At 32.5% G+C, this 115,343-nt stretch carries 97 protein-coding genes, 5 tRNA genes, 1 other RNA gene and 3 pseudogenes; 51 read left to right on the top strand and 55 right to left on the bottom strand.

Annotated features, from left to right (window positions below; translation table 11 throughout):
• Positions 1-190 precede the first annotated feature (190 nt).
• From A9G12_RS02340 to A9G12_RS02375, 8 genes and pseudogenes are all read left to right on the top strand, one after another.
• On the top strand, positions 191-709 hold the full coding sequence (locus A9G12_RS02340; protein WP_141674096.1) for a hypothetical protein: 519 nt from the start codon (positions 191-193) through the stop codon (positions 707-709).
• Between the two features lie 39 nt (positions 710-748).
• Positions 749-1,378 carry a hypothetical protein gene (locus tag A9G12_RS02345; protein ID WP_141674097.1) on the top strand — a complete coding sequence of 210 codons (630 nt, stop codon included), beginning with the start codon at positions 749-751 and terminating at the stop codon, positions 1,376-1,378.
• Positions 1,379-1,470: 92 nt separating this feature from the next.
• The gene (locus A9G12_RS02350) at positions 1,471-2,085 is read left to right on the top strand and encodes a hypothetical protein (RefSeq protein WP_141674098.1); all 615 of its coding nucleotides are present in this window, start codon (positions 1,471-1,473) and stop codon (positions 2,083-2,085) included.
• Positions 2,086-2,156: 71 nt separating this feature from the next.
• Positions 2,157-2,696, top strand: coding sequence for a hypothetical protein (locus tag A9G12_RS02355; RefSeq protein WP_065564278.1), 540 nt, complete (start codon positions 2,157-2,159; stop codon positions 2,694-2,696).
• Positions 2,697-2,814: 118 nt separating this feature from the next.
• Entirely contained in the window at positions 2,815-3,642 is an 828-nt protein-coding gene (locus A9G12_RS02360) for a hypothetical protein (RefSeq protein ID WP_141674099.1), read from the top strand.
• Positions 3,643-3,798: 156 nt separating this feature from the next.
• Positions 3,799-3,972, top strand: a pseudogene (locus tag A9G12_RS02365) (RHS repeat-associated core domain-containing protein); the annotation flags it as partial.
• Between the two features lie 40 nt (positions 3,973-4,012).
• Positions 4,013-4,321, top strand: a complete 309-nt coding sequence (locus A9G12_RS02370) for a hypothetical protein (RefSeq protein WP_065564281.1) — start codon at positions 4,013-4,015, stop codon at positions 4,319-4,321.
• A 34-nt stretch (positions 4,322-4,355) separates the two neighbouring features.
• Positions 4,356-4,997, top strand: coding sequence for a tetratricopeptide repeat protein (locus A9G12_RS02375; protein WP_065564282.1), 642 nt, complete (start codon positions 4,356-4,358; stop codon positions 4,995-4,997).
• Between the two features lie 122 nt (positions 4,998-5,119).
• Here the strand turns inward: A9G12_RS02375 and A9G12_RS12315 are convergent, their stop codons facing one another.
• The gene (locus A9G12_RS12315; RefSeq protein WP_176701738.1) at positions 5,120-5,428 is read right to left on the bottom strand and encodes a hypothetical protein; all 309 of its coding nucleotides are present in this window, start codon (positions 5,426-5,428) and stop codon (positions 5,120-5,122) included.
• A gap of 107 nt (positions 5,429-5,535) precedes the next feature.
• Between A9G12_RS12315 and A9G12_RS12320 the strand changes: the two genes are divergently transcribed.
• Complete coding sequence (locus A9G12_RS12320) at positions 5,536-5,751, top strand: hypothetical protein (RefSeq protein ID WP_065564284.1); 216 nt, start codon at positions 5,536-5,538, stop codon at positions 5,749-5,751.
• A 128-nt stretch (positions 5,752-5,879) separates the two neighbouring features.
• Complete coding sequence (locus A9G12_RS02390; RefSeq protein WP_065564285.1) at positions 5,880-6,350, top strand: GNAT family N-acetyltransferase; 471 nt, start codon at positions 5,880-5,882, stop codon at positions 6,348-6,350.
• A 61-nt stretch (positions 6,351-6,411) separates the two neighbouring features.
• Here A9G12_RS02390 and A9G12_RS02395 read toward each other — a convergent pair.
• From A9G12_RS02395 to A9G12_RS02465, 15 genes are all read right to left on the bottom strand, one after another.
• Positions 6,412-6,487 (bottom strand) — tRNA-Gly (locus A9G12_RS02395).
• Between the two features lie 19 nt (positions 6,488-6,506).
• A tRNA-Leu gene (locus A9G12_RS02400) sits at positions 6,507-6,594 on the bottom strand.
• Between the two features lie 192 nt (positions 6,595-6,786).
• Entirely contained in the window at positions 6,787-7,341 is a 555-nt protein-coding gene (gene pgsA, locus A9G12_RS02405; protein ID WP_065564286.1) for a CDP-diacylglycerol--glycerol-3-phosphate 3-phosphatidyltransferase, read from the bottom strand.
• 106 nt (positions 7,342-7,447) lie between these two features.
• A complete protein-coding gene (uvrC, locus tag A9G12_RS02410) occupies positions 7,448-9,283 on the bottom strand; it encodes an excinuclease ABC subunit UvrC (protein ID WP_065564287.1) in 1,836 nt (611 codons plus the stop codon).
• Between the two features lies 1 nt (position 9,284).
• Positions 9,285-9,962: an arginine ABC transporter permease ArtM gene (gene artM / locus A9G12_RS02415; protein WP_065564288.1), complete on the bottom strand. Its 678-nt coding sequence runs from the start codon at positions 9,960-9,962 to the stop codon at positions 9,285-9,287.
• Positions 9,963-9,974: 12 nt separating this feature from the next.
• Positions 9,975-10,748: an arginine ABC transporter permease ArtQ gene (artQ, locus tag A9G12_RS02420; RefSeq protein WP_218056558.1), complete on the bottom strand. Its 774-nt coding sequence runs from the start codon at positions 10,746-10,748 to the stop codon at positions 9,975-9,977.
• An 88-nt stretch (positions 10,749-10,836) separates the two neighbouring features.
• Positions 10,837-11,571, bottom strand: coding sequence for a transporter substrate-binding domain-containing protein (locus tag A9G12_RS02425; RefSeq protein WP_065564289.1), 735 nt, complete (start codon positions 11,569-11,571; stop codon positions 10,837-10,839).
• A gap of 23 nt (positions 11,572-11,594) precedes the next feature.
• A complete protein-coding gene (gene artP, locus A9G12_RS02430; RefSeq protein WP_065564290.1) occupies positions 11,595-12,323 on the bottom strand; it encodes an arginine ABC transporter ATP-binding protein ArtP in 729 nt (242 codons plus the stop codon).
• 157 nt (positions 12,324-12,480) lie between these two features.
• Complete coding sequence (locus A9G12_RS02435; protein WP_065564291.1) at positions 12,481-13,128, bottom strand: ElyC/SanA/YdcF family protein; 648 nt, start codon at positions 13,126-13,128, stop codon at positions 12,481-12,483.
• Between the two features lies 1 nt (position 13,129).
• The gene (locus A9G12_RS02440; protein ID WP_065564292.1) at positions 13,130-13,819 is read right to left on the bottom strand and encodes a CidB/LrgB family autolysis modulator; all 690 of its coding nucleotides are present in this window, start codon (positions 13,817-13,819) and stop codon (positions 13,130-13,132) included.
• Positions 13,816-14,268, bottom strand: a complete 453-nt coding sequence (locus tag A9G12_RS02445; RefSeq protein ID WP_081299626.1) for a CidA/LrgA family protein — start codon at positions 14,266-14,268, stop codon at positions 13,816-13,818. The genes A9G12_RS02440 and A9G12_RS02445 overlap by 4 nt, the downstream gene beginning before the upstream one ends.
• Before the next feature lie 101 nt (positions 14,269-14,369).
• Positions 14,370-15,803 carry an exodeoxyribonuclease I gene (gene sbcB / locus A9G12_RS02450; RefSeq protein WP_065564293.1) on the bottom strand — a complete coding sequence of 478 codons (1,434 nt, stop codon included), beginning with the start codon at positions 15,801-15,803 and terminating at the stop codon, positions 14,370-14,372.
• A gap of 264 nt (positions 15,804-16,067) precedes the next feature.
• Positions 16,068-17,129 carry an alpha/beta fold hydrolase gene (locus tag A9G12_RS02455; protein ID WP_065564294.1) on the bottom strand — a complete coding sequence of 354 codons (1,062 nt, stop codon included), beginning with the start codon at positions 17,127-17,129 and terminating at the stop codon, positions 16,068-16,070.
• Between the two features lie 311 nt (positions 17,130-17,440).
• A complete protein-coding gene (gene ubiT / locus A9G12_RS02460; protein ID WP_065564715.1) occupies positions 17,441-17,926 on the bottom strand; it encodes a ubiquinone anaerobic biosynthesis accessory factor UbiT in 486 nt (161 codons plus the stop codon).
• 22 nt (positions 17,927-17,948) lie between these two features.
• The gene (locus tag A9G12_RS02465) at positions 17,949-19,580 is read right to left on the bottom strand and encodes a Na+/H+ antiporter (RefSeq protein ID WP_065564295.1); all 1,632 of its coding nucleotides are present in this window, start codon (positions 19,578-19,580) and stop codon (positions 17,949-17,951) included.
• Positions 19,581-19,745: 165 nt separating this feature from the next.
• On the opposite strand from A9G12_RS02465, the gene recO reads away from it, so the two are divergent.
• Positions 19,746-20,438: a DNA repair protein RecO gene (gene recO, locus A9G12_RS02470; RefSeq protein ID WP_065564296.1), complete on the top strand. Its 693-nt coding sequence runs from the start codon at positions 19,746-19,748 to the stop codon at positions 20,436-20,438.
• A 98-nt stretch (positions 20,439-20,536) separates the two neighbouring features.
• On the opposite strand, the gene A9G12_RS02475 is transcribed toward recO, so the two are convergent.
• Entirely contained in the window at positions 20,537-21,268 is a 732-nt protein-coding gene (locus A9G12_RS02475) for a hypothetical protein (RefSeq protein WP_065564297.1), read from the bottom strand.
• Between the two features lie 266 nt (positions 21,269-21,534).
• Here A9G12_RS02475 and thrS point away from each other — a divergent pair, with 266 nt between their 5' ends.
• From thrS to A9G12_RS02535, 11 genes are all read left to right on the top strand, one after another.
• The gene (gene thrS / locus A9G12_RS02480) at positions 21,535-23,460 is read left to right on the top strand and encodes a threonine--tRNA ligase (protein ID WP_065564298.1); all 1,926 of its coding nucleotides are present in this window, start codon (positions 21,535-21,537) and stop codon (positions 23,458-23,460) included.
• Between the two features lie 27 nt (positions 23,461-23,487).
• Positions 23,488-24,027 carry a translation initiation factor IF-3 gene (gene infC, locus A9G12_RS02485; RefSeq protein ID WP_065564716.1) on the top strand — a complete coding sequence of 180 codons (540 nt, stop codon included), beginning with the start codon at positions 23,488-23,490 and terminating at the stop codon, positions 24,025-24,027.
• 84 nt (positions 24,028-24,111) lie between these two features.
• A complete protein-coding gene (gene rpmI / locus A9G12_RS02490) occupies positions 24,112-24,309 on the top strand; it encodes a 50S ribosomal protein L35 (RefSeq protein ID WP_065555852.1) in 198 nt (65 codons plus the stop codon).
• A 31-nt stretch (positions 24,310-24,340) separates the two neighbouring features.
• Positions 24,341-24,694, top strand: a complete 354-nt coding sequence (gene rplT / locus A9G12_RS02495) for a 50S ribosomal protein L20 (RefSeq protein ID WP_024496189.1) — start codon at positions 24,341-24,343, stop codon at positions 24,692-24,694.
• Between the two features lie 215 nt (positions 24,695-24,909).
• Positions 24,910-25,893, top strand: a complete 984-nt coding sequence (gene pheS, locus A9G12_RS02500; RefSeq protein ID WP_065564299.1) for a phenylalanine--tRNA ligase subunit alpha — start codon at positions 24,910-24,912, stop codon at positions 25,891-25,893.
• 16 nt (positions 25,894-25,909) lie between these two features.
• Positions 25,910-28,297 carry a phenylalanine--tRNA ligase subunit beta gene (pheT, locus tag A9G12_RS02505; protein ID WP_065564300.1) on the top strand — a complete coding sequence of 796 codons (2,388 nt, stop codon included), beginning with the start codon at positions 25,910-25,912 and terminating at the stop codon, positions 28,295-28,297.
• Positions 28,298-28,302: 5 nt separating this feature from the next.
• Positions 28,303-28,596 (top strand): integration host factor subunit alpha, encoded by a 294-nt coding sequence (locus A9G12_RS02510; protein ID WP_065564717.1) that lies wholly within the window; start codon positions 28,303-28,305, stop codon positions 28,594-28,596.
• Between the two features lie 124 nt (positions 28,597-28,720).
• An RNA gene (gene ffs, locus A9G12_RS02515) (signal recognition particle sRNA small type) lies at positions 28,721-28,816 on the top strand.
• A 281-nt stretch (positions 28,817-29,097) separates the two neighbouring features.
• Positions 29,098-30,972, top strand: coding sequence for a peptidase U32 family protein (locus tag A9G12_RS02520; protein WP_065564301.1), 1,875 nt, complete (start codon positions 29,098-29,100; stop codon positions 30,970-30,972).
• Between the two features lie 1,020 nt (positions 30,973-31,992).
• Positions 31,993-32,622, top strand: coding sequence for a helix-turn-helix domain-containing protein (locus A9G12_RS02530; protein WP_176701739.1), 630 nt, complete (start codon positions 31,993-31,995; stop codon positions 32,620-32,622).
• Positions 32,623-32,679: 57 nt separating this feature from the next.
• On the top strand, positions 32,680-33,717 hold the full coding sequence (locus tag A9G12_RS02535) for a YdgH/BhsA/McbA-like domain containing protein (protein ID WP_081299627.1): 1,038 nt from the start codon (positions 32,680-32,682) through the stop codon (positions 33,715-33,717).
• Positions 33,718-33,794: 77 nt separating this feature from the next.
• On the opposite strand, the gene hrpA is transcribed toward A9G12_RS02535, so the two are convergent.
• Positions 33,795-37,670 (bottom strand): ATP-dependent RNA helicase HrpA, encoded by a 3,876-nt coding sequence (gene hrpA, locus A9G12_RS02540; protein WP_065564304.1) that lies wholly within the window; start codon positions 37,668-37,670, stop codon positions 33,795-33,797.
• Positions 37,671-38,121: 451 nt separating this feature from the next.
• On the opposite strand from hrpA, the gene pykF reads away from it, so the two are divergent.
• The 3 genes from pykF to A9G12_RS02555 all read left to right on the top strand — a co-directional run bounded on the left by pykF (position 38,122) and on the right by A9G12_RS02555 (position 43,236).
• Complete coding sequence (pykF, locus tag A9G12_RS02545; protein ID WP_065564305.1) at positions 38,122-39,534, top strand: pyruvate kinase PykF; 1,413 nt, start codon at positions 38,122-38,124, stop codon at positions 39,532-39,534.
• Between the two features lie 106 nt (positions 39,535-39,640).
• Positions 39,641-41,716: a polyphosphate kinase 1 gene (gene ppk1 / locus A9G12_RS02550; RefSeq protein ID WP_065564306.1), complete on the top strand. Its 2,076-nt coding sequence runs from the start codon at positions 39,641-39,643 to the stop codon at positions 41,714-41,716.
• 50 nt (positions 41,717-41,766) lie between these two features.
• Positions 41,767-43,236 (top strand): Ppx/GppA phosphatase family protein, encoded by a 1,470-nt coding sequence (locus A9G12_RS02555; RefSeq protein WP_081299658.1) that lies wholly within the window; start codon positions 41,767-41,769, stop codon positions 43,234-43,236.
• Positions 43,237-43,305: 69 nt separating this feature from the next.
• Here A9G12_RS02555 and A9G12_RS02560 read toward each other — a convergent pair whose 3' ends face one another.
• The 3 genes from A9G12_RS02560 to A9G12_RS02570 all read right to left on the bottom strand — a co-directional run bounded on the left by A9G12_RS02560 (position 43,306) and on the right by A9G12_RS02570 (position 48,592).
• Positions 43,306-44,766: a DASS family sodium-coupled anion symporter gene (locus A9G12_RS02560; RefSeq protein WP_065564308.1), complete on the bottom strand. Its 1,461-nt coding sequence runs from the start codon at positions 44,764-44,766 to the stop codon at positions 43,306-43,308.
• A gap of 64 nt (positions 44,767-44,830) precedes the next feature.
• Positions 44,831-45,793, bottom strand: coding sequence for an FAD:protein FMN transferase (locus tag A9G12_RS02565; protein WP_065564309.1), 963 nt, complete (start codon positions 45,791-45,793; stop codon positions 44,831-44,833).
• 24 nt (positions 45,794-45,817) lie between these two features.
• A complete protein-coding gene (locus A9G12_RS02570; protein WP_065564310.1) occupies positions 45,818-48,592 on the bottom strand; it encodes a flavocytochrome c in 2,775 nt (924 codons plus the stop codon).
• 524 nt (positions 48,593-49,116) lie between these two features.
• On the opposite strand from A9G12_RS02570, the gene A9G12_RS02575 reads away from it, so the two are divergent.
• Complete coding sequence (locus A9G12_RS02575; RefSeq protein WP_065564311.1) at positions 49,117-50,166, top strand: dihydroorotate oxidase; 1,050 nt, start codon at positions 49,117-49,119, stop codon at positions 50,164-50,166.
• A gap of 84 nt (positions 50,167-50,250) precedes the next feature.
• Here A9G12_RS02575 and A9G12_RS02580 read toward each other — a convergent pair whose 3' ends face one another.
• The 3 genes from A9G12_RS02580 to dnaQ all read right to left on the bottom strand — a co-directional run bounded on the left by A9G12_RS02580 (position 50,251) and on the right by dnaQ (position 51,634).
• Positions 50,251-50,613, bottom strand: coding sequence for a YbaN family protein (locus A9G12_RS02580; RefSeq protein ID WP_065564312.1), 363 nt, complete (start codon positions 50,611-50,613; stop codon positions 50,251-50,253).
• 93 nt (positions 50,614-50,706) lie between these two features.
• Positions 50,707-50,783, bottom strand: a tRNA-Asp gene (locus A9G12_RS02585).
• A gap of 116 nt (positions 50,784-50,899) precedes the next feature.
• Entirely contained in the window at positions 50,900-51,634 is a 735-nt protein-coding gene (gene dnaQ / locus A9G12_RS02590; RefSeq protein ID WP_218056562.1) for a DNA polymerase III subunit epsilon, read from the bottom strand.
• A gap of 204 nt (positions 51,635-51,838) precedes the next feature.
• On the opposite strand from dnaQ, the gene rnhA reads away from it, so the two are divergent.
• The 3 genes from rnhA to A9G12_RS02605 all read left to right on the top strand — a co-directional run bounded on the left by rnhA (position 51,839) and on the right by A9G12_RS02605 (position 54,435).
• Complete coding sequence (rnhA, locus tag A9G12_RS02595) at positions 51,839-52,318, top strand: ribonuclease HI (protein WP_065564314.1); 480 nt, start codon at positions 51,839-51,841, stop codon at positions 52,316-52,318.
• A gap of 86 nt (positions 52,319-52,404) precedes the next feature.
• Positions 52,405-53,136 carry a hydroxyacylglutathione hydrolase gene (gene gloB / locus A9G12_RS02600; protein WP_065564315.1) on the top strand — a complete coding sequence of 244 codons (732 nt, stop codon included), beginning with the start codon at positions 52,405-52,407 and terminating at the stop codon, positions 53,134-53,136.
• A 216-nt stretch (positions 53,137-53,352) separates the two neighbouring features.
• Positions 53,353-54,435 (top strand): transglycosylase SLT domain-containing protein, encoded by a 1,083-nt coding sequence (locus tag A9G12_RS02605; protein WP_065564316.1) that lies wholly within the window; start codon positions 53,353-53,355, stop codon positions 54,433-54,435.
• On the opposite strand, the gene A9G12_RS02610 is transcribed toward A9G12_RS02605, so the two are convergent.
• The 3 genes from A9G12_RS02610 to rlmC all read right to left on the bottom strand — a co-directional run bounded on the left by A9G12_RS02610 (position 54,407) and on the right by rlmC (position 58,072).
• Positions 54,407-55,195 (bottom strand): endonuclease/exonuclease/phosphatase family protein, encoded by a 789-nt coding sequence (locus A9G12_RS02610; RefSeq protein ID WP_065564317.1) that lies wholly within the window; start codon positions 55,193-55,195, stop codon positions 54,407-54,409. The genes A9G12_RS02605 and A9G12_RS02610 overlap by 29 nt on opposite strands.
• Before the next feature lie 2 nt (positions 55,196-55,197).
• Positions 55,198-56,760 (bottom strand): glutamate--cysteine ligase, encoded by a 1,563-nt coding sequence (gshA, locus tag A9G12_RS02615; RefSeq protein WP_065564318.1) that lies wholly within the window; start codon positions 56,758-56,760, stop codon positions 55,198-55,200.
• A gap of 124 nt (positions 56,761-56,884) precedes the next feature.
• Positions 56,885-58,072, bottom strand: coding sequence for a 23S rRNA (uracil(747)-C(5))-methyltransferase RlmC (gene rlmC / locus A9G12_RS02620; RefSeq protein WP_065564319.1), 1,188 nt, complete (start codon positions 58,070-58,072; stop codon positions 56,885-56,887).
• 215 nt (positions 58,073-58,287) lie between these two features.
• Here rlmC and map point away from each other — a divergent pair, with 215 nt between their 5' ends.
• Positions 58,288-59,076: a type I methionyl aminopeptidase gene (map, locus tag A9G12_RS02625; protein ID WP_065564320.1), complete on the top strand. Its 789-nt coding sequence runs from the start codon at positions 58,288-58,290 to the stop codon at positions 59,074-59,076.
• A 250-nt stretch (positions 59,077-59,326) separates the two neighbouring features.
• On the opposite strand, the gene A9G12_RS02630 is transcribed toward map, so the two are convergent.
• Both A9G12_RS02630 and A9G12_RS02635 read right to left on the bottom strand, forming a co-directional pair.
• Positions 59,327-60,196, bottom strand: coding sequence for a co-chaperone YbbN (locus A9G12_RS02630; RefSeq protein WP_065564321.1), 870 nt, complete (start codon positions 60,194-60,196; stop codon positions 59,327-59,329).
• 27 nt (positions 60,197-60,223) lie between these two features.
• The gene (locus tag A9G12_RS02635; RefSeq protein ID WP_081299629.1) at positions 60,224-60,994 is read right to left on the bottom strand and encodes an SDR family oxidoreductase; all 771 of its coding nucleotides are present in this window, start codon (positions 60,992-60,994) and stop codon (positions 60,224-60,226) included.
• 97 nt (positions 60,995-61,091) lie between these two features.
• On the opposite strand from A9G12_RS02635, the gene mtnN reads away from it, so the two are divergent.
• Complete coding sequence (mtnN, locus tag A9G12_RS02640; RefSeq protein WP_065564323.1) at positions 61,092-61,787, top strand: 5'-methylthioadenosine/S-adenosylhomocysteine nucleosidase; 696 nt, start codon at positions 61,092-61,094, stop codon at positions 61,785-61,787.
• A 109-nt stretch (positions 61,788-61,896) separates the two neighbouring features.
• Here mtnN and rnd read toward each other — a convergent pair whose 3' ends face one another.
• On the bottom strand, positions 61,897-62,976 hold the full coding sequence (gene rnd, locus A9G12_RS02645; protein ID WP_065564324.1) for a ribonuclease D: 1,080 nt from the start codon (positions 62,974-62,976) through the stop codon (positions 61,897-61,899).
• Positions 62,977-62,985: 9 nt separating this feature from the next.
• Complete coding sequence (locus A9G12_RS02650) at positions 62,986-64,140, bottom strand: metallophosphoesterase (protein ID WP_065564325.1); 1,155 nt, start codon at positions 64,138-64,140, stop codon at positions 62,986-62,988.
• 72 nt (positions 64,141-64,212) lie between these two features.
• Here A9G12_RS02650 and cmoA point away from each other — a divergent pair, with 72 nt between their 5' ends.
• From cmoA to A9G12_RS02670, 4 genes are all read left to right on the top strand, one after another.
• Positions 64,213-64,944, top strand: a complete 732-nt coding sequence (gene cmoA / locus A9G12_RS02655) for a carboxy-S-adenosyl-L-methionine synthase CmoA (RefSeq protein ID WP_065564326.1) — start codon at positions 64,213-64,215, stop codon at positions 64,942-64,944.
• Positions 64,945-64,974: 30 nt separating this feature from the next.
• A complete protein-coding gene (gene cmoB, locus A9G12_RS02660) occupies positions 64,975-65,943 on the top strand; it encodes a tRNA 5-methoxyuridine(34)/uridine 5-oxyacetic acid(34) synthase CmoB (protein WP_065564327.1) in 969 nt (322 codons plus the stop codon).
• A gap of 120 nt (positions 65,944-66,063) precedes the next feature.
• Complete coding sequence (locus tag A9G12_RS02665; RefSeq protein WP_065564328.1) at positions 66,064-66,441, top strand: MmcQ/YjbR family DNA-binding protein; 378 nt, start codon at positions 66,064-66,066, stop codon at positions 66,439-66,441.
• Between the two features lie 189 nt (positions 66,442-66,630).
• Positions 66,631-72,672, top strand: coding sequence for an alpha-2-macroglobulin family protein (locus A9G12_RS02670; protein ID WP_065564329.1), 6,042 nt, complete (start codon positions 66,631-66,633; stop codon positions 72,670-72,672).
• Between the two features lie 214 nt (positions 72,673-72,886).
• Here A9G12_RS02670 and A9G12_RS02675 read toward each other — a convergent pair whose 3' ends face one another.
• Complete coding sequence (locus A9G12_RS02675) at positions 72,887-73,312, bottom strand: hypothetical protein (protein ID WP_065564330.1); 426 nt, start codon at positions 73,310-73,312, stop codon at positions 72,887-72,889.
• A 577-nt stretch (positions 73,313-73,889) separates the two neighbouring features.
• On the opposite strand from A9G12_RS02675, the gene A9G12_RS02680 reads away from it, so the two are divergent.
• Positions 73,890-74,657, top strand: coding sequence for a glucose 1-dehydrogenase (locus A9G12_RS02680; RefSeq protein WP_065564331.1), 768 nt, complete (start codon positions 73,890-73,892; stop codon positions 74,655-74,657).
• 135 nt (positions 74,658-74,792) lie between these two features.
• Here the strand turns inward: A9G12_RS02680 and A9G12_RS02685 are convergent, their stop codons facing one another.
• Positions 74,793-75,302 carry a hypothetical protein gene (locus A9G12_RS02685; protein WP_065564332.1) on the bottom strand — a complete coding sequence of 170 codons (510 nt, stop codon included), beginning with the start codon at positions 75,300-75,302 and terminating at the stop codon, positions 74,793-74,795.
• A 264-nt stretch (positions 75,303-75,566) separates the two neighbouring features.
• Here A9G12_RS02685 and A9G12_RS02690 point away from each other — a divergent pair, with 264 nt between their 5' ends.
• Entirely contained in the window at positions 75,567-75,890 is a 324-nt protein-coding gene (locus A9G12_RS02690) for a YnfA family protein (RefSeq protein WP_065564333.1), read from the top strand.
• Between the two features lie 81 nt (positions 75,891-75,971).
• On the opposite strand, the gene A9G12_RS02695 is transcribed toward A9G12_RS02690, so the two are convergent.
• Positions 75,972-76,793 (bottom strand): DUF535 family protein, encoded by an 822-nt coding sequence (locus A9G12_RS02695; RefSeq protein ID WP_065564334.1) that lies wholly within the window; start codon positions 76,791-76,793, stop codon positions 75,972-75,974.
• Positions 76,794-77,206: 413 nt separating this feature from the next.
• Between A9G12_RS02695 and A9G12_RS02700 the strand changes: the two genes are divergently transcribed.
• The gene (locus tag A9G12_RS02700) at positions 77,207-77,680 is read left to right on the top strand and encodes a hypothetical protein (RefSeq protein WP_065564335.1); all 474 of its coding nucleotides are present in this window, start codon (positions 77,207-77,209) and stop codon (positions 77,678-77,680) included.
• 272 nt (positions 77,681-77,952) lie between these two features.
• On the opposite strand, the gene A9G12_RS02705 is transcribed toward A9G12_RS02700, so the two are convergent.
• The gene (locus A9G12_RS02705) at positions 77,953-78,354 is read right to left on the bottom strand and encodes a hypothetical protein (RefSeq protein ID WP_065564336.1); all 402 of its coding nucleotides are present in this window, start codon (positions 78,352-78,354) and stop codon (positions 77,953-77,955) included.
• Positions 78,355-78,999: 645 nt separating this feature from the next.
• Between A9G12_RS02705 and A9G12_RS12605 the strand changes: the two are divergent.
• Both A9G12_RS12605 and A9G12_RS02710 read left to right on the top strand, forming a co-directional pair.
• A pseudogene (locus A9G12_RS12605) lies at positions 79,000-79,110 on the top strand (DNA-binding protein); the annotation flags it as partial.
• Between the two features lie 5 nt (positions 79,111-79,115).
• Complete coding sequence (locus tag A9G12_RS02710; protein ID WP_065564337.1) at positions 79,116-80,408, top strand: hypothetical protein; 1,293 nt, start codon at positions 79,116-79,118, stop codon at positions 80,406-80,408.
• Positions 80,409-81,529: 1,121 nt separating this feature from the next.
• Here A9G12_RS02710 and A9G12_RS12610 read toward each other — a convergent pair.
• From A9G12_RS12610 to A9G12_RS02725, 4 genes are all read right to left on the bottom strand, one after another.
• Positions 81,530-81,793, bottom strand: coding sequence for a phage integrase (locus A9G12_RS12610; RefSeq protein ID WP_442903465.1), 264 nt, complete (start codon positions 81,791-81,793; stop codon positions 81,530-81,532).
• A gap of 250 nt (positions 81,794-82,043) precedes the next feature.
• On the bottom strand, positions 82,044-83,372 hold the full coding sequence (locus tag A9G12_RS02720; protein WP_065564339.1) for an FRG domain-containing protein: 1,329 nt from the start codon (positions 83,370-83,372) through the stop codon (positions 82,044-82,046).
• A 923-nt stretch (positions 83,373-84,295) separates the two neighbouring features.
• Positions 84,296-84,442 (bottom strand): integrase arm-type DNA-binding domain-containing protein, encoded by a 147-nt coding sequence (locus tag A9G12_RS12325; protein ID WP_176701740.1) that lies wholly within the window; start codon positions 84,440-84,442, stop codon positions 84,296-84,298.
• A gap of 188 nt (positions 84,443-84,630) precedes the next feature.
• Positions 84,631-84,707, bottom strand: a tRNA-Ile gene (locus A9G12_RS02725).
• Between the two features lie 219 nt (positions 84,708-84,926).
• Here A9G12_RS02725 and A9G12_RS02730 point away from each other — a divergent pair.
• Entirely contained in the window at positions 84,927-85,286 is a 360-nt protein-coding gene (locus A9G12_RS02730) for a DUF4156 domain-containing protein (protein ID WP_065564340.1), read from the top strand.
• A gap of 54 nt (positions 85,287-85,340) precedes the next feature.
• On the opposite strand, the gene serC is transcribed toward A9G12_RS02730, so the two are convergent.
• The 6 genes and pseudogenes from serC to A9G12_RS02760 all read right to left on the bottom strand — a co-directional run bounded on the left by serC (position 85,341) and on the right by A9G12_RS02760 (position 93,093).
• A complete protein-coding gene (gene serC, locus A9G12_RS02735) occupies positions 85,341-86,426 on the bottom strand; it encodes a 3-phosphoserine/phosphohydroxythreonine transaminase (protein WP_065564341.1) in 1,086 nt (361 codons plus the stop codon).
• A gap of 145 nt (positions 86,427-86,571) precedes the next feature.
• A complete protein-coding gene (gene argH / locus A9G12_RS02740; RefSeq protein WP_065564342.1) occupies positions 86,572-87,948 on the bottom strand; it encodes an argininosuccinate lyase in 1,377 nt (458 codons plus the stop codon).
• 246 nt (positions 87,949-88,194) lie between these two features.
• Positions 88,195-89,412: pseudogene (locus tag A9G12_RS02745) on the bottom strand (argininosuccinate synthase); the annotation flags it as partial.
• 94 nt (positions 89,413-89,506) lie between these two features.
• Entirely contained in the window at positions 89,507-90,286 is a 780-nt protein-coding gene (gene argB / locus A9G12_RS02750; RefSeq protein ID WP_065564343.1) for an acetylglutamate kinase, read from the bottom strand.
• A 95-nt stretch (positions 90,287-90,381) separates the two neighbouring features.
• Positions 90,382-91,392, bottom strand: a complete 1,011-nt coding sequence (gene argC, locus A9G12_RS02755) for an N-acetyl-gamma-glutamyl-phosphate reductase (RefSeq protein ID WP_065564344.1) — start codon at positions 91,390-91,392, stop codon at positions 90,382-90,384.
• Between the two features lie 237 nt (positions 91,393-91,629).
• Positions 91,630-93,093, bottom strand: coding sequence for an aminoacyl-histidine dipeptidase (locus A9G12_RS02760; RefSeq protein ID WP_065564345.1), 1,464 nt, complete (start codon positions 93,091-93,093; stop codon positions 91,630-91,632).
• 150 nt (positions 93,094-93,243) lie between these two features.
• Between A9G12_RS02760 and gpt the strand changes: the two genes are divergently transcribed.
• Genes gpt through proA form a run of 5 tightly spaced genes read left to right on the top strand, consistent with a single transcriptional unit; the run spans position 93,244 to position 98,000 of the window.
• Positions 93,244-93,777 (top strand): xanthine phosphoribosyltransferase, encoded by a 534-nt coding sequence (gpt, locus tag A9G12_RS02765; RefSeq protein ID WP_081299632.1) that lies wholly within the window; start codon positions 93,244-93,246, stop codon positions 93,775-93,777.
• A 19-nt stretch (positions 93,778-93,796) separates the two neighbouring features.
• A complete protein-coding gene (locus A9G12_RS02770) occupies positions 93,797-95,053 on the top strand; it encodes an alpha/beta hydrolase (RefSeq protein WP_065564346.1) in 1,257 nt (418 codons plus the stop codon).
• Positions 95,054-95,078: 25 nt separating this feature from the next.
• A complete protein-coding gene (gene proB, locus A9G12_RS02775) occupies positions 95,079-96,188 on the top strand; it encodes a glutamate 5-kinase (RefSeq protein WP_065564347.1) in 1,110 nt (369 codons plus the stop codon).
• Between the two features lie 19 nt (positions 96,189-96,207).
• Complete coding sequence (locus A9G12_RS02780; RefSeq protein ID WP_065564348.1) at positions 96,208-96,717, top strand: hypothetical protein; 510 nt, start codon at positions 96,208-96,210, stop codon at positions 96,715-96,717.
• A 29-nt stretch (positions 96,718-96,746) separates the two neighbouring features.
• Positions 96,747-98,000, top strand: coding sequence for a glutamate-5-semialdehyde dehydrogenase (proA, locus tag A9G12_RS02785; RefSeq protein WP_065564349.1), 1,254 nt, complete (start codon positions 96,747-96,749; stop codon positions 97,998-98,000).
• 54 nt (positions 98,001-98,054) lie between these two features.
• Here the strand turns inward: proA and trhP are convergent, their stop codons facing one another.
• Complete coding sequence (gene trhP / locus A9G12_RS02790; protein WP_065564350.1) at positions 98,055-99,398, bottom strand: prephenate-dependent tRNA uridine(34) hydroxylase TrhP; 1,344 nt, start codon at positions 99,396-99,398, stop codon at positions 98,055-98,057.
• A 351-nt stretch (positions 99,399-99,749) separates the two neighbouring features.
• Here trhP and A9G12_RS02795 point away from each other — a divergent pair, with 351 nt between their 5' ends.
• From A9G12_RS02795 to A9G12_RS02805, 3 genes are all read left to right on the top strand, one after another.
• Positions 99,750-101,051 (top strand): GntP family permease, encoded by a 1,302-nt coding sequence (locus A9G12_RS02795; RefSeq protein ID WP_065564351.1) that lies wholly within the window; start codon positions 99,750-99,752, stop codon positions 101,049-101,051.
• A gap of 16 nt (positions 101,052-101,067) precedes the next feature.
• A complete protein-coding gene (locus A9G12_RS02800; RefSeq protein WP_065564719.1) occupies positions 101,068-102,213 on the top strand; it encodes a glycerate kinase family protein in 1,146 nt (381 codons plus the stop codon).
• 162 nt (positions 102,214-102,375) lie between these two features.
• A complete protein-coding gene (locus A9G12_RS02805; RefSeq protein WP_065564352.1) occupies positions 102,376-103,530 on the top strand; it encodes a sugar diacid recognition domain-containing protein in 1,155 nt (384 codons plus the stop codon).
• A 150-nt stretch (positions 103,531-103,680) separates the two neighbouring features.
• On the opposite strand, the gene A9G12_RS02810 is transcribed toward A9G12_RS02805, so the two are convergent.
• The 3 genes from A9G12_RS02810 to A9G12_RS02820 form a co-directional block, all read right to left on the bottom strand.
• Complete coding sequence (locus tag A9G12_RS02810; protein WP_065564720.1) at positions 103,681-103,872, bottom strand: thermostable hemolysin delta-VPH; 192 nt, start codon at positions 103,870-103,872, stop codon at positions 103,681-103,683.
• 118 nt (positions 103,873-103,990) lie between these two features.
• Positions 103,991-104,719 (bottom strand): Vgb family protein, encoded by a 729-nt coding sequence (locus A9G12_RS02815; protein ID WP_065564353.1) that lies wholly within the window; start codon positions 104,717-104,719, stop codon positions 103,991-103,993.
• A gap of 325 nt (positions 104,720-105,044) precedes the next feature.
• Positions 105,045-105,968, bottom strand: a complete 924-nt coding sequence (locus A9G12_RS02820) for a LysR family transcriptional regulator (RefSeq protein WP_065564354.1) — start codon at positions 105,966-105,968, stop codon at positions 105,045-105,047.
• A 282-nt stretch (positions 105,969-106,250) separates the two neighbouring features.
• On the opposite strand from A9G12_RS02820, the gene A9G12_RS02825 reads away from it, so the two are divergent.
• A complete protein-coding gene (locus tag A9G12_RS02825; RefSeq protein WP_065564355.1) occupies positions 106,251-107,282 on the top strand; it encodes an acyltransferase in 1,032 nt (343 codons plus the stop codon).
• A gap of 305 nt (positions 107,283-107,587) precedes the next feature.
• Positions 107,588-108,286, top strand: a complete 699-nt coding sequence (locus A9G12_RS02830) for a CatB-related O-acetyltransferase (RefSeq protein ID WP_255306436.1) — start codon at positions 107,588-107,590, stop codon at positions 108,284-108,286.
• Positions 108,287-108,706: 420 nt separating this feature from the next.
• Here A9G12_RS02830 and A9G12_RS02835 read toward each other — a convergent pair.
• From A9G12_RS02835 to plsY, 6 genes are all read right to left on the bottom strand, one after another.
• Positions 108,707-108,780: transfer RNA gene (locus A9G12_RS02835), tRNA-Cys, on the bottom strand.
• A gap of 244 nt (positions 108,781-109,024) precedes the next feature.
• A complete protein-coding gene (ydiJ, locus tag A9G12_RS02840; RefSeq protein ID WP_065564356.1) occupies positions 109,025-112,087 on the bottom strand; it encodes a D-2-hydroxyglutarate dehydrogenase YdiJ in 3,063 nt (1,020 codons plus the stop codon).
• Between the two features lie 91 nt (positions 112,088-112,178).
• Positions 112,179-112,886: a tRNA pseudouridine(65) synthase TruC gene (gene truC, locus A9G12_RS02845; RefSeq protein ID WP_065564357.1), complete on the bottom strand. Its 708-nt coding sequence runs from the start codon at positions 112,884-112,886 to the stop codon at positions 112,179-112,181.
• A gap of 17 nt (positions 112,887-112,903) precedes the next feature.
• Entirely contained in the window at positions 112,904-113,722 is an 819-nt protein-coding gene (locus A9G12_RS02850; RefSeq protein ID WP_065564358.1) for a pyridoxal phosphatase, read from the bottom strand.
• Between the two features lie 82 nt (positions 113,723-113,804).
• Positions 113,805-114,410, bottom strand: coding sequence for a recombination mediator RecR (gene recR, locus A9G12_RS02855; protein ID WP_065564359.1), 606 nt, complete (start codon positions 114,408-114,410; stop codon positions 113,805-113,807).
• Positions 114,411-114,611: 201 nt separating this feature from the next.
• Positions 114,612-115,208 (bottom strand): glycerol-3-phosphate 1-O-acyltransferase PlsY, encoded by a 597-nt coding sequence (gene plsY / locus A9G12_RS02860; RefSeq protein ID WP_065564360.1) that lies wholly within the window; start codon positions 115,206-115,208, stop codon positions 114,612-114,614.
• Positions 115,209-115,343 lie beyond the last annotated feature (135 nt).

Below are 115,343 nucleotides of genomic sequence, written 5' to 3' on the forward strand. Positions count from 1 at the left end.
GATAATTATTTGCCAATAAAACCAGCTGTCCACTTAGTTAATGGCAAGCCAATCGATCTAGAATAGTAATAAATATTTGAGTCTAAGTGATATGAAAAGAAATAGTAAACTCTATAAAATAATAATTGGACTGTTTTGTTATTTTATTACCATGCAGACAGTTGCAAAGCATCATACAGAAGTTATACCTATGAAATTAGATATCACACAATATAATGAGTTAAAAAAACAACATTATAATGATTTTAGAGGTACCAATGAATTTACTATTCAAAAAGATAAAGACACTACCATTAGGTATATGGAAGATTCAGAATATACATTAATTACCACTATAAAAGAAGTATATATAGTTAAACGAGTTTACTATAAGCCTACAGGTGTTTTAAAGTCAGAAATCGAGAGATTCAATAATATCGAGATTAATACCGCAAAATATTATGATGAGCAAGGGCAATTAACAGAGGAATATAAATATACCTCTCCTGATTGGGTGGATAGACTAACCAAGGTCGTTAAAGAAAAATTTAATGTTGACCTTTGGTCGCTAGGGCAAGCAATGCTTTCATGGGGTAATTATCAAGGTAAAGAGGTTATTACCATTATTCATAACAAAGGCCAGTATTTAGATTTTAGAAATGATATGGCTGATAGATATACCGTTTTACTAGATGCCAATACATTAGAAATTATTAAGCAGTATGATTAATATTAAAGTTTCTTATAACTGATGGGTACGATAATAAATATGTTAATAGTAAAACAATGCAAGCTACTTGATCATTTTATTATAATGGTTTTATTGATCATTTCTACTATATGTTATGCCCAAGAACAGCCTAAGTTAGAAAATAATTTAAATCATTTTGACATTAATAAATTTAATGAGCTAAAAAAGCAGCATTATAATGATTTTAGAGGTACCAATGAATTTACTATTCAAAAAGATAAAGACACTACCATTAGGTATATGGAGGATACTGAATATACTGTAATAACCACAATCAAAAACGTGTATATGATAAACCGTGTTTATTATAAACCTACAGGTATTTTAAAATCAGAGGATGAAAGTTTTAATAATCTCACGGTTAATACCGCAAAATATTATGATGAACAAGGACATTTAACAGAGGAATATAAATATACCTCCCCTGATTGGGTAGATAGACTAACCAAGGTAGCCAAAGAAAAACTCAATATTGATCTTTGGTCTCCTAATAAAGTGATGATGTCAAGGGTTAATAATAAAGGTAAAGACACTCTAACGATTCTCCATAATCATGGTATTGATTTAAACTTTAGAGATAGCTCTTCTATAAAACATTCAGCATTACTTGATTTTGATACATTAAAAATTATTGAGCAGGACAATTAATATTAAATTTTTTTCAAATAGTGGGTACTATATTAAGTATGTTAATAGTAAAACAATGTAGGCTACTTAATCATTTAATTACAATGGTTTTATTGATCATTTCTACTATATGTTATGCCCAAGAACAGCCTAAGTTAGAGAGTAATTTAAATCATTTTGACATTAATAAATTTAATGAACTAAAAAAGCAGCATTATAATGATTTTAGAGGTACCAATGAATTTACTATTCAAAAAGATAAAGACACTACCATTAGGTATATGGAGGATACTGAATATACTGTAATCACCACAATAAAAAACGTGTATATGATAAGCCGTGTTTATTATAAGCCTACAGGTGTTTTAAAGTCAGAGGATGAGAGCTTTAATAGTCTCGCGGTAAATACTGCAAGATATTATGACGAACAAGGGCGTTTAACTGAAGAGTATAAATATACTTCCCCTGATTGGGTTGATAGACTAACCAAGGTAGTTAAAGAAAAATTTAATGTTGACCTTTGGTCGCTAGGGCAAGCAATGCTTTCAAGGGGTAATTATCAAGGTAAAGAGGTTATTACCATTATTCATAACAAAGGCCAGTATTTAGATTTTAGAAATGATATGGCTGATAGATATACCGTTTTACTAGATGCCAATACATTAGAAATTATCAAACAGTTTGAACGTTCTTCAAAAAGACCAGGATACAGCCATACCCTTCATTAGATAAATATAGTATATTTTGGGGAGTTAAAATTTTATCTACTTGGATAGATCCGACTCCTTAAGGGATTATTATGAGAAAACACCTATATTTTTTACTGTTTGTAGTTTTTATATTTGAAACTATGTCAGTAAATGCAACGAATAAATTAAACACCAATGAAAAAATGAATATAGATGAATTTAATTCAATAACCAAAGATATGGATTTTAGTCATAAACCTACTTATGAAGTTCCTGAAACATTTGGCCACGCAAGTATAAAAGGTGCTCTTGAGGAAGATAAATGGTACTGGATAACACCTGAAAATTCGTCAAAAATAATTAAACCAAATGATATCTTTAAAAGATTTGAAAGCTCTGTAATTTATGGAGAAGCAGATCCCAATGCAACCCCAATACAATTTAAAAAGGTAGATAATATATATCTTCCATATATTGAACTGCACTATGTAACCCTTTCTATTGAAAAACTGGATTACACCCGCCTAAAATCTCTCACTGAATATATACCATTGCTTGATCAGCAATATATTATTTATATTAATGATATACCGCGTACAGCTTTAAATGCTTTATTTAAAAATAATCAAAATAATAAAAGCTTCTATTAATTATTTTGGTTACATGAAGTTGAAGCACAAAATATAGGAAATTTTTATATCAGATATGGCAATAATCAAAAGAAGTAATGTAATAAGCGTTATTACTGTGCTGTTGTTATTTGGATTTATGTATTTTCTGCGTAATACAGTAATAGGTGATATTTATGGACGAACAGTTGGTAAATTGTATGAAGGACCCAGTAAACAAACCTTTATTCTTTCTGGTGAAGTCCCTACCTATTTTTCATTAGATATTATCAGCTATTATCAAAATGATCGCGCGGATGAATGCCTACGTTATAGTGCAAAAGCAGGTAAACGCATGAGCTATTTTACAGGGATGAAACAAACCGTTGAAATGTCGGATAAAGGGCATTATGAAGTTAACGTACCGACTAGCTATTATGCAGCAGGCTGTCATCTACCTATTCAATCAGTAAAAATTGTAGCTTATGAGTATTACGACAAAGATTTAAAAGAAACGACAATGGAGCAGTGGGCGGCTTCTTTAAGTTTTGTTAACTCAGCTCAATTGGCCGATGAAGCCCCTCATTTTTCGCTTAATAAGCCGATGATTTATAATAGCCGTTGCTCTAATATGTTGCGTATTATGGGCGGAGATTTACTTGTTAAGATTTTAGGCTGTTATAATGTAGATCAACACTGGCAATGGATTCAAAATAATAAAACTCCTAAAGTATATGATGTACTCCGTCGTGATGAGCTTCCTAATCAATCCATTACCGTTAATCTAAGGCATGATCCTTATGATGATGTTCCTTATTACGGAAAAGCATGGGAACAGATAAGAAAAAATTGGAAACCTTGCTATGGTAAAGGTAAAAATGATCCTTTCGGATTTTGTTATAACTCTCCAGGCAAATATAGGATCTTTAAAATGAATGGTAAAACTTGTACCATTTATCCTCAATGTACGGAAGACGAAAAGGAGTAAATAGTTTTATAAGTATTACTTGTTATGGGCTTACATTTCAAGAATGCAATACATATATTCTATAAGGTTATAAAATAATAAGTGAGTAACTAAGAGGGTGCTATTGCATAGCAAGTCAACTACCAAGCAAGAGAGAAGTAGATAACTTACGTATTAATGAAACAGAACCTACGATACCAAGGTCAATACTTTGATGAAGAAACCGAATTACATTACGATACTTTTAGATATTGTGATCCGCAAATAGGGCGGTTTACTACTCAAGATCCTATAGGATTATTGGGTGGTTTTAATTTTTATACTTATGCACTTAATCCTATTGCATATATACCAACGCCGTAACCGGTTATAAATCGGGGGACTATAACAAATGGGTAATTTAATAACAAAGGAAATTTTAAAAGTTTATTGGAATAATGTTTGCGGAGAAGTAGCCGGACAATCATTTTATATTTTTAGTAATGATATTAGTTTTCTTTCTAATAAATTTCCTTTTGAGTTATGGCCTAGTCATAAAGAGGCTAAAAATTATAAGCTGTTTGGAGATCATTGGGTTGTATGGGTATGGGATGTTAAGTTTTCGACAATTCCAATAAATTGGTTAAATATAGTCAAACAAACTTTTTTATTTTTTCTTGAGAACAAAGCTATTTTAAGCTGGTGTAGAGTTAACCTATAAGCAACCCAATATGCCTTGAAAGGATATTAACTAAATGAGACTAGCACGATTTGCTTTTATACTTTTTTTATTGCTGCCTATCAGCAGTTGGGCCGTCACCCTAACCCCTGAACAGCAGCAGGCCAAACAGCAAGGTATAGCTTTATTTATGCAGGGGCATGAGGCTAAACCATTCCTAGAAGTAGCTGCCAAAGTGGGAGATAGTGAGGTACAATACTATTTAGCCGAGTCCATCCGTATGGATAATCGTTATATCAATGCGGAGGCTTACCATTGGTATGAGGAGGCGGCTAAACAAGGTGATCTCTATGCCATGACCCGTTTGGGACGTAGTCCGGATTTTTGTAAACTATTTGAAAATTGTACCTTTACTCCTAAAGAATGGTTAGCCAAAGCCAAAGCCAAAGAACAAGCCTATGCCCGCGCTCAACAAGGGGATGCCGAGGCGATGGGGCTATTATCTACCTTGACTGGACAATTTAGCTGGTTAGAGAAATCAGCCGAAGCGGGTAATGGCTATTATCAGTATTTACTGTCGATACGTTATGGTGAGGGTAAAGGTAGTTTTGTCAACCAGCAAGCCCATGATAAAGCCAGTAAAAAATGGAGAGCCGAATCAGCCAAGTCAGGCTATGTACCTGCTATGTATGATTATGGTTATTATTTGGCCAAATAGGGTAAAATTAAAGTAGCTCAAGGATGGGTATTGAAGGGAGTTAATGCTGGAAGCATTTATATAGTTTCCACCTATGCTAGTATCATTGCTAATGACCATATAAGAAATAAAAATAATATTTTTCAATTTCCAATTGATCGTGTAAAGGGATATGCTTTATTGAGTTTAATTGCGGAACTTGGCGGGGGGAATGGTAATAGTGCACAATTACGCAAATACCGCTCAATCTGCACTCGTGTGCTTTGGCGTTGCTTAAGCTCCGTCCCCAACTTCAACAACTTAAGCGCCTTCCATTGCTCAGCAAACTCATCAAAGGTCACACCGGCTACCGCTGACTCAGCACCAGAATTCACTGACAGAGGAACTAACCAGTCGCTTTGGTTATGATGCCCAAGGCCGTAAGCAATGGCAATTTGCATGCCATAGATCACAACAAGAATTAACAACACTAAATAAAAAGCAAACACCTATCGACCGTTTACTATCCAGTAGAGAAAATCTTATTTACAGACAATATAACTACGATCCTGTTGGTGAGTTGATTAGTTTATTAGATAAAGCTAGAGGCAAAATTGAATATAACTATGATAAAAATGGTCAACTAAAAACTGTTACTACCAGAAATCGACAAGAACAGTTTATTGCTGATGCATCAGGTAATTTCTTACCCTCACAAGTATTACCTAGTAAATATTTAGCTAAACATAATCGCATTACTGATTATGGTCATATTCATATTAAATATGATGTCTAGCCTGTCTGCTGGTTCCTTCATCATTACTCAATATATCTAGAAAATTTATTGTTTTTTATAACCCTAGAAATTAAAATTAACTTTTAGTCAAAGATCGAAAGTTTCGGTTAGCAAGAGGATTATTAGTGATGGAAGACCAAACGTCGATAGATATCACAAAAGCACAAGAGGCGGATCTACAGGAAATTCTTGATTTGCAGTATCTTGCTTATCAAAGTGAAGCTAAACTGCTTAATAATCCTTATATTCCACCGCTGACACAAACACTTCAAGAGGTTCAAGCAGAATTTGAAAAAGGTATCATATTAAAAGCCGTTGATAAAAACGACTGCATTTTGGGTTCTGTCCGGGCATTTTCTCGGGATGATACCCTACATATAGGAAAGTTAATTGTTCGACCTGATATGCAGGGACAAAAGATTGGTACAAGGCTCTTAATAGCAGTAGCGCACTTATGGCCTCATCAAAGATATGAATTGTTTACCAGTTCAAAAAGTGTACGCAATATTAAACTCTATGAACGCTTGGGGTACCAGATTTTCAAAGAGCAAGCTGTCTCTCCAACCCTGAATTTTATCTACTTAGAAAAGATTTTATAAGTTTATAGGACAGGTGCTTCAATGAGTTGTGTACGTTAGTACACTTTGATGGATAATGAAATGGAGCGGGAAACGAGGTTCGAACTCGCGACCTCAACCTTGGCAAGGTTGCGCTCTACCAACTGAGCTATTCCCGCATTAGAAGTATTACTTAAATGGTGCCCGGGGCGAGACTTGAACTCGCACGGCCAAAAAGGCCGAGGGATTTTAAATCCCTTGTGTCTACCGATTTCACCACCCGGGCTCAAAACGGATATTGTTTACAACATCGCTTTGAATGCAGTGCATTTTACCCATCTTACGCATTCAGTCAATAAAAAAATGCAAATAATTGCATGATTGCTTAATGTTTGTCTGGTTTTACAATAAAACAGCTGTATTTAAGTTTAAATAATGATTTTTTGGCAATTGCTTTTAATTAAAACAGCAACCCGAATTATTCATCATCTAATAAATCACTGTGAGCAATCCATAAATACTGACACATTGAAAGTAGGGTTAATACTGTGGCAATAAATAGTGCAATTAACCCGGCATAAATAACCAGATCGCAAGGGCGCCACAATAACCATGTTAAAGCTGTCATTTGCGCGATAGTTTTAATTTTACCAGTTGATGACACAGCAACATTATTACGTTTGCCAATCTGCGCCATCCATTCACGTAAAGCGGAAATAATAATTTCACGTGAGATAATAATAATTGCTGAAACTGAAATCCACCACGCTTGGTAATATTGTGTAATTAAAACCAAAGCTATAGTCACCATAATTTTATCGGCAACTGGATCTAAAAAGGCACCAAATCGGGTGGTTTGATCTAAACGGCGAGCCATGTAACCATCTAAAACGTCGGTAACTGCGGCGATCAAAAAAAGCAAAGCCGAAAAAAAACCAGACCATTCATGTGAAAAGAGATAAAATGCCAACACAAAAAAAGGAATTAAAATAACTCTAAATAATGTTAATACTGTAGGAAAGTTGATTTTCATGCGACATAGACTCTATTTTGTTTTATTAATCAAATAATTAGAAATAATTAAAAAACAGTGTTTTCTTATCCTTATGTTGCCTGAAAAATGTTAATTTTTCAATGTGTTATTGTTGTAAATTTAGATATATTTTTTCAGCTAAAGGTTTTGAAATACCTTGAACTTGAGCAATTTCATCAATACTGGCATTTTTTAACTCTCTTAATCCACCAAAATGCTTGAGAAGCGCTTGTCGTTTTTTGGCTCCAATACCCTCAATATGTTCTAAAGCACTGTCAGTTAACTGTTTAACACTTTTATTACGTTGCCCACTGATAGCATGATCATGCGAAGCATTGCGAATTTGTTGAATCAGTAATAGAGCAGGGGAATGATCATCAAGATAATACCCCGTTCCATGAGCTTCAAAGAACAATGTTTCTAATCCTTCTTTACGTTCGGCGCCTTTCGCTACCCCGACTAAAATAGGATGTGATTTGTCCCAATTTACATCTAAATGCGCAAATACCTGTAATGCTTGATTCAATTGACCTTTACCACCATCGATAAAGATGATATCGGGAATTTTGTCGTCAGGCAGATCTTTTTTACTATAGCGACGAGTTAAGACTTGTTCCATTGCTGCATAATCATCACCAGGAGTAATACCAGATATATTGTAACGACGAAACTCTGATTTTACCGGACCTTTTTCATCAAAAACCACACAAGAAGCTATAGTATTTTTACCCATAAAATGGCTGATATCGAAACATTCCATACGATTGATTTTATCAATACCTAAAAAGGCTTTGAGTGCGTCATACCGTTGTTTTATGGTTGAATTTTCTAACAGTTTATTTTTAACTTCAGTTTGCGCATTTATGGTGGCAATATTAAGTAATTTTAGATTATCACCTTTGGGTTCATCGACTAATTTAACCTGATGTTCTGCTAAAAGTGATAGCGTCTCCTCCATCGGTTGTTTATCGGAGAGAGAAAAATTAAGTAAAATCTTTTTAGGAATATTACGATTCTGATTGCCTTGTAGATAAAATTGCCCCAAAAAGGTTTCAATTACTTCTTCCAGTTCAGTGTTTGAAGGTACTTTAGGAAAGTAAGAACGGTGCCCGAAAGTTTGACCATTACGAATAAATAATACATAAATACAAGCTAAACCTAATTCATAATGGAAGCCAATAACATCAAGGTTATCGTTATTATTGTAGATGGCTTGTTTTTCATTAATATGTTTGATAGCTTGCAATTGATCGCGCAATACGGCAGCTTTTTCGAAATTTAGATCGCTACTAGCTTTGTGCATATCCTCGGTTATTTTTTGCAAAATCTGATCCGACTGGCCGGATAAAAACAGTCTGACATAATTAACTTGTTCTTGGTAATCTTCATCACTGACTAAACCCGGGACACATGGCCCTAAACAACGTTTAATTTGGTATTGTAAACATGGACGGGTTCGATTACGGTAAGTCGTGTTTAAACATTGCCTTATCGGAATAGTTTTTTGTAATAAGGCTAATATTTGTTTTACCGCATAGCCACTAGGGTAAGGTCCAAAAAATTCATCTTTTTTGCGATTAACCGCACCACGATAGAGTGATAATTGTGGATGACGTTCTTTACTAAGTTTGATAAAAGGATAACTTTTATCATCCTTCAATAATACATTATAGCGAGGTTGATATTTTTTAATATAGGTCTGTTCAAGCAATAATGCTTCGGTTTCGGTATTTGTTATCGTAAATTCAACATGATGGATATGACTAACTAACCTATCTGTTTTTAAGGTTTTTTTGCTACTGTTAAAATAGCTTTTGAGACGATTATTAAGATCTTTAGCTTTGCCCACATATATAATGGTCTCTTTATCATTAAACATCTGATAAATACCTGGTTTATGTGGGACTGTTTTTAAAAAGGTTGATGAATCAAATTGGCTCATATTAGTTTTCAAATGTGAGGGCTTTTTTCTCTATTAACCTCATAATGGTGCTTAATAAACCGTTTATCAAGAGGTATATTAGCCCTGCAGCTATAAAAATAGAAAAATCATAGTATTCACCATTTAATTGGTTACTATAGCCCATAACATCCATAACCGGAATCATTGATGCTAATGCCGTACCTTTAACCACAAACACCACTTCATTTGAATAAGTAGATAGCGCACGCTTTAAAGCATAAGGTAATACTACTTTTAGAGTTTGTATTTTATTCATTCCTAAAGCTTCACAAGCTTGCCATTGTCCTTGGGGAACAGATTTTAATGCACCGTAAAAAATTTGCGTAGTATAGGCAGCACTGTTAAGTGTTAATGCTAAATAAGCACAAAACCAAGGCGAGGAAATAACTTCATAAAATGTTGGTATTTTACTTAAAACATCCCCAAATTGTGATGGACCATAATAGATTAAAAATAGTTGTACCAATAACGGTGAACCAGTAAAGATAGTAATATAAGCACGAATAATTTTACTGGAAATACAAGAATTCAAGGATAATAAACAAGAAAAAATAATCGCTAATAGTCCAGCCGATAGAATACCTAAAATACCTAAACTTAAGGTATCAGGTAAACCTTGGATAATGATTTTAAGGTAGTAAATAAAAGTATCTGACATATTATGACCTTATTAACTATTAGCTGAGTTAGTTTGTTCAAAATAGACGGCTCGTTTTTCGATTCTTTGAATAACGCGCTGGCTAAAAATAGAGATGATTAAATAGATAATCATGGCAACAAAATACCAGAGAAAAGGTTGGTTGGTTCTGGCAATTATGGTTTTTGTTTGCATCATTAAATCATCAATAGCGATTGCTGAAACTAGCGCTGTATCTTTTAACAAAATTAACCATTGGTTACTTAAACCCGGTAATGCATGACGCCACATTTGCGGCATAATAATGCGAAAGAAAGTACGAGATTTACTTAATCCAAGCACTTGAGCTGCTTGTTTTTGCCCGCTAGAAATAGCTTTTAAGGCACCACGCAAGGTTTGTGAGGCATAGACGGCGTACAGTAATGATAGTGCAAATACACCACATAAAAACGGATTAGGTTGAGTATTGCTAATATTGATTTGTAAATTAAATGAGGTAAAACCAAGTGAAATAGTCATGCCATCATCTAATGCCATCAATAATAGAGGTAATCCGGTATAAATTGCAACCACAATTAATAATTCAGGCAGTGCCCTAATGGTTAAATTAAATAACGACATTAACCTGGCAACAGGTTTGAATGGCGCCGATTCTAACATGGTGAAAATAAAAGCAAAGATCATTCCAACGATCAATGACACAAAAGCCAAGGATAATGTAATTAACGTTGCTTGAGTTAGAGGCAAGATATACCCATCTAAAGAGGGTAGGAACCAATTCATTCCATTTGCTAAAAAGTCTGACATAAAAAAACCATGGTTAAATTAAAAAATAAACTCGCCGCAATATAATGCGGCGAGATCACAATAGTATAACGAATTTAGGTATAACTGATTATTTGTTAAACCATTTTTTATAGATCGCGTCTAATTCTCCATTAGCTTTGAGTTTATCTATGGTTTGGTTAAATTGATTAAGTAGTTGATCATTACCTTTACGTAAAGCAATACCTAAACCTTCACCAAAAAATTCATGATCAGTAATTTTTTCACTTAATGGCACGATATCGGCGTCTTTGCTTAACCAGTCACCAGCAACAAATGAACTAGCAACAATGGCATCAATACGTTTTGCTTTCAAATCTAAAAAGGCAAATTGATAGCTATCGTAACTAACAGGCTTAACGTCGGGGAATTTTTCATTCAAATATTTTGAATAAGTAGTCCCTTTTTGTACGCCTACACGTTTGCCTTTTAATTGATCCAAATTAGTTAAAGTATCTTTTAAGGTAATAAATTGGATTGAACTATCGTCATAATAAACTTTTGTGAAGTCAACCTGTTGTTGGCGCTCAGGAGTAATATCAATCCCCGCTATGGCAACGTCAATACGGCGAGTTTTTAAGCTAGGAATTAAACCATCAAATGATTGATTGACGATTTTACATGAGGCTTTCATTTCGTCGCAAATTTTGTTGATTACATCAATATCAAACCCTACAATTTCGTTCTTATCATTAGTAAACTCAAACGGAGCATAAGTCGCTTCGGTACCAATGGTTAGAGTTTCAGCAGCTTGAGCCATAAATGCGCTGCTTGCAAATAAAATAGCCAATAACGTTTTTTTCATATATCCACCCAATTTCATGTTAATTAATGTGATAAATAAGCTTTAAATTGCTCAGTTTTTGGATGAGCAAAACTATCTAGTTGGCCTTGCTCAATTATTTTACCATGTTCCATATAGATTACTTGAGAAGCCACTTTGCGAGCAAAATCCACTTCATGAGTTACAATAATCTGAGTTATACCTGTTTGCGAAAGTTCATTAATAATTTCGGCAATTTGCGATGTAATAGCAGGATCTAGCGCAGCTGTTGGTTCATCAAACAGTAAAATCTGTGGTTCCATCATTAACGCTCTAGCAATAGCAACCCGCTGTTGCTGACCACCAGAAAGATGTAGAGGGAAACGCTGTGCCATGTCATCGATTTGTAATCGAGTTAAAATTGCCATAGCTTTATCACTAGCTTCTTTCTTAGTTAACTTAAGTACTTGGCATGGTGCTTCAATTAAATTTTCCAGTACAGTCAAATGTGGCCATAAGTTATAGTTTTGAAATACCATACCCACGTTTTTACGTAGTTGACGGATTTTAGTTTCGGCAATTTTTTCGGTAAAATCAAAATGTTCATTGGCAATTGTCATTTCACCTGAAGTTGGTATTTCCAGTAAGTTAAATATCTTTAATAAAGAGCTTTTCCCTGCGCCACTTTGACCTAATAACACAATGGTTTCACCTAGTGGGTAACAAAGAGAGACATCATTCAATGCCTGATGACTACCATAAAAGCAGTTAATATGCTTTAATTCTATATTCATTCTTAATTATTGCTTAGCTTTAAAATTGACTAAATATTACTTTTTTCTGCATAAAAATGCAATCTAAAATATGAGACAAATTTTTTTTAGCTTAAATATAGTACTTAAACGTATAGCTCTCCTGAAACATCTTTACAATATTATTTAGTTGGGAAATTTAACGTTCATCAGTGATGATAGGAATTACTGGCCCTAAATATTTAGGTTCTTGATTAAGAATATATAAATCAATAAAAGCACTTACACGAGCAAACATTTCGCGAATGCGAACTAATTTCATACTTTGTGGTGCTGGCACGGCAAAACATTGGGCTTGAATCCCTTGGGCTAGGGCTATAAAGATGGCCCGTTCACAATGAAATTCCTGAGTAATAATCGTGAAATTTTTGGCATCAAAAACTTTATTTGCACGTACTATAGAGTCAAAAGTGCGAAACCCAGCATAATCAAGAACAATTGCCTCACGTGGGATGCCAGCCTTAATTAAGTCTTTTTGCATCGTAATAGGTTCGTTGTAGCTGAGAAGAGCGTTATCACCACTTAATAATAGATAATCGACTTTACCTTGCCAGTATAGGTCAATTGCACCATCAATTCGATTTCGATAGAAACCATTTATGCCACCACCACGAACATATTTAGATGTACCTAAAACTACACCAATGCTACGATAAGGGAGTTTGTTTTCATCATGGTAGATGTATGGCGCAGTTTTATAACTTATCCAATAATCAAGTCCGATAATTGTAATCAGTATAATTAAGCATAAACTCACCAAATAAGCTATAAGCCTTTTTAACTTCATACTAAAACCAATCAAAAATGAATACCATTATTGGAAATAAAAACGGCGCTGTCAATGATGTCATTATACCACACAATACCAATGATAATGAACTATAGGCTCCTTCATGATAATCGACTTCAATGCAGCGCGCAGTACCAACAGCATGTGATACCGCACCGATGGATAACCCTCGGGCTGGCACTGATTTTATGTGAAGAAAGTTTAATAATTGATGACCAAATATTCCACCTAAAGTACCAACAAGAATAACACATAAAGCGGCAATGGATTGTACGCCACCTTGACTATCGGCAATGGTGACGGCTATAGCGGTAGTAACTGATTTAGGCAGTACGGACGCTGCAATTTCATGCGAACCTCCTAGCCAAAAAACAATGCTTACCCCTGTTACCATTGAAGCAACCGAAGCAGTAAACGTAATGATCATTATAGACTTCCAACGAGCTTTTATTTGCGGAATTAATTCATATAACGGATAAGCTAATGCAACCACCGAGTAGGGTAGTAAGTCATTAATAATTTGTACATTTTTTACATATTCAGTATAGGTAGTGTTGGTGATTAATAATATTGGAACTAACACAATCACTGAGATCACTAACGGATTAAATAGTGGCGTTTTTATTTTAAATGAAAACCTACGGATAACGAGGAAAATGCCAATAGTTAATGGTAACATCCAAATCATGATTGATTTTCCTTATTAGTTAATTCGGTTGTTTTTTTACGATTAGCTTTATGCAAATACTCAGTAAAGAAGGCAGTAAAAAATAATACGATAATCGAACCACCTATACAGCTAAAAATAATCGGCACCCAGTTATCTATTAATAATGAATAATTATCCATTATTCCCATCGCAGCTGGAATAAACAGCACCGTCATATAGCGCATAAATAAATTACAACTGTTTTTGATCCAACATGTTGGTATTAGTTGGAAGGCTAATGAGAAAAACAAAATTAGTAAACCAATAATACTACCTGGTATCATGATAGGTAATATTTTAGAAATAATATTACCTGCCCATAAAAATAGGGTTAACACAATTAATCCTCGACCATAACTAAAAAATGTATAGTACAAAGAGTAAAGTCGATGCTTTATAGTGGCATGCTTGGCTAAAAAATGTTTCATAATATAAATGCTAATTATTTTATGGTTTAATTAAGACTATATATTGATGTAGTAAAAGGTATAACGATATTCGTTGCATATCATACGCCCCTGAAATTCAATTATCCAACTAAATAGTGACAATAATTATATAGCTGTTTAATTGTGGTTAATTTTTCGGGTTGTTGATTGTATATTTCTGCTAGTTGTTCTAATGTTAATAAGTAATCTTGAATTTTAGCCGTATTAAGTTTGTCACGGCAGTAATGTTGCCAGATCATTTGCTCTTGTTCATTTAATATTTGCGGATAATTACGAGCTTTGTATCTAAAAAATAAGGTAGCTAAGCGCGGATCATCAAATGTTGGTGCTACTGAATCTAATAAATCAACTGGTGTTGTTCTAATTGTTTCACAACGTGACTTATCTTGACCATTTAGAAAACTACTGTATATCTGTGCCTCAACATCGGTAACCACTAAATGCTCATTAGTTGTATTAAATAATTCGCGCATTTTATCTTGCAAAGTATTTTGATTTTGTAATAATTTTTGTTGTTTAGCCAGACATTGGTTGATATCAATATTAAAACGCTTTTCGTTTTCGGGTAACAATGTTTTTAAAGGTGCAATAATAGGGCATTTATTAATGTGCACTAGTTTCAAAGGCACCCGTGATTCATTTAACTCAAGATCCTCTGTTTTGGTATATAGTTTTTCTCTGAGTTCATCGACCGTTAGGTTAATGAGTAAATCAATATCTCCTGTCAAATCACATACAACCACCGCATTATTTTGCATTGGATGCCACGCAATTGGGCAAACTAATGACAAATTGCCACGATGACTACCAAACATGCCTGATACATGTACTATTGGCGTCATATTAATAACGTCGAGAAGTTCAGTTACTCTATTTTTATTACGTAATGAGAAAAAATAATTGAATAATTTAGGCTGTTTCTCTTTAATTAATTTGGCTATAGCGATAGTGGCATAAACATCGGACATGGCATCATGAGCTTGTTCATGAGAAATATTATTTTCTTTAGTTAGATGTTCTAACCGGAAACTAACCAACCCAACATTATTAATTGGCCAGTTAATACCTTCAGGACGTAAGGCATAACAAGCCCGCACCAGGTCAAGCAAATCCCATCTTGAATTGCCATTTTGCCAACTGTAAGCATAAGGATCATAAAAATTACGGTATAAAAGGTTGCGCGTGACCTCATCATCAAAACGAATATTGTTATAACCTAATATGCAAGTATTGGGTTCACTAAAAGCTTGATGAATTTGTTTAGTAAATTCTGCCTCACAAACTCCTTTTTGATTGGCTTCTTGAGGAGTTATCCCTGTAACTAACACCGCTTCTGGATTTGGTAAATAATCTGGAGTTTGCTGACAATAAATAACTAAAGGTTCTTCAATTATATTAAAATCACTATCAGTGCGTACACCAGCAAATTGAGCCGGTCTATCCAAAGACGGATTAATACCAAAAGTTTCATAATCATGAAAGTAAAAAGTAGGTTTTTCGGTGTTATTTTTCATTGTTTGGTTTTACCAGTTGATTTTAATAGCAATCAACTAAAAAAATTTATGTTTTATTCGAATATTTTTAGTTGATTAATATAGGAATTTAAAAAAATTAACTGCATATATTACATGATACTCTTTTTAAATATAACTAATGGCATTATATCAGAATAAATGAAAGGGTATGATATGAATAATCTATAAGATCATCCACTGAATTTTGATAGTCGTGATTTTATAAAAGTGGATATTTTTATCCACTTTTAAGTTATTAATAAATTAATTTCTTGTAGAAATTTTATTTAAAAAAGTAACTAATTTATCTTTCCATAAATCTGCAGTCATGGTTGTTCCATGTCCGCTAGTTTTACCACTTGCTGGAATTAAAAAGTAATCAGAGTTGGGTATGTTTTTTAGCGCTTTTTCCATTAAACCAGTACTTGGTGGATTTCTTTCATCATCGGCTGAGTTAATTGCTAAAATATAAGCTTTTATTTTAGTTAAATCATTAGTTGGATCAAAATCTCTTGCAGAATCCCATTGATATAAAAAATCATTAGTGTCCATTGTGACTCGTTCACTTAATTTTTTAGCTAATAATTCTTCTGTTTTTTCGGTATTATAAGCTTTATTTTGCCATGCTATATCACCACCATTAGTTGCTATATTGTAGTAATTATAAACTGATTGAAATTTTTCAGGTTGTTTAGAATAAAAACCATTATTCCAATCAGGATCATTTCTTATAGAATTGATTACCATTTTTCGCATAATCCAATTACGACTAGACATTGGGGCAGGTGTTGCGGCCATAGGAATAGCTGCAGTCATATAATTAGGATACATTGTAACCCATTTCCAAGTATTCATTCCTCCCATAGAATTACCGATGATAAGTTCTAAATGATTTATTCCTAACCCGTCTTTTAAAAGATGATATTGAGCATTGACCATGTCTGTATAATTATAATGAGGAAAGTTGCCTTTTAGACCATCTGACGGCTTCGATGATAGACCAGTACCAATCGCATCAGGTAAGATAATAAAATATTTATCGGCATCTAATGGCATATTTTTAGCAAATAACGCTTGACCAAAACTTTCATTTAACATGGAGTGTCCATTTCCAGTGGTGCCATGCAAAATTAAAATAGGTTTTCCTTTCGGATTACCTAAGGTTATATAATGAATCTTTAATTTATCAATGGTTTTTCCGTCATTAAATTTAAAGTTATCTATATAGTAGTCGGACTCTTGCATATTTTTATAATCAATACAAAAACCTAAAGATGGCAAAATTATCAAAAAAATAAGCAAGCAGAGCTTTTTTAGTTGGATCATAACGTTATTTCCTTTTATTAAATGATTATGATTGTTTAATATATAGCTATTGAAACCAATAACTATATTGACTGAATAAATGACTTAAAATGAATCGATTCAGTTTTGGAAGCAAAAAAAGATAATTACAACTAATACTACTGTTTGAAATTTAGTTATACAAATAAGATATTAGTTAATGTGATTGTTATCACATATTTATTTTAGGATTAATAGCCAGACCGGTTTTCAGAATTAGTAGATGGGTTGAGATGTTGATTTCATTAAAACCTAGCCTCGCATAACGGGGCTAAAGCACTTAAAATTTTATATTAGTGGGTTGGTGAACTTTCGATTATATTAGCCAATCTCTCAAGCGTTATTCTCAAAAATTTAGGCATCGCTTCTAATTCGATTGAGTCCATAAGATTTTTGACATATAAACCTAATTCGGTATCGCCTTCCACAATCAAACGACGCTGGAAGAACAGAGTATCCGGATCTTGCTTTCGGGTTGCTATCATGATGAGATCGTTAGCATTACCAATAAAACTAACATCAGCAATTTCCTCTCGACTGACTACAAGTTTGTTATTGATAAGGCTAACAAACCAGATTAATTGTAGATCGGTAACTTCAATTTTAAGCCAACGATTTTCTAAAAAATCGAGGTCACCATCTTCAAGAGAATGTTTAAATTGCAATTGCAATAATTGTTCAATCGCGCGTTTCTTCAAATTAAATGGTACACAACGCAGAGTTAGCCCAAATAGTTGAGGAGCTTTATCAACAACCTGCGAATGGAGTTTACTTAAAATCTGATGTTTGCTAGCAAGCATTTTAGGCACCCTCAGAAATCATTTGTTCATAAATATCTAAGTCAGTATTTAGATGTTCAAAAACTTCTTCACTTACTTCATTACGTATTTTCATTTGTAATAAAGCTGTACGTTCAGCACCAATTGCGACTAAACGCATACGTCTTTCTAAATTTTCCGCTTCAAGCGCTTTTAGTTCTAGATCTTTAAGACCCGTACGTCGCCTTAAAGAACCAATAACACGAGATCCAACTTCATGAATAATTTCTTGATCTAAGCCATCTTCAGTTGTTTCTTGTAATAAGTTATTTTGCATTTTTTCAAGACTAACAATGGCTTCTTCGGCCATATGACCTTTAATAGTTAAGATTTCATTTTCTTGTTTTGAATTGTCTAAAATAACACTACCACGTAATAAAATTGGTAACACAATTATTGCTACAATTAATGAAATTAAGATAATACCTGTCGCAATAAAAACTAGTTGATACCGACCAGCAATTGTCATTGGGATGGACAATACACCAGCAAGGGTAATCGCCCCACGTACTCCAGCAAATGTTGATATCAATAGATCCCGAGTGGTATAAGATTTAAATGCGAGAGGGCGCTTGTTACCAAAAGGCAAAGTAGGCATGTGCTTCATTGCCCATAACCAAGCAAATCTAGTCACCATTAAAACTATAAATACAAATACTACGATGCAACACAGTTGCCATACTTCTATTGATGAGTCTGTTTGATTCTCAGTAAAAGTACTAGTTAAAATACTTGGTAATTGAATCCCTAATAAAATAAAAACAAAACCGTTAAATACAAAGGTTAACATTGACCAAGCACTATCAGATTGTAAACGAGTTGTTAATGGTGCATTTCTCATCATACCAGATTGATTTACCGTCATACCTGCACTCACTGCAGCTAAGATACCAGAACAATGGCATTCTTCAGCAATAATATAAGCTGCAAATGGTAGTAAGAATAGTAATACAATTTGAATGGCGGCATCATTATGCGTTAATTTATTAATTTTGCGTAGAATACGAGCATATAGCCAGGTAAATAAAACACCAATAGCTAAGCCACCAATAGCAACAATAAAGAAACTAATACTAATTTGAAATAAATCAAATTGTAATTGTCCGACAGCTATTAAAATGGCAAAATTTAATGAAACTAAGCCTGATGCGTCATTCATCAAGGCTTCACCTTCTATAATTTCCATTTTTTCTTTTTCAATTCGACCTTTCCCTACAATACCACTTAATGCCACCGCATCAGTTGGAGACAGTACTGCAGCTAATGCTAATGCTGGGGCCAGTTTAATTTCTTCTGGTAACATCCAATAAAGGAGATACCCTAATGCAATAACCGTAATAACTACCAAGACTAAAGCAAGTCCAACAATCTCACGAACATTATATACGAAGTGTTTAACTGAAGTTTTACGTCCATCAGCAAATAGCAAAGGAGGAATAAATAAAACCAGAAATAATGCCGGATCAAATTTAACATAAACGCCAAAAGCAGCTAATATACAGCCAAGCAATATTTGCATCAGTGGTAACGGAATTTGAATAGGTAGCATTTTAATAAATACACCTGAAAGTGATACAATTAATACTATAAGCAATATTGTTGAAAAAAGTTCCATAGCTCTTCTTTTTGTGACCCGACAATTAATTATTGATTATACCTGATTTTTATCAAAGTTTCAGGTGGTAAATTTAAAAAAAATTATTTATATTTTTGGCAAAATATTACATCATTTAGCCAAAATCAATTTACTAAATAACAACCTAAATAAAGGCATTTTTGTATGGAGAGTTGGCAGAGAGCATTTATCCTGCATACCAGATCCTATAGTGAAAGTAGTTTACTTGTTGATTTTTTTGTTGAAAATTTTGGAAAAATTACAGTTTTAGCTAAAGGTGCAAAGCGTAAACGTTCTGCTTTAAAAGGTGTGTTACAACCTTTTACACCACTTATCATACAATATTCTGGTCATGGGGAAGTAAAAACTTTACGTCAAGTGGAAGCTATGTCATTAGCTTTACCTCTTATTTCGACCTCGTTATATAGTGCTTTTTATCTTAATGAATTATTACATCGAGTATTAGTTGCAGACAGTGATACAACAATATTATTTGAACACTATCTACATAGTTTGCAACAATTGGCCAAACAGGAACCAGCTGAAAATGTGTTGCGTTCTTTCGAACTAGCTTTATTAGAAAATTTAGGCTATCACGTTGATTTTTTCCATTGCCGTGCCACCGGTGATGATATCGTCGCCGCTATGAACTATCAATTTCAATCAGAAAAAGGGTTTATAAGTAGCTTATTACAAAATAGTACCAGTTTTACTGGTGAAGAAGTTTTGGCGCTAGGGTATCGTCAATTTGATAATCAAGATGTTCTTAAAGCCGCAAAACGCTTTACTAGGATGGCATTAAAACCTTATGTAGGAACAAAACCATTTAAAAGTAGAGAGTTATTTTTAAAAATATAATGGGTATTATTGGTTAATTAACCCTGTATCTTAGGTTGAAGATAGTTAGAGCAATTCCGCCAACAAAGTTGACGGAAAGAAAGATAGTGGCTTAGAAATCAATACACGGGTGGTTTAGCATAAGTATCATCAGCTTTATCGGCAGGGAAGGCATTAGGGCTTACTTTTTGATAGTTTTTATTATTATCTACTAATTGAAATACTGCTGTGCCAATGACACCAACATTCCCTACTGAACCTTCATCAGTATGATTAGCGTAAGCATTAGAACTGTCAGAGAAAGTAAAAGCAGCTACTTCATTATTACTTTTACGGAATCCTTTAATCACAAGAATATCATATGGTCTTAAAATGTAACCATCATTTGAGAGTGAACCAGCTTTACCATTAATAACATCTAATCCATCTACAGTTGCTATGATTTCATAAGTATTAGCAGAGTAATTACGATAGAATAATTGATAACTTTGTCCTACCAGACCTTGAAGTTTAACTTTGTTATTTTGCTTAGTTAATGGCCATTTATTGTCGCGATCATCTAGGAAAGCCATACCAATGCGACCATTGTTTAACATAACTTCTAAAATTGTTTTACCTTTATACTGATGTCCAGAATAATTTATAGTAATAACATCAATAGGGTTGAAACTTGTGCGTTTCATGCTTACTTGCTGAACATGTGATTCAATGCCGTCGCCCCATTGAGTACCTAAGGATCCACTACTGTCTCTTGTTACAGTGTCACTATGACGACCAGATTGACAACCTGTTATAACCAATGCCAGTAAAGATAAAATAGTAATAAAATATTTTGTATATAACCTTTTCATATTGAGTTTTCATCCTTTAAATATTATGTAATAACAAGAGAATCTGAAATTATATATAATATTTTTTTTGTTAACTATGCTTTTATTACATTTTTTTATAATTCATTATTATTAAATAAGTTATATTGAATTATCATGATAAAATCTGCCATAAATATTAAGATATTCTATTTTAAATCCTTATGATAGGTGGTAATATACGCGATCTATTTATTTTGTACGCATGTGCGCTTTCGTAGGGCGCACCACTGTTATAAGGATTTATTATGCCGATTATTACTCTTCCTGACGGATCTCAACGTCAATTTGATAAACCAGTTACTGTATTAGAAGTCGCTCAAAGTATTGGAGCAGGCTTAGCCAAAGCTTGCATTGCTGGTCGCGTTAATGGTGAACGTAAAGATGCATGTGATGTGATCGATAAAGATGCATCGGTAGCTATAATCACGGCTAAAGATGCTGATGGTCTGGAAATTATTCGTCACTCTTGCGCCCATTTATTAGGTCATGCAATTAAACAATTATGGCCGGATACGCAAATGGCTATAGGACCTACTATTGACAATGGTTTTTATTATGATGTTGATTTAGATCACGCGTTAACGCAGGAAGACCTTGATGCATTAGATAAACGTATGCATGAATTGGCTAAAAAAGATTATGATGTAAAAAAAGAAGTGGTTAGTTGGGAACGTGCGAGGGAAGTTTTTTGGGATCGCCGTGAACCATATAAAATTGCTATTTTAGATGAAAATATTCCTAAAGAATCTAAACCAGCACTTTATCATCATGAAGAATATATAGATATGTGTCGTGGGCCGCATGTACCTAATATGCGTTTTTGTCATCATTTCAAATTACAAAAAGTTGCTGGTGCATACTGGCGAGGTAACAGTGATAATAAGATGTTACAACGTATTTATGGCACAGCTTGGGCTGATAAAAAGCAACTCGATAGCTATTTGCAACTTCTAGAAGAAGCAGCTAAACGTGACCATCGTAAAATAGGCAAACAACTAGATTTGTACCATATGCAAGAAGAAGCACCCGGGATGGTGTTTTGGCATAATGATGGTTGGACTATTTTCCGTGAACTTGAAGTCTTCGTTCGTACTAAATTGAAAGAATACGATTATCAAGAAGTTAAAGGTCCATTTATGATGGATAGAGTCCTATGGGAAAAAACTGGTCATTGGGGCAATTATAAAGACTTAATGTTTGTAACTTCATCTGAAAATCGTGAATATTGTATCAAACCAATGAATTGTCCGGGGCATGTTCAGATTTTTAATCAAGGTTTGAAATCTTATCGTGATTTACCTTTACGTATGGCTGAATTTGGTAGTTGTCACCGAAATGAACCTTCAGGTTCTTTACATGGATTAATGCGTGTTCGAGGTTTTACCCAAGATGACGCACATATATTTTGTACCGAAGATCAAATACGAAGTGAAGTCAATGGTTGTATAAAAATGGTGTATGACATTTATAGTACTTTTGGCTTTACCGATATTACTGTTAAATTATCAACTCGCCCGGAAAAACGCATTGGTAACGATGAAACATGGGATTTAGCTGAAAAAGATTTAGCTGATTGCTTGACTGAAAATGGCATTAAATTTGAATATTTACCTGGAGAAGGGGCATTTTACGGCCCAAAAATAGAATTCACATTATATGATTGTTTAGGTCGAGCATGGCAATGTGGTACAGTGCAACTTGACTTTATGTTGCCAGGCCGCTTGGACGCAACTTATGTAGGTGAGAATAATGAACGTCATGTTCCGGTAATGATTCATAGAGCAATTTTAGGTTCTATGGAACGTTTTATTGGGATTTTAACAGAAAACTGTGCGGGATTCTTCCCAACATGGTTGGCTCCATTACAAGTCGTAGTGATGAATATTACTGATAACCAAGCTCAATATGCGAAACAATTGACCGAACAATTACAAAAAGTTGGCATTAGAGCTAAAGCAGACTTGAGAAATGAGAAAATAGGGTTTAAAATCCGCGAACATACTTTAAAACGGGTTCCTTATATGTTTGTCTGTGGTGACAAAGAAATGGAATCTGGTACAATTTCAGTTCGAACTCGTCAAGGTAAAGATCTTGGTAGCTTTGAAGTGAAACATGTTATAGAATTGTTGCTTAATGAAATTCATAAGCGTTCATTAGAACAAATGGATTAAAAGTAAATTAATTTGGAGGAATTAGATATTAAAGTCAGTAAACGTATTCAGTCAACGCGGGCACATAAGATTAATGATGAAATTACTGCTCGTGAAGTGAGATTAACCGGTGTCGATGGTGAACAACTTGGTATTGTTAGCTTAGATGAAGCAATAAAACAAGCTGAAGAAGCGACTTTAGATTTAGTTGAAATAAGCCCTAATGCAGAACCACCAGTTTGTCGTATTATGGATTATGGCAAGTTCCTCTATGAAAAGAGTAAAGCAACAAAAGAACAGAAGAAAAAGCAAAAAGTTGTTCAGGTTAAGGAAATTAAATTCCGACCTGGTACAGACGAAGGTGATTATCAGGTAAAACTCCGCAGCCTGACTCGCTTTCTTGAAGATGGCGATAAAGCCAAAGTTACGTTGCGTTTTCGTGGACGTGAAATGGCTCACCAACAGTTAGGTACTGAAATGCTTGATCGCATCAAAGATGACTTAGCTGATTTGGCAATCATTGAATCTTATCCAACTAAGATCGAAGGTCGTCAAATGATCATGGTGCTAGCGCCGAAGAAGAAATAATGGTTCTGCAAGTTAATTTTTAATTTATTGAAAATTACACCATTATTTTATTATTATTAACAATGCGAAGTGGAAATTATTAAAATGCCTAAAATTAAAACTGTAAGAGGCGCAGCAAAGCGCTTTAAAAAAACAGCATCTGGTGGCTTTAAGCATAAACAAGCTAACAAGAGTCATATCCTAACTAAAAAATCAACTAAACGTAAACGTCATTTGCGTGGTTTGACAACCGTGTCAAAAGGTGATTTAGGTTTAGTAACAGCGTGTGTTCCATACGTTTAAATTATTGGTTTATTATTAGAGGATATATTTTATGGCTCGTGTTAAACGTGGTGTTATTGCTCGTGCACGTCACAAGAAAATTTTAAAACAAGCAAAAGGTTATTATGGTGCACGTTCACGTGTATATCGTGTTGCTTTCCAAGCAGTAATTAAAGCAGGACAATATGCTTATCGTGACCGTCGTCAACGTAAGCGTCAATTCCGTCAGTTATGGATTGTGCGTATCAACGCAGCAGCTCGTCAATGTGGTCTTTCTTATAGCCGTTTTATTAATGGTTTGAAGAAGGCATCTATTGAGATCGATCGTAAGATCCTTGCTGATATTGCTGTATTCGATAAAAATGCATTTGCTGCATTAGTTGAAAAAGCAAAAGCGGCACTATAATGTCTTTATAAGAGCCGAGTTACCTCGGCTTTTATTATTTTTGGATAGTTAATATTAATAAAAAGAGCAATTGACCATGAACTTAGTTATTTTTCGTTTCTTTTTTAGCTTCATTTATAATATTCATTTTTGAGGCAAATGAAAAACGAAAAATAATTATAAAAGCCTCGCCCAGAGGCTTTTTTTATATATTGAACCATAAGCAGGAGAACTGTATGTCTCAATTAGTCGAACTGGTAAATAATGCCAAATCCGCTATTGAAAGTGCTAATGATATTAATCTGATCGAACAGATTCGAGTGGAATATTTTGGTAAAAAAGGCCATTTTACAATGCAAATGGCTTCTTTACGTGATGTCCCAGCTAGTGAACGCCCGGTTGTAGGTCAAAAAATTAATGATGCTAAACAAGAAATTGTTGAAATTTTGAATCAAAAACGCAATTATTTAGAACGCCAGGCACTTAATGCTAAATTAGCCAATGAAACTATAGATATTACTTTGCCAGGTAAAACACTTGAATTAGGTGGATTACATCCGGTAACCAAAACTATAAATCGCCTTGTTGAATTTTTTGGTGAACTTGGTTTTGTGGTTGAAACTGGTCCAGAAATTGAAGACGATTATCATAATTTTGATGCATTAAATATTCCGGCTCATCATCCTGCTAGGGCAGATCATGATACATTTTGGTTTGATGCCAAACGTTTATTACGTACGCAAACTTCTACGGTACAAATCCGCACCATGGAAAATCAAAAACCGCCAATCCGTATTATTGCTCCGGGCCGTACTTATCGTAACGACTACGACCAAACACACACACCAATGTTCCACCAAATGGAAGGTTTATTGGTGGATAAAGACATTAGCTTTAGTCATTTAAAAGGGTTACTGCATGATTTCCTTCACTGTTTTTTTGAAGACGATATGGAAATTCGATTTAGGCCAGGGTATTTTCCATTTACTGAGCCTTCCGCAGAAGTAGATATCAAAGCTAAAAATGGTAAATGGTTAGAAGTTTTAGGATGTGGAATGGTTCATCCTAATGTGTTACGTAATGTAGGCATTGATCCTGAAGTTTATAGTGGTTTTGCCTTTGGTATGGGTATTGAAAGGTTAACTATGTTACGTTACGGCGTCACTGATTTGCGTTCTTTCTTTGAAAATGATTTACGTTTTTTGAAACAATTTAATTAATTCTGGAGATCAAAACATGAAATTTAGTGAAAGCTGGCTACGTGAATGGATCAATCCAGAAATTAGTAGCGAAACATTAACCGACCAATTAACTATGGCTGGTTTAGAAGTTGATGACGTTGAAAAGGTTGCCGGGGATTTTACTGGTGTAGTTGTTGGTAAAGTTGTTGAATGCATGCAGCATCCTAATGCAGATAAATTACGTGTAACCAAAGTAGATATAGGTAAATCTGAATTACTTAATATAGTTTGTGGTGCACCTAATTGCCGTCAAGGACTAATGGTCGCTTGTGCTACTATTGGTGCGGTATTGCCAGGGGATTTTAAAATAAAAGCTGCAAAACTTCGTGGAGAGCCCTCTGAAGGAATGCTTTGTTCTTATTCCGAGTTAGGTATAAGTGATGACCACAATGGGATTATTGAATTACCTAGTGATGCACCTTTAGGGCAAGATATTCGTGAATATCTAAAACTTGATGATGTTATGATTGATATTAGTGTAACGCCTAACCGTGCTGACTGTTTTGGTATTATTGGCGTTGCTAGAGATATTTCAGCAGTTAACAATATACCTATGCACGAATTACATGTAGATAACGTTGCCGCAACTATAACTGATACCATATCAATTCAAGTTGATGAACCAAACGCAGCTCCTTGTTATCTAGGGCGTATTATTAAAAATATTAATGTTAATGCAACTACGCCATTATGGATGAAAGAAAAGCTACGCCGCGGTGGAATACGTTCTATAGATGCAGTCGTAGATGTTACTAATTATGTTTTATTAGAACTTGGCCATCCTATGCATGCATTTGATTTAGCTCAAATCGAAAAAGGCATTGTAGTTCGTTATGCCGATACTAATGAAAAATTGGTTTTACTAAATGGTAATGAAATTTCAATTAATGATAAAACCTTAGTTATAGCTGACCACAAAAAAATATTAGCATTAGCTGGAATTATGGGTGGTGAATATTCAAGTGTAACATCAGCAACTAAAGATGTTTTTCTAGAGGCAGCATTTTTTGCACCATTAGCTATTACAGGAAAAGCTCGCGAATATGGTTTACATACTGAAGCATCTCATCGTTATGAACGTGGAGTAGATCCAGCTTTACAAATGAAGGCAATGCAGCGAGCAACAAAATTATTAGTTGATATTTGTGGTGGTGAAGTTGGTCCAATTATTGATGTAACAAATGCCAATGAGTTACCAATACAAGCCACAATTGTATTACGCAGGGAAAAAATTGATCGCATCATTGGCTTGTCAGTAGCAACACAAAAAATTACCGATATACTTGAAAGACTTGGTTGCAATGTAGAATATAAAGACAATATTTGGTTAGTTAAGGCACCAAGCTGGCGATTTGATTTACAAATAGAGGAAGATTTGATAGAAGAGGTCGCGCGTATCTATGGCTACAATAATATACCTAATGCCAACCTAAAAATCGAATCAATAATGAAGCCAATACCTGAAGGAAATGTTGCTTTAAGTCGAATTAAAGACCTATTGGTTGATCGTGGTTATCAAGAAGCAGTTACCTATAGTTTTGTTGATCCAAAAGTTCAGCAAATGTTACATCCAGAATTGCAAGAAATTAAATTGCCTAACCCAATTTCAAGTGAAATGTCAGTTATGCGTTTATCTTTATGGCCTGGATTATTAGATGCTGTTTTATATAATCAAAATCGTCAACAATCTCGAATTCGACTATTCGAAACTGGTTTACGTTTTATACCTGATGAGAAGTCTGAATTTGGAGTTCGTCAAGAATTAATGCTAGCTGGAGTGGTAACAGGGCGTTTATATGAAGATCATTGGGATTTACCTAAACAACATATCGATTTCTATGATTTAAAGGGCGATATAGAATCTATTTTCACTCTTTTAGGTTATACAGAAAATCTTCAATTTAAAAAAGCTGATTTGCCAGCATTACATCCGGGGCAGAGTGCGGCTATATATATCAATAATGATCTTATTGGTTATATAGGAGTGTTACATCCCGAAATTGAAAAAAAATTATCTTTAAATAGTAAAACTCTTGTTTTTGAAATAAATTTAGCTAAAATTAATCCTAAAAAGGTACCTGTTGCTCAAGACTTATCTAAATATCCGTCTAATAAACGCGATATTGCAATTGTTATATCTAATACAATTCCGGCAGCAGATATTATATCAGTATGTAAAAGTTCAGGTGGCGAACAACTTGTAAAAGTCTCACTATTTGATGTCTATCAAGGCGAAAATATCGGTGAAGATCAAAAAAGTCTCGCTATCAGTTTGATTTTACAAGACAAGTCGCGTACACTTGAGGAAGAAGATATAACTAACATTGTAAACAAATGTATTGTTGCTTTACAAAACCGTTTTAAAGCCATATTAAGAGAATAATGACTATGACATTAACCAAAGCTGATATTGCAGATCGTCTTGCCGAAAAATTTAATATTGATCGTCAAGAAGCTAAAGTGCTCGTTGAACTTTTTTTTGAAGAAATTCGAGTAGCTTTAGAAAAAGGGGAAGCCGTTAAATTATCTGGATTTGGTAATTTTTCTATTCGTGATAAAAATTCACGACCGGGACGTAATCCAAAAACAGGTGAAAGTGTCGATATTTCTGCTCGTCGGGTTGTTACATTTAGACCTGGCATTAAATTTAGAGAACGAGTAGAAAAGAATTTAGCACTATAACTTTTCCCTTTTATAAATATATAAGCCTTTTTTGTTATCTAACAAAAGATAGGCTTTTTTTTTGAAAAATTGATTGTAATAATTTAATGATTCAAGCATAATAACTCCTCTTTTATGGAGGCTCTATGGGTCCTCTTGCAACATTTTTTTGCTCATCAGGTCAGGTCCGGAAGGAAGCAGCCAAAGTAAAAAATATGTGTGTGGGATGTGGCTGATAGGGTCTCCTCCAAATAGAAAATGTAAACTCTTCTCTAATCTTCCATACTCAAATTATCACTCTAATAATTATTAGGAACAATAAATGTCCAAACACTATATTTACGGTTAAATTAATCAAAATGATTGTTGTTGATTGCGGTTATATTTGCGATCATATTACCAATCTGAATATTTATATTGAAACGTATAGCTTACCTGAAACTTCTTGACTTTAATTTTAAATAACTATAATTCATAAAAAATATTTATAAAATGAATATATGCATTTAGTGAGATTTAACAATGTTACAATCAAATCAACATAGCCGACAAAATCAATTAGAATTACTGAGTCCTGCTAAAGATATAGAAATAGCTAAACAAGCAATTTTACATGGTGCAGATGCTGTTTATATTGGGGGACCTAATTTTGGGGCTCGGCATAATGCAGGTAATTCCGTGAGTGATATTGCAAAACTAGTAGAATTTGCTCATCTTTATTATGCCAAAATTTTTGTTACTTTAAATACGATCCTTCACGATAATGAACTTGAAGCCGCTAGGCAATTGATTTGGCAACTTTATGATGTAGGTATTGATGCTCTGATTGTGCAAGATATGGCTATTTTAAGTATGGATATTCCACCTATTGATTTACATGCCAGTACCCAAATGGATATTCGCACCCCTGAAAAAGCTAAATTCTTAGCTGATGTTGGATTTTCGCAAATCGTATTAGCACGGGAGCTAAATCTAAATGAAATTGCAAAAATTAATCAGAGTATAGATGCTAAAATTGAGTTCTTTATCCACGGAGCACTTTGTGTTGCTTTTTCTGGTCAATGTTATATTTCTCACGCGCAAACAGGTCGAAGTGCTAATAGAGGAGATTGCTCACAAACTTGCCGACTTCCATATACTTTAAAAGATGAGCAGGGGCGCATAGTGGCCTACGACAAACATTTATTGTCAATGAAGGATAATAATCAGTCGAATAATTTAAATGCATTAATTACAGCTGGAGTAAAATCCTTCAAGATAGAAGGACGCTATAAAGATATGAATTATGTCAAAAATATTACCGCTTTTTACCGTAAAAAATTAGATGATATTATGGAGCAAAACTCTAATTTGATACCAACTTCAAGTGGTAAAACTCTACATGCATTTACTCCTGATCCAAACCGCACATTTAATAGAGGTAATACAGATTATTTTGTTCATGGGCGTAAACAAGATATTGAGATAAAATCTCTACAACCTTTAATCAATGGTGATGGTTTAAATGTTTTAGTTAAACGAGAAATTATTGGGTTTAGGGCAGATAAAGTTGAAAAAATATCCGTCAATCATTATCGTATTTTTGCAAATGAAATACCAAAAACTCTGTTATCAATAAAATTACCTTATACAATTAATCGAAATTTAGATCATGCTTGGCAGCAAAGTTTGTTAAAAGAATCAAGTAGCCGTCGTATTGGGGTATCCTTTAAATTATCAACCATTGAACATGGAATTTGTTTAGTAGCAGAAAGCGAAGAGGGTACTCAGGTTAGAATAGAACTAAAAGGCTCTTTTTCGGTTGCTGACCAACCAGATAAAGTACTTAAAACGATAAAAGATAATTTATCTAAATTAGGGCAAACAATATATTATTTATCTGAAATTAAAATAGATATAACCACTATTTATTTTATACCTAGTAGTCAATTAAACCAGTTAAGACGTGACATAATAGAGCGTTTAACTGCAGCCAGACTAGCTAACTATAAAACCAATAAACGTAAACCAGAAGTAATACCAATTCCTAAATACCCGGAAAATCATCTCAGTTATTTGGCCAATGTTTATAATCAAAAAGCCCGCGAATTTTATACGCAACATGGAGTCGAATTAATTGAAAGCGCTTATGAAGCGCATTCAGTTAAAGATGATGTTCCATTAATGATAACTAAGCACTGTTTACGGTTTGCGTTCAATTTATGCCCAAAACAAGCTAAAGGTATTCAAGGAGTTAAAACTAGAGTTACACCAATGAAATTGGTACAAAATAATGAAGAATTATTGTTAAAATTCAATTGCAAAGCTTGTGAGATGCAGGTTTGGGGTAAAATCAAAAATCATATTCTAAAAATGCCTTTACCTGGTAGCGAAGTTATTTTTATAAGTGATAAATAATAATTTATGCAAAATAAGAATTAATAAATAATTGACCACTTAATAGTGCAATATTAGTTCGTAATAATTTGACACATTTAACATAATATACATTATACCAACCTTAATATCTTGATTTATAATAGTTTTTGTTAATAACATTAATATGAACATGAAAATTAATGTAATAGGTGGTTAGTTAATAAAAAAAGAAATCATATTGTGCATTTTAATCGGCATTATCATATTTTATAAAATTGAAATCGAATTCATTTACTAATTCTTTAAGAATTGACATGTTAAATTATTCCAATAATACTACATTTAAAACATTTATTTTTATATTGAATTATAGCATCTTTATTAAAGACATCTCTAATATCTTTATAGTCATACATTTCAGTATTTTTTGATATATGTTGAATCCACATTAACACATTGAGATAAATATAATTACTCATATGTGCTTTAGGTGAACCATTTTGAAAAACATATATTACGTTGAGAGCATATAAAACATGGTATGTTCTACAAAGTAATAGACGATAAACGTATATTGAACATTCTTTTGTCATTTTTATTAATTGATTCGAGTAACTCATTAAAATTATTAATATACTTTTGTAGTCCTTTTTTTGAATTTTTCATTTATTTATTCCTCATATGATTATTGATATAACCCAGTGTTGTAATTTTTTAAATTAGCTTCACTATTTTATTGGCTACTTTAATAGAATGCTCATAACTCTATATCGGTGCGTATAATGTATATTATGTTAAATAGAAATAATAGAAGTTTTAAACACACTTATACTTTTTCCTTCCTATCTTTGCTTAATCTTTATTAAAACTTTTTTTAGCACTAACAAACTAAAAATAATCTATATGGAATAATTGTTGTTTTTAAATAAAGATGGTAATCTTAATAATCATATAGGATTAAATAAATAAATAATTATGCAAAGCATTTACAAGCCATTACGTTCGAACAGTTATTCTGTTCCCTGTGAATTATGCAGTATTGGCTCTCTATGTATCCCTATGCTGCTCAATAATACCTTAGGTACAGTTTTAGATCGCAAAAAATCTTATCTTAAAGATCAAATCTTAGTTACTCAAAATACTAAATTTACTAAATTTTATATCATACATTCTGGTGCATTAAAAACATATATCACTACTCAGGATGACAATGAACAAATTAACGGATTTTATTTACCTGGTGATATTGTTGGGCTAGATTCAATTTCAACCCAAATATACAATAACAATATTAAAGCTCTTACTGATACTTTAGTTTGTGAATTAAAATATGAAGAACTAATGTCTTTAATTGAAATTAATAAAAAAGTTAGAGACACTATTTTTAGTTTACTCAGTAATGATATTTATAATTATCAAAAATTAGTTTTGTGTTATTCTCAAAAGAAGGCTGATGAACGTTTAGCTGTTTTTATTTATTCTCTTTATCAACGTTATGAAAAACGCGGACACTCATCACTAAATATCAAATTGGCGATGAGTAGATCTGATATTGCCAATTATTTAGGCTTAACTATTGAAACAGTTAGTCGAAGTTTAACCAAATTCCAAGAAAAAAACATCTTATCCGTTAAAGGTAAATACATTTTCATTAAGGATTTAAATGCATTAATTGATTTAGGTAATTGAATTTATTATGTGTTAAAATAGCTGGATAAAAAAATTATACTGTAAGGTCTATCAAAAATGATAAGTTTAAAGAAAACTCTTATTGCAGCAACTGTAGCTGTTGTTCCTATGTGTTCTTTTGCTGCTCAACAATTAAATGAAGAACAAGCAAATAGCTTGCAACCATTCAAAGAAATTTCGGTGCGTGGTGCCTTTTATACCGATAGTGATTATGTAATGGCTATGTCAAAAGCAGCAGATAAAGAAGGCGCTGCTTCTTTTTTTATAACAACAACCAATATTAGCCCTTCAAATGATACTTTACGTATTGTGTATGCACGCTTATATAAAGCAGATGCACCAAAAATTGAAGAAAAGGAAGAAAAACTACGTCAATTTGAAGGAGTTTATGAATATCCAAAAAATAAAGCAATTCGACTCGAACCTTTTGATATTGTTCGTATTCGTGGTTACTTCCCGAGCGAACATAATGTAGATCAAGCAATAGCAAAAGAAGCTTCGGCTAAGGGTGCTTATGGGTATTATATCGATAACCGTTCAGAAATCGGTAGTAATTTGTTAGTAACAGCATATTTATTCAAGAAAGATGCGCCAGAAAGAAAATTGCAACCTGAAAATGCTATTCCATATGATTCAGAAGCTGGTCAACAAGCTCTAGCTCAAGGCGGTGAAGCTGCAATGCAAGTTGAAAGACCGGGCTATTATTCCCCATCAGCATTTAATGAAAAATTTTATGCTGAAAAATTCAACAATAAAGTTATTGACAAAACGACAACTAATGCTAATAACGCTACATCAGCAACAACATCAGAATCTGCAACCTCGGCTGTTGCTGTTGAGCCACAGCGAGTTAATCGTTACACTGTCACACTTTCTGATGGTAGAAAAATTCAGGAATTAAATGATGCAACTGCAGCTAAAATGGTAGCCTTTGATACTATAAAATTCCGCGGTTATTATGTGACGGATCAAGAAATTTCCTATCAGGCAGGTAAACGCGCTATAGATAATGGAGCGAAATATTATCATATTGCACGAATAGCTCAAGATACTAATGGTCCAAATATTACAGTTTTTGTTGATTTGTATCGTTAATATGCTATCCAATAATTTTCTATGCATGAGGGCGCTATGCGCCCTTCTTTATTGTCTATTTCAATTATATATTTAATTTATAATTCTGGCTTTACATTATTGATTTGCTGTTCAATACGTTTAGCTGAAATTGGGTATGGTGTTCCTAATTGTTGAGCGAATAAATTTATTCTTAATTCTTCAATCATCCAACGAATATTAATTACATTTTCTTGTAATTTTTGATTTTCAGATAAACTATTTATCCAACTTTGATATTGATTCTCAATACTTTCAACTATTGCCATTGATTGTCTATCTTTACCAAGATTCAGCATTAATTTTTCAATGCGTTTTTCAATACCTAATAGGTAACGTTGAATATCATGTAGTCTTAAATATCCTGAGTTAGCTACAAAACCTTTATATACTAAATTATTAAGTTGTTTCTTTATATCAGATAAAGCAAAAGCTAATGACAAATCCACTCGTCCTTTCAATTTTTTATTAATATTAAAATGTAACGTTAAAATTGATTCTACTTGTTTGGCAATATCAACAACGGTTTCGTTAATATGAGTTTTGGTATAGTTTAGTAGTTCTTGATATTGTGTTGAATTTTGTATGGTTTGATTATATATTTCAATCAAATGATCAACACCACAAGCAATACAATCATCAATCAGCATTAACACAGAACCAAACGAATTAAAATATAACCCTAATTTAGATTTATTAGGTAATTTTTCATGTAAATATTTTATAGGGGAAGGAATATTAAGCATGAGCAAGCGTCTTATTCCAAGTTTGCTAAGCCGTTGTTGATCGTGGGGATTATCCATTAATTTAATACTGACTGAATTCTGATTATCAATGATTGTGGGATAAGCCTTAACCGTATAATTTTTTTGTTTTTTTTCATAAACAGTTGGTAATAAACCAAAATTCCAATCAGTTAGATTAGTTTGTTCTAAATTATTTGTTGACTTGTTTTTTAATGATGATAATGCTTGTTGTACTTGAACTTTAAGCTGTTCTTTGAGTATATCTAAATCCTTACCTGCAGCAATTTCTTTATTATTGTTATCAATGATCGCAAAAGTCATTTTTAAATAATCGGGTACTTGCTTTATTTGCCAATCATTATCATCAATTTTCACTCCTGTCATTTTCCTAAATTCATTTGCTAACGTTTCTAATAAAGGTTTATCAGTTGTATTTACCCTACTTATAAATGCTTCAGCATAATTAGGCGCCGGAACAAGGCTTCGGCGTAATGATTTTGGTAATGACTTTATTAGCGCTATGATTAAATCCCTTCTAAATCCTGGTACTTGCCAATCAAATCCACTATTTTTAATTTGATTTAAAAGATCTATTGGGATATTAATCGTGACACCGTCACGGTTGTGGCCAATATCAAATTGATATGTTAACGGTAATTTAATATTATCTTGATACCAAAAGTCAGGAAAATCTGAAGTTGTGATTAATTGAGCTGAAGGTTTTATTAACTCTCTTTTTTCAATATTAAGAAAATCAGGTGCCGTTTTTTGCTTCTGTTTCCACCATGAATCAAAATGTTTTACTGAAATAACTTTTTTATCAATCCGATGATCATAAAAATCATATAATTCATCGTCATCAATTAATATATCTTGCCGGCGAGATTTATGTTCTAGATCTTCAACTTCATGAATCAATCTTTGATTATGTTTATAAAACTGATGATTAGTTACCCAGTCACCTTCTACAAGTGCGTGACGGATAAACAGAGAACGGCTTAAAACTGGATCAATTTTACTATAATTGATTAACCGATTGGTGACAATTGGTAATCCAAATAAAGTCACTTTTTCATCAGCCATAGTGGTGCCATGCTTTTTAGACCATCTTGGCTCGCTATAACTATATTTAACTAAATGTTTAGCAATTGGTTCAAGCCAGTCCGCCTCAATTTTGGCTGCCGTTCTACCCCATAATCGACGAGTTTCAACTAACTCACTAACTACACACCATTTAGGTTGACTTTTGAAAAGAGCTGAATTAGGAAAAATAGAAAATTTGATATTTCGAGCACCAATATATTCATGTTTTTCAATTTCTTTCATACCTACATGAGATAATAAACCACTGAGCAAAGCCATATGGATTGATCGATAATCAGCTGCTTTACTATTAATTGGAAAAGCTAATTGCTTAATGGTCTGTCTTATTTGTGTATAGACATCTTGCCATTCTCTAATACGCAAATAATTTAAAAACTCTTTATGACACAAACGACGGAATTGATTACCTGATAATGTATTTTGTTGTTCTTGTATATAATTCCAAAGATTAATAAGTGCAATAAAATCAGACTCTTTGTCGACAAATCGACGATGCTTTTCATCTGATGCTTGTTGTTTGTCAAAAGGTCTTTCTCTTGGATCTTGAATTGACAATGCTGCAGTAATAATCATAATTTCTTTACTACAACCTAAACGCCTTGCATCAACAAGCATTCTCGCTAATCGGGGATCGATCGGCAGTTGAGCTAAAATTTTTCCGATTTCGGTTAAATGATATTGATGATTTTTGGTGTAAATTGCACCTAGTTCTTCTAATAATCGAATTCCATCGCGAATGTATTTAGAATCAGGTGATTCAACAAAAGGAAATGCCGCAATATCCCCTAGTCCCAATGAAGTCATTTGTAATATTACCGAAGCAAGATTGGTACGTAATATTTCCGGTTCGGTAAACTCGGGACGTGACAAAAAATCCTGTTCATCATATAAACGAATACAAATACCATCAGAGGTACGACCACATCTTCCTTTACGCTGATTAGCTGAGGCTTGTGATATAGGTTCAATTGGTAGTCGTTGTACTTTTGTTCTATAACTATAGCGACTGATTCTGGCTAAGCCTGGATCAATAACATATTTAATCCCTGGAACAGTTAATGAAGTCTCGGCAACGTTAGTGGCCAGTACAATACGTTTTTTAGAATGTACTTGGAATATACGATTTTGTTCAGAAGACGACAATCTTGCGTATAAAGGTAAAATTTCAGTATTACGTAGTTCAAATTTATTGAGAATATCAGCTAAGTCACGAATTTCGCGTTCCCCTGTCAAAAAAACTAATATATCTCCATCACTTTCCTGTGAAAGTTCATCAATAGCATTAACAATAGGTTGAAAATCACTATTTTTTTCATCTTCACTATCGTTTTCTTCATTAAGCCAAGGTCGATACCTAACTTCAACAGGATAAATTCGTCCTGAAACCTCAATAATTGGGGCTTGATTAAAATGCTTTGAAAACCGTTCAACATCTATTGTAGCTGAGGTAATGATAACTTTTAGATCTGGTCGTTTAGGTAATAATTGTTTTAAATAACCTAAGATAAAATCAATATTTAAACTACGTTCATGGGCTTCATCAATAATAATAGTATCATATTGTAATAACAGCTTATCTTTTTGAATTTCAGCGAGTAAGATGCCATCTGTCATTAATTTGATTAATGTTGTATCGCTTACATGATCAGAAAATCTAACTTTAAAACCAACCAGATCCCCTATTTCCGTTTTCAGTTCTTCAGCAATCCGATTAGCAACAGAACGTGCCGCTAATCGCCGAGGTTGAGTATGTCCTATATAGCCCTTAACACCTAAACCTAATTCCAAGCAAATTTTTGAAATTTGAGTAGTTTTACCGGAACCTGTTTCACCGGTAATGATTACCACTTGATGATTTTTGATGGCAGCATAAATATCCCCTTTTTTTTCAACTACGGGTAAATTACTGGGGAAATCAATTTGTTTGGGTAACGATTGTACTCGAGCTTCATAATGAATAATAGCCTGCTGTATTGCTGAATCGACTTCATCTATGTTTTGAGTTTTTCGAATCAATTTACTTATTTTTTGCTTATCAAGGTAAGTCATCGATTCGAGTAGTTTTAATTGTGGTTGAGTTAACATAATGAATTAAATATATTAGTTTTATAGTAATTGCTTTTAATTATAACAAATCTTACCTTTCTTAGGAGTGTACTTGTATGAAATAAAAATATCTTAATAAAGATTTAATGTAATTTACATCATACTTTTTCCTAACTATTTTAAAATAAGTTATTTTTAAAATAGTTATTTATAAGTTAATTTCTTGGTTAAACTTAAAGCATATTTAATCATAAATAACTTTATTTAGAAGGTAGTTAAGACTATAATAACTAGAGTTTTTTTGGGGGATATTCGTTTAATGGGAATAGATAATTCTACAAATATTGTATTTACTGTTAGTGACTATTTTTCAGTTACTAATATCTTTTTATCTATTGTTTATACCAATGCTCTAGCATTGGTTTTTTTTTACAAAAGCTCGGATTGATTTAAAATTTAACATTAACATTAACAACTAGTAGATAATATTATGAAAAAGACAAAAATTGTTTGTACTATAGGACCAAAATCAGAATCAAAAGAAATGCTTGCAAAATTATTAAATGCAGGTATGAATGTTATGCGCTTGAACTTTTCTCATGGTGATTATGAAGAACATGGTAATCGCATTAAAAATCTACGTGAAGTTATGCAGGAAACTGGCTTAAAAGCAGCTATCATGCTAGATACTAAAGGCCCTGAAATCCGTACTATTAAATTGGAAGGAGGCAATGACGTTTCTCTTGTTGCTGGACAAACATTTACTTTTACAACCGATAAATCGGTAGTTGGTAATTCACAATGTGTAGCGGTAACTTATGATGGCTTTGCCCGTGACCTTAAACCTGGTAATCGTGTTTTAGTTGACGATGGTCTAATTGCTATGGATGTCAAAGAGATCAATGGTAATGAAGTTATTTGTACTGTTTTAAACAATGGCGATCTAGGTGAAAATAAAGGGGTTAATTTACCAGGAGTTTCTATTAAATTACCTGCCCTTGCAGAAAAAGATAAAAATGACCTAATTTTTGGCTGTGAACAAGGAGTTGACTTTATTGCCGCTTCATTTATCCGTAAACGTTCTGATGTTGAAGACATTCGTGCACATTTAAAAGCTCACGGTGGTGAAGATATTAAAATTATTTCAAAAATTGAAAACCAAGAAGGTTTAGATAATTTTGATGAAATTCTTGAAGCTTCTGATGGTATTATGGTTGCTCGTGGAGACTTAGGTGTTGAAATTGCTGTTGAAGAAGTTATTTTTGCGCAAAAAATGATGATCCGTAAATGTAACAAAGCATCAAAACCAGTAATAACGGCAACTCAAATGCTCGACTCTATGATTAAAAATCCGCGCCCTACTCGTGCTGAAGCTGGTGACGTTGCAAATGCTATTATTGATGGTACCGATGCAGTAATGCTTTCTGGAGAAAGTGCCAAAGGTAAATATCCACTTGAAACTGTGAAGGTAATGGCTACAATTTGTAAGCGTACTGATAAAACTATTCCAGCTTCATTGGAATTGACTTCTAACGAAGGAGTATTACGCATTACTGCAGCAGTTTGTTGTGGCGCTGTTGAAATAGCTGAACGTTTACATGCACCATTAATCGTAGTGGCTACTCGTAGTGGTAAATCAGCTCGTGAAGTTCGTCATTACTTCCCGAAAGCACGTATTTTAGCACTTTCATCTAGTCAAAAAACTGTCAATCAACTTGCTTTGTCTAAAGGTGTTGAACCAATTCTGATCGATGCAATAAATTCTACTGATGATTTTTATCGTCTGGGTAAAGAATTGGCAATAAAATTATGTGGTTTACAACAAGGTGACACTATTGTGATGGTTTCCGGAGCATTAGTACCAAGTGGAACTACTAATACAACATCCGTTCACCGTATTTAATGGTTAAATCTTATATTTAGAATAAAAGCTAGCTAACCTGCTAGCTTTTTTTTTAACATAAGTTATTCTGTATAAATTGCAATTATGGTTTGTATAAGAGATAAAAATGATTGACGAAAAAATATTCTTACCTAAGGAACTAAGTTGGTTAGCCTTTAATCAACGAGTATTACAGGAAGCAGCTGACAACAGTAATCCTCTTATCGAACGGATTCGCTTTTTAGGTATATATTCCAGTAATCTTGATGAATTTTATAAAGTGCAATTTGCTAACTTAAAAAAATATGTTTTGATTGAACAAGAACAAGCCCATTCTTCATCATCAAATGCAAAACATTTATTGCGCCAAGTTACTCAAAAAGTTATTCAATTAGAATTACAGTTTGATCAGCTTTATAATGAGTTATTGCTCGAAATGGCCAGAAATCAGATCTTTTTGATTAATGAAAGACAACTTACTTCATATCAAGAAAATTGGATCAAAAATTATTATAAACAAAATCTGCGCCAATATATTACCCCTATTCTCCTTGATAGCCATACTGAATTGATTCAATTTTTAAAAGATGATCATGCCTATTTAGCCGTAGAAATTATTTGTGAAGATAGTATTAGTTATGCCTTACTTGAATTACCAACAGATCATGTACCACGATTTGTACTACTACCTTCAGAAGTATCAACTAAGAATAAGTCTATAATTTTTCTGGATAATATCTTACGGTATTGTTTATCAGATATTTTTAAAGTGTTCTTTGATATTAAAGAATTAAATGCTTATTCAATCAATATTAACCGTGACGCGGAATATGAATTAAATACTGAATTAGATAGTCTACTTGAACTAATGTCTCAAGGTTTAAAACAGCGTTTAACCGCACAACCAGTACGTTTCACTTATCAAAAGGATATGCCTAAAGCTTTATTTGAACTTTTAATTAATAAATTAAAATTAACAGAACAAGATGCGATGCCTGGAGGACGTTATCCTAACTTCAAAGATTTAGCTAATTTTCCAGATTTAGGCGTTAAAAATCTATTAAATAAGCGATTACCTAGTCTTGCGTATAATCGATTTAAACAATTCCGAAACGCATTTGCTACCATCAAAGATCGAGACGTTTTATTATATTATCCTTACTATTCATTTGGTCATGTATTAGAGATTATGCGCCAAGCATCTTTTGATCCTGCTGTCACCCATATACGAATGAATATCTATCGAGTTGCCAAAGATTCGCGTTTCATTCATGCCGCAATTAACGCGGCTAATAATGGTAAAAAAGTAACGGTAGTAGTTGAATTACAGGCTCGTTTTGATGAAGAGGCCAATATAAAATGGGCCAAAAGATTAATTAGCAGTGGTATTAAGGTAATCTATTCGCAACCTAAGCTTAAGATTCATGCCAAACTATTTTTAATTGATCGAAAAGAAAATGACAAAATAGTTCGTTATGCTCATATAGGATCTGGTAATTTTAATGAAAAAACAGCAAGAATTTATACTGACTTTTCATTATTAACCGCTGACCCAGCAATTACTGATGAAGTTATAAAAGTATTTAACTTCATTGAAAATCCATTTAAGCCAGTCTCTTTTAATTATTTATTAGTATCCCCTCAAAATACTCGATTACAATTTCACAAATTTATTGAACGTGAAATTTATAATGCCTACGCAGGAAAACCTGCCGCTATTTACCTAAAACTTAATGCGATTACAGATAAAGACATGATAGATCAATTATATCGAGCTTCATGCGCCGGAGTAAAAATACGAATGGTTGTACGCGGTACTTGTGTTTTAGTTCCGCAAGTACCTAATATGAGTGAAAATATTTTTGTAACGAGTATTGTTGATCAGTTCTTAGAACATGCGCGGGTATATATTTTTGAAAATGATGGTCAAAAAGATACTTATATTTCTTCTGCAGATTGGATGCCTCGGAATCTAGATAATCGAATTGAAGTTGGCGTAAAAATTTTCGATCCGATAATAAAAACTACGATTCACGATATTTTTAACATTCAATGTAACGATAATGTTAAAGCTCGTATTATTGATCAAGACAATACGAATAATTATGTACAAAGAGGAAATAAGAAAAAGATAAGGGCCCAACGTGCAATTTATGATTATTTAAAACAACAGGAAATGCTTAATAAGGATATTCAATCGTGAATAGATTTAATGAATATGCTGTAATTGATCTTGGTTCAAATAGTTTCCATATGGTTATTGTCCGTAGCATTGATGGCGCAACACAAATCATTTATAAAAATAAACAAAATATTCATTTAGCTACGGGATTAAATGCTAACTATGAATTAAGTGAATCTAGCATAAAACGAGGGATTGAATGTTTAGCATTATTTGCCGAACGACTAAATGGTTTTCCTGCTGAAAATGTTAGAATTGTTGCCACACATACTTTACGTATTGCCAAAAATCGCCACCAATTTTTAATTGCTGCTGCAAAAATACTACCCTATCCTGTTGAAATAATTTCTGGTCAAGAAGAAGCTCGCCTCATTTATTTAGGTACTATGACTGCAGAACCAACATCATCATTGGATACTAAATTTGTAATGGATATTGGAGGGGGATCAACTGAAATTGCTATTGGTAAGGGAAATGATTTAAAACCGCTAATTGTAGGCAGTAGGCCGATGGGTTGTGTGACATATACAAAACAATTTTTTCCACAACAACTTATTAATAAAATTTCATTTCAAAAAGCTAAATTAGCTGCAGAACAACAGATCGAAAGTATGATTAATATCGTCAAACAACAAGGAATTACGGTAGCATTTGGTACTTCAGGAACCATAAAAAGCATCCATAATATATTGTTAGATCTTGGTGTTAATGATGGCATAATTACACCAAAACGACTAGATGATCTAATTAGTTATGTATTAGAATTTAAATCTTTTCATGATATAGACTATCCTTCTTTATCAACCGAAAGAAAACATGTTTTTGTTAGTGGGCTAGCAATATTCTGTGGTGTTTTTAAAGCATTAGGCTTACAAGCATTACAATATAGTCCTAGTGCATTAAGAGAGGGTGTTTTATATGAACTTATTGATGGACCTAATTATCGAGATGTCCGGCAAAGTACTGCCGAGTCATTATCTCAGCATTATAATATTGATAAACGTCATGCAAACCAAGTAGTTAAAACAGCTAAATACTTTTTCTCTCAATGGCAACATCAAAGTTCTATTACCATTACTCCTAATCTTGAATCCATATTATATTGGGCGGCACAGTTACATGAAGTTGGTTTAAAGATTAATTTCTCATCAATTCATAAACATTCCAGTTATATTTTAAAAAATAGCAATTTACCTGGATTTAATGAGGAACAACAATTACTTTTATCCACTTTAGTTCGTTTTCATAGAAAATCAATAAAAATTGATGAATTGCCTTATTTCAGCTTATTTGAATATAAGCATATTATTGTATTATTACAAATTCTCAGGTTATCTGTTTTAATTAATAATCAGCGCAATTCAGATCTCGATTTAAATGCTTTTCAATTAAAAATAACTAATAATAAGCTGACTAAAATTACTTTAGAAATAAACAAAAAAATTGTTAAACACAATAAATTAATTTTACTCGATTTAGAACAAGAGCAAAAATACTGGGAAGCGGTCAATAACTGGCAATTATCAATTAAAACTTATTAAGTTTTGACGAATTGCCTTACTAATTATTAAATAATAAACCGCCAATTTTAGCTGGCGGTTTTCTCATATTTAACCCAATCCAAGCACTTTCCACCATAATATACCAACGGTGAAAACAATTATTAAATTTACCACACTACAAATAAAGCCAACTCTCCACCATGTTTTAACTGGAACAAATCCTTCTGCAAATAATAATGGATTTCTCGCATTGGCAAATTGTGTAATTGAACCAAAATAATTAGTGCAAATAACTAAAGCAAAAATAGCGATAAATGTAGGTACCCCTAATGCTATTGCTACTGACAGAAACACAGGAAATAGTGCTGCAATATGGGCATTACCACTGGCAAAAAAGTAATGTAAATAAACATAGGCCACACACAAAATCAGTAATACAATCATCCAGTTACTTTCGCCTAAATGTCCTTGTACTACCTTACCAATAGTATCTCCTAACCATTTAGTTACACCAAGTTTATTAACTTGTCCTGCCATCATTAGTAATGCCGCAAACCAAATAAGAGTATCCCAAGCCGATTTTTCGCCTTTGATATCATCCCAGCTTAATACTCCAGATAAAATTAAAATTGATAAACCAATAAAAGCGGTTGTGGTGCCATCAATGCCTATATTCCCACCAAAAATCCATAATACTAATAAGAAGATAACTGTTGCTCCCATAATTAATTCTTTAAGAGTTATCTTGCCCATTTTCTTTAATTCTTCAACCGCTAACTTTGGTGCTTCGGGTGTTTTTTTAAGTTCCGGATTAGTTAATAAATAAATTACCATGGGTATAACTATAAAAGAAATTAAGCAAGGTGCAATTGCGGCAACAAACCATTGCCCCCACCCTAAAGTAATACCTAAATTAGTTGCAACTAATTTGGCAGCTAATAAATTGCCGGTAAATGCTGTTAGAAACATTGCCGAAGTAATATCATTAATGTGACTAATAGTTAACATTAAAAATGTGCCAATACGATTTCTTGATTCATCTTTGGGACTAGAATTAAAATTGATGGATAAAGCTTCAGCTATTGGATAAATTACCCCACCAGCTCGAGCTGTGGTACTTGGGATTGCTGGAGCAAGCACAATATCAGTTACGGATAAACCATAAGCTAATCCAAGAGTATTTTTACCTAATATTTTAACTAAATAATAAGCAATACGTTTACTTAAACCTGTTTTAATAAATCCCCGTGCAATCATAAAAGCAATTACAATAAGCCAAATAAGACTACTATTTAATTCACTTAGTGATATTTTAATTGCTTCGGTAGCACTAGTAGCACCAGAAGGTCTAAATACAGCGAATGCAGTAATAGCTAATAACCCGATAGCGCCAATTGGTAATATTTCAGTAACAATACAAGCTATAGTGGCTACAAAAATTATACTAGTGTGCCAACCTTGAATAGTTATTCCATCTGGAGGAGGAACTAAAAACCATAATATTGCGGATACTACAGCAATAATTATTAATGGTAGCCATTTTACTGGTGGTTTTTTGACTATGTTCATAGTATTTTCCTTGTTAATTCATTAAATTAATATGCTGTATTTTTGTGTTAAATATATACAATTATTACAATTTGATTTGATATTGTTTATCCAATAACTGAAAACAAAAATTATCAGTATTAGCTAAAACAATGGTTTTATTTTTCAATAAAAAAATTGCAGCTAGACTTTTATGATTTTGTAAATATTCACACGCTTTGCTCACACCCAATCCATACAAAATAGTTGAATAAATATCACCTTCTAAGGAAGATTTCGAAATGATTGTGACACTATCTAATTCATTATCTAATGGGTATCCAGTTTGTGGATTCAAAATATGATGATATAAATGATTTTTTTGATAAAAAAAACGTTCATAAATACCTGATGTAACTACCGAACTATTGTTAATCTTAATGATCCCTATTAGTTCTTGATTCTTTGAAAATGGTTTTTGCAAACCTATATGCCAACATTTATCATCACTTAAAGGCGAATCTCCAATAGTTAGAACATTACCCCCTAAATTAATTATTGCTTGATGGATATTATGTTTAAGTAAAACCAATTTAATAACATCAGCTATATACCCCTTAGCAATTGCACCTAAATCAATTTCCATCCCTTTGCGTTTCAAAAAAATTGAATGATTTTTTCTATTAAGTTCAATGTCTCTTGGGTTAGTTAATAACAAATGTTGTTTAATTTGCTCATCAGTCGGAACTTGTTGCCCTTTAAAACCAATCTTCCAAAGTTTTACTAAAGGACCAATAGCACAATTAAAATAACTATTAGGTTGTAAACTGATTTGTAATGCTTGCTTAATTAAATTAAAAACAGGCCAACTAACTACAACGGGATGTTTACCTGCAGCTGAATTTATTGACATAACTTCAGACATAGGTCGATTTACAGTCAATTTATCTTCAAGTATTTTTATTGTTGTAAACACAGCTTGAGCAACAGCTTCATTTGCCTCATGAATAGTTAATGAAACTGTTGTTCCCAACAAAGTTTGGCTATATTCATAGTTAGAATTAACCATTTTACACAAACTTATTTAACTTAATTATTTACTAGTAACATAATCACTAGCTTGTTGGCCTGCTTGGGTACCAAAAATAATGATATCTGCAACTGCATTACCGCCAATTCTATTGGCACCATGTACTCCACCAACAACTTCACCGGCAGCAAATACACCTTGTATAACATGTTTATGCGTATCTAATACTTGAGCTTGAGTATTAATAGTTACCCCCCCCATGGTATGGTGAATTCCTGGAGCAACTTTAATTGCATAAAAAGGACTTTTACTAATAGAGTGACGTAAGCCGGTAGTTCGTCCAAAATCTTTATCTTGTTTATTTACAACAAATTGATTATAACGCTCTATAGTTTTACTCAATACTTCACTATCAATAGTTAATTTTTTTGCCAATTCGGCAACCGTGTTAGCTTGAATAACTAAATCATGAGATATGTATTCTTCAACGGCTTTATTCTCATCACGAATTTGTTGATCAAATAAGATATAAGCATAATGTTCAGGTAACTTGATAATTTCTCCTGAAACTTTATCCCGAGTATCTAATTCATTGACAAAACGATTACCATTTTGTGCAATTAAAATAGCACCACCACCTCGAATTGATTCTGAAATGAGATATGACGTAGTTTGCTCAACAGTAGGGTGGATTTGTATTTCATTCATATCAACAGTACCTGCACCTAATTTTTCTAAAATCATAATGCCAGAACCTGTTGCACCTTTATGGTTAGTTGTTACAAATCCTTTGAGATCCGGTCGATATTTTTCTACCATGGCTTTATTAGCACTAAAACCACCAGTTGCAATAATGACTGCTTTAGCTTTTATAATATTAGACGAACCATCTTCTTGGGAAACTTTAACACCAACAACTTTGTTATTTTCTGTAACAATTTCGGTTACATTGGTATCTAGCATAACTTCAATACCACGTTTATTGATATTTTTAACTAATCCACTGATCAAAAAGCCTCCTACGGCAGCTCGACTTGCTGGACGATGAGTTCGATCAACACTCATTCCTCCTGTTGTAGTAAGATCACTTAATTCAATACCATTATCATCTAACCAATCAATAGCTTCAGGAGCATGTTCAACAAAATAGTGTAATAGTTCAGGATTATTTTTATTTTTACCACCAGTCATGGTTTCTTTATAAAATAATTCTTTACTATCTTGAATTCCTTGACGTTTTTGGAATTTTGTTTCCGCAGCATTCATACCAGCAGAAGCTTTATTGGTATTCCCCCCAATTATTGACATTTTTTCAATAACAACGACACTAACACCCAAGTCATGTGCTCGTATGGCCGCAGAAAGACCCGCACCGCCACTACCCACAACTACAATATCGTAAGATTTATCGTTAGGATCGCCCCCCTCAGCAAGTATCGCTTCCTTATTAGATTGCGACATAGCTTTGGTTACTGCTTTTTTAAAAGCCTCACATTGTGTGGTAGCACCGGAAACAGCGTCAACATGGGGACTATTCGAATCAATAATTCGTTGTCTAATTACAGAAAAATTATCCAAAACATCATGACTAAATTCTTTAGCATTGACTAATTGCATATCTTTGATGAAGTCTTTGCCCAATTCGATATTAATCAGAAATTCATAAGATTCATCATTGACTTGCTCTTGATAATTCCCAGGTTTAAATTTTTTAACATTAAGATTAACATCACGAATTAAGCTTTCAACTAATGGGAAATGCCATAAAGGTTCAGGAATTTTTAATTCTTCACGTTTATCACTATTAATCACAAGTTCTAGTTGTTCACCTTTTTCAATACGATTAATCCAGTCAGGATAAGCAATGCATGCTCTCCCCACAGCGACTAAATCATAACCATGATCAATAGCTGCATCTATATCACTTTGGTTAACAACATTTCCGACTCCAACTACTGGAATTTTTGCTAAATTCTTAGATCGCATTGCCACATATTTATTTATTAAAGGTGTCGGATCTTGAGTATCGACAATTGATGGTCTAAGGATGGTTCCCATTGAAAAATGCACATAATCAAGCCCTTTTTCCGCCAATTTTTCAAGCAGATACATGGAATCATCAAAACGAATACCAGGAACTTCTAACTCTTCAGGTGAGAATCGATAACCCACGATGAAATCTTGGCTAGCATATTGTTTAACCATATCATGGGTAATATCCAATACCGCTAATGGGAATCGAGCTCGATTGTCACGATTACCACCCCACTTATCCGTTCTTTGATTGGAATTTGGAGAATAAAATTGTTGAATTAAATAGGTATTTGCACCGTGGATTTCTACACCATCAAACCCTGCTTGAATAGCCCGCCGAACAGCTTGACCAAATTTATCAAGCATTTCATCAACCTCTGCTACAGTCAATTCAATTGGAGTGGGAGCATTAGGCCGTGGCGCAGCTATTGCGCTAGGTCCCACTGGCGATTGACCACCAATTAGCTTAGGCTCAACCATTCGACCACCATGATAAACCTGGATCACAGCTTTTGAACCTTTTTCTTTAATCGCTTGAGCTATTTTGGCCAATCCTTCAATTTTATCATCATTATCTAAGCCAATAGCACCAGGAAAAGCTAAACCTTTATTATCTATAAAACCACATTCAACAATGATGGTACCTATTTCACCAGATCTGGCACGATAATATTCAATTAAATCTTGAGTAACAGAGCCTTCATAAAATCCCGAACAAGTAGTCATTGGTGCCATCATGAGCCGATTTTTTAATTCAATTCCATTTGGTAACGTTAACGGTTTAAAAACTATACTATCTTTCATTTAAACACCCAATTATTTTATTTGGTTATACAAGTTATGGTTAATAATAACATTACTCATAACCATCCACTAACTAACTTAAACCTATTAATGAACTAAAGTATCATTTTTTCGACAGAATTTTTCGTATAATTATTAATATATTACATAATTATTTATTATAAGATTGTCGTTTAATGACAGTTATTTTGATTAAATAGCATTTACAGAATTGAAAATTGAGCCTGAAAATCTAAAAAATAACATTATAACTATTTCATTTACTTACATATTTTTTTATAAATTTGGCTTGAACTTTATTTTTATTAAGCTAGAATGCCTTTCAGTTTAATAAAACGAGAATTTTGTTATGATTCTACAACAAATCTTAATAATAAAAATGAAAATAAAATTTAATTCTCTTTTATTCGCACTTTTTGATCCTCCTTTATGGAGGATTTTTTATTTTAAATGTTATTCATTTTATTTTCACCTCTTATTTTTAAAAAATATCTTTTCAATTCCGTTCATAAACAGGAGATAGTATGAAACCGTTGCTGCCATTTTACAACCCAAGCATTAGTTATGAAGATAATTATAACCAAGGACCATTCGGACTTTTTGCACAATTAGACAAAGCAGAACAAGTAGAAACTAAATCACGAAAATTCTTAAATATAGACGTTAATTTACCATTTGGTATGCCTGCCGGACCTTTATTAAACGCCAATTATATTGAAGCAGCTTTTGCTTACGGATTTGATTTATGTGTTTACAAAACGGTAAGAACAAAACTGCAAAAGTGCCACCCACTACCAAATGTTTTATCAGTGCATCCACATGGAAAACTATCATGTAATCTTGATACAGTATTAGCAGATACTAATTATAGCCAACCGTTATCTATAACTAACTCATTTGGGGTGCCATCTTTTTCTCCTGACATATGGCAACCGGATATGGAAAAGGCAGTAAAAGCTGCTGGTAAAGGCCAATGTGTTATCGGAAGTTTCCAAGGAACAAAAGGTAATGGTGAAATTGAAAAGGATTACGCATTAGCAGCTAAATTAGTTAGAGAAACTAATGCTCCAATTTTAGAAGCAAACTTAAGTTGTCCTAACGAAGGTGCAAGTAAACTTCTTTGCTTTGATGTAGACCGTGTTGAACGCATTGTTAACGAAATTAAAACTGCAGTACCAGATAGACCATTAATCTTAAAACTAGCATATTTCCCTGATGATGAAAGAATCATCTCATTACTCACTCGCGTTGGTTCAATTATAGATGGTTTAAGTGCCATTAATACCCTTTCAGCAAAACCTGTTGATGCTAATGGTCACCCAGCATTAGGAGAAAATAGACCAGAAGGTGGAATTTGTGGTGATGCCATTAGATGGGCTGGTTTAGATATGGTTACTCGCTTAGCTAAATATCGTCAACAAATGCAATTAAAATTTGCTATCATTGGTGTAGGTGGTGTCAGTAATATTGAGCATTATCGCCAGTTTATAAAAAATGGAGCCGATGCAGTTATGAGTGCCACAGCAGCCATGTGGAATCCTTTACTTGCTATTGAAATTAAAAAAAGTCTTTAAAATAACATTTAATTTATTGAAAACTATTTATAATTAATAATGATGATACAGGGCTGGTCCCTGTATTTTTATCAAGCGTTGGGATTAGCGTTTACGAAAGTAAAGATAGCCAAAAATAATATGTGCTAGAAAAACAACAACTAAAATAATGCGCACATGTAACGAATCAAAAATAATAAATGGAATGAATAAAACAATAAATACCATCATCAGCATTTTAAACAATCCTGACTTAGTAGCCTTCTTTTCCAAAATCATTTGTTGAATATAAATTTGATAATAGCGAGTATGAGTGAAATATAGATAAAGGCGATTTGAGCTATTTAGCCAAAAATAAGCTGTTAATAAATAAAAAGGTACAGTGGGTAAAATTGGCACAGAAATACCAACGGTCCCAAGTGCAAAGGTTAAAGCACCTAATATAATAAACAACCACTTTTTAAACATTTCTCAAACACTCTTATTACTCTAGAAACCTTATCGAATTTGCTGACAATATTATAACAATTAGAATGGTATAAGAAGAAATTTAATAAGAATTGGCGGAACGGACGGGGCTCGAACCCGCGACCCCCTGCGTGACAGGCAGGTATTCTAACCAACTGAACTACCGCTCCGCTTTTCTGGATAACTTTAAAGTAAGTGCCTTAAAGTAGGCGTGATGTTAAAGATTATTTTTATTTTCGTCAATAAAATTTTTAAAAATCATGCTTAATTGCGTAGAAAATCATCATTAAGATGAATGCCACAGTGCTCCACCGCTTTTCTTATCGATTTTTTGCAACACTGCCTCATGTTCAGAAAGTTCATATTCGGACGCTTTTATAACTTTTAATGGAATTGCGGAACGTTGGATTTTTTTAATTTCATTATTCTCGCCAGCAGTTAGATTATTTTCGTCAGAACTAAACGACAATGTTGTCTGTCCACCAGTCATGGCTAAATAAACTTCAGCTAAAATTTCAGCATCCAATAAAGCTCCATGTAGTGTTCGGTGCGAATTATCGATTTGATAGCGTTCACATAAAACATCCAAATTATTACGTTTACCTGGGAATAAACGTCTTGCCATTGCCAATGTATCAGTGACTAGACAATGATCTGCGGTTTTAAAATCCAGTCCACAAAGCTGAAACTCATAGTCCATAAAGCCAACATCAAATGGTGCATTATGGATAATTAACTCTGCACCATCGATGAATTTTATAAAATCATGAGCAATATTTTTAAATATTGGTTTATCTTTAACAAATTCATCACTTATGCCATGTACTCTAAAAGCCTCTTCATCGATTATACGTTCGGGATTAATGTATACGTGGAAATGATTGCCTGTCAAACGACGGTTAATAACTTCGACTGCACCGATTTCAATAATCTTATGCCCTTGATAATGATTATTACCTTCCTGGTTCATACCTGTGGTTTCAGTATCTAAAACAATTTGGCGTGCTGAATTATTTATCACTTGATTCATTTTTTATTAACAATTGAGGGAAAACTACTTAACGGTATGTTATAGTCTACCATCAAAATTATATAATGTTGATACCTCAATAAATGAAGATATTGGATAATTTACGATAATTTTAGTCAATGACTATTTTATTTATTGTTAATATGAGATCCTCAAATGGCAGTTTGACTCAATTAAGTTAAAAGATAATTAAAAATGCTAAAAAAAATAGAAATCTACACTGATGGTTCTTGTCTTGGTAATCCTGGTCCTGGTGGTTACGCTGTTATTTTAAAATTCAAACAAACTGAAAAAGTATTAGCTCAAGGTTATTATAAAACCACTAATAACCGAATGGAATTGCTAGCAGCTATTGTTGCCTTAGAACAACTAACACAACCTTGTCAAATTGATTTGTATTCAGATAGTCAGTATCTGCGTAATGGTATTTCGAATTGGATCCATGGTTGGAAAAGAAATGGCTGGAAAACAGCCAACAGAAAACCTGTAAAAAATGTTGATTTATGGTGCAAGTTAGACCAACTAGTACAATCTCATCAAATTAATTGGATATGGGTTAAAGGTCATGCTGGTCATATAGAAAATGAACGTTGTGATCTCCTTGCCAAAGAGCAAGCTGAATCCCCAACATTAGTAGATGTAGTTTTTGAACAATCAGATAATAAATTACTATAATATTTAGGCTGATAACTGAATAAAATTAATCAACAAGATTTAACATCGTTGAATTGTTAAATACATAACCTATAATGAGTAAAGTTATGCATAAACTACACGTAATTCCAGCTTTACAAGATAATTATATTTGGCTATTAGAAAATTCAGATCAACAAGCCATTATCATAGATCCTGGAGAATCCAGTCCAGTAATAAATTATATTAGGCAGTATAAAATCACACCTATTGCTATTTTACTCACTCATCATCATATGGATCATATTGGTGGAGTGTTAGATTTACAACAAAACTATCCGAATATAGAAGTTTTTGGACCAAGTGAAATTCCATTACCAATTCAGTATATTAGTAATAGTCAACATCACCTATCCATTGCTGATTTTCAATTTAGTATTATGCCGGTTCCTGGCCATACTTTAGGTCATCTAGCCTATTATAGTGCACCTTACTTATTTTGTGGTGATACTTTGTTTTCTGCCGGATGTGGGCGAATTTTTGAAGGCACACCTCAACAAATGTTAAACTCACTCAATAAATTCAAACAATTATCGGATAATACCTTAGTGTGTGCTGGTCATGAATTTACAAAAGCCAACCTCAAATTTGCGCAAACTCTACTTCCTGAAGATCTCAAAATTGCAGAATATTTAAATTTAATTACCAATAAAACAATAACTTTACCCTCAATTTTAGCAAAAGAACTACAAATAAATTTATTTTTACGCTGTGATAATAAAAAACTGCAAAATAAATTCAATATTAACAATGAATTAGATTTGTTTGTTTTTTTTAGAAGCCAAAAAGATATTTTTTAGGTATAATACCCCACTTAAATTCTTATTTAATTTTATGAACTAATGAAAAAGTTATTAATATTCACAGTGTTATGTTTGTTTTTAAGTGCATGTCAAAATCACGGATCCCGATATAATAGTGTCTATAAAACGCATAACTCAAAATCAATAGTTACTAGTAGTATTAAAAGTGGTAGTGTTAATTACGCTTCAATTACTCAAAATCCTTGGCAGTATATGCTAAATCAGATTAATGTTAGCGTACCGGAGAATAGTCGCGTTAAAGCTGAAAGAGAACGTTTATTACGCAACCCACAAGGTTTTGAAACCATTGCGTTACGTTCTGAACCTTATGTTTATTACATTATTAGCCAACTCAGAAAAAACAATCTACCAGTTGAATTAGCGCTAATTCCATTAATTGAAAGCGCATATGATCCATTGGCTACTTCACCAGCACAAGCTGCCGGGTTATGGCAATTTGTACCAGTTACAGCTAAAGAATATGGTTTAAAAAAGAGCATTTCATTTGATGGTCGTCGTGATCTGATTGCATCTACTACTTCTGCTATGTCACTTTTACAAAATTTAAACAACCGCTTCAATGGTGATTGGCTGTTAACATTGGCGGCTTATAATGCAGGAGAAGGACGAATAAGACGCGCTATAGAAAAAAATCAGACTAAAGGACTACCCGTTAACTATTGGTCACTAGATTTACCAAGTGAAACCATGCATTATGTACCAAAAATTTTAGCCATTATTGATATCGTTAAGAACAACAAAAAATATGGCATTAAACTGCCAGATTGTAATTACGAAAATTCACTAGTCAGAATTGATATTTCTAAAAATGTATCATTAGCTAAAATTGCTCAATATACTGGCATGCCAATTAATGACTTGATGTCTTTTAATGCCGGCTATACTCAGCAAACGGTAAATGGCCCGTTCCATTTACTGGTACCTTATGTTTATGCAGAAAATTTATTCCAAAAACTGCAAGCTGAAAATCTAGTTACTAATGAAATTACTGAGTTATTACAGGATGTTCCGCATACGAATATGCCATTTGAAGTTAAATCAACTACAATTGAATATAGCAAAATTAGCAATAGCAGTATGAGTTCTATTCTGGACAAAAATGGTAGTAAAAAGCAAATAACTTATTTAGTTAAAGCTGGTGATAATCTTTATTCCATTGCCCAAAATTATCGAGTAAAAATTACTGATATATTGGAATGGAATAAAATGAAAACGCCTAGAATTAAAGAAGGTGATGTATTAACAATTAATCTTGTGAATGCAAATCCAATCTAAAATCTACTAATAAAGGATTATGATCGGATGCCAACGTACTAATTATTTGCGCGGCATTCAATTGTAATCCCCTATAAAATACAAAATCTAACGGTCTACCCATAAACGTTTTACGCATATCAATTTCAAAATTTACAGGCTTTAATCCAATAGTTCTTACCAAGTGATACAATAAACTCAATCGTTGCCGACTCCAAGCATTAAAATCCCCAGCTAATATTACCGGACCATTATGTTCTCTAATACGAGTTAATAACATATGCATTTGTTGCCGATATATTTTAACCCCGATACTAAAATTAACCGCATGAATATTAGCGACTAATAATTTTTGATTAGAATTTTTAATAGGATAAATGGTAATTAATGCCGACTTAGGTACACGAATTAAAGGTTCTCGCTCTTTGAATGATAAAATTGTTGTTGGTAAAGAATCAGCAATAGTCATGACTCCTGCATAAATAGCATTAAAAGAATAAGCTGGTACATGATCTGCTATCTTATTATGTTGTGAAATAAAATTAAGTAACAAGGGTGTTGTTTGCGCTTCTTGTAGCAAGATTAATTTAGCTTGCTGAGCATACATATCGAGAATATGCATACAATCTGCCCGTTTTTGTTTAAATATATTCCAAACGAGCACAGAAAAAGATTCATCATTAATCAGATAACTATTAACAATTATTTCATGATTAGGCAATATCAACTCAACATCACTATTAGCCTTATAACGTAATGTATAGTCACGTTGTTTAAACATTTTTAGCGTTCATTTTGTTGCTGTAGATATTGATCAAATGACATAGTATCACTTTTCTCTTTCTTTTTTTGTTTTTCAAGGGATAGATCACGTTGATGAATGAAATCACTATCAGTTAATAATTCTAAAGGTTCTGACATAAGTTGTTTTTTATATTGATTAGCTAGTGCCAAACCAAAGTCAGCAGTACCTAAATCGCTAATAGATTGCAATGTTCTGGCAGATAAAGTTAATTCAGGTTGATCAAACATTAAATCCAGTCGCTCACAAACTTTGCGATAATTTTGCTTATCATCTTGATGATCTAAAACATCGGCTACTCGTAACAGATCTTTAAACAAATCATGTCCCACTTTAGCTAACGGTTCATAATAATTGTCACAGCCAAAACCTATTTTAAGTCCAGGTTTTCTCCCTTCTATAACTACTCGATTCCAGTTACGTTTTGCGCACTCGAGTTCATCACTACTCATTTCTGGAGCTGGAGCCAAGGCACACCAAATCAAAAATAAATCAATAAAACGAATTTGCTCTTCGGTAATACCCACTGGTGAAAAAGGATTTACGTCTAAAGAACGAACTTCTATATATTCAATGCCCCCACGTAACAGTGCATCTGACGGTGATTCACCTGCTCGTGGTACTCGCTTAGGACGAATAGGTGCATAAAATTCATTTTCAATTTGTAAAACATTATCATTTAACTGGCGATATTTACCATCCACTTTGATTCCTAAACGACCAAATTCACATGATTTAGTGTGTGTAGCTCGTTTTAACCCTGCAACATAAGAATCTAAATGATTAAAAGTGATACCTAATTGTTTTTGAGCATTATTAGTATAACCAATATCGCTTAATCTTAATGATGTAGCATAAGGTAAATAGCAATTACCATTGGTTTGTTCGATAAAAGCCTTAGCTTTTTGAGGATCTTGAATAAATGAAGAACACATCGATGGTGAAGCACCGAACAAAAAAGGAATAACCCAGCCAAATCGATAATAATTGCGAATTAAGGTAAAGTAACCTTCCGAAATAACTGCTTTACCTTCTTCGGTATTTTTAACTCCATCCCTAGCTTGCCAAAATGCCATCGGTAATGAAAAATTATAATGCACGCCTGAGATGGTTTGCATCATAGCTCCATAACGGTTTTTAAGACCTTCACGATAGACAGTTTTAAACCGCCCCTCATTTGAAGTGCCATATTGAGCTAAAATGATATCGTCTTCATTTGCGACAAAACACGGCATACTCAATGGCCACATCATTTCGTCACCAATATTAGTATTGGCATAACGATGTAAGTCACGTAAAAAGATTAGCATATAATCTATATTAGTATTTACTGGTGTAATAAATTCTAATAATGACTCAGCAAAATCAGTGGTGATCCAAGGATGAGTTAAAGCAGCGCCTATTTTTTGAGGAAAAGGTGTCTTCGACAACGAACCATCGGGTAAGATACGTAAAGTTTCACGTTCAATTCCACGTTGGATACCTTGTAAAATAGTATAGTGTTTTTCTAACCAATTGAGTGCTTTTGAAACATCAGGAATCATAATGTTACGTTTCCTACATAGAATTTTTTTGTTGTTTTATATTAACATATTTTAATACTAACTATAGGTAATTTTATATACAGTTCACTATGTAATAAGTGAATAAATCATGTAAAACTATCGATTAAAATACTAAATCATTAAACACAGATATTGTGTTAACCGTAGGTTGCTTTTTTGTCAATAACACTAGTACTTCCATATGAGCAGTATGTGGGAACATGTCAAATAACTGAGCTTTAACAAGTTGATAATCTGGTAACATTCTTAAATCATCAACTAATGAGTGTAAATTACAGCTGGAATATAAAATAAAAGTCGGTTTTACTTGTTCTAAATATTGCATCAAAGCTGCCCCTGCTCCCCGTCTGGGGGGATTAAGTAACACTAAATCAGGAATTGCATGCTGTGCAATAGCATATTTAGTAGCATCTAAGGATTTAAAGGATAAATGCTTAAAACCAAGTTGTTTTGCCGATCTAGATGCGCACTCAATTGCATCCACACTAATCTCAATACCTGTTAATTCAATATTACGATTTGGCAACTGATTAATACAATGTAAACCAAAACCACCTACGCCACAAAACAAATCCCAAATAGATTTAATAGGGAAATCCGTGACCCAGTCACTTGCCGTTTTATAGAGATTTTCAGCTACTCTGGTATTAGTTTGAAAAAAACTTTTAGGTTTTATATAAAGTGGAATCCGATTTAATGAGACCGGTAAGAACTGCGTAGTTGTTAATACAATTTCTTCATCACCTTCTAAAATAGCAGCATGGCTAGGTTGAATATTAATCGACACAACAACTAAATTTTGGATTTTATCTTGAAGTTGTTTAAGCGAGTTTTTAATTCTTGCTATTAATTTGTGAGATTTCATTACCAATCTCAACATAAATTGCTTTGTTTCTTGATTAGTAGTTTCGGTAACAATAACAAACTTTAATTCACCTTTGCGTTTATTAATATTGTATGGGACTAAACCTTGTTTGCGGATATAAGTGCGTACAATTTTCAGAACGTTTTGCATACTATTTGAATAAAGCGGACAATCACACAAGTCCATTATTTCATTACCGGTTTGTATGCCCAATATCGGCTTTTCAACCGTACCAAGTACCGCCATTTTAGCTTTATTACGAAACGCTGACTCATCGCTAGCAAAAGGATCTGCAATCTGTTGAGGATTAAAATCCGCTAATTGCTGTAATAATTGTTGCTGTTTTTTTTCAAGTTGTGTTTGATAGGGATAATTGATCCAGTTACATGATAAACATTTTTGTTGCTGGTAATAACGACATTGCATAGTAATAAAGCCTTTTTATATGATTGAGTATTATATACTTAAACTATTTTAATAAGCATTAGTTTTATATTTTATACTTAGACGTATAGCTCTCCTGAAACATTTTTACAACACTAATTTAAACCAATCAAACCAATAGCGCTATATCTTGCTATGATTTGACGAAATAGCGGTATATGATAGGATATTATGATTACCATTACAGGAACAATCTAATGTCTATTAAGTTAAAAACTACTGCTGAAATTGAAAAAATGCGAATTGCGGGCAAGCTCGCAGCTGAAGTACTAGAAATAGTTGAACCCTATGTCAAACCAGGAATTAGTACTGGTGAGTTAGATAAAATCTGTTATGACCATATTGTTAATGTTCAAAAAGCCATACCAGCCAATATTGGCTACAGTGGTTATCAACATACTAGCTGTATTTCAATTAATGATGTGGTCTGTCATGGTATCCCCAATTTCGAAAAGAAATTAAAAGATGGGGATATTTTAAATATTGATGTAACGGTAATTAAAGATGGTTATCATGGAGATACCTCTAAAATGTATATAGCAGGTAAACCTACGGTTACTGGGGCAAAATTATGTGAGGTAACACAAGCAAGCCTGTATGAAGCAATCAAAATTATTAAACCGGGCATTCGTTTAAAAGAAATTGGTAAAACCATCCAAAACTATGTTAGTAAATTTGGTTTTTCCTCTGTGCGAGAGTATTGTGGCCATGGTATTGGGGAGGTCTATCACGATGAACCACAAGTACTACATTATGATGCTGACGATGGTGGAGTTATTTTAAAACCGGGGATGACATTTACTATTGAGCCGATGATCAATACTGGTGATTGGCGCACGCGGACGATGAAAGATGGTTGGACAGTTAAAACTAAAGATCATGGTCTATCAGCACAATATGAACATACACTTTTAGTTACTGATAATGGTGTTGAAGTATTGACATTGCGCAGTAACGAAGATTTTCCTCGCACTATTGAACACTAAAGAACGGGATTCAATAAAATATAGTTTTATTGAATCCTATTTTTATAGATGTCTATCTATAATTCTCAAATTTGAATTGTTTTTTGCTATTTCTTTATTTAATTGATCAACTTTGCTCCTATGTATATCCTTTTTTAATGAACGTATATAAGGCGCACATAAAACAGCCAAATTGGCATTTATGCTAAACACAAACAATAATCCTATAAGGATATATTTAAAATTCGCTCTAACTTAAACTTCATCAGTTTTAATATAACAAAGTATACAGTTTACGACGATAATTAGCAGCTAATGGATTACTAGTACCCAATGCAGCTAACAAATCAAGTAAGGCTTTCTTCACTTGTCCATCGCCAGCATTAAGATCTTTAGTTAAAGGTTGCAATAAGAGTTCAAGTGCTTCTTCATGCCGCCCTACTTGCATAAGTTGTGACGATAGTTGGATCATTAATTCAATATTATCCGGTTGTTTTGCTAGCTCTGCTTGTAAAAGCTGTAATTCAGGTGAATTGGCAGCTTGCTCAAGTAATTCAATTTCAGCCTGTAAACCATGATAAGTCGAATCCTGATCTTGCAAAGGGATAGTTGCTAACACTTCTTTCGCTTCATTAAGTTGTTTTAATTCTACTTGAGTCTTCACTAACATTAATCCAATATCTGATCTAGGTTTACCTAAATGGTCAGTCAAAGTTTTCCAACAATGCTTTAACATTGGTAATGCTTGTTCATAATTGGCTTCAGTAAATAATTTTTGCGCTTCAATTAGTTTAAGCTCATCTTCATTAGGTAAAAATTTAGCTAAAAATTCTTTAATTGTTTCTTCTGGTTGCGGTCCCTGAAAACCATCAACTGGTTGCCCATTTTGGAATAAATAAACAGTTGGAATTGCTCTTAACCCAAATTGAGCCGCTAGCATTTGCTGTTCATCGCAATTAACACTGGCCAAAACAAATTGCCCATGGTGTTCATTGGCTAGTTTGGTTAGCGTTTGCGTCATTACTTCATGGTTTGGACTTCGTGCCGACCAAAAATAAAATAGTACAGGTTGTTTAGTAGATCCTTCTAAGATCTCTTGAATATTTTGTTCATTAACATCAAAAATAAATTGGCTTTGCATATAATGTCCTAGAAAAATTTCAATTGATTATTTATTTACTAAAATTTTATCCATTAATCTATCCGGAAGCAAACGTTTAGCTATATTGGCAATTTTAGTTATTTTTGTTACCCTGTAACGTATTTTGGGTGATGTATGCTCTAATGCATGAATTAATACTGGTAACACTGCTTCTGGAGGTAAAGTAAAACGTTTAGCAATAGGTGGATTTTTGACAAGATTCTGTTTTTCGGTCTGATTAACATTATTAGAAAAATAGGTTTTCAATGGACCAGGTTCAATTAAACAGACTTTAATATTGGTCTTAGCTAACTCTAATCTTAGCACATCAGACCAAGCTTCTAACGCATATTTGCTAGCAGAATATGCGCCACGCCCTGGAGTAGCAACAATACCCACAATTGAGCTAGTTTGAATAATCCGTCCTTCATTTTGTTCCAGCATGGCTGGAAGTAATAGTTGGGTTAATTGATGAATACCAAAAAAATTAGTTGAAAACTGTGATTCTAACTGTTCACGGCTAATAGTTGTTAGTCGACCATAGACACCAAACCCAGCATTATTAAATAATGCATATAATTTACCCTGAGTTAAAGTTAAAACTTCTTGAGCAGCTTGATTAACCGAATCAGGACTATCTAGATCAAGTAATACAGTTTCAAAACCTTGTTCATTTAATTTTTTTTGGTCCACCTCTCTACGACAAGAAGCTATAACTCTATAGCCACGTTTTTTTAAGGCCATCGCTGAAATAAGTCCTATTCCGCTAGAACAACCGGTAATGAATATTGTGCGCAAAGGTATAGCTCCGTTAGATTCATATATTGTCAAGTTTAAGTATAGCAATTATGATAGCACATCTAAATTGAAGTTAGTTAGACAGCATGAGGATTCTATGAAAATCGCCATTATTGCAGCAATGGAAGAAGAAGTTGCTATATTAAAAAATAAAATCACCAATTACCAGATTGAACGTTATTTAGGTTGTGATTTTCATCTTGGCCAAATTACCGGTTGCGATGTTGTGTTACTACAATCCGGTATAGGTAAAGTAGCTGCTGCTTCAGGAACAACCCTATTATTAAATAACTATAAGGTTGATGCAGTTATTAATACGGGCTCTGCTGGTGGCTTATCTACCAAACTTAATATTGGTGATATTATTGTTTCCAATGATGTTTTTTATCATGATGTTGACTTAACTGCCTTTGGTTATCAGCCAGGACAAATGTCAGGCTGTCCGGTTACTTTTGCCGCCGATCAACATTATAAATCATTAGCCAAATATTGTATTGAAAAACATGGTGTAAATGCGGTAGAAGGTGCTATTGGTAGTGGTGATGCATTTATTAATGGTAAACAAACGCTAGCTAATATTAAGCAAACCTTCCCTAATGCTATTGCGGTAGAAATGGAAGCTGCTGCAATTGGCCATGTCTGCTGGTTATTTAAAGTACCATTTGTTGTAGTAAGAGCTATTTCTGATAATGGTGATAATGAATCAGCGGTCGACTTCCAATCATTTTTAAAACTAGCGGCCAAGCAATCTTCATTAATAGTTGAATCAATGCTAAGTGAACTAGCAAAATAAGTTGCGATTTAGTTTTACTATATTGAGTTATTGATTTTAATAAAAAACTTAGCACTAAATATTTTTTATATCTTATTTAGTGCACATAACTAATCAATGACAACGATCACTAAACGTACTTGGCGAATAATGGTTTGCGCCAATCACTCATAATTTCGGGGGTATTCCCTTTCGGTTCATTTAGCCATTTAACATAGTTATTAATTAATTTACGTGATAGTAGTAGATCAGAATTAAGTCCTGTTTGCTCCGCAATGGTTTGAGTGGCTTGCTTAAGTTGTTCACATATTTGTTTATAATTTGGATAAGTATTGACGCGCTTAATAGCTGGAACAATTGGCAATGGCTCGTTTAACATAGCCAAAACTTTTTGACCATATAAGCGGATTTCTTTACCTTTCATACCTAATTTTTCTAATTCAGCTAATGAAGTTGGAAAATAACGGGCTATCTTCCATAATACTTCCTCATGTATCACAAAATTTAATGCAATATCTTGAGTCTTTGCTATGTCATAGCGCCAATGAGCCAACTTCTTTAATGCTCCAAGACTTTTACCTTTTAACTGCCAATTATTTTTGATGGTTAAATATGCATCCTCGGGAACAGTAATTATCGCTTTACGCTCAATCACTGACTGGCATTCCTTGTAAGCGGCCTCTAACCAACGATTAGTCGTCAATTGTGACTTTAATTTTTCCATTAATGGCAATAGATATAACACGTCATTAATTGCGTATTCACATTGTTTTTCCGTTAATGGTCTTTTTAACCAATCAGTTCGAGTTTCGCTCTTATCAAGATCCACATTTAAATATTTTTTAACCAAACTAGCATAACCACTACTTATGGGATTATCTAAAAACGAAGCTAGAATTTGGCTATCAATAATTGGGGTGGGAATACAATTAAACTGATGTTGCAAAACTTCAATATCTTCACTACACGAATGCAAATATTTTTCAATTTTGGGGTTATTTAATATAGCAATAAAATCTTGCCAATTCGTAATGGCTAAGGGATCAATTAATGCAGCAAAATTACCATCAAATACTTGAAGTAATCCTAAGTGAGGATAAAAGGTTCGCGTGCGCACAAACTCTGTATCTAACGCAATAGCTGTACTATTTGCTATTTGCAAACAATAAGTTGTTAATTGTTCATTGCTAATAATAAACTGATACGGCAAAACGATTCCTTATTGTGGTGAATTTGTTAATTCTTGTTGGTTATTAAAAGAAATATCAATAACAACAATTTCTGAACGAGTCATTAGGCGAATTGGTGGTCCCCATAGCCCATAACCACTACTTACAATACTAGTAAAATGCTGCTCTAGGTTTTGATACATTCCATAAGAATTTTTATACATTGCAGCAACGACTAAATTAATCGGGAAAACTTGTCCTCTATGGGTATGTCCGGAAATCATTAAATCAACACCCAAGTTAGCTGGTTCTTCCAGATCTTTGGGTTGATGATCTAATAAAATTATTGGTGTAGTAGTATCAGCAAACATAGTCAGATCTGCCAGTGAAGCCCGCGTTACATCATAACGAGAAGATGACAAATCGTCACGACCAATTAAGGTGATACCAACATCATCCAAATAAACAATATCATCTTTTAAAACTTTCATATTAGCTTGTTGAAAAGCTTTAATAATATCGTCTTCACGATTATTTGCTTGAGTGGTACCTAAATACTCATGATTCCCAAAAACAATATAGGTACCATGTTTTGCGTGCAGTTGTTTAAATTGTTTATCAAAACCTAAATCAGTGAATGGTTTTAAACGTTGATCTAGAGTATCACCCGTGATCACAATAAAATCCGCATCCAATTGATTAACTTTATCAATCATTTGTTGAATAGATTTATGGGTAGTAAGTTCATTAACATGGATATCTGTTAATTGCACCAACCGTAAATGGTCAACATTAGCTGGTTTATCTATTTTAACTTGATAGTGAACAATTTTAGGATTGATGGCCATTTCATGACCAAAAATAAATAGACCAACTACACATACAATATAGATAATCTTGTTAAGTAAATTTGTACTAAACCGCCCTTTACTCAATCGCCTAATTGTATCAAAGATTAATGTGATAAAAATTGCACATATAATTAAACCAAAAATAACATTACCAAGTAGAGGTAACCAATACGTTGAAATACCATTAAAAATTTTTGACAGAATAAAGGATAATCCTGCCACAATCATAACTACCCAATAAGCTATTTGGTAATAACCAGTTAATTCAAAATTGAACCAAAATTGCCAGCGTTTTCCTAAATAGATGGTGATTAAAAGACTAACAATAATGGCAATAATAGCAACAAAACTCATAATTATCCGATAAATTAACCATAAAAAATGGTATCATAGCAGAATTATTTTCTATTAGTACCAATAACTTTTATGGATATTAAAAAAGACCAACTATTCTCTACTCCTATCGATAAATTAGGCGATTGGACTTTTGATGAAAAAGTAGCCGAAGTTTTTCCTGATATGGTTCAGCGTTCAGTTCCTGGTTATTCTAATATTATTTCGATGATTGGTATGTTAGCCGAAAGATTTGTCCAGCCTAATTCGATGATTTATGACTTAGGTTGCTCATTAGGCGCTGCTACACTATCAATTCGTCGTAATATTACTCAAGATAACTGTCAGATCATAGCGGTGGATAATTCCTTACCCATGGTTAATCGCTGTCAAAAACATATCGATGCTTACAAAGCAACTACACCGGTTAAGGTAATCTGTGAAGATATCTGCAATATACCAATGTATAATGCCTCAATGGTGGTACTTAATTTCACGTTACAATTTTTAACTACCGAAAATCGCCAGCAAGTATTAAAAAATATTTATCAAGCCTTGAATCCTAACGGTATATTAGTATTATCAGAAAAGTTTAGTTTTAGTAATACCATCATCAATGAATTACTCTTTAATATGCATCATGATTTCAAACGTGCTAATGGTTATAGCGAACTTGAAATCAGTCAAAAACGTAACATGCTAGAAAACGTTATGTTAACTGATACTATCGAAACCCATAAACAACGCTTAGCAAATGCTGGTTTTAAACATATGGACACTTGGTTTCAATGTTTCAATTTTGGTTCCATCATTGCCATTAAATAGTAAATTAATATCTACAATAAGGATTAACCCATGTTTGATTTTGGTGATTTTTACCAGATTATCGCAAAAAATAAACTGAGTACTTGGCTAGAAGTATTACCGGCCCAACTCGCAAATTGGCAAAAGCAAAATCTAAATAGCCGTGTTAATCAATGGTTAAATAGTATTAAACATTTGCCAGTAATTACACCAAATCAATTAGACTTATTACATAGTGTTACCGCAACAACTACACAAACATTGTCTACTGGTGAACAACAGCGAATTACCCAATTATTAAAAAATCTACACCCATGGCGCAAAGGCCCTTTTCATTTATATGGTGTACATATTGATACGGAATGGCGTTCCGATTGGAAATGGGAACGACTAATTAACCACATTGAAAGTTTAGAAGGCAAAATGGTTTTAGATGTGGGTTGTAATAGTGGTTACCATCTTTGGCGGATGATAGGCGCTGGTGCTAAACTAGCTGTGGGGATCGATCCCATGGCACTTTACTTATGCCAATTTGAAGCTATTCGTAAATTACTTGGTAATGATAAACGAGCCCATTTGCTACCGCTTGGCATTGAAAAATTACCTAAGCTCAACGCTTTTGATATAGTGTTTTCAATGGGTGTGTTATACCATCGGCGCTCGCCACTCGATCATTTGTTGCAATTAAAGGATCAACTGGTTAATGATGGCCAATTAGTATTAGAAACATTAGTTATTGATGGTGATGAACATCAAGCTTTAATGCCGGGTGAACGTTATGCGCAAATGCGTAATGTCTATTTCATTCCGTCAGTACCAACCATGATTAACTGGTTACATAAATGTGGATTTTCTGAGGTTAAAGTGGTTGATATTTCACAAACAAGCTTAAATGAACAACGTAAAACCGAGTGGATGACATCAGAATCTTTGGCTGATTTCTTAGATCCAAATGATCTAACCAAAACAGTTGAAGGTTACCCGGCCCCAATACGTGCTGTTTTTACCGCCACTAAATAATAATATTTGGTCTTTTTTAAGACCAAATATTAGCCTCAAACTGAACATTAAAATTACAAAATGCGATGCCTAATATATAATATTTCGATCTAATGGTAATAATACTCTAAGGGAATAAATATGTTAGCAAAATATCAATGGATAGAACGTGCTGCGTTAAAACTAAAAGGTACTCAAATAGTCTATAAACCAGAATGGCAAGCTTTTCAATTTTTAATAGCAGATAAAATGTTCGCTTATGCAAGTAAAAATAATCATAACCAAGATATCATTACCTTAAAAGGTGATCCGGCTAATAACCGCTTAATGATCGAAATGTATGATAATATTACTGAAGGTTATTATGCTAACAAAATACATTGGATCTCTATCATCCTTGATACGCCAAATCCTATAGATCAAACTATGGTTATTGATCTTTTAAATCAATCTTATAATCTGGTTTTTGCTAAGTTAACTAAAAAAACACAACAACAAATTATCAATTCAATTAAATAAACTATTTTTAATATAGTATTTTATGCGTGGCTATTATATGATCTTAGGTAACTATATCACCAACTATTTTCACTTAAACTCTGAAAAGATGTTTCAGGTATGGTATACGTTTCAGTATAAAAATAACAATATTTAATTTTAAATATATTTTCTGAATTAATAGTCAGTAATGAGGAATAGGAATTAATAATGGAATTACTTAAATTTATTTTGCAACTACCATTTTTTATTTTGCAAAAAGCATGGGAAATAATAAGTTATTTTATTATTTTTCTATATGCTTTAATAAAAGGGATTCTTTGGTTATTTAGTCCAATAATTGGTAATATCAAATGGTCTTCCCCAACTTGGTTACCCAAAGTAAAAACATATTATTATTCCTTGGGTTCAATACTAAATAAAGGTAAAACTCTTATTGGCTCATTGATTATTATAGGCGTTGTTAGCTTTTTTACCACTAATTACATTTACCATTGGTATTTAAATCGTCCAAAACCTGTTGAAGTTGCTCCTGTAATATCCAAGTCCTATTATTCTAAATTTAATGCACCTGAAAAAACTAACGATATTTTGTCAATTGATTTTGCTGGCGATACTCGTTCACCTGCTCCTTTGGAATTAATACATAAAGAAATTACCGAAGGGATAACCATTACGCCACCTATTGAAGGTAAATGGATATGGCTTAATGGCAGTACTATACAATTTACCCCGGCAAATAACAATTGGCCTCTAGGTGTTGAATATAAACTAACCTTAGATGATTCAAAATTATTTGCAAACAATAACTTTTTAACAACACCATCCAGTACTTTTTCATTTACTACTCCTGACTTTAATTATCGTTTCAAAAATTATGGCGAACTATACTCAGATCCAACTGAAGCTAATGTAAGAAATGTAATCAATACCATTACTTTTACTAATCCCGTTGATAAAAAAAGTTTTGAGCAAAATATAAAATTAGCGCTGTATGAAAGTGTAGCTAATAAAAATAAAAACAAAGATAAAAATACTGATACTGATAAATTTATTAGTAATGTAGATTTTACAATTACCTATGATAAAAATGATACTGTTGCATACGTAAAAAGTAGCCCTATTCCACTGTTAGAAAAACCGGGTTATTTATACATGACAATTGATAAAGGTGTCGCATCAACGGCTGGGGGGCATCCAAGTAGTGTAATTATAGGTAATGCTGTTTCGGTGCCTGATAAATACAATTTAAATGTCATTAACTCTGAATTAACTCTGGTTGATAAAAGTAACAATAAAATACAGCAGGTATTAATTTTATCATTATCACATCCAATTAAATCTGAAGATCTAACCAAGTCGATTAAAGTTTGGCAATTACCAAAAAGAACAGAGAATGGTTATAAAATTGAATACTATGATCAATTAACGCGTAGCTATAAAACTAAATTTGACGTTACCCCACAAGTACTAGCAAACTCTAAATCAATTGCGCTTAAACCAATTGATACGGAACTTGCTTATCAAACTCAAGTTAGCTTTGAATTTAAAGCTGAGCAAAATTCGCAATTATACGTAGAAGTGAATCAACCTTTAACTTCACAAAATGGTTATTTCTTAGCTGATAATTATCAAAATGTTTTAGAAGTGCCAAGTTACCCTACTTATTTAGATTTCGCTGCTAACGGTTCATTACTATCTTTATCAGGAGAGAAAAAATTACCGATTGTTTCACGAAATATCAAGAAAATGAAATTAGAAATTGATCGGGTAATTCCGTCTCAGCTACAACACTTAGTTTCATTTAATGAAAGTGACGAATTTCAATATATGAATTTTGGTGAACTTGATAACGATCATTTTGTTGAAAAATATAATTACACTAAAGAATTCAAAGGTCCATATGAAGATATTAACTATACTAGCATTGATCTCACTCGTTATTTAAAAGCTAATACTAATGGTAATAAAAACCGTGGTGTGTTCTTATTAAGATTATATGGACAAGATGTAAATAGTAGTGATCTAGAATTCATGGGTTCACGCTTTATTGTGGTTACTGATTTAGGGATTATTGCTAAAAAATCTCTCGATCAATCAAATGATTTATTTATACAATCAATTAGTACTGGGCATCCGATTAGTGATGCTAAAGTTTCCATATTAGGCATGAATGGTATTGCCATTACCAGTAAAAATACCGATAGCACTGGTCATGTTCACTTCGCTCCATTATCTGAATATTACCAAGGCATTAAACCACTAGTATATGTGGTTGAGAAAGATAATGATTCCTCATTTTTACCAATTCAGAGTTATGACAGGAATTTAAATTTATCTCGTTTTGACATTGGTGGTATTCGTGAAACTGTTGAGGGAGGAGAACTACGTTCTCATATTTTCTCAGATCGTGGCATATATCGCCCTGGAGATACCTTCCATATAGGGACTATTGTAAGAGCTCAAAATTGGGCACATTCCTTAGCCGGTATTACATTGGAGGCTGAAATATATGATCCTAAATCAAATTTAGTCATGAAAAAACCCGTGGTGTTAGATAAATTTGGCTTTAATGAACTAAGTTATAAAACCAATTACACCTCGCCTACTGGTGATTGGTATATCAATCTATACTTAAAAGATGACGATAACGAAGAATCACGAACTTTATTAGGTACTAGTTCGGTTGTTGTCCGTGAGTTTGAACCAGACAAAACCACTGTCTCTTTGAAATTACTTCCTGAGATTAAAGATGGTTGGTTAAAACCAGATCAGATAACGGCTGAAATTAAAGCTAAAAATCTTATTGGTACCGATGCAGCTCATCGTCGTGTTACTAACACGTTGATTTTAGAACCATCGCTTCCTTATTTCAAAAAATATGAAGATTACTATTTTTATCAATATATAACAGGTGAGCGTAATAGCTTCAAAGTTGAATTAGATGAAGAAGACACTGATGACAACGGCATAGTAAATATTAATTTACATGACAATATGGAAAGTTTTGAGGGTAATTATACACTTAAAATGCTAACTGAAGTGTTTGAACCTGATAGTGGTCGTAGTGTTGCCGCTACGGCTACTACCTTCGTGTCACCTAATGATTATCTAATTGGTGCTAAAGCAGACGGCAATCTAAATTATATTAATCGTAATTCTGTGCGTAATTTAGATTTTATTGCCATCAATCCATCCTTAGAAAAAATAGATCTAAACGATTTAAAAATTCTTAATCTGGAAGAAAAATTTGTTTCAGTGTTAGTAAAACAGCCGTCGGGAGTTTATAAATATGAATCTCGCCGTAAAGAAGTATTACTATCAGAACAACCATTTGCTATCAATAAAGGGAAAACTACTTACCAGTTAAATAGTGAAAATCCAGGTAATTATATTGTCCAAATTAAAAATAAAGATGATCAATTACTGTACCAAGGTAAATATTCAATCGTTGGTACGGCTAATATTACTCGGGATTTAGATCGCAATGCAGAACTTGCTTTAAAAATTAAGGATACTCAATATAGTCCAGGTGATGAGATTGAAGTAGCTATAAACGCCCCTTATGTAGGCAGTGGCATTATCACCATTGAACGTGATAAAGTCTATGCTTGGAAATGGTTCCATACCACAACTACTAGCTCAGTGCAAAAAATAACTTTACCAGAAGATATTAGTGGTAATGGTTATATTAATGTCCAATTTATACGTGACCCAAATTCAGATGAAATTTTTATGAGTCCGTTAAGTTATGGCGTAATACCATTTAAAATTTCTAATGAACAATTTAATGATAAAATTGTATTGCAAGCCCCATCTTTAATTAAGCCAGGCGAAACCTTACCGATAACCTTACATACCAATACACCACAAAAAGCGGTTGTTTTTGCCGTTGATGAAGGTATTTTACAAGTTTCAAATTATAAATTAAAAGATCCTTTAACTAGCTTTATACGCAAAAAAGCACTATCGGTAAGAACCTCACAAATTCTCGATCTAATATTGCCGGAATATCGTCACTTGCTTTCGCTTTCTGCCCCTGGCGGCGATGGTGATAATGATGATGCATTATCTGGTCATTTAAATCCATTCAAACGAAAAGTCGATGATCCTGTTGTTTATTGGTCAGGTATCATGGATGTTGATGGTGATAAAACAGTTGAGTATAAAGTACCAGATTATTTTAACGGCAAAATTCGAATCATGGCTATATCCGTAGGTAATGAAACCATGGGACATACTCAAATGACAACTACTGTTCACAATGATATTGTGTTACATCCTAATGTCCCTTATTTTGCAGCACCAAATGATGAATTTGAAGTTTCACTTAATGTGACTAATTTAATCGAAAATATTGGTAACCAACCAGTGCCAATTAAAGTGAATGTTTCGACAACACCACAGTTAACAATTATTGGCGAAAATCAAAAAACTATTGAATTAGCTAATGCCAAAGATGGGGTTTTAAAATTCAACTTTAAAGCAACTGAAAAAGTGGGTAATGCCGATCTTCATTTCACTGCTAGTTATGGTGATATTACGGTAATTCGCAATATTAGCACTTCAGTACGCCCTATCACCGAATACCGTTTACAAACTAAGATGGGCAGAATGGATGGTCATGAGCAAACTTTATCTGACTTTAGAACTATGTATGCTAACTATAGTAAACGGGATGCTGCTGTTTCTTATTCACCATTTGTACTTAGCAAAGGGTTAAATACTTATTTGCAAGATTACCCGCATTACTGTTCTGAACAGATTGTAAGTCGTGCAATGCCAATATTATTTGCCAATAAATATAGTGAATTTAATTTAGCATCTAAACAAGGTTCAACCTCATTATCAGATCTTTACCAAATTCTGCAATCACGCCAAAACAGTGAAGGTGCAATTGGTTTATGGTACTCTACCTACAGCGTTGATCCTTTTATTACCTTGTATGCAGTAAACTTTATGCTAGAAGCAAAAGAATCAGGGCAAGTTATTCCACAGAAGATGTTAGATAATGCTAATAAATATTTAAAAACTATTGCGCAATCCGATCGTTCTGATCTATATGGACTTAGATTACGGGCTTATGCAATTTATTTATTAACACGTCAAAATCAAGTAACTACCAGCTATTTAGCTTCCACAATAGATGCACTTAACAATACTAACCGTACTGATTGGAAAACAGACATCACGGCTATGTATTTATCCGCATCTTATAAAATGTTGAAGATGGATAAAGAAGCGAATAAGTTATTAACACCTGTGTGGCAACAACTGAGTAAAGCTTATGATAAAGCTTGGTGGACTAACAACTATTACGATCCTTTAGTAATTAATGCTGGTAAAATTTATTTACTTAGCAAACATTTCCCTGATAAAGCTCAAAATATTCCGGCTCAGGCTCTAGAAAATATGGTTATTATGTTGAATAAACAAAAATACACCACCCAATCTGCTGCAATGACTATTTTAGCTTTAGATAGTTATTCTAGTAGTATCAATGACGCTAATTTAACTGATGATTCATTACAAATTAGCGCAACAACTAAAGATAACGAATCACAAAAAGTTATCGCTAAATTGAGAGGTATTCTAGCTAAAGGTCAATTTAGTTCACAAGATTCAACTGTAAACTTTATTAATCACACTAATTTACCTGCTTGGTACATGTTGTCAGAGCAAGGTTTTGATAGTAAACCACCAGAAAAACCTATTAAACAAGGATTAGAGATTTATCGTGAATTTACTGATATGAATGGTAAACCAGTCGATCATGTTAAATTGGGGGATAAAATTAATGTCACAGTACAAGTTCGAGCTATAGCTGATGAAGGTGCAACTAACCTCGCTATTGTTGATTTGTTGCCTGGTGGCTTTGAAGTTGTTCAACAACCAATTACTCAAGTAGATGACACTGAGGATGAATATATACAAGGTGATGAAGATAATGAAGGTTACGATGAAGATGATGATTATTATGAAGAGGAATATTCCGGATGGGTTTCATCAATAGCCGTTCAAACAGATGAAAACACTTGGTATCCTGATTATACTGATGTACGAGAAGATCGCGTGATCATTTATGGTTCAACCGAAAATAACCAAATCCAAAAATTTACCTATCAAATTAAAGCTACTAATGTTGGTACCTATACAGTTCCACCAGCTTTTGGTGAAGCTATGTATGACCGAGATATTCACGCTGTTTCATTAGGTGGTAAAAAAATGGTTATTGAGCCACAACCCCAATAATTATTTTTGACATTTAATATATAAAAACGGGCTTATAGTCCGTTTTTTTATTTTTTATAATTTAATGAAAGAGCTATATTTACCTAGTGTAACTAGCCAGAAAAATATACAGACTAATAAACTCATAGTTAGTCACTAAATTCCAATGAACTTAGTGACCATATTTGAGTTATTTTCTAGGGAGGATTTATTCTTTACTACTGGTTAATTGATATTATTGTTCACAAATTTCATCAATCGACAAAGTGGCCGGCACATTACGATTATCGGTATATAGGAAGCGGAATAAAAAGCGGATATCGTAGGCACGTAAAACATTAACCATATCTTGTTTACCACAAAATAGGTTATTTAATCCAACTTTAATATTTTCGGTAAGATTTTCTGTAGGTACACTTTGGCTATCTGTCGGTACGGTATATTCAAAAACAACATTATTACTTGTAGATGTAATATTAATGATTTCCATACCACCATCAAGTTTTAAAGGAAACTTGCCCTTTTCTCCTAATAATGACTTTTTAGCGCTATCAACTAATGCTTTAGAAATTTTATCAACTGATGGAGGTTCAGCACTATAAGCAGTAGAACATATTAATATTCCAGAAAATAATACGGCTAACTTGACATTTTTTTTCATTATTTTTTCCTTACTTCACTACTAAAAATTCATTTAATTTAATTCTGTTAAAACCTGCTAATACAATCTAATTTAGTTTATAACACGAGATTCAGAAATTTAGGTGTTAATCAAAGTTGGTTTTAAACTGTTTTATTACATTAAAATAGATCACCATTAATTATATATAATTTTATATATATTTTAGAGATAAAAGAAGCACTTTATAAAGTTATATCTTTAATTTCAATATCTACTATCTAAGATTTAAACCATAAAAAGTTTAGCTAATTTACAAACTAACGGAAATAATAAATAAAAAAACTACCAACTAAAATGAGGACACATCACTTATAAAGTGTTACATTTTAATGGTCAACATAATTTAAAAGCTATTTTTAAATTGTTTTTGATAAATTTTATTCAAATTTAATAAATGAAATAAAATCTATTGATTAATAACGTTTTTTAGATTTAATTTATTTTTATATAGTCTCTAATATCAATCATTGTCTGTTTAATTTGAAAATAAATTATGTTGACTGGGATTCTGATTGTGCGGATAAAAACATAATTTAATTTTAATTAAGGGAATATAATGAGTAACTTGTTTGATTTAAAAGATAAAGTAGCAATTGTTACAGGAGCATCATCAGGGCTTGGTGTGCAATTTACAAAAGCGCTAGCAAAACAAGGAGCAAATGTTGTTATAGTTGCTCGCCGAATTGAAAAACTTAATGCTTTAAAAAACGAGATAGAAAAATATGGTGTTAAATGTTTGGCTATTCGTTGTAATGTCAATAATAATGATGAGATAAAATCAGTTGTAGAGCAAACTGTTAATTCTATGGGAAGAATAGATATTTTAGTTAATAATGCGGGCATTGCGGTAAACGTTCCGGCAGAAGAGCAAACAGACGAACAATGGTTTAGTGTAATTAATACCAATTTAAACAGTCTCTATTTTTTTGCTCGAGAAGTTGGTAAAGTAATGATAAAACAGCATTATGGAAAAATCATCAATATTGGTTCAATACATAGTACGGTTGCAATGAAGCCGACTTTTTTAACGGCCTACTGCTCGTCAAAAGGGAGCGTGCATATGTTAACTAAGTCTCTAGCTGTAGAGTGGGCTAAAAAAGGCATCACTGTTAATGCAATTGGCCCGGCATACTTCCCTAGTGAGATGACGCAACACGCTATAAATAACGAAGAATTCAAGGCGATAATTGATACTTACTGCCCAATGGGTCGTGCAGGGAAAGAAGGAGAACTAAATGGCGCTCTTATCTATTTTGCCTCAGATGCATCCTCATACACTACCGGGCAACTATTGACTATTGATGGCGGTTGGACTGCGATTTAATATTAACATCCTACATTAATTGTGGGATGTACAATCTAGCTAATATGATACTAATATACTTAAACCAATAACTGATAAATTTTAACTTCAAGCTATATATCTAATTCAGGTTATTTTATATTCGTATCATGAGATCTATTTTGCATCTTCGCTATTTTGCTTATTGATTAACAAATAAATACCACTTCTAATCGCTTTAATAATAATCAACAAAATATAACCACCAATGCCGGTAACACATGGCAAAAATGAGAATAACAGAAAACTAAGCGCATTTAATCCCCAACTCCTGTCATTAATCTGAAAATAAGCAATTAAAATACCAAACCAAATAAAGCATACAAAAATCCCAATAAATAATCCAAGGAAAGAAGTTAATTGGTGAGTATTTGGTTTAGTGAACAGTTTTATTAGCATCGACAAAAATAAAATAACCTGCACTAACAATGTAGCAACTATAAAAATAATAATTAAAGTATCAAAATTATCAGAATACTTGCCATAGTAGCTAGTGCCAATAAATTCCATATTAATTCTTAAAGTTAAGAACAAAAGTACATAAAAAAAACCGTGCGCATAAAGTAAATTTCGATCTTTGAAGAGAAAATAAATTATTTCTAATTCAGAATTTTTTGGGGCAGCCATAAATCAATCTTCCTTTTAATTTACTAATTCGATATTAACATAGGTTGATAAATAACTCCCATATTAAACTTAATAAATTAGAAGTAATACTTATGGGTGATGCTAATCTACTCTGAAAATTACTTTAATTACATCATTTAAATTTCATAATAAATGCACAATAGCAAGATTATTTTTAGATTTATCATATAAATGTTCAAACCAATCTAAAATTGGTTATGATAAACTGAACCATGTTAATGATAATGGTAATCTAATTTAATTATGCTAAAAATTATCGTATTATTTATACTCACCGCTTTAGCTGAAATTTCAGGTTGTTATTTTGTGTATATCTGGGCTAAAAAAGTGGTTGGCGACTGTTTTTTGATACTGGCTGCATTATGCCTTATGTTATTTGCTTGGCTACTTACTTTACACCCAGAAGCTAGTGGTAGGATTTATGCAACTTATGGTGGTATTTATGTTGTAGTATCTCTTATTTGGCTTAAGTTAGTTGATCATGTCAAACTATCAACTTTTGACTTAATCGGTGCCATAACTATTCTACTAGGGACTTTAGTTATTATTTTGGGCTGGAGAATATAAATTTAACTCATTAATTAAATTAGTACACCCTATCCTCTTAACAAAAAACTAAGCTAATACCATTATATATACCGTACTTTATTAGTAATAATTTACTATTGTTGCAAGATTTTTTTGACATTGAATACTAATATTTTCGCGAATTAACTCTCTTTTTTTAAATTCACTTCGCTTGTTACTTTTAATATCGTCAATAGATTTTGGTGCTTGATTACAAGGCAATTTGAACCATGCTTTATCGTAGGATACACCATTTAATTCCTGCCAAAGCTCGTCGTAATCGAATACAAATTTACCTAACTTAACATGCGCTTTACTTTTAACCGCATATATATTTTCGATCTTAAAAAATTTAGCAATATCCAAAATTAAAGCCACCATAAGATTTTTAGGTCTAAAACCAAATAAATCTTTAGTTAATTTTTTCAATATTTCTCTGCTCGTATGACCTTGCACTCCAGCTATATAAATTTCACCTGAAAGTGTGATTGTAAAATGAATTGAAAAAACAAGTTTTTCGTCAAAACGCATGATAATTCTTAGATCACCTTCTCGTGGATATAATGCAGAAGTTAAATATAACGATATTTTTGTATCATTTTTACCTTCACCTTCTGCCAAAAGAACTCCATGAAGGGCGGGAGAGTAAAGTTTGTCAATTGCATTTGCATTTATTTTCTGATCAATAAAATCAATATGTGAATTTAGAATAGATAATTTTTTATTATATGAAATTTTTTCATTGAGATATTTATGAAATAATTTTTCAGTCATTGAATAAGGCATATCTAACTTTTTATAGGCTAAAGGATAGGCACTTAATTTACATTTCTTCTTAAAATCTGAATAGTTAGATTTATTTAATGATATTTTTATAAAAAATAAGGTCAACCGTGACTTCATTTGATACATTTCCTTAATTATATAACTAATAAAAGTTAGATGGACTTTTCAATTTAAGTATAGTTGTATTCATTAACGTATTCAGACCAATCAATAATACACGCCAAACAAATAAATCTGCTTGAAAGAGATAAAATATACTTAAAAAATTGATATGACTTTTTTGAAAAAACTAGAGATTTCTAATAGTTATTATAATAAATAAGAACTAATTCCCATTCTAATGCTATTTAGTTAAGATCACTAATTATTAAAATAAATATTTGTATGCTCTAATAAACAATTTTCCCATTTATACACTGTAGCAAATAAATTTTGCTAGCATCTCCCTAAATTTCACATCTTAGAGATTTATGGTACTCTATTATAATGATTATTGTTAACAATACTAATAAATCTTAAAGAAATTTAATATGATGAATAAATTTAATTTTACAAAATTAATACTGATACTAGTATTTACTTTATTCTTTTTAGTGTCTTGCTCTAAATCTCATGAAAAATATATCGGTTATTGGAAATTAGACTCTACCAATAATTTAGAAGCAATAGAAATAACTAAAAAAAATAATACTTATATTTTAAGTGACAATATAATAAAAGAAAAAAGCAAATCTTTTGTCTTAGAAAAATCTGGTGACCAATTATCAGTTAATAATGGAATTACCACTATTAACTTAAAATTAGCTAATGATTCAACCCTTTTAATTGCAGATAAAAAGTACATTAAAATTTCAACAACTGAGGTTGATAAAATTAAAGCTAATTTAAATAAAAAAGCTCATAGTTGGCTGACTTGCGACAAAAATACAATTATTACACTGAACTCAAAAAGTACGGAAATATGCATACCCAAAATCACCTTACAAAGGCAGATGAAGGATTAACAAAAAACGAACTCTCTATTGAAATGGCAATGTCGAATTTTGAACTTTAATCCCTTCTAGTTTACCTGTTGAACGTTCAATCCATTTCTGATGAGTAATTTTACATTTTGGCCTTAAATAGATTTTATTAATATAGCCATTAACTTCAGAATAATCCAAATATAGCGTTGTATTTATTGTAGATTTAATCTCATAATGCTTATTCGTTATATATTGCATTTATTAGAGACAATCAATACTATTTAAATTGATTATTAGTTCTAGGTATAATTCTATTTATTGCATGGATATCTAAAATCTAATGCAAAAATATAAGTTGTAGATAAATTGACATCTAAACGTTTTTCTCGCAAATGTTGGGGAAACGATAATACATAATTTTCCATTAATTTCATTGCATCCTTATCTGAGATTGTTACATTATCAGGAATACAAAAAAGTTTTGTATTATAGTTAACTGCAGCTTTAGCTGCTGTCATAGAAACACCGTCCATAACCCCTTTTAAATTTGATATTGCTATATTTTGATAACTTTTATTTCCTGAATTATATAACTTCAGATAATCACCATAAGTAAGTACGTGTCTATTTATTAATATTTCTAATTCGCTATTGGAAGCTAGTATTAAACATGAATTAAATAATAAACAAAATGTTAAAATCAGTTTCTTCATATAGTTAAGACCTCTTTTCACTAATTTCTTTAACCAGTTAATTTATTTCTAGAATATATGATATTGATGATCACACAAAAGTAGAATGGTGGCACCTTTTCCCACTATCTAACTATTTAGTAATTTTCCTTACTGAACAATTATATATTCATTATGAAAAGTATAAACTTTAATTAATTTTTTTCTGATTCTGATAAAGTAATGCCATATTTATCAGCTATATAAAGATAGGTGCGAGCTATTATTAACTACATAACAATATTTAGTTAATCTTCTTGTTTTTTATAGTTATATACTTTTATATAAATTGAATTTCCTCATAATGAAAGAACAGGTAATAATTAAAAAATTCAGAATAATGCTAACACAAAATATAAACTAAATTTAGAAAACTCATATTTTTTAGCTAATGGAATTATACTTAGAGTTAACAACACGGTGACAATAAATATAATATAATTTTTTTAGTGTTTCTTATTAATACTATAAAATAAATAAAGGTTATTATACCCAAAAAACTAATTGAAAATTGTTAGTTTTAAACATACAGATTATGAGCCTTTGAAAAAATTCAAACTCAATAAGTTAAATAAAGTTAATGAAGTATATAAATAACTGGAACATAATGAGCATAAAATAATGTAATTTGAGCTTATTCCATTAAATCAAGACTACACAATTATGAGTATATTAAAACAACAAACTAGAATTATTGGGACAATGGTTGAACATAGAATATTTAAACGGAAAAGGTAATAGCTATGGTAGTTAGACTTAGGAAAAAGGTAAAAATAATACCAGACTTAAGCTTAAATTTAAGCTCAAAAGGAACTACAATAAAAGTTAAAATAGATAATAATGGGAATGTAGAATATCTGAATCCAAATGATGGTAAACCTTTACCTGAAAAAGTGATAGCAAATATCAAAAAAAATAATAAAGAAGCATTGATATCTACTTTTAAACAAGCTTGTAAAAACTATAATGATGGTTTAGATTTACTCGATAAACTCCACTTAGATGTGTCCCCCCCTTCAGACATTAGAGTTTATAATAAAAAAGAATATCCAGAACTCCCACCGAAAAAAGAACAACTAAAAAATCAAAGTTTTTTAAGTAAAATATTTCCATTTATAGAAAAGAAAAGATTGAATATCAACGAAGCAATAGAATCTGAATATAATGATAAATTAAATTATTGGGCTCAAAAAAAAGTTGAATTTGATAAAAATGAGATTGATAAAGAGTATAAAATTAACAAATTACTAGCATCAGGCAATGAGGAAGTTATTAATTCTGAATTAATGGAATTATTATCAAATATTCCATTTCCTAAAGAAACTAATATTAATTTTGAGATTAATGAAAATAATTTGATTCTTGATATAGATTTACCTGAAATTGAAGATATACCTAATAAGAAATATACTGCATCTGATAATAGTTTAAAAATTTCAATAAAAACAATGTCTGATACACAGCGAAGAAAAATATATATGACACATATTCATTCAATAATTTTTAGAATAATCGCTGATGTGTTTAGTTTAATTCCTACAATAAAAAAAATCACTCTTTCTGCTTATTCACAAAAACCTAATATTCAAAACGGCAACATCGAAAATCAATATCTTCTTAGTGTGAATATTGATAAATCGGCATGGAAATCAATCAATTTTAATAATATTGAATATATTGATGTGGTTGAATGCTTTGAACAATTTGATTTAATCCGCAATATGAGTAAAACAGGTATATTTAAAGAGATAACACCTTTTACCACTCTTATAAGAGATAATAATAAAATTACACAAGAAGTAATAAACAAGTTTAAAAATTTAGATGAAGAAAACGAAGTAATATCACAGAAAGTAGAACAACATGATTCAGACGAATCCTTTATATCACCGAGCATTGCGTTAATAATCGGAATCATCTTTTTACCATATATTTTTTCTTGGTTTACCTTAAAGAAAGGATATTCTAAAACCTCAAAAATTATTAGTTTTACATGGATGTTTTTATCTATTCTATTACGTTATTCGTCAGATTAATAATTCAATAATTTAATTATCAACCGCTAATTAGGTGGTTTTTCATGCCTAAAATTCACATAAGCATATCAAAAAACCTAAACCCTTCCCGAATGTGTATTTACAGGTTAAGAAATACAGGTGTGAACGGTTGAGAGGCTACGGTGAAAGTGTAGCAATCACTAAAGGTAGTATATCGCAGCAATCATCATATACTGAATAGACCGTTGCGCATAACCAAACAACAAAAGCCATTACATTCCAAAAAGTTAGTTTTTCCTTTTTTAGTATATTAAATAAACCGAAAAGCACTAGAAATGTAATCATTTCATCAATGATATAAAAACTTACAATTATGGTATACCTAATAGGTAGTGGGAGGTATATACATTAACAATAAAGATACTAACAACAAATATAAGAGCTAAAATTAAACTAAATAAAACACCAAACACCCAAAATGTTACGGCCAGACAAAGTTCACCTTTTACTAGTTTTTTTATAATTTTCATAACAAAAGCCATAAATTATTTTTATTCAAAATACCTGCTTGGGAATGTTCAAATATTCAAATCAAAGCCCATTCACTGATTGGGCTTGAGTTTGATGAAGCATGAGCCTTTTTGTAGTACATAAATATGAAAAAATTAATGCAACAGATAAATAATTTCTAACAAAAACCAGATTGAATAGAGTAAATTTAAAATTGAAAGAATAAATGCTATAACACCCTCAAAAGTAACTTTTTTATTTCGCAATATAAAAAAAATACCTGATGTAACCATGCATGCAATTATAAATTGAATAACAGCAAGCAAAATTATGGTAACTAGAACCCCTGTTGTCATTGAGAATAAATATGTAGTAATTAATTTAAAAATAATTACAAATGGTAATACGCTACATGGAATAAGAAATCCCCAAAACGTTACAGCTAGGCTTAATTCTCCTTTAACTAACCTTTTAAATACATCCATATTAATTTTTCTTGTATAAATAAAATACACTATACAGCCAAATGCATTATTCACAAACTTATTTACGAGTGAGTTTTTGAATAATGACAGCTCGGAAAGACGAGTCATGTTATATTCTTTACTCTATAAATGAGGCTGTTTTTAATCGAGGTTTTCATGAACAATTTAGCAATAAGTACAAATAATATTACCACTAATCGTTAAGTATCTTGTTGTATGCTGTTTACATGAATAGAGTAAGCCTTTGATTTGATCTTTAACCAAATAAATCATTTCCTGCTCGTCTTTTTTGAAAGAACTTACTCGTTCAATTAGATTAATATACAGCTCCACTAGCCTAATCAACTCATTAAACATAGCTTTAAAATAAGTTAGCTCAAGATTCATTGTGCGTGGTACAACGTGTTTAATACGATCTGTCCTGAATATTTCTCCATCAGTACGTTTTTGCGATGATCAACTGTTTGGCGATAAAATCAGCAACTAATGAATTATCAATGCAGTCACTAGAAAATAACATGGCTGTTAGCAGCTTATCAATCTTTACCCCCAAACAAGGCTTAATGTTTGTTTGCTCTCTCCCTTATAATTTTCATAAGTGAGTTATTTACCTTTAGTCGCAAAAATCTTACGAACGCTATGCCAACCGCCAATATACTTATCAAACTGTCATTTGCCGTTAGTTTGTTTTCGGATCACTATTTGTTTTTATCTTATATTCACTTAATACTATCTGTGCGACTTTATCTATCTCTGGAAATAATGATGCTCTGTGAATACCTAACTGTTTTAGCTCACTAACAATTTTTTGTTTATATTTACCTTTTATAATGATATTAATTTTATGTTTGCCTCTAGAACCTTTCTTAGCCGCTTTAAATTGAAAGTGTTGCTTTGGTGGCTCTATCTTAGTTTTTTTTGAGTCTGCAAATCCAAACAACAAAAATGCACCATTCTGACTAATGATTCTAGGATTATTTAGTTTTGGTTTTACACAAAATACAGAAGTCAGATCAGCTGGTTTTATATTTTCATGAATAAAATAAACTTTTTCCTCTTGGATAAGATGTTTGAATTTTATATCTTCTTTAAAACAATATTCTCTACTCCACTTTTCCCATAAATTTACAAATTGTTTTAAGAAATTAACAATTTCTTCTGAAGTTTTTGAAGTTTCAGAATTATCATAATTAAACAATTTATCGAAATTTTCTTCATGTTTATTAAGTTTATCTTCGAATTGAACTATCTTATCTAATAGTATATTTACTCTACGATTTTGATTTCTTCCCAAAAATCCCTTTTTATTACCCACACAATTATGAAGTTCTATTAATTTACTAAGTTCATCAAATATTTCTTTAGCTAAATTTATGTATGTTGATGGCTCACAATCCACTATAGATCTTATTTTTTTTAATAATTGATTATAATAACTATGAAAATATGTATAAGTTACATCTATTCTCGCTAGATTACTTAAAATAGTAACTGTATCACTGTTATAATTTCTTATTTGTTTATTCGGTATATCGTAAATTGTAACAGCCCCGTCTTCATCTTTATTAACGTTACCATAATGGTTAACACAGGCAAAATACAAAGCAACTAATGGATTACTTGTTACATCTAAAAGTCGTGTTGGGAATTCATAATGTTGCATCATTACAAGATGCTCAAATGTATTTTTACATGAACTAAATTGTTCAGGAAATCTTGATACAAGGTCATAGAACATTTTGTGTTCATATTTTATATATGGATCATAAATAATTCGTTTACCATTTTTTTTAATTTCTGAAACTTTGTCTTTAGGAGATCTATAAATTGAGGGATAATCTATCTCAAGATATTCAGTTTTACTTAACCCTCTATAAAACCTTTCTATTTGTTTTTCTTTTTTTGTTTTGTTTATTGGCTTGACTTCATTTTGTAAAACATACAAAAAATCTGCAACACAAGTTATTTCTTGAGTATTAGTCACTTCATTCGGATTTGTATTTTCCATGAAAATCTACCTATTGGAATTCTCCCTGTCTCAAGAAAATGCAATTGCTTGATCGATTTTGTTGAGTTTCACTTTATAACATATGTATAAGATATACAAAATTACAATTAATTAGTAATTATATTTAACTATAAGTCAAAATCATTTTATAACCTAATACGTTTATTTACTAAAATAAAAAACAATAAAAAATGATAATTCATCTAATAGTGCCCTATCTTATTATTTAATAATTTTTCTTACTGATAAATTATATATTCATAGTGAAAAGTATAAATTATTTTTATTCAAAATACCTGCTTGGGAATGTTCAAATATTCAAATCAAAGCCCATTCACTGAATGGGCTTGAGTTTGATAAAGCATTATTTTTTTAGAGTTATAGAAATACAGAACTAAGTACATAAATACTTATCAAAAGCACAAAGATCGAATAGATGAAATTTAAAATTGAAATAATAAATGCTATAACACCCCAAAAAGTAATTTTTTTATTCCTTAAAATGAAAAAAATACCTGATGTAACCATAGCTGAAATTATAAATTTAATCACAATAACTATGGCTACGGTAATTAATGTCACTCTTAATGACTGTATTCCATATTGAGTAATTACTTCTGCAATAATTTCAGATGGTAATATGCAACCTAGTATAAGAAATCCCCAAAACGTTACAGCTAGGCTTAGTTCTCCTTTAACTAATCTCTTAAATATATTCATATAAATTTATCGCACATAAATAAAACACACTATACAGCCAAATAAATTATTCACAAACTTATTTACGAGTGAGTTTTTGAATAATGACAGATCGGAAAGACGGCATATCCTAAATCTTATTACCCTATTTTAAATTTTTCACAAAAAACAAAAAGAGTTATCAAAAATAGTAAGACCTACACAGCTATATCAGAAAAACAAAATCAAATCACATTCAAACGCCATAATTTAGCACCAGTTGGCTTTATTAATAAAAAAAGACCTTTACCATCAGACAATTGGTATTGTTTCACTTGAGGTTTAGATGACTGAATTTGTTTACCAGTTAATGGTTTTACTACTCTAGCCATGCATCACCTCATTTTTAGTAATACATTTTTTATTGTCTATGATTTGTATTACTAAATATATTACTAAAATCGGTAATAACAGCCAAATTAACACGAATGGAAATGAACAATAAACATGCTTTACTTTATATAAATAAATGATTTTATTTACTAAAATGAAAAGTGATAAAAGGTGATAAAACATTTAATGGTGGCCCCTACTGGACTTGAACCAGTGACCAATCGATTATGAGTCGACTGCTCTGACCAACTGAGCTAAGGGGCCTCGGTGAGGAGTGCTACTGAGTTAGTAGGCTTGTGATTATAATAGAGTTAATTAGATTTTGCTATAGTTAATTATTAAATTCGATTAATTTGCTTATTTCTTAAACGCTAATTAATTAGATTTTAATCTGCCACAATAACTGATATTTTTTAATGAATTAACCTGATACAATAGATTAGGTTATAATAATTATTCGTTGTTTATGGTTGAGGAAATATTATGTCTATCAAAAAAATATTATTTATAAGTGTAGCTGTTTCAACTGCGCTACTCTTAAACGCTTGTAGTAGCTCTCAATATCAACCTACTGCTGCAGGTAGTAAAGTTCAGTTTGTTGATACTAAACCCGCAGCTACTTGCCAGCTTTTAGGTAAAGCCGAAGGCCGTCGTGGTACCTTCTTTTCTGGTCAAAAAACTCATAGTGAACTTATCCGTGATGCTGCAACTGACTTAATGAATAAAGCAGCCGCTATGGGTGGTAATGTTATTTATGACGCCCAAGATGCATCAATGAAATACCTTTCAGATGTAGCACCAACAGATGCGGTAATGGTTGGTGATGTTTATCGTTGCAACTAAGTTTTAACTATATAAAAAAAGGGAATTTTATTTCCCTTTTTTTATTTATTCTTATTAACCATTCTGTTTTTCAAATTGTTTCATAAAGTCAATTAAGTAATTCACTCCATCAAGATCCATGGCATTATAAATTGATGCTCTCATTCCTCCAGCAATTCTGTGACCTTTAATCCCAATAATATTAGCTTTAGTTGCCTCACTAACAAATAATTTATCCAGATCTTCATTAGGTGAAAGGAAAGTAACATTCATAATAGAACGGTTGGCCTTGGCGACCATATTATGGTAAAAATCAGAGTGATCGATAAAATCATACAACAATTTAGCTTTAGCTTGATTACGCTGTTGCATAGCCTCTAATCCACCTAAATTTTTAATCCATTTAAATACTAATCCTGATATATACCAAGCAAATGTAGGTGGCGTATTAAACATAGAATCGTGATCCATTAGGATCTTATAGTCTAAAACTGAAGGTAATATTTGTTGCGCATAACCTATCAGATCATCACGAACAATTACGATGGTAATTCCGGATGGACCAATATTTTTTTGCGCACCGGCATAAATAATACCATAACGACTAACATCAATAGGCTGCGATAAAATACAAGATGATAAATCCGCAACTACTGTTTTATTAACAAAATTTGGTTGTTCAAATATCTCTATTCCATCAATAGTTTCATTAGGGCAATAATGAACATAGGCTGAATCATTATTTAATTGCCATTCAGACATTGGTTTAACAGTTACCAAACCATTTTTTTTAATAATCACATCTTGTTGAATTACAGTGCAATACTTAGCAGCTTCTTTAGCCGCACACAAACTCCAATAACCACTATTAATATAGTCTGCACTAGTTTTATTGCCTAATATATTTAATGGAACTGCGGCAAATTGAGCTCTAGCTCCACCTTGGCAAAATAGAATTTTATAATTAGCGGGCACATTTAAAATATCGCGAAGATTATTGGTTGCTTCAATTGCGTAAGCATCAAAATCCTTGCCCCTATGGCTTAACTCCATAACGGATGCACCCGTGTTTTGCCAATCTAATAATTCGGTTTGTACCTGTTTTAATACGTCAGCAGGTAACTTTGCAGGACCAGCACTAAAGTTGTAACTTTTATTCATTTGGATTCACTTTATTTCATTTAAAACAGAAATGTATTTTTACATTGTCGAACAAGATATACAATCAGATTTTTGTAAAAATGTTTCAGGAGCGCTATACGTTTTAGTATAAAATGCCGACTAGAATCGGCATAATTAGATAGCATTAAATTAATAACTGCTGTTTTGCTAACTTTATAGCTGATTTAACTTGCTCAGGTGACACTCCACCTTTGGCCGAACGTTTAACCAAACATGAATTTAATGATAAAATTGAATAAACATCATTTTCAATTACAGGACTATAAGCTTTTAATTCATCTAAAGTTAACTCTTCTAGAGCTTTTTGTTTGGCAATCGCACCAACTACTGCTTCCCCCACAATATGGTGTGCTTCTCTAAATGGAATACCTTTAGCAACTAGGTAATCAGCAAGTTCGGTCGCATTGGCATACCCCTGTTTGGCTGCTTGTTGGCAAGCATCAGTATTAATCTTAATATCCTCAAGAACTAAGGCTGCCATAGCTAAGCATTCATGCCAAGTATCCAATGCATCAAATAAGTGTTCTTTATCTTCTTGTAAATCTTTATTATAAGCAAGAGGTAAGCCTTTAAAGGTGACAAGTGCGCCAGTTAATGCACCAACCACTCGCCCTACTTTTCCACGAATAAGTTCTAAAGCATCGGGATTCTTCTTTTGAGGCATTAATGATGATCCAGAAGTAACACGATCGGAAAGCTCAACAAAATTAGCTTCACCGCTATTAAAAATAATTAAATCTTCGGCAAATCGTGATAAATGGGTCATGCTGATTGCCGCATTATTTAAGAGCTCAAGTACATGGTCTCGATCGGAAACCGCATCTAAACTATTATTAGTAGCTGAAGCAAAACCAAGCCAAGTGGCTAACTGTTCACGATCCATCAGGTATGCCGTACCAGCTAGAGCACCACTACCTAACGGGCTGACATCTAAACGTTTTAATGTGTCTTGTAAACGATTGGTATCACGCGTTAACATCTCATAATAGGCAAGGCACCAATGCGCAAAGGTAATTGGTTGTGCTCGTTGTAAATGGGTATATCCCGGCATAACCGCATCTTGGTGTTGCTCTGCTGTAATAACCAGTGATTGACGTAACTGATGAATAGTATCAATCAACAGCTTAATTTCTTCTTTACACCATAATTTAAGATCGGTAGTCGATTGATCATTACGGCTGCGGCCAGTATGTAATTTTTTACCTAAATCTCCCACTTTTTCAATCAGTTTTTGCTCAACCCAACTATGAATATCTTCCGCATCACTTTGTAAAATTTGCTGTGGATTTTGTTGAACTAGATTGAGTAATTCATTCAAAGCTTGTTCTAATTTTCGTTGTTCATCGTGAGATAAAACATTAACGGTAACTAGTGCCTTAGACCAAGCAATAGAACCAATAATATCTTGTTTTGCCAGCCGATAATCAAAGCGTAATGAATCATTAAAATGTTTGAACCGCTGATCTGCTGCTTGACTAAAACGCCCACCCCATAATGCCATAATTACCTCAAATATTATTTAACTAATCTTCAATGATTTATTTGTATCATTTTTTTTAAATTTATCATATAGCCATACCCAATAGCTATTTATAATACTAAAAAATATATACAGGCTCATCACCTGTATATATTGGTACTTCTTTAGTCTTTCTATGACTATTAGAAATTATTTTTTCTTCTTGGTTGTTGTCTTGGTTTTAGCAACTGTTTTTTTGGCTGATGTTGTTACTTTTTTGCTGGATTTTTTTTGCTTTTCTTCGTTCAATGCGCGGATCCGTGATGACAACGAAAATAGACGAATAAATCCACCAGCATGACTATGGTCGTAAACTTCATCTTCACCAAAAGTAGCAAACTCTTCACTATATAAACTATTTGGTGATTTTTTCTGTACCGCTGTCGCATTACCTTTGTAGAGTTTAACCACTACTTCACCGGTCATGTCTTCTGCTAATACGTCAGCCGCGGCTTGTAAAGAACGACGATAAGGTGCAAACCAACGTCCATCATAAACAACATAAGCCATTTCTAAACCAAGTTGTTCTCGCCATTTAAAACTATCTCGATCTAAAATTAATTGTTCTAAACCACGTAATGCTGTCATTATAATAGTGCCACCAGGAGTTTCATAACAACCTCGTGATTTGATACCTACAAGACGGTTTTCAATGATATCAACTCGACCAACACCATGTTTAGCACCAATTTTGTTTAAGGTAGCAACACAGTTATAAGGTGATAATTTTTTGCCATTAACTGAAACAACTTCCCCTTTTTCGATACCAATAGTTACGAGTTCTGGTTTATTAGGGGCATCTTCTGGCGCAACAGTCCAAGCCCAACAATCAGCATTAGCTTGGTTCCAAGTACTTTCTAGCACACCACCTTCGGTAGAAATATGCCATGCATTTTCATCGCGACTATAAATTTTTTCTACAGTTGCAGTAGTTGGAATTTTGCGAACTTTTAAGTAATCAATTAAGGCTTCACGTGAACGTAAATTCCATTCACGCCAAGGCGCAATAACTTTGAGTTGAGGTGCTAACGCTGTGTAGGTGGTTTCAAAACGAACTTGGTCATTACCTTTACCAGTTGCACCATGGCATAGTGTATCAGCACCAACTTCTAAAGCATATTCAACTTGAGCTTTAGCTATAATTGGCCGTGCCATCGAAGTACCTAGGTAATATGTTCCTTCATACAAAGCACCAGTTTTTAATACAGGGTATACATAATCTTTAACAAACTCTTCACGTAAATCTACAACTTTGCAAGCTACAGCTCCGGACGCTTTAGCTTTTTTCTCAACATCTTTTAATTCTTTAGGATCTTGCCCTACATTTGCCACTAATGCATAGACTTCACAACCACCATAATTTTCTTTTAACCATGGAATGATTGCTGATGTATCCAAACCGCCTGAATAAGCTAAAACTACTTTTTTGGTTCCACTCTTTTTCATGTTATACCCTTTTTTAATTTACTTACGATAAATAAATATGTTACCGATTTTTTTCAACTAAATTAACTGGTTTAATATACTTATGGAATTACATTTAAGCAATAATTCTTGTGCCAGTTATTCCCGATTTTCCGTCAAATAATTCAAGTAGCTTATCATCTTCTTTCCAACTAGCGATATCTATTGAACGGCCTAAAGCTTTTGCTGCTTCAAAGGCTGATTTAACTTTAACAATCATGCCATCAGTAATTACCCCTTCGGCTATGAGTTGATCTGCTTGTGATTCAGTCAAAGATTCTATTAGTTGTTTGTTGGCATCTAATACACCAACAACATCTGATAATAAGATTAAATCTGCATTTAAAGTTTTTGCTAAAGCGACCGCAGCATGATCAGCATTAACATTCATCATTTGCCCTTCTTGACTAATACCAATTGAACTAATAATCGGTAAATAACCTGAGTTAAGTAATAAGTTGATTAATGTTGGATCGCCAGCTTTAGCCTCACCGACATAACCTAATTCTTCTGAAATTTGTTTAACTTCTACACTATCACCATCCGCTAAACAAAGCCCAACGCCGGCAATACCTTGTTTTTTAGCTTCTGATAATAATTTAGTATTAGAACTGCCAGCTAAGCTACCTACTATCACATCTATTTGATCTGCTGGGGTAACTCGCAAACCATTACGCCGAACCACCGGTAATGACAATCTATCCATCAATGAATCAACTATGCTGCCTCCACCATGAACAATAACTAAATGGCGCTGATGATTTTTTTTGTATTCATTAATAACAACAAATAGCTTAGTTAAAGCATCTTTATTATCGAGTAAAACACCGCCAAGCTTAATAATTAATGGTTTCATTTTTAATTCCTATCAATTAATTTGAATTTATTCCAACTAAATTCTTTAATACATCATTTTTTAGTTAATTCAGATTTGAATCGTTAAACTATGTTTTACAGTAATGCTGTAGTTTCATCATAACCAAAGCGAATATTCATGCATTGTATTGCTTGTGCAGCAGCACCTTTAAGCAAATTATCTTCAACCGAAATTAGAATTAAATTACGATCTTTAAGTACGAAGCCAATATCACAATAAGGTAAACCTATGACCGATTTTAATGCAGGCCAATCTTTTTCATAAACTCGGACTAACGGTTTATCTTGGTAATATTTATTTAGTGCAGCACTAATATCATTAGCGGAAACACCCTCTTTCACTCGACAAGTAATCGTTGCATGAATGCCTTGTTTGAAACAACCTAAATGAGGATTAAAAATAACTTCTTGCCCTAAATGATTGGCAATTTCTGGTTGATGTCGATGAGTAAATAAACCATAAGCATGTACACTAACTTCACAAAAAAGATTATTAAACGAAGCTTTGCGCCCGGCACCACTTACACCACTTATAGCATTAATAACCGGACATTGAGTTATATCTAATAAATCTTCAGCTATTAATGGTTTCAATGGTAATTGTGATGCCGTTGGATAACACCCAGGCACAGCAACAAGCTGAGCTTGTTTTATTTGCTCATAATTCCATTCAGCTAAACCATAAACGGCTTTATCTAACCATTGCTGATGTTGATGTGTAAAACCATAATATTGAGTATAAAACGAAGAGGAATTAACACGAAATGCGCCTGATAAATCGAAAACAGTACAGCCATGCTCTAAAAAATAAGGAGCAATATTATGACTGACAGCATGTTCGGTGGCTAAAAATACAATATCTATATTTTTAATTATCTCTGAATAATCATCGGTAGCAATAAGCGGTAAATCAACGACACCTTTTAATTGTGGGTGTAAATCATAGTTAGAAATTAGTTTACCAGCATCTTTACTATTTGCCGATACCGTTAAAGCAATGAGTTCTATTTGTGGATGTTTTTGCAAGTAATAAGCTAATTTAGCTCCTGCATAACCACTCGCTCCAATAACAATAGCATTTAGCATAACTATTCCTATATATTCTCATATATCTATATTCACATATGATAGGTTATTTATTAAATTAACTCAACCATAAAATGAATTTTTATTCACTTTTTTTGAATTTATTTTCAATAAATATTATTGGTGGGAAATTAAGTACACTCATTAAAAAGCTTTTTTAATAAATAATCACAACAAAAAATTTTCTATATATAGTGAATCCTGCTGTTCACATTTAGCAGGATTCATTTATTAAGTTTATTTTAAATGTTTTGCTGATTTTAGTATGGCTATAAGGAGTTCCCAATAGCGATAAACACTTTGGATATTTACTTTTTCATCTGGTGAATGTGGCGAAACAATAGTCGGCCCTATTGAAATCATATCCATATTTGGATAAGCCTTTTTAAATAATCCACATTCAAGTCCAGCATGGATCACCATAATTTTGGGATACTCAGAAAATATTTCATAATATTTTTCTTTAGATAGTTGCAATAAATTAGAATCTAAATTAGGTTCCCAACCAGAATAACCACCACTTATTTCGTAATTAGCATTAGCTAATTGACTATGTGAAATCAGTGTAGACACAACAGCATCTTTAGCACTATCGATCTGTGAACGAATTAAGAAAATAGCACTAATTTGATTATCTTTAATATCTAGAATACCTAAATTAAGCGAGGTTTCAACCACTCCAGCTAGTTGACCGCTCATGCGCACAACGCCATTAGGAGCAGTATGTAGCCAATTAATTATTCTATTTTGATTTTCAGTTGTTAACACACGTTTAACTTTATCGGCTTCTACTTCCGATAAGGTAATTTCGATATTAGGTTCTACATGCCCTAATTCATTACTTAAAACATTTTTATACTGATTAATGATAGATTTTAGTTTAGGTAGATCATCTTTGCTTAAAGCTATTTCAGCAAAGGCTTCTCTCGGGATGGCATTACGTAAAGAACCACCATTAATATCGGCAAGTCTAAATGGAATATCTTGAGCATATTCTGCTAAAAAACGCGCCATTAGTTTGATGGCATTACCTCGACCAAGATGAATGTCACAACCAGAATGCCCACCTTTTAAACCTTTAAGGGAAACTTTTAAATAACAATCAAATTTTTCTGGCATCACTGCGTAAGTAACCGGGAATGTTGCCGTAAAATCGACTCCACCGGCGCAACCTGTAAAAATTTCCCCTTCATCTTCAGAATCAGTATTAATTAAATATTGGCTGGTTAACCAGTTGGGTTGTAATCCAAAAGCTCCAAACATACCAGTTTCTTCAGATACAGTAACTAAAACTTCAATGGGACCATGCTCTACAGCAGGATCAACTAATACAGCGAGTGCGGAAGCTAAACCAACGCCATTATCTGCCCCTAAAGTTGTACCTTTAGCCTTTACCCATTCACCATCAACATAGGCTTGAATAGGATCAGTAAGAAAATCATGTTCAGTGCCTTCATTTTTCTGTGGCACCATATCCATATGAGCTTGTAGAGCAATAGATGGGCAGTTTTCCATCTCTTTTGTGGCAGGTTTAGTTAATAAAATATTACCAGTTTTATCAATCTTATAATCAATACTATGTGAATTTGCAAAGTCGACAATATATTTAGTTATCATTTGTTCATGATGTGATGGACGGGGAATTTTACAAATATCGTTAAAGATTTGCCAAACAAAATTTGGTTTCAATGTTGAAAGCATAATACAACCTCAATATTAAGTGCGGAATAAATTAATGGGTAGTTTTTTTTGTCTAATCACTCTATAATAAGGTGCAATTTTACATCTATTTTTAGTCTATTAATATTAATTTATTTTATTAGCCCATTCGATTAAAGTTGCAGGTCACACATGTCAATAAAACAAACATTATCAGATCAAGAAATTCAAGCCCAAAAACAACACAAAGCAGAGCTTATTGCTGAAAAGAAAAAATTTACTGTTACATGGGAAATGTTGCAAGCCTATGGGCGCCAACTTTCAGAACGCTTATTACCAGCTAATCAATGGAAAGGAATTATTGCTGTTAGCCGCGGTGGACTCGTTCCTGCTGCTATTTTAGCTCGTGAGTTAAGTATACGTTATGTCGATACAGTATGTATTTCAAGTTATGATCATGATCATCAACGTGAAAAATTGATCTTAAAACAAGCTAATGGTGATGGTGAAGGATTTATTGTGGTTGACGATTTAGTTGATACTGGTGGTACTGCTCACACTATTCGTGAAATGTATCCAAAAGCTCACTTTGTAACAATTTTTGCCAAACCTGCAGGTAAAGCTCTTGTCGATGATTATATCATTGACATAGCACAAGATACATGGATAGAGCAACCATGGGATACTGGAGTGATGTTTGTAAAACCAATTAGCGATCACAAATAATAAGGAAGTTATAGTTGTTATGACATCAATTCAGAATCTATCTGAACAGATATTTAAACCTCAGTTTGATTATCCTGAGACTTCAACACTCATTAAACGTATCGATAATAGTGATGGTCTCAGTATTAGTCCTATGGATGGGGAAAGTAATTCTCATTGGTATCGAATTGTTAATCCAATTTTATGGTATTGGCGTGGATTACCGAAACTAGAAATTGAAGAAGTATTGTCTAAAATTGCTGTTTCAACAAAAAAACCTGTTAATAACCAGTGGTTAGATTCGATAGCTGGTTATCAACCAGGAAATTGGATTTATGAGTTTTTGAATCAGGCAGCTACATGGCAAGCCAAAGCTGATGCAATTGATAAAACTAATCTTACTGATATCAATAAAGCCAATTTATGTAACTATTATTTAATTGCTAGTGAATATTGTAGCATTGCCAGTTATCCTCATTTTAAAAATGATGAACTTGCTATGTATGCACAAACTTGTGCTTATCAAGCATATAATAAAGCGCTAAGTTATTCTCCATATACGATCAAAGAACTTGAATTTAAAGTTCAAAATCAAACCGTAAAATCAATATTACATTTACCTAAAACCGAAGCCACCTGCCCTGTAGTATTGATGTGTAACGGTTTGAGTAATTTACAAATTGATTTTTATCGTTATTTTAATGAGTTTTTAGCTCCCAAAGGGATAGCGATGTTAACCATCGATTTACCTTCTGTTGGTCATAGCCGTGGTCTTGATTTGACACAAAATAGTAGTCAAATTCATCAAGCTGTATTAGAACAACTATCATCAATTCCATGGATTGACGATAGTCGGGTAATTTTAGCAGGCTTCCGATTTGGTTCACATATTGCTACTCGCTTAGCTCATTTAATGCCCAATAAAATAAAAGGATTATTTAACTTTACTCCATTAATTCATCAAATATTTGTTGATAAGGAACTGCAACAACACCTTCCTAATGTTTATAAAGATATGTTAGCGAGTCGTTTAGGATTACCAACTATCTCTAATCAACAATTAGCCGCAGAATTGAATTATTTCTCATTAAAAAAACAAGGTATTTTAACCCATGTTTGCCTTGTACCAGTCATGAATATAATTTTTGAAGATGATAAGTTAAGTAATAATTTAGAAGCTAAATTGATTCAATCAGCTAAGCAAAATAAAATAATTACTGTACCAAAAACTCCATTACAAAAAAGTTTACATGATGCTTTAGAACAATCAGCCAATTGGATGCAATCTATTTTGTAATAGTCTAATTTATAAGGGGATTGCTATGACTAATAACAAACAACAAATTGTTGTTGTTAAATTAGGTACCAGTGTGTTAACTGGTGGCACTAAACAATTAGATCGTGCCCGTATAGTTGAACTTATTCGGCAATGTGCTTATTTGCATCAAAATGGGCATAAAATTGTTATTGTCACTTCCGGCGCTATAGCTGCTGGTCGTGAATATCTTAATTTTCCAAATCTACCTAATACGGTTGCTTCTAAACAATTACTTGCATCAGTTGGGCAAAGCAAATTAATTCAACTTTGGGAGCAATTATTTTCTATATATAAAATCTACATAGGACAAATGTTATTAACTCGGGCCGATTTAGAAGATCGGGAGCGATTCTTAAATGCTCAAGATGCACTTAAGGCTATGTTAGATAATAATATTATACCAATAATTAATGAAAATGATGCGGTAGCAACTGCCGAAATAAAAGTTGGTGATAACGATAATTTATCAGCCCTTGCTGCTATTTTAGCGGAAGCAAATAAACTAATATTATTAACTGATTTAGATGGATTATATACAGCGGATCCGCGAACTGACAGTACTGCTAAATTGATTAATGAAGTTGAGCATATTGATGATAATTTGCGTAGTATTGCGGGGGATAGTGTTTCGGGACTTGGTACTGGAGGTATGAGTACTAAGCTACAAGCTGCAGAAGTAGCAGGTAGTGCCGGTATCGAAGTAATTATAGCTGCAGGTAATAAAGCCAATGTGATTATTGATATTGTCGATAATCAGCCTATTGGTACTCGATTTTTAGCACCAAAAACCCCTTTAGAGCACCGTAAACATTGGTTATTTGGAGCCCCAAAAGCTGGTAAAGTGTATTTAGATGATGGCGCAGTTGATGCTATTTTAAATAATGGTAGCTCATTGTTACCTAAAGGCATCATCAAGGTGGAACAAAACTTTTCTCGTGGTGAAGTCATTGATATTTGTAATAAAACAGGTAAAAAGATAGCTCGTGGTGTTAGCCGCTATAATAGTGATGCATTAAAACAAATTGCCGGGCATCATTCACAGGAGATCAGTCAAATTATTGGTTACGAATATGGTTCAGTGGCAGTGCATCGTAACGATATGATTGTTAATTAATTATAATAAGGAATTAAAATTGAGTATTGAAATAAGTAGCTATTCAGAAAAGTGGGAAAAAGAAGATAGTGAATTGTTTTTTTATCAACGCCGTTATTTAAAAATACTTATTACATCTTTAATCTTGCTCTTAGTGATTTACTTTTTTACAGCATTAGCTAATGGATTACCATTATTATATGGGACAGCAATTATTTTGATGATCATTTTTTTATTATTACGTTGGTCTGAAAAATACATTGTTTTGGGAAAGACCTATATCACCATAAGTAATAATGGGTTTAGTTTAGCCAAACTAATACTTTTTACTCTTTTTTTCATTGTTTATATTATTATTTATAGCAATCAAAAAAATAAAATGACATGTATTTTATTAAAAAATATTGTAGATATTATTGAAGAAAAACCGGATATATTAATTATTAAACATAAAGTTAATAATGAAACTAAAGATTTTTATGTAGATTTAAATCTAATGTTACCAGCAGATAAAAATTTATTGTTAGAAAAAATGCAACTTATTAAATAAACTTGCAAAATATAGCACAGGTGGCAACTATGTTAGAACAAATGGGTAAAGCAGCAAAGCTTGCATCGTATCAGTTGGCACAGTGTTCTACTGCCACAAAAAATCATGTATTAACAGTTATCGCCGATTTATTAGAAAAGCATAGTACTATTATCCTTAAAGCTAATGAACAAGATATGTTAGAAGCTAAGTCTCAAGGTTTAAGTGCTGCTATTTTAGATCGGTTGTTATTAACAAAAGAACGTTTAATTGCTATTGCTAATGATGTGCGTAAAGTTATTTCATTAACCGATCCTATTGGTGAAATTATTGATGGTTCTACTTTAGAAAATGGACTAAAGTTACAACGTAACAGAGTTCCTTTAGGTGTAATCGGTGTTATTTATGAAGCTCGCCCAAATGTTACCATTGATATTGCTACACTTTGTTTAAAAACAGGTAATGCAGCTATTTTAAGAGGCGGTAAAGAAACAATTCATACTAATACTGCTACTATCTCTATTATCCAACAGGCTTTAGATAAAGTAGGTTTACCTAAAACAGCTATTCAATCTATTGATAATCCGGATCGTAAATATATTCATGAGTTACTTAAACTCGATAAGTATGTTGATATGATTATTCCTCGAGGTGGTTCGGCATTACACAAATTGTGTCGAGAATATTCAACCATTCCAGTAATCACTGGTGGCATTGGTGTTTGTCATATTTTTATGGATGAAAGTATGGATTTTGATAGTGCGTTACCTATTATCATTAATGCTAAAACTCAACGTCCTAGTACCTGTAATACGGTGGAAACCTTATTAGTACATACTAAAATTGCTAACGAATTTTTACCAAAATTAAGTCAAATAATGGCTGATAATGGAGTAGTTCTACATGCCGATCAAGAATCATTTGCAATTTTAGAATCAGGTGTGGCTAATGTTTTCCCCATAGAAGATACTGAACTTCGCCAAGAATGGCTTTCTAAAGATTTAAATATCGTAATTGTAAACTCGTTAGAATTGGCTGTAGACCATATCCGCGAATATGGTAGTGGCCATTCAGAAGCTATTTTAACTCGCAGTCTTGCTAATGCTGAAAAATTCGTTAATTTAGTCGATTCTGCCGCAGTTTATGTTAATGCATCAACTCGCTTTACTGATGGTGGTCAGTTTGGATTGGGAGCAGAAGTTGCGGTAAGTACACAAAAACTCCATGCCCGAGGACCAATGGGACTGGAAGCGTTAACCACTTATAAATGGATTGGTTTTGGTGATGATCTAGTTCGGCAATAGCCATTTTAGAAATAGCTGTGTGAGTTATACACAGCTGTATTTAATTAAAAAAATTTAGTTGAAATTACGCATAAGTAAAGCATAATTTAAATCGATCTCTTCTGGGATTGGAATATATATGATATGCCCATCTCCTAATCCTGCAGGTACAGGCTGACCTTTTTTATTTTCCATTCGCTCAATTATAAAAGTAGTATTCCCCTTTGGGGTCATCATTTCCACACTATCACCAACAGAAAACTTATTTTTAACAATAATTTCAGCAAGTCCATTTAAACGTTCACCACTAAACTCACCCACAAATTGTTGGCGATCTGATACTGAATGACTATGCACATAATTTTGCATCTCATCATGCTTATGGCGACGTAAAAAACCTTCGGTATAACCCCGATGGGCTAATGATTCAAGTTCATTTAGTAGTTTTGGATCAAAAGGTTTACCTTCGCTTGCGGCATCAATAGCTTGGCGGTAAACTTGTGCCGTTCTAGCACAATAATAAAAGGATTTGGTACGTCCTTCTATTTTTAATGAATGTACTCCGATTTTAGTTAAGTCCTCAACTAATTCTACAGCCCTTAAATCTTTAGAATTCATAATATAAGTACCATGCTCATCTTCAAAGGCTTGCATATATTCGCCAGGACGACCAGATTCCTCTAACATAAATAACTTGTTAGTAGGTTGACCTTCACTTAAAGTAGATTCTATTTGTTGTACTGGGATTGGTTCACTTTTATGCACTATTTGCCCTACTTCATCTTCTTTACCTTCGGAAACCTTATATTCCCATCGGCAAGCATTGGTACATGTTCCTTGGTTCGAATCGCGCTTATTAATATAACCCGAAAGTAGACACCGGCCGGAATATGCCATACACAGCGCTCCATGTATAAAGACTTCTAACTCCATATGTGGTACTTTTTCGCGAATTTCAGCAATTTCATCCAATGATAATTCACGGGATAAGACCACGCGAGTTAAACCAATTTTATGCCAGAATTCAACCGTTGCCCAATTGACAGCATTAGATTGCACTGACAAATGGATTTCCATTTCAGGAAAATTTTCCCGAACCAACATAATCAAACCAGGATCTGACATGATGAATGCATCAGGTTGCATATTAACAATAGGTTCTAAATCGCGAATAAATGTTTTCAATTTAGAATTATGAGGAGCAATGTTCACTACAACATAGAATTTTTTGCCTTGCGCATGGGCTTCATTAATACCAATAGCTAAGTTTTCATGATTGAATTCGTTATTACGCACACGTAAACTATAACGCGGTTGTCCTGCATATACGGCATCGGCACCATAAGCAAAAGCATAGCGCATATTCTTAAGAGAACCAGCAGGAGAAAGTAATTCTGGTTTTGCATACAAAATTGTCATTAAAAATGCCTCTGATTTCAAGTCAGTATTACCTTTTAGGTAATAGATTAAGCAAAATAGGATGGGCATTTTACGCTTTAGGACCACCATTGGCAAATTTATTAAGTGAATGGTATGCAGTTTAATTACTTAATTTTATTTTCTATGAAAATAAGTTAAGCGTTAAGCGCATTATTGAATAATTGACTGGCAATATTGTGATTAATCTCACATAACATCATAACAATGCCCAATATTATTTAATATATTCCCTCTTTTTTTAGGCAAAATCACATAACACAAACAAGAAACACAAGAATAAAATTAATAATCCTAGAAATCTAATATTAGATAAAAAAAAGGGGAATATTAATGACTGAAATAATTAGTTGGTATGGAGCTTTAATTGGGCTATTTTTAGCTATTTTTTTAATTTTAAAAGGTATCAATCCAGTTTATTCACTATTTTTTGGAGCAATAATTGGTGCTTTTATCGGTGGAGCAAATTTGATCCAAACAGTATCAATTTTGACTAGTGGAACACAAAGTATTATGGGAACCGTAATTCGAGTGTTAGCTGCGGGGATTTTAGCTGGTGTAATGATGGAGTCAGGAGCAGCCGAAACTATTGCTCAAGCTGTTGTCAAAAAATTAGGTGAAAAAAAAGCGTTATTAGCGTTAGCTTTAGCCACCGGACTTATTACAGCTTCAGGAGTATTTATTCCTGTCGCAGTGTTAATTGTTGCTCCTATCGCTTTATCTGTAGGCAATAAAATGGGTATATCACGATTGGCATTATTATTAGCATTGTCTGGTGGGGGAAAAGCAGGCAATATTATCTCGCCTAATCCCAATACGATTGCGGCTGCTAATGGATTTGATTTAAGCCTAAGTGATGTAATGATCGCTGGTTTTATACCTGCAATTTTTGGTTTAATAGCAACAGTAGTTATAGCTTCATTAATTAAAAATAAAGGTGATAAAGTCACTACCGATGAAGTTTTAGCTCTGAAGAAAAATGATGAAGAGCAAAATAATAATCCATCCTTAGGTAAATCAATTGTTGCTCCTGTTACTGCAATTATTTTATTAATGATAAATCCTATAGGTAATATTTTTCATATTGAAGTATTAGCGAACCTAAAAATTGATGCATTATATGTTTTACCAGTCGCTGGTATGATTGGTATGTTAGCTATGGGCCAACATCGCAAAATTGCTATGTATACTAAATCTGGCATTGATAAAATGACACCAACTGTATTAATCTTAGTCGGTGCTGGAGCTATAGCGGGTTTAATTGGTGCATCTAATCTAGCCAACCAAGTAATTTCTATCATTGAATCAATAGGTATATCTGGTTACTATTTATCACCTATTTCAGGTATTTTAATGGCTGCAGCCACTGCATCTACTTCAACGGGTGTAATTTTGGCAACTGGCACATTTGGTTCAACAATTATAGATATGGGGATACCAGCTATTAGTGCAGCAGTCATGATGCATACTGGGGCAACAGTAATTGATTCATTGCCACAAGGAAACTACTTCCACGTCACTGGTAATAGTATGAATATGTCAATCAAACAACGTATGAGGTTAATTCCATATGAAGCCCTTGTTGGTGGCACAATGACACTTGTCGCTACTATTATTTATGACTTTTTCATTTAAATCAGGAAATAATTTTATGAAACAAAAAACTTTTGTACTTGCTCCCGATTCTTTTAAAGAAAGTATGACAGCCAAAGAAGTTTGTAAAGCAATTGAATCAGGTATAAAAAAAATATTCACTGATGCTAATTTTATTCATGTGCCGATGGCTGATGGCGGTGAAGGAACAACTCAATCGTTGGTAGATGCAACAAATGGAACACTTCATTCTTGTCAGGTTACGGGACCATTAGGCGATACCGTTACTGCTCATTATGGAATTTTAGGCGATAATACAACTGCAGTGATAGAAATGGCTTCTGCCAGTGGAATTCAGCTGGTAGCTAAAGAAAATCGTAATCCTTTAATCACAACGACTTATGGCACTGGTGAATTAATTCTTGCTTGTCTTAAACATGGAATAAAAAAAATCATTCTTGGTATCGGTGGTAGTGCTACCAATGATGGTGGTGCAGGTATGGCTCAAGCACTTGGTGTTAAATTTTATGATAAAGATAATAATCTATTAGGTAAAGGTGGTGGAGAATTAGGTAAATTGGCAAAAATTGATATAACTAATATTAATCCTTTACTTAAGAGCGTAGAATTTATCGTTGCCAGTGATGTAACTAATCCTTTATGTGGAGAGAAAGGTGCTTCAAGCGTATTTGGTCCACAAAAAGGAGCTACGCCTGAAATGGTTGAACAACTTGATAATAATCTTAAACATTATGCATCAGTTATTAAAGCACAGTTAGGAAAAGATGTGGCTTCTATTCCTGGAGCCGGAGCTGCTGGTGGTTTAGGGGCAGGTTTAATGGCATTTACTAATAGTACTATGGAAAAAGGTATCAATATTGTTACTCATTACAGTGGATTATATGAAAAATTAAAAGGAGCGGATTTTTGTTTCACTGGAGAAGGTGGAATTGATTTTCAAACAAAATTTGGAAAAACACCGTTTGGTGTTGCGCAAATTGCTAAAAGCCAAAATATTCCAGTTATAGTTCTTGCGGGAACATTAGGAAAAAATATTGAAGAGCTTTATCCTGAAGGTATAGATGCCATTTTTGGCATTATTCCCAGTGCTGAGAAAATTGAAGATTTATTAATTAATGGCTTTAGAAATATTGAGCGTACCAGTGAAAATATAGCGCGTTTAATTAAAATAGCTCAAAATTAACTATTTGTTTATAAACAATAAAAAGGGAGATAAAAGTGATTGCCAATTTACTCCCTTTTTCATAAATAACAATGTTATTACCCGACTATAAAGAAAAATAAAATATATAGTTTATTTTAATGTATTTCTTCATTTTATTAATATAACAGAGGTTATATGTATATGGAGTTTGACAATATCACTCCTCAATTAGCTCAATACATAGTCGCAAGGACAATGAAAATTATCGACTGCAATGTTAATGTAATGAACAGTCGCGGGGAAATTATAGGTAGCGGAGATCTAGAACGTATTGGCGAATTACACGAAGGTGCAATGTTAGCTATTTCGCAAAAAAGAGTAGTTACAATTGATAATCCTACAGCTAAAAAATTAAAAGGTGTTAAACCGGGTGTTAATTTTCCTCTTAAACTAAATGAAAAAATTGTCGGTGTGATTGGTGTTACTGGTGACCCTCAAAAAATCATTCAGTTCGCTAAATTGGTTTGCATGTCGGCTGAAATGATGATGGAACAAGCACAATTACTAAAGCAATTATCCCAAGATAATCGTTTAAAAGAAGAATTTATTTTATCCATTATTCAATCAGATAATAAAGTAGCAAATTTATCTGAATGGAGCAGAAAACTAAATATAGACTTATCCTTACCTAGAGTGGCAGTGACAATTGAAATAGACAACGGTCAGCTTGGTATACAGACGGCAATGAGTCAACTTCAAAATCTACAAAATGAATTACAAATCATAACAAAAAGCAAGCTAGTAGCAATAAAATCATTAACTGAAATTGTCATGTTAATTCCTGCACTAAATAAATTTAACCGTTGGGATTTAATGGAGCATAAAGATAATTTAGAAAAACTAGTTACACATATTAAAAACTCAAGCCAATTTGCAGTAAAAATATCATTAGGTAACTATTTTTATCAAGGGATAGATAGAATTGCAAGATCTTATCAAACCGCTAAAACCGTAATGGCTGTGGGGAAACAACGAATGCCTCAGTGTCGAAATTATTATTACCAAGAATTAATTCTTCCGGTATTATTAGAGAGTTTAAATAGAGATTGGCAAGCTGATGAATTATTATCGCCATTAAAAAAATTAAAATTATCTGATCATAGTGGTATTTTACGAAAAACATTATTAACTTGGTTTAATCATAATTTACACAATAACAATACTGCAAATTCTCTATTTATACATCGAAATACTTTAGAATATCGTTTAAATAGAATTTCTAAATTAGCTGGATTAAATCTATCAAATTTTGATGATCGTGTATTACTATACATTGCTTTGCAGTTGGATAAATAAATCCTAGTCTATTTAACCAATCATTACTTTTAACAAATCTAATACTGAAAAATTTAAACGACTAATTAAGTAACCCTAAAAAATATCTTTTTATAGATTAAAAAGAAATTAATAGTTACAAAAAATTAAAGCGATTTCAAAATAAAAGTATTACTCTTTATTATTAATTAATGATAGATACTCTTGCCATCGATATTCTCTAATTGGCATTGGTTTAGTATCTTTAAAATATAAAACTAATGCTGATTTAATACCATTCCATTTATCCACAAATTCATATCTAACTAGCAAACCATCTTTGATTAACTTTTTTGCTTTGGCATGATAATTAAAATAGCTCATATTTAGTTTAATTGTGTAGGTCTTGATGAGAGATTTGAATTGATGATAATTTGTACCATGTTTAATATCAGTAATCAAGTTATCATCAACTTAATGGTAGTACTAAAATTTACTTGATTTAATTACTATTAAGCATATGTACCGAACCATCACCCCACGTTCCAATATAAAATTGATTATTATGTAACGCTAATGCAACTGCACCGGATAATGACGTCGCAATAGTTTCAACTTTATTGGTTTTGATATTTATTTTACGTACCATATCAGCCCCATTATCTATTACTGCAACAGTATCAGGAGATGTAGTAACAATACCAACGCCTGGGCGAACAAAATCTTTACCGATTTCAATTTGTTGTCCATTTGGTTTAATCAAAGTTAAACGACCACTATATTGTGAGACCACTAAACTATTATCAGGAAGTTGTGTCACACCTACAGGTGTTGATAATCCCTTGGCGATTATCTGTTTATTACCATTGTTTAAATCAAGACTAACAATCTCACCTGTAGAGCGATTAGTAATCAATAAGTGTCCATCATTAGAAAAGGCAATGCCTGTTGGTGTATGGTAACCTTCTGAAATTTTTTGGGCTTTACCATTTGTTTCTATTTTTAAAATATAGTCATCACCATATGAAGAAACATAAATATTATCCTTATTATCAATCACAATTCCTGCTGGTGATGAAATATTGCTATAAATAGTTTCCTTCTGGTTATTGTTCTTAATTTTAGTGATCGAATTTCCTGACCAATTGGTCACATACATGGCACCTGAACTATCAAAGGCAATACCCGTTGGTGCACTAAACGATGAACTAACAGTTTTCATCTCTGCCATACTCCCCTTTCCATATAAAGCAAAAATAAATAATGTAATTACGTATAAACAATATTTTTTCATAATACTTTTTCTCCACAACAAGTTATAAATCCTATTAACTGTTAAAAATCAAAATAAATTAACTGACACATGAGTGATATGGCTTTTTTGGTTTAAATTAAGCAAACAACAAAATTATTGTTGTATTCAGCAATAACACTAAGCTTAAATATCAAATTATAGAAATATCTATTTTGTGATATGAAATAAATATCAGAAGGTAAGGAAAGGAATTAAGAAATTTTTTCTATATAATCAATATATTATTTATTAAAAACAATAGCTATTTTTCTAAAGTAAAACATTTACCCTTAAAATAATCAATTATAGCCTCACTCAAAGGAGTTTTATGCAAATCACGACGCCAAATAAGATAGATGTCGATTTTGAGTTTTTCACTTTGTTTATTAATTAATGGTTTATACACAACACCATCTAATTTTGCTTGTACCATAGATTGTGGTAGAAGCATCATAGCTTTGCCTAATGATACTTCAAGTAACATAGATAAATTATCAGGAAGTTCTGGCCGACGAGCTACAGGGCGGTTAAGAGTTTTAAAAACTTGTTCACATTGTTCATAAAAACTCGGGTTTGAATGTTGTTTAAACCAAAAAAGAGGTAGATCTAACATCTCATTGAGATCAATTTGATTGCATTTACTACTACGATGACTATCAGGTAACACCAGCATCATAGGCTCTCGATAAATCAACAAGGAATTTTCATGTTCATTTCGTGACTGATAATCAGATACAAAGGCAAAATCAATATGCCTTTTTTGCAATTCAAATTGCAACTCTTTCGATGTGTAATTATGCTTATAGATCTCAATCACATCTGCAAACTCTGTAAAAAATTCTTTAAAATAATCAATAAAGTCAAAACTTAATGTTTTTGTCGTCCCTAAAGTTATCTTATTACCATTATTTGATTTGATTGATTTAGTAACTGAGCATAGTTCTTTTAATATTTGAGTAACCTTTGATTTAAACTCTTCACCTTCTTTAGTTAAAACAACTTGGTGGGAATTTCTCAAAAAAAGACTCACTTCTAGTTTTTCTTCTAATTCCTTGATTTGAATTGAAAGTGGCGGTTGGCTAACATTTAACTTATTAGCTGCTCCCCTAAAACTATGTTCCTCACAAACAGCAATAAAATATTGTAATTGCTTAATACTTGGTAACTTTTTACTGTAAATGTCCATAAATTCTCAGTTTTATATTTAAATCACTATTTTTATATTTATTAGATCTATTTTGTTATTAAATAAATAACTTAAGTAATATTAGTAAATATTTAGATTGAATCAATAGAAATTATTATATTTTATCAAAATATATTCTGAAACAATAAACCGATAAAATAATAGAACTATAATTTAAGAAACCATTTTAATTTTCCAATTTCTAATTTTTATTGACTTATTAATAGGTTATATTTATCATTAGAATAATAATTTTATAAATTAAAAGAATACAATATTCTTATGGAAGACAATAGAATTTATTACCTTGACCACATCAGAGTTATTGCAATTTTTTTTGTTGTTTTTACTCACTGTCATGAAAATATCCCTCTAGATAATTTATTAGTAAAAAGTTTTTTTTACTCGGTCGATCGAATGGCTGTTCCTCTTTTTTTCATGATTTCTGGAGGGTTACTATTATCAAGAGACTATACGAATAGTATTGGAAAATTTTACAGCCTGAAAACTTTTCGTTTTGTTATAACAATAATATTATTTGCTGTTTTAACTAATATCATCAGTGAATTCATAACGACAGATCATTCATTTGCATCAATAATAAAAACTTCTGTTAAATATCATAATGGCATATATCCAACAAATTATGGCTCTGCTATTCATTTATGGTTTATGTATCCAATTATATTATTATATTTAGTTACACCATTTGTTAGTAATTTAGTAAGAAACACATCAACAAAAGGTATTGTATTCTTAATTCTGATTGGATTTCTATTAAATCAAGGAAATTTTTTTATTAAATCATTATTTCCTGAAATGTTTATCTTTAACTTAATGGGTAACGATTTTACAGGACCGTATCTAAGTTATTTTTTATTTGGATATATAGCAATTAATCGATTAAATCGTAATTATGGAAATCAATATCTACTTTTTTTATTAATAAGCATAACAATCATAGTTGAGATTTATTTAGATAAATATCAAAACAACTTTATTGAAGAAAACCATTGGTATTCAACATCATTATATATAGCTATCTCTAGTTGTTTATTTTTCCTTTTTCTTAAAAATATTAGTTTATTGAATAAAAAAAGACCATTTATAATAATATTGAGTAATTGTGTTTTTGGTGTATATCTAATTCATGTGTGTTGGATTTATATAATAATGGGTATATTAACTAAATTTAAATTATTAGAAGTACAAAACTACATGCTTTTATTCATTTATTTTATTTTTACACTACCAGCAAGCTTTATTTCAATTTATTTTCTTAAAAAAGTGAAATTTTTAAAATACATTTTTTAATATAATACGTTTACTACATTTGATGAAATTTTTATCGACTATAATAAGGTCATCATATTATTTTATATAATTCTTAAAAGTTATTTTTTGAAATTTTCCAATTGGTCAATTTATTACTAGATGCAAATGATAAAACACTTATAATAGTGAATTAAAAAAACAACTAGTATCTATATATAGTTGATTATAATAATTTGAATGATGCATCAAATATTATAAACCGAAGATCGGTAGTGTTTAGTTGATATATAAAATATGTTATAATAATCTCTTATACATGGAATATTTTTTTAATGGATTTAAACATGGGAATTCGATATTGGATCTATAAAAAAACGGGCTTAAAACTACGTAAAAATTTAGGTTATAGCATTCAAAAAACGCCTTCTTCATCAAGTATAAATGACGTTCCTCCTGCGACAATTATTGTTGATAATCATTTAGACAATGATCATCAATCCGCATATATTTCTCCAAAATCAATGGTTTGTCCACAGGTGGTTATTGATAATGATTGCACAGTTGATGACCATTCATACATTATTAGTGGATTAGTTAAGAATACAAAAATTGGTAAATATTGTTCAATTGCAACAAATGTCACTATCGGCGCGGATAGACATCCCACCGACTGGCTTTCAACACATCCTTTTCAATATAATGATACTGATAATTTTAAACCTTTAAAAATCACGACTATCGGTAATGATGTCTGGATAGGAGCTAATGTAGTTATTATCACTGGAGTAAGTATCGGAGATGGAGCAATTATTGGTGCTTCATCTGTTGTAACTAGAGATATCCCTCCGTATGCTATAGTTGCAGGTATTCCAGCAAAAATTATACGCTATAGATTTAATGAGAATATCATAAATAAGTTGTTGAAGTTAAAATGGTGGGATTCGGAATACCATTTCCATCATAAAAATGAGATTGATTTTAGTAATATTGAAAAAGCAGTTGAACAAATTGAAATGTTAAAAAATAAAGATAAAGTGGTGTGATTACCGCTTTATTCGGATTTTGAAAAAAACACTTACATTAATTAATTCTAATGGGCTTTAGCATTCAAGTAATTAATTAACTTCCTCACATTATAATTAATCGTTGCTTGTATATTATTTTTTATAATATTTATCCATATTTTATGTGATATAGTTTTTTTACCCTTCTATACCATCCTATGAGTAGTTAATAAAAGTTATCCTCTATTCTGTTGTTATTTACCCATATGGTTTGTAGTAAAAAAACATCTAACTAGCTACATTCAGATATGAAATATATGTTTTTTGTTCAATCATTAATGATGTTTATGTTTATTATTATCACATAACGGTTTATTAAAAATGATGATGCTATAGGTATGTCTGATTAATAACAAAAATATGACTAATCAGCTTCATTATTTGTATCGTCTATGTGAATGGAGGCGCGTCCCGGAGTCGAACCGAGGTAGGCGGATTTGCAATCCGCAGCATGGCCACTCTGCCAACGCGCCGTAGTGGACTATGTGAATAGGTTGCAAATAGTAGCATTGGCTTGTTTAGACGTCAAGGTTAAATAGACTATAATTACAGCAATCATTTAGTTTTTATATAAATAATTTTTAATCGATCCATATAAAAGGTAAAATATTAGCAATACTCTAAATGAATTAGAAAATCACCTTAAATTAAACAGTTCAAAAACCTTTATTGAAGTTGAGTAACTTTAATTATAAATTCTATATAAAACTACAAAAATTAACTAACTGATATTAATTCTAATAAAGCTTGAACTGGATGTTTTAGTGTAAGTTTGTCAAATCGTTTTACTTGACTGCGACAGGAATACCCAGTAGTTAAACAACGTTCATTAGGATATTTAGCTAAAGCTTTTTGCCATGAGAATTGGAAAAGTTGTTTTGAGGCTTGGAGATTTTTAACTTCATGCCCATATGTTCCCGCCATACCACAACAACCAACACTGATGGAGTGTAGTTCCGCACCAAATTGTTTAAAAATTTGTTGCCATTGTTGATTACTTGCAGGTAATTGCGTGCTTTCACTGCAATGCCCTAGTAAATACCATTTTTCAACATTAGTTTGTTTTACTTGAAAAGTATTAACGACCTTATCGGCAACATTATTCAACCACTCATGAGAAAGTAAAACCTGAAAATTACCTAACTTTTCCTGTAATATTAGTTTATATTCATCGCGATAACACAACACTAAAGCCGGATCAACACCAACCATGGGAATACCTAATTGCGCAATTTGTGCTAAAACATCAGAAGAAGTTTGTGCTGTTTTAGAAAACTGTTTTAAAAATCCTTTTATATGTTGAGGCTTACCATTAGGAACAAATGGTAACAAGACAGGTTTGAAACCTAATTTTTCTGCCAAACAAATAAAATCAAATACCACATTGGCATCGTAATAACTGGTAAACGGATCTTGTACTACTAATATATAATTTGCCTTTTCTACATTTGATAATTGTTGTAGTTGTTTAAGTTTTATGTTAGCTGTGCTATGCCCTACTAATTGCTTTTTAAGTGTTGGCGTTGAAAGTAATGGCAAATTAGTCATACCAACAATTTTATTAGTCAGATATTCAGTTATAGACATTTTCATAAAAAAATTAAAAAACCGTGGAACTTTAGCCATTAGCGGTAGATAAGATTCAATATTCCCTACCAAATAATCACGTACTGGTCGCAAATAACGAGTATGATAAAGTTGTAAAAACCGAGCTTTAAAATCAGGAACGTCAATTTTAATTGGACATTGAGTTGCACACGCTTTACAGGATAAACAATGATCCATCGATTGTTTTACTTCGTGGGAGAAATCATATTTTCCACGCTTAGCTTGCCAAGAGTTATAAATCTTTTTCACAAAACCAACTAATGTACTGTGTTTTTTGGGATTGAGAGTATTAAGTTCTGATGAAGTCATTCCTGATTGGCTCATTAAACGAAGCCATTCTCGTACTAATGCGGCACGTCCTTTTGGAGAATAAACACGATTTCTGGATAATTTCATCGAAGGACACATTGGGCTATTTACATCAAAATTAAAACACAAACCATTACCATTGCATTCACTAGCACCATGAAAAACCGTTTTTATACTAACCGGAATTTGCCGATCATAAAAACCGCGAGTCGTTGAATCAACAGATAACATTGGTTCTTCAACATTTAATGAATTACAAATTTTCCCTGGATTTAAACGATTTTTAGGATCAAATGCTGTTTTAATTATTCTAAGCCCACGATACAAGTCTTCACCAAAAAAAGCCGTGCTATATTCACTACGAAAACCTTTTCCATGTTCGCCCCATAATAATCCACCATATTTAGCAGTTAATGCTACCACTTGATCAGAGATCTGTTTCATCAATTTTTCTTGTTCAGGATCACACATATCTAAAGCAGGACGAACATGAAGAACACCGGAATCAACGTGTCCAAACATACCATAAGTTAAATGATGACTATCCAGTAAAGCCCGAAATTCAGTAATATAAGCAGATAAATGTTGCGGTGGTACACAAGTGTCTTCAACAAAAGGAATTGGTTTACGAACTCCTTTAGCATTACCTAATAAACCAACCGCTTTTTTACGCATAGCATAGATTTTTTCTATTTCGGCAAGTTCAACGCAGGTTTGATAACCAATTATACCAAGTGTATGATTCACCATAAGATTATCGAGTTGATGACAAAGCTTATCCATTTTACCTTTTGTTAGTTCATAGTCATCACCAGCAAACTCAACTATATTAATACCTTGCATATCGTAACCCGCAACATCAGTGATCAAATTTTTAATCGATTGCCAAATAATATCTTCTTTAGCCAACCCTAATACTTTCGAATCAACAGTTTCAACGGATAAAGCATCTGCCTGTACTAAAAATGGTGCATTGTTTAATGCTGATTGAAAAGAATCATATTTGATATTGATAAGTAAACGATACTTAGGTAATGAAATAATATTCAATTTAGCTTCGGTTACAAAAGCTAATGATCCTTCACTCCCGGTAATAATCCGAGTCAAATCAAACTCAGTTAAATTATCATTAAAAACATGTTTAAGATCATAACCAGTTAAAAAACGATTTAGTTTTGGAAATTTATCTAATATTAACTGCCGATGCTCTTTACAATAATCATATACAGTGTGGTAAATCGGTGAGGAAATAACTAATTGTTGTACTTCTTGCTCTGTTTTTTTCCCTGTTTCTAGTATGTCTCCATTTATTAAAACAGCCTTTACCCCTAAAACATGATTAGAAGTCTTACCATATACCATTGATCCTTGCCCTGAAGCATCGGTATTAATCATTCCACCAATAGTTGCCCGGTTACTAGTTGATAATTCCGGCGCAAAAAAATAGTCATGTGGTTTTAAGTATTGATTGAGCTGATCTTTAACCACACCAGCTTCGACTTTAACCCAACCTTCCGTTAAATTTATCTCTAATATTTTATTCATATGGCGGGACATATCTACAATAATTCCGTCATTAAGTGATTGCCCATTAGTTCCAGTACCACCACCTCTTGGCGTAAATTTTATCGTTTGAAATTCATGTTTCTGAGCCACCAGAGTGATCAATCTAACATCATCAGTAGAACGAGGGAATAAGATAGCTTGCGGTAAAAGCTGATAAATACTATTGTCGGTTGCCATTGTTAACCGAGAAGCATAACTACTATCTATGTCACCAGTAAAACCAGATTCTTTCAGTATTTTCAGATAATTTAATGTAACCTCATTGATTTGAGGTGATATTGAAAGTTTAGGGATCATAATAAAATTTTGAAAAAGAATTTTTTAAATAAGTTTAATCTAAGCCATTAATGCCGTCAAAATAAGTTATGTTATGAATATTATTAAATTACTATTTAAAATTTACTAAAATATCTTGCCAACTTTGTTCTAACTTAGCATTAATAATTATTGGATTACTGGTAATAGGATGAGTAACTTTAAGGGAACTTGCATGCAACATAAGCCGCTTAATACCAAAATACTTAGCAAATGCTCGATTCTGATGCAAATCTCCATGTTTGCTATCACCAATAATAGGATGAAAAATATGCTTCATATGGCGACGTAATTGATGTTTACGTCCGGTTTGAGGTTTTAATTCTACTAGGCTATATCTGGCGGTTGCAAATTTACCTACTTTGATAGGGACTTCGATTTTACTTAATCCCCGATAAAATGATACCGCTTCTTGAGCAGATTTATTTTTATTAGCAAATTTATCGGCAATTTTATCTAACTCTTCCACTAATGGATAATCGATTATCGCTTCGCCATCAACATAGCCACGGACTATTGCATGATAAGTTTTTTCAATCTGTTTAGACGCAAATTGAGTAGACAACAAACGGGCTATTTCACTAGAAAGAGCAAATAATAAAACTCCTGAAGTAGGACGGTCGAGACGATGCACAGGGAATACATGTTGCCCAATTTGATCTCGTAAAGTTTGCATAACAACTATGCTTTCATTTTTATCTAACCAACTGCGATGAACTAACCAACCAGCCGGTTTATTCATTGCAATTAAGTCATTATCTTGATAAAGAATTTCAAACACAATTTTGCTTAAATAAATTATAAAAAGAGTTTTTTAAGTTCAGTAGCAATACTAGCACTATTATTATCACCGATGACATAATTAGCATGCGCCTTCACTTCGGCATCTGCATTCCCCATCGCAATTCCAAGTCCGGCAATTGTTAACATACTTATATCGTTATAACTATCGCCAAAAGCAACTATTTCGCTTAACTCTATCTGTTCATGTTCTGCCCAGTGTTTTAAACCATTTCCTTTGGTATTACCTTTTACCGCAATATCAGCTCGGTTAGACCATGACCATTCACACGAAAACATATTTTCAGCATCGACAACTGCAGAAAATTTACGTAACGCAGGTAGATCATGACTACTAGTTGCAAATTTGAAAATTGCATTTGCCTCATCAATGACAGTTTCAAAGTTATCCACTTTTTTAACTTCTGGTTGTAAAAATTTTGGTAGCGAGTGAACCCACTTAAAAAATCCTTCAAGATGATCATCAAGCACTTCATAGTTCATGAACTTATCAGTATAAATCATATTATGCACACCATATTCTCTAACAAGCTTCAATAGGCATTTAGCTTGTTCTTTTGTCATAGGTTTGGCGGCAAGAGTAGCTTGTTTTTCAAAATCATAAAGATAAGAACCATTACAACAAATTGCTGGTGTTGCTAGTTTCAACTGATAATAGTATGGATAAATTACCGAATGATGGCGACCAGATACTAAAATAACTTTTACACCTTTGGCACTAATTTTTTCGATTACATCTATTGTTTCCGGTAAAACAAGACGATTACTGGCCAGTAATGTACCATCCATGTCAAAAGCCACCGCTTTATATTTCATATAACCCCTCGTGCTTCGTATTTATTTATATTTAAAACAACTTGGTATCGAATACATTAAATTTCTCTAGAAATACTCGATACTAAAATTCAATTTTCTGACGCCCCACAAATGAGTGCGACAATGTAGTGCCATCAACCATTTCCAGTTCGCCCCCTACCGGAACTCCATGTGCTATACGTGTAGCTATAACATTATATTCTGCGCACATTTGAGCAATATAATTAGCTGTGGCATCACCTTCTACTGTGGGGTTAGTCGCTAAAATAACTTCATTAATGGATTCAGAAGATAATCGATGTTTAAGCAGATCCAAACCAATATCACTTGGACCAATACCATCTAAAGGTGAAAGATGACCAAGTAATACGAAATAACGTCCACTATACTGCCCAGTTTGTTCAATAGCAACAATATCTGCTGGCGTTTCAACTATACATAATTGACCACTTTGTTGGCGACGAACATTATTACAGATATTACAAATTTCTTGTTCTGTAAAGGTGCGACATTCTTTGCAATGACCTATATTAAGCATTGCTTCATGTAACACATGTGCTAATTGAATGCCTTCTTGGCGATTACGTTGTAATAATTGAAAGGCCATTCGTTGAGCCGATTTTGGTCCAACACCAGGTAAACAGCGTAGAGCTTCCATAAGTGATTCTAATAATGGGCTGATTTGCATGAAACGATTTTTTTCCACTATAATTTTATTATTCTGTAATAATACCTTGTTTCAATATTCTATAAAACAAGAAATACTCTATTGTTTTAATTTAATTATACTTATTTAGAATAGAAGCCAAGAAATATTAATTTTTATATAACCAAATAATTTCAGATTATAAATGAATTAATTATATTAATAACAAACTGTTTTCAAAATTCAACGCTTTTTTAAAGGTAAACTTTTGGGTTCTTCATTTTTGAACAATCGCATAATATTACTGCTATGACGGATGATAATTAAACATGACAACATAGCAACTGGCAAAGTAAGTTCTGGTTTAAACAAATATACATAAAATGGTGCCAAGAGGAAACCAACAATTGCAGCAACAGATGAATAACCAGTAACTAATAATACAATTAACCAAGTAACAATAAAGCAACCTGTGAAATCAAGGCCAATCGGCATCATCATACCTAAGGCAGTAGCAACGCCTTTTCCACCTCGAAAATGAAAGAAGCAAGGGAAAATGTGACCTAAACAAGCGGCGATTCCAATAATACCTAAAAAGAAAGGTGCAATGCCTAAGCGATAAGCAATATAAACGGGTATAGTACCTTTAAGCATATCAAAAATTAGTACAATAACAGCTGGCAATTTACCATTAATCCGTAGCATATTGGTGGCACCGGGATTATGTGAGCCACATTCTGAAGGGTTAGATAGATGCATCATACGACTAACAATCATTGCACCAGAAAGAGAACCACAAAGATAGGCGATGATGATCATCATCACTATGTATAATGTCAAAATAACCTCACTTCATAAAGTTAATTTACTTTCGGTTAATAACTATTATTGATAACAGTCTACGCAGTTTAACATAAAAAAATAACTTTAGTCATTAATCATACTATTACCTAAACCAAGCTAAACTGCCACTTC

The sequence above is a fragment of the Gilliamella sp. wkB112 genome, from assembly GCF_001690685.1.
Taxonomy (GTDB): Bacteria; Pseudomonadota; Gammaproteobacteria; order Enterobacterales; family Orbaceae; genus Gilliamella; species Gilliamella apicola_J.

What these genes read in the sequence shown, in the direction of transcription:
- A9G12_RS02610 (WP_065564317.1), bottom strand. Translation starts at nt 55,195, where the DNA reads ATGTTTAAACAACGTGACTATACATTACGTTATAAGGCTAATAGTGAT.
- A9G12_RS02340 (WP_141674096.1), top strand. Translation starts at nt 191, where the DNA reads ATGAAATTAGATATCACACAATATAATGAGTTAAAAAAACAACATTAT.
- pheT (WP_065564300.1), top strand. Translation starts at nt 25,910, where the DNA reads ATGAAATTTAGTGAAAGCTGGCTACGTGAATGGATCAATCCAGAAATT.
- A9G12_RS02770 (WP_065564346.1), top strand. Translation starts at nt 93,797, where the DNA reads ATGACATCAATTCAGAATCTATCTGAACAGATATTTAAACCTCAGTTT.
- recR (WP_065564359.1), bottom strand. Translation starts at nt 114,410, where the DNA reads ATGCAAATCAGCCCATTATTAGAATCACTTATGGAAGCTCTACGCTGT.
- gpt (WP_081299632.1), top strand. Translation starts at nt 93,244, where the DNA reads ATGTCAATAAAACAAACATTATCAGATCAAGAAATTCAAGCCCAAAAA.
- rplT (WP_024496189.1), top strand. Translation starts at nt 24,341, where the DNA reads ATGGCTCGTGTTAAACGTGGTGTTATTGCTCGTGCACGTCACAAGAAA.
- A9G12_RS02690 (WP_065564333.1), top strand. Translation starts at nt 75,567, where the DNA reads ATGCTAAAAATTATCGTATTATTTATACTCACCGCTTTAGCTGAAATT.
- A9G12_RS02795 (WP_065564351.1), top strand. Translation starts at nt 99,750, where the DNA reads ATGACTGAAATAATTAGTTGGTATGGAGCTTTAATTGGGCTATTTTTA.
- artM (WP_065564288.1), bottom strand. Translation starts at nt 9,962, where the DNA reads ATGTCAGATACTTTTATTTACTACCTTAAAATCATTATCCAAGGTTTA.
- A9G12_RS02355 (WP_065564278.1), top strand. Translation starts at nt 2,157, where the DNA reads ATGAGAAAACACCTATATTTTTTACTGTTTGTAGTTTTTATATTTGAA.
- ydiJ (WP_065564356.1), bottom strand. Translation starts at nt 112,087, where the DNA reads ATGATCCCTAAACTTTCAATATCACCTCAAATCAATGAGGTTACATTA.
- A9G12_RS02375 (WP_065564282.1), top strand. Translation starts at nt 4,356, where the DNA reads ATGAGACTAGCACGATTTGCTTTTATACTTTTTTTATTGCTGCCTATC.
- sbcB (WP_065564293.1), bottom strand. Translation starts at nt 15,803, where the DNA reads ATGAAAAATAACACCGAAAAACCTACTTTTTACTTTCATGATTATGAA.
- A9G12_RS02810 (WP_065564720.1), bottom strand. Translation starts at nt 103,872, where the DNA reads ATGAGCTATTTTAATTATCATGCCAAAGCAAAAAAGTTAATCAAAGAT.
- A9G12_RS02510 (WP_065564717.1), top strand. Translation starts at nt 28,303, where the DNA reads ATGACATTAACCAAAGCTGATATTGCAGATCGTCTTGCCGAAAAATTT.
- A9G12_RS02650 (WP_065564325.1), bottom strand. Translation starts at nt 64,140, where the DNA reads ATGAGTTTTGTTGCTATTATTGCCATTATTGTTAGTCTTTTAATCACC.
- argH (WP_065564342.1), bottom strand. Translation starts at nt 87,948, where the DNA reads ATGGCATTATGGGGTGGGCGTTTTAGTCAAGCAGCAGATCAGCGGTTC.
- A9G12_RS02830 (WP_255306436.1), top strand. Translation starts at nt 107,588, where the DNA reads ATGGGAATTCGATATTGGATCTATAAAAAAACGGGCTTAAAACTACGT.
- A9G12_RS02520 (WP_065564301.1), top strand. Translation starts at nt 29,098, where the DNA reads ATGTTACAATCAAATCAACATAGCCGACAAAATCAATTAGAATTACTG.
- pykF (WP_065564305.1), top strand. Translation starts at nt 38,122, where the DNA reads ATGAAAAAGACAAAAATTGTTTGTACTATAGGACCAAAATCAGAATCA.
- A9G12_RS02710 (WP_065564337.1), top strand. Translation starts at nt 79,116, where the DNA reads ATGGTAGTTAGACTTAGGAAAAAGGTAAAAATAATACCAGACTTAAGC.
- A9G12_RS02475 (WP_065564297.1), bottom strand. Translation starts at nt 21,268, where the DNA reads ATGAAAAGGTTATATACAAAATATTTTATTACTATTTTATCTTTACTG.
- A9G12_RS02360 (WP_141674099.1), top strand. Translation starts at nt 2,815, where the DNA reads ATGTATTTTCTGCGTAATACAGTAATAGGTGATATTTATGGACGAACA.
- pgsA (WP_065564286.1), bottom strand. Translation starts at nt 7,341, where the DNA reads ATGAAAATCAACTTTCCTACAGTATTAACATTATTTAGAGTTATTTTA.
- A9G12_RS02580 (WP_065564312.1), bottom strand. Translation starts at nt 50,613, where the DNA reads ATGTTTAAAAAGTGGTTGTTTATTATATTAGGTGCTTTAACCTTTGCA.
- A9G12_RS02465 (WP_065564295.1), bottom strand. Translation starts at nt 19,580, where the DNA reads ATGGAACTTTTTTCAACAATATTGCTTATAGTATTAATTGTATCACTT.
- A9G12_RS02695 (WP_065564334.1), bottom strand. Translation starts at nt 76,793, where the DNA reads ATGAAGTCACGGTTGACCTTATTTTTTATAAAAATATCATTAAATAAA.
- A9G12_RS02730 (WP_065564340.1), top strand. Translation starts at nt 84,927, where the DNA reads ATGTCTATCAAAAAAATATTATTTATAAGTGTAGCTGTTTCAACTGCG.
- hrpA (WP_065564304.1), bottom strand. Translation starts at nt 37,670, where the DNA reads ATGTTAACTCAACCACAATTAAAACTACTCGAATCGATGACTTACCTT.
- map (WP_065564320.1), top strand. Translation starts at nt 58,288, where the DNA reads ATGTCTATTAAGTTAAAAACTACTGCTGAAATTGAAAAAATGCGAATT.
- ppk1 (WP_065564306.1), top strand. Translation starts at nt 39,641, where the DNA reads ATGATTGACGAAAAAATATTCTTACCTAAGGAACTAAGTTGGTTAGCC.
- A9G12_RS02630 (WP_065564321.1), bottom strand. Translation starts at nt 60,196, where the DNA reads ATGCAAAGCCAATTTATTTTTGATGTTAATGAACAAAATATTCAAGAG.
- pheS (WP_065564299.1), top strand. Translation starts at nt 24,910, where the DNA reads ATGTCTCAATTAGTCGAACTGGTAAATAATGCCAAATCCGCTATTGAA.
- proA (WP_065564349.1), top strand. Translation starts at nt 96,747, where the DNA reads ATGTTAGAACAAATGGGTAAAGCAGCAAAGCTTGCATCGTATCAGTTG.
- A9G12_RS02455 (WP_065564294.1), bottom strand. Translation starts at nt 17,129, where the DNA reads ATGATCCAACTAAAAAAGCTCTGCTTGCTTATTTTTTTGATAATTTTG.
- A9G12_RS02370 (WP_065564281.1), top strand. Translation starts at nt 4,013, where the DNA reads ATGGGTAATTTAATAACAAAGGAAATTTTAAAAGTTTATTGGAATAAT.
- trhP (WP_065564350.1), bottom strand. Translation starts at nt 99,398, where the DNA reads ATGACAATTTTGTATGCAAAACCAGAATTACTTTCTCCTGCTGGTTCT.
- A9G12_RS02720 (WP_065564339.1), bottom strand. Translation starts at nt 83,372, where the DNA reads ATGGAAAATACAAATCCGAATGAAGTGACTAATACTCAAGAAATAACT.
- A9G12_RS02760 (WP_065564345.1), bottom strand. Translation starts at nt 93,093, where the DNA reads ATGCTTTCAACATTGAAACCAAATTTTGTTTGGCAAATCTTTAACGAT.
- A9G12_RS02680 (WP_065564331.1), top strand. Translation starts at nt 73,890, where the DNA reads ATGAGTAACTTGTTTGATTTAAAAGATAAAGTAGCAATTGTTACAGGA.
- A9G12_RS02560 (WP_065564308.1), bottom strand. Translation starts at nt 44,766, where the DNA reads ATGAACATAGTCAAAAAACCACCAGTAAAATGGCTACCATTAATAATT.
- cmoB (WP_065564327.1), top strand. Translation starts at nt 64,975, where the DNA reads ATGTTTGATTTTGGTGATTTTTACCAGATTATCGCAAAAAATAAACTG.
- argB (WP_065564343.1), bottom strand. Translation starts at nt 90,286, where the DNA reads ATGAAACCATTAATTATTAAGCTTGGCGGTGTTTTACTCGATAATAAA.
- argC (WP_065564344.1), bottom strand. Translation starts at nt 91,392, where the DNA reads ATGCTAAATGCTATTGTTATTGGAGCGAGTGGTTATGCAGGAGCTAAA.
- rnhA (WP_065564314.1), top strand. Translation starts at nt 51,839, where the DNA reads ATGCTAAAAAAAATAGAAATCTACACTGATGGTTCTTGTCTTGGTAAT.
- A9G12_RS02445 (WP_081299626.1), bottom strand. Translation starts at nt 14,268, where the DNA reads ATGAAACATTTTTTAGCCAAGCATGCCACTATAAAGCATCGACTTTAC.
- recO (WP_065564296.1), top strand. Translation starts at nt 19,746, where the DNA reads ATGGAGAGTTGGCAGAGAGCATTTATCCTGCATACCAGATCCTATAGT.
- A9G12_RS02675 (WP_065564330.1), bottom strand. Translation starts at nt 73,312, where the DNA reads ATGAAAAAAAATGTCAAGTTAGCCGTATTATTTTCTGGAATATTAATA.
- serC (WP_065564341.1), bottom strand. Translation starts at nt 86,426, where the DNA reads ATGAATAAAAGTTACAACTTTAGTGCTGGTCCTGCAAAGTTACCTGCT.
- A9G12_RS02815 (WP_065564353.1), bottom strand. Translation starts at nt 104,719, where the DNA reads ATGGCAGAGATGAAAACTGTTAGTTCATCGTTTAGTGCACCAACGGGT.
- thrS (WP_065564298.1), top strand. Translation starts at nt 21,535, where the DNA reads ATGCCGATTATTACTCTTCCTGACGGATCTCAACGTCAATTTGATAAA.
- cmoA (WP_065564326.1), top strand. Translation starts at nt 64,213, where the DNA reads ATGGATATTAAAAAAGACCAACTATTCTCTACTCCTATCGATAAATTA.
- A9G12_RS02555 (WP_081299658.1), top strand. Translation starts at nt 41,767, where the DNA reads ATGGTTATTGTCCGTAGCATTGATGGCGCAACACAAATCATTTATAAA.
- rpmI (WP_065555852.1), top strand. Translation starts at nt 24,112, where the DNA reads ATGCCTAAAATTAAAACTGTAAGAGGCGCAGCAAAGCGCTTTAAAAAA.
- A9G12_RS02390 (WP_065564285.1), top strand. Translation starts at nt 5,880, where the DNA reads ATGGAAGACCAAACGTCGATAGATATCACAAAAGCACAAGAGGCGGAT.
- A9G12_RS02570 (WP_065564310.1), bottom strand. Translation starts at nt 48,592, where the DNA reads ATGAAAGATAGTATAGTTTTTAAACCGTTAACGTTACCAAATGGAATT.
- A9G12_RS02670 (WP_065564329.1), top strand. Translation starts at nt 66,631, where the DNA reads ATGGAATTACTTAAATTTATTTTGCAACTACCATTTTTTATTTTGCAA.
- A9G12_RS02565 (WP_065564309.1), bottom strand. Translation starts at nt 45,793, where the DNA reads ATGGTTAATTCTAACTATGAATATAGCCAAACTTTGTTGGGAACAACA.
- A9G12_RS02825 (WP_065564355.1), top strand. Translation starts at nt 106,251, where the DNA reads ATGGAAGACAATAGAATTTATTACCTTGACCACATCAGAGTTATTGCA.
- A9G12_RS02575 (WP_065564311.1), top strand. Translation starts at nt 49,117, where the DNA reads ATGAAACCGTTGCTGCCATTTTACAACCCAAGCATTAGTTATGAAGAT.
- A9G12_RS02700 (WP_065564335.1), top strand. Translation starts at nt 77,207, where the DNA reads ATGATGAATAAATTTAATTTTACAAAATTAATACTGATACTAGTATTT.
- A9G12_RS02605 (WP_065564316.1), top strand. Translation starts at nt 53,353, where the DNA reads ATGCTAAATCAGATTAATGTTAGCGTACCGGAGAATAGTCGCGTTAAA.
- A9G12_RS02535 (WP_081299627.1), top strand. Translation starts at nt 32,680, where the DNA reads ATGATAAGTTTAAAGAAAACTCTTATTGCAGCAACTGTAGCTGTTGTT.
- A9G12_RS02435 (WP_065564291.1), bottom strand. Translation starts at nt 13,128, where the DNA reads ATGAAGTTAAAAAGGCTTATAGCTTATTTGGTGAGTTTATGCTTAATT.
- A9G12_RS02425 (WP_065564289.1), bottom strand. Translation starts at nt 11,571, where the DNA reads ATGAAAAAAACGTTATTGGCTATTTTATTTGCAAGCAGCGCATTTATG.
- A9G12_RS02685 (WP_065564332.1), bottom strand. Translation starts at nt 75,302, where the DNA reads ATGGCTGCCCCAAAAAATTCTGAATTAGAAATAATTTATTTTCTCTTC.
- gloB (WP_065564315.1), top strand. Translation starts at nt 52,405, where the DNA reads ATGCATAAACTACACGTAATTCCAGCTTTACAAGATAATTATATTTGG.
- artP (WP_065564290.1), bottom strand. Translation starts at nt 12,323, where the DNA reads ATGAATATAGAATTAAAGCATATTAACTGCTTTTATGGTAGTCATCAG.
- artQ (WP_218056558.1), bottom strand. Translation starts at nt 10,748, where the DNA reads ATGTCAGACTTTTTAGCAAATGGAATGAATTGGTTCCTACCCTCTTTA.
- A9G12_RS02440 (WP_065564292.1), bottom strand. Translation starts at nt 13,819, where the DNA reads ATGATTTGGATGTTACCATTAACTATTGGCATTTTCCTCGTTATCCGT.
- A9G12_RS02800 (WP_065564719.1), top strand. Translation starts at nt 101,068, where the DNA reads ATGAAACAAAAAACTTTTGTACTTGCTCCCGATTCTTTTAAAGAAAGT.
- A9G12_RS02705 (WP_065564336.1), bottom strand. Translation starts at nt 78,354, where the DNA reads ATGAAGAAACTGATTTTAACATTTTGTTTATTATTTAATTCATGTTTA.
- A9G12_RS02530 (WP_176701739.1), top strand. Translation starts at nt 31,993, where the DNA reads ATGCTGCTCAATAATACCTTAGGTACAGTTTTAGATCGCAAAAAATCT.
- A9G12_RS02805 (WP_065564352.1), top strand. Translation starts at nt 102,376, where the DNA reads ATGGAGTTTGACAATATCACTCCTCAATTAGCTCAATACATAGTCGCA.
- uvrC (WP_065564287.1), bottom strand. Translation starts at nt 9,283, where the DNA reads ATGAGCCAATTTGATTCATCAACCTTTTTAAAAACAGTCCCACATAAA.
- gshA (WP_065564318.1), bottom strand. Translation starts at nt 56,760, where the DNA reads ATGATTCCTGATGTTTCAAAAGCACTCAATTGGTTAGAAAAACACTAT.
- rlmC (WP_065564319.1), bottom strand. Translation starts at nt 58,072, where the DNA reads ATGCAATGTCGTTATTACCAGCAACAAAAATGTTTATCATGTAACTGG.
- A9G12_RS02345 (WP_141674097.1), top strand. Translation starts at nt 749, where the DNA reads ATGTTAATAGTAAAACAATGCAAGCTACTTGATCATTTTATTATAATG.
- proB (WP_065564347.1), top strand. Translation starts at nt 95,079, where the DNA reads ATGACTAATAACAAACAACAAATTGTTGTTGTTAAATTAGGTACCAGT.
- mtnN (WP_065564323.1), top strand. Translation starts at nt 61,092, where the DNA reads ATGAAAATCGCCATTATTGCAGCAATGGAAGAAGAAGTTGCTATATTA.
- A9G12_RS02820 (WP_065564354.1), bottom strand. Translation starts at nt 105,968, where the DNA reads ATGGACATTTACAGTAAAAAGTTACCAAGTATTAAGCAATTACAATAT.
- A9G12_RS02665 (WP_065564328.1), top strand. Translation starts at nt 66,064, where the DNA reads ATGTTAGCAAAATATCAATGGATAGAACGTGCTGCGTTAAAACTAAAA.
- A9G12_RS12325 (WP_176701740.1), bottom strand. Translation starts at nt 84,442, where the DNA reads ATGGCTAGAGTAGTAAAACCATTAACTGGTAAACAAATTCAGTCATCT.
- A9G12_RS02850 (WP_065564358.1), bottom strand. Translation starts at nt 113,722, where the DNA reads ATGAAATATAAAGCGGTGGCTTTTGACATGGATGGTACATTACTGGCC.